Below are 115343 nucleotides of genomic sequence, written 5' to 3' on the forward strand. Positions count from 1 at the left end.
TCAAAAAAATTCTTTTCAAATTCCATCAAAACCATTCCATGATAATGATCGGGTAGACCGAACGAAACATCCTTCATAGAGGACGGCATTCCCAAGCCGTTGACCAGATTAAAAAGCACATGTTTCTTAACATAACCTTGTTTAATTTGCGAAGCTGCATTTTCCTGTTTTTGGTCCATTAACTGATCCATTACTTTTTGCATGGTATTTTGAAAGGCTTCAACATTGATCGGTTTGAGGAGATAATCAGAAACACCGAGGGAGATGGCCGTTTTTGCATATTCAAATTCGGCGAAGCCGCTGAACAGAATAACTTTCAAGCTGGATTGAAGGCTTAAAGCTTTTTTTGAAAGCTGCAGTCCATCCATTAATGGCATTCTAACATCAGTAAAGAGGATATCTACAGACTTATGCTCTAAATAATCGAGAGCCTTTCGTCCGTTTTCCGCCGTTACGACATGGAGGGGAAACCCCAGTTCATGAATGAGAAATTCAATACCCTCCCGTTCTTCCCTTTGGTCATCTACTACTAATATGCTTAACATTTCGGTCGTCCTCTCCAAGCGCAGTATGCCAAACCCAGTAATTCATTTCGATTGTACCATGGTTTAAATGAATTCAATCAGCGGGCACAACATGTTGCTTAAAGTGAGTTATATATTTGTGTAAAACGCAATTTATTTGCGTATACGGTCAAATGGCCATAGTTCTACAATGAAGATGCAAAACAATATGGGCTTTTGTTCTTATCAATTAAGGGGGATTATGTAATGAAATCGACAGTTAAAAAGTCTGCTTCTATCTTGTTGATAGCGCTTTTATCCGCTTCGCTCGCAGGCTGTCAAAACTCCAATTCCAACAATACCACCAAAGACTCTGCGGTCAATTTGAATGATCCGGCATGGAAGAAGGCCATGACGACACCTTATGAAGCCTATCCTGAAACCGTTAACTATACGGTTGGAGCGACAGCAACTAGTTATACGGCGCTTGAGGGGACAGCTTATGAGGGGGATAATTCCACCAACAATGTGTGGACGAGATATTTTAAAAATAAGCTCAACGTGCAAAACGAAGTCGCATTTGAAGCGAATGACGGCGCGGATTATGTTCAAAAGGTTTCGATGGCCATTGCAGGGGGCACTATTCCCGACATCATGGTGGTTTCCGATCAGACCACCCTGCAACAGCTCTATGAGAACGATCTGATTGCGGATTTGACGGATGCTTATACAAACTGTGCCAGCGACCGGATCAAGGAGATTTACGATTCCTATGATGGCCGTGTTCTGGAGACCGCCAGATTTGACGATAAAATAATGGCGCTGCCCACTACCGAAATTTCACACGGCCCGGGTGTACTGTGGTTGCGTAAAGACTGGATGGACAAACTGGGCCTCTCCGAGCCTAAAACGATGGATGATGTAGAAAATATTATTAATCAATTTCTAGAGAAAGATCCCGGCGGCAATGGAGCCGGAAAAACGGTCGGTCTTGTAGTTGATAATGAAAATGTTGCCGGAATATCCGGGGGGCAGTACGAATTGAACAACATTTTTGCGCTGTATGGCGCTTTCCCAAAACAGTGGATTAAGGATGGAAGCGGTAAGGCGGCTTATGGTTCCGTACAGCCTGAAATGAAACCTGCCCTTGCAAAGCTGGCGGATCTATACAACAAGAAATTGATTGACCAACAATTTGCCGTGCGGACATCCGACGACCGAAAGGCGCTGCTTACCAGCGGAAAAAGCGGTTCGTTCATGGACAACTGGTGGGGAAGCTGGACGGTGGCGGATACGCTTAAGCTGAACCCGGATGCTAAGTGGGTTTCCTATGTGGCTCCGCAATCAGAGGATGGCTCAGTTACGATGTTCACCGGCAATCCTGCCAGCAGTTACCTTGTGGTTCGGAAGGGATTCGAGCATCCGGAGGTTGCTGTAAAAATGGCCAGCCTTCAGTTTGATTACCAGCGTTATCTGGAAAAGGACGCAACCGTTTTGAAGGAGTTTGAAGACTACAGCAGCAATAATATCGGAGGCTCTCCGCTGGCCATGAATATCGATTACTATGATGCATTTTACCGTAATGTCGGGATTTATGAGGATGCGCTAAAGACCGGAGACAGCAGCAAATTGCTCAGCAACAGTGATAAGAACTCCTATCGCTCCTACAAAAAATATTTGGACAGTGTAAAAAACGGAGAGAAGCCGGACCCGACCGCGTGGGCTGGGTATACTTCGAGCATCACAACTGCCAACCTGGTCAAGAATTCAAAAGTTAACGAGATTAACCCTATCTTTTTTGGAACAACGCCTTCCATGGCGCTGAAGTTGCCGACATTGACGAAAATGGAGCTTGAAATGTATTTGAAGATCATTACCGGAGAGCAAACCCCTGATGCATTTGATAGTTTTGTGAGCAGCTGGAAAAAAACCGGCGGCGATACGATTACAAAGGAAGTCAACGAAGCACTCACCTCCAAATGATGCTGAAAGAGATGATTCTTGATGAAAAATAAAAAAGACCAAACTGCGTTCCACCTTATGCTCGCACCGAGTATGGTATTCTTGATTATTTTCTCCTTCATACCGATGTTCGGCATCGTAATGGCTTTTCAAAATTACATTCCGGCGAAAGGTATCAGCGGATCAGCATGGGTGGGACTTGATAATTTCAAGTTTATGTTTCAAATTCCCGACAGCCGGCAGATTTTAATCAACACAATGGTAATCGCCATTTGGAAAATTATTGTGGGAACCTTTGTTTCGATTGTATTCGCCTTATTGTTAAATGAAATCCGCGTACGTTTTGCCAAAAAGTTTATGCAGACCGTTGTTTATTTGCCCAATTTTCTTTCCTGGGCCGTATTGGCTACAGTCGTGATGAATATTTTTTCGTACGAAGGACCGGTCAACGCATTATTGGGCTGGCTTGGCATCGATCCGGTTTTGTTTATGGCCAGCAATCATTGGTTTAGACCTATGCTGGTGCTGACTGATGTGTGGAAAGGGTTTGGATATGGCTCCATCATATACTTAGCCTCATTGACGGCTATTGATCCGGGACTTTATGAGGCGTCTTCCATCGATGGAGCCAATCGTTTTAAACAGCTGTGGTATGTGACTTTGCCCGGCTTGATGCCTACCATATTACTTGTTACGACTTTGAATTTGCCTAATGTACTTAATGCCGGTTTTGACCAAATTTTCAATCTTTATAATCCCTTGGTTTACGCAACTTCCGATATTATTGACACTTATGTATACCGGGTAGGCCTAGTGGAGAGACAATACAGCTTGGGTACAGCCATCGGGCTCTTGCGGTCTGTTGTCGGAATCGTCCTCATTCTTTCTGCCAATAAGCTAGCTCAAAAGTTAACAGATTACCGAATTTTCTAAAGAGGGAGGTGTTTTCCATTTACGCGCATTCCATAAAAAGCCGAATTGCGGACATCATGATCTGGATATTGCTGTTAGCTCTCACTTTGTCCTGCCTGATCCCTTTAATTAATCTGGTTGCTATTTCGTTCAGTGATAACGCTGCGGTTTCAGCAAACATGGTAAGTATTTTTCCGGTTCATCCTACGTTCAGTTCCTATGAGAAGCTATTCTCGGACAGCCAGTTTTGGCGCTCATTTATGATTTCGGTAGAGCGTGTTGTCCTTGGTTTGATCGTCAACATGAGTCTGATGATTCTGGCCGCTTATCCGTTATCCAAAAGCTCAAAACAATTCCGGGCGCAGAAGGTGTACATGAATATTGTGATTATCGCCATGCTGTTCTCCGGGGGGCTAATTCCAACCTTTATGGTAGTCAAAGGGCTTCATCTCCTCGATTCTATCTGGGCTCTAATTCTGCCGGGAGCCGTGGCGGTCGGGAATGTCATTCTACTGATGAACGCGTTCCGGGCAGTGCCCAAATCCTTGGAGGAAGCTGCAACCATTGATGGGGCTTCGCAGTGGAGAATTCTCTCAACCATATACGTGCCTGTGGTGTTGCCTACAATTGCTACAGTAACGCTGTTCACGATTGTTGGGCATTGGAATGATTATTTCGGTGCTCTGGTGTATATAAATAAAACGTCAAATTATCCGTTGCAGACTTATATCCAGCAGCTCAGCGTAGACGCGCAAAATATAACCGATCCGCAAAAGCTGATCGAATACGCTAAGATTTCGAACCGGACACTAAATGCCGCCAAAATCGTTGTCTCAACATTGCCGCTGCTCTTAATTTACCCTTTTATGCAAAAATATTTTGTTACAGGAATTGTAGTAGGTTCTCTTAAAGAGTGATGTATAGAGAATACAGCGTTCAAAAAGCGACTTGTCTACGGATGAGTTGCTTTTTGTATTGTACGCCAACTCTAAAGTGAAAGTAACGAACGGGCATGCCCTCCTATCCTGGCCGATTGTTAAATATTAGAAGAGATTTCGGAAACAACTCGCTTTAACTGCTCTACAATCTGATGACACAAATCTTCCTGATATCGATGGCTAGGAAGCACAATACTGAGTGCACCAGCTACGGTAGCGTCTGCCTTTACGATAGGAGCCGCGATGCAATAATAATCATCAGGAGACTCGAATTGAGTGTAATAACCCTCCTGTTTTATTGAAGACAATAATGCAGGAAGCGGAGTTTCGAAATGTTGCTTTTCATGGTATTCATCAATGCCTCCAAGAAATTCTGGTAGATGGGGGGCTGAAAGATTGGCCAGGATAACAAGTCCGATAGCGGAGCGGAAGGCTTCCTCAGTCGTCCCAACCATAGACGTAAATCTGAATTTGTGAACGGATTCAACCTTGTCAATATATAAAATTTTATTTTCATAGGGCACAGCCAGATGAATGGTTTCATTATATTGTTCTGCAAGTTCCTCCATATAAGGGTGTGCAATTTCTGTGATTGAAAAATCGGCTTCGAACTGTTTCCCCCATTCAAACAATTTCAACCCCAATGAGTATTTCCCGCTGCTCGGATTTTTGTAGAGCAGTTTTCCGTATTCCAAAGTGGAGATGATCCCGTGTAATGTAGTGATTTTCATACCTAGCAAATGGCTTATGTCCGTCAGAGATAGTTTTCCGTTGTGTTTCGAAACATGTTCCAGCACGAAAATGGCTTTATCTATGGATTGAATCGTTTTCATAGTACCCCCATAAACTATTTATATTTTGTAATGTATTTGGTCGAACAAAAACAACAAAGTTTTAGATCAAAGATAAATGCCCATAAACAATGGGGTATCTAGGTCTGAATATACAAGCTGATGTCTTTTATGGACAAATTATAACAGTTGCTTGTGAAGACTTCAATTATAGCGAAATCAATATGACATTACCGAATTCATTTGACTTCGTTCAGAGCCCATGATAATCTTTTTATACGATATTAGTGAAATCAATTCGACAATGTCGTAATAACTTATGGAGATGATTCATATGAATGAAATAATGGAAAATTTGCTAGCTGAAGAAGATGAGCTTCAGTTTTCTTCCTTTACCAGCAAAGACGCATTACAGCTTGGACTACTATTTATTGAAATTGCAGAGGAGATGAACATGGGAGGGATTGGCGTTAAAATCGAAAAAAATAGACATGTCTTATTCACACATCTCATGGATGGGACAATGCCAGAAAATTCATACTGGTATGATCGGAAAAAGAACGTCGTTGACCGTTATTTTCATTCTTCGAAATTCGCAGAAGAAATGTTTAAAGCTTCAGGAAGTACTTTTAGCGAAAGCAGTCTTCTTGATCCTGGAGAGTTTCAAGCTGTAGGCGGCTCTTATCCGCTTCGCATTCAAAACGCAGGTGTTGTGGGTTCAATTACAGTGTGCGGACTAACGGGTGACCTTGACCATCAAATCTGTGTGGAAGGCATTCGAAAATATCTGGGAAAGAAGGGGAACAACTAATGCGGGTGGTTATAACAGGAGGGACATCGGGCATGGGCTTAAGTGCGGCAAAGCTCTTTCTTGAAAGAGGCTGGAAAGTGTTGCTGGCTGATCTCAACGAAGAGCGCGGCGCTGCTGTAATGGAGGAACTACAAGATTTGGGGTATAAAGAGGTGTACTTTTTCAAATGCAACGTAGCTGTTGAAGCAGATATACAAAACTTATATGACTATACAATGAAAACCATGGGTGGTACTGACAGCATCATAAATAACGCAGGTATTTGGGCCGGCGGGATGCTGCACGAAACGAAAGATGATGATTGGGATCGATTATTTAATATCGATGTTAAATCTATTTATTACACCTCTAAGTACTTTGTGCCTTACCTAATCCAAAATGGCGGAGGGACGATTGTGAACACCGCATCTGTATCCGGCATGGTCGGAGATTACGATATGGCTGCTTACAATGCCGCAAAAGGGGCTGTCGTTAATCTGGCCAGAGCTATGGCACTGGATTACGGAAAGTATAATATACGGGTAAACAACGTCTGCCCTGCGGCTTGCGCGACGCCTATGTTTTTGTCGAATCCACCGGAAGTTATTGAATCGTTTAATCAGGCCAATCCGTTAAGACGAATTTGTACACCGGAGGAAGTGGCAAAAGCCATGTATTTCTTGGCCTCTGATGAATCAAGCTCAACGAATGGTTTGAACCTGACCGTTTCCGGAGGTTTGGAAGTGCACACGGGACAGCCGCTTCAATAGAAATGTAAACCAATCCATTAAGTTGAAGGAGAACAGAACATGATTATTATTCATGCTGATTTGAATGTACTTCCAGACAAGAAAGAGGCTTTTTTAGAGGCGGTTAAACCGTTAATTCGAGCTTCTCAAGCGGAAAAGGGTTGCATTCGTTACACGCTTATGCATGAAGTTGGAGAAGAAAAGCTTATTTACACATTTGTGGAGGAGTGGGAGGATCAAGCGGCTCTCGATTTCCATAACGCGACCGATCACTTTATAACCTTCGATAAATTGGTACCATCTTTAACAAGTGGAAAAACGATGAAAGTTCTTACAACAACAGATACGAAATAGATGTTCAAGGTGGATTCTTATTTAGAATTGTACCCTTTCAGTACCATAGTTTTCTCATTAAAAGGCCGCTCGTAAAGAAGCGGTCTTTTTTTCTAGTGAAAGTTACAATTTGGATACAAGTTCTCTAAATTCCGAAATAATTACTACCTATACTCATAAGTACACTAATCCAATGATGGGTACTGAAAGTAGGTAAGTATATTATGAAACAACAACATGATCTAGCAAGGCGCATTATCCTTACTATAATGGTAGTAGCCTCGATTGCCACAGTTGGGACCGGCAAGTCGGTAGCCAGTTCGTCTGAAAAAATGGTAGCGTTAACCTTTGATGATGGACCTGAAAAAAAGTATACCGGGAAAGTGCTTGATATTCTGAAAGATAACCAAGTCAAGGGAACTTTCTTTGTAATAGGAAAACAGGTCAAACAGTATCCCGATGTTATGAAACGTATCGCAAGGGAGGGGCATGAATTGGGCAACCATTCTTGGAGCCACCCCTATCTAACTAAGCTTAACAAAGAAGAGATTCATCAGGAACTATTAACCACAACTAAGGCGATTCGCGATAGTACGGGTATTACACCAGTACTAATGCGCCCTCCCTACGGTGCTATATCAGATCAGGTGAAGAAAGAAATTAATGCGTCTGGATATGTGCAGGCCCTATGGAATGTAGATACCCGTGACTGGACGGGCAACTCAGTTGCTGAGATTCTCAAAACGGTGAAGTCAAACTCTAGCAACAAGATCACTCTGCTGATGCATTCAGGCGGCGGGAACCGGGATAATACGATCAAGGCGCTTCCCCAAATCATTGATTATTATAAATCTCAAGGCTACACCTTTGTTACGATGTCTGTACTTAATGGTTTGGATGACAAAATCGAGTCACCGGCAGATTCAACTGATTATTTGAGTATCAAACAGAATTCAGACAGCGGTGATTCATCCCAGTCCAGTGCTGTGAATTCTGCTAGTGAGAAAGATGTTTTCTTAATATTCAATCAAATGAAAGTCAGTTTCCCGGATGCGAAGCCGTATGTAGATAAGAATAACAGGGTGCTGGCGCCTTTAAGATTCATAGCCGAGTTCTTGAACTTTAATGTCAATTGGAAACAAAGTGGCAGTGCTAAAACGATTACCCTTACCAAAGATAATTTAAATGTAGAATTGAATATTGGGGATCAATCTGCTGTTGTTGATGGAATACCTTTAGAAATGGATACAGCCGCAACGATACTTCATGATAATACATATGTCCCGTTAAGGTTTTTAGGTGAACTTATCGGCATGGATATTAAGTGGGACTCTGTCAATAATACGGTTACGCTATCTTACAAGAATGCTATAAATAACAATACTGATGAAGGGAATCAGACCAGCGAAACTCCTATATTGTCTGCACCAAGAGCTAATGTTCAACAAGCTAAAAATTGGGCGAAATCCAAGGGGGCAACAGATGTATTTATTGATCTGGCGGATATTATCTGGAATGAGGCTCCAAAAGCCGGGGTCGACCCCGTTGTTGTATATAGTCAGTCTGCAAAAGAAACCGGTTATGGAAAATTCGGAGGCGTACTTGATGAAACATTTTTGAATCCTGCGGGCTTAAAAACACAGTCCGGTGGTTCTGATATAGATGAGGGAGCACACCAACGATTTTTCAGTTGGCAGGAAGGAGTTAAGGCGCAGATCGATCATTTAGCGTTGTACGCGGGCGCCTTTGGTTATCCTAAACTGGATACCACTGACCCAAGGCATTTTCCGCATTTAATGGGTAAGGCCGTTACAGTTGAAGCATTAGGCGGAGCGTGGGCAGGCAGCCCATCATATGGTGTGGAAATTGTAAATATGATGTTAGAACTGAAATTGTCGGAAGGTTAGATTAAGGTTTCTCCCAAAAAGATGCATGCTGCTTCAGAGTTGTTTCCAATTTGTAACTTATAGGATTATTGATCAAAGAGTAGGGTGAATCTGATAAAATAAAGAAGAAAAAGAGACGATTTTAGATATTGCAATTAGGGAGATTAACGCAGCCATGAATCAGAAAACGATATTATTAATTGAAGATGAAGACCCCATACGTGATTTGCTTGCTTACTCCCTTCGCAAAGAAGGATTTGTTATCAAAGGAGCGGCTACAGGAACGCAGGGTCTGGAAATTCTGAAGCATTTCAAACCGGATTTGCTTTTACTGGACTTGATGTTGCCGGACATGAGCGGTTTTGATATTTGTAAACAAGTTTCTTTGGACTCCGCGATCCCGGTTATTATGATTACAGCCAAGTCCGACACAATAGACAAAGTTCTGGGCATGGAACTTGGAGCCGATGATTATATCACCAAACCTTTTGATATTAGAGAAGTGATCGCCCGAATCCGGGCGATTTTCCGCAGAATCGATTTAATAGGAGATTCTTTGGAGAACCAAACCTCTGAAGTTATCAATGTAGGGGCAGAGATACAGATTCATAAAGGTAAAAGGGAAGTGCTAAAAAGCGGAATGAAAGTCGGACTTACCAATAAAGAATATGATCTTCTGTTATTTTTTGCAGAGCATAAGGGGAGAGTATTCAGCAGATCGGATCTCTTAGATAAGGTATGGGATTTTGATTTTGCTGGAGATACCAGGACTGTAGATATTCACGTGCAAAGAATCCGTAAAAAACTGGATGAGGAGCACAGCCTATCCATGATAGAGACGATATTTGGTATCGGGTATAAGCTGGTATCGAGGTGAGACCATGAAATTTCCAATTCAATTTAAAATTGTGGTTGTTTTTTCAATTGTTATTTTTGTGGGGCTTTCTGCAATGCTGTTTGTATCCTACAGAGTTACGGAACAAAATATGTATCGGATCATTAATGAGGACATGATTAATACGAAAACAAATTTGGATATTTATATCAATCAATATTTTCTGGTCCATAAAAAAAGGATGAGCAGAAAAACATTAGTCACGGAAAAAAATAGACTCTCTCAGGAATTATCGGCTGGAATTGGCGGACCTGTGACAATTTCTTATATAAATGGGGATGAAGTTAAGAGTGAATCTGCCTCGCACTCCCAAATTGCTTACACGATTAATAGGGTTGACCACCAAGTGATTGTTACTTTGTCCTTCCCTATCCTGCAGAAGCAGTCGCCTATTGGATTTTTGAATTATCAGAAAGATTACAGCCAGCTTTATCAAAGGAATGCCCGTTTTCAATCCATCATCAAAATGTTTGCCTCTATCATTTTCAGCTTTATCTTTATTGCTTCCATCTTAATTTCCAGAAAAATCACCAAACCGATCCGTGAGCTGACCGAACGTTCCAATCAGGTTACTTTAGGTAATTTTGATATAGACATTCCAATCTCATCCAGCGACGAGGTTGGCGAGTTAGCCCGCAGATTTCAGATCATGATTAAACACATTAAAGATCAGATCGAAATTATTAAACAAGAACGGGATGAAGTTAAACAGGCTCAGGCCCAAAGTAAAGTTTTTTTTGACAATGTTACGCATGAGCTAAAGACCCCCTTAACGACCATTCTCGGTTATGCACAGATTGTGAAGGATAACGGATTTACAGACGCTCCCTTTTTTGAAAAGGGAATGAATTATATCATTCATGAAAGTCAGCGGTTAAACCGGGCGGTCGTTGAAATACTGGAACTATCCCAATCGGCAACATTGAGTACCACCTATCACTTTAAGAAGGTTAATTTGTCGGAAATTGCTAAAGAAGCATGTGAGGATATGAGGATTAAAGCTAGAAAATATAACATTAATATTCATTTCGAGCTTCAAGAAGGATTATTCGTTTTAGGGGACCGGGATAAACTGAAAGAGGTATTTCTAAATTTATTAGACAACTCCATTAAGTATGGGGATGTAAACTCTGTAATTTACGTGGAATCCTTCAAGGAAAGAGACGTGGTAGTGGTTAAGGTCAAAGACGAGGGGGAGGGGATTCCTGCAGAGGATATCACCCATGTGTTCGAACCGTTCTACAGAGCGAAGAAGAACATGCTCAAAGAGAAAGGAAGTGCCGGGCTTGGATTAAGTATTGTAAAAAATATTATCGAGGATCATCACGGAGCCATTAAACTACAGAGCATCTTGAACGAGGGCACAGAAATCAAAATCAGCTTGCCGGAGGATTGGAAATGAAGAAGGTGAGTTTGTTGGGGAATTACCGGCACTACATGATCTTGGGCCTGTTACTGCTTGTCTTTATATTGGGGTTTTATGGACTTGGCAGCATCTATGCCCTAAGTAGTATTGACTCTAGAACGGTGGTTCTTAAAAATAGTCAGTTCAATACGACTCTTATTTCAAGCAATGCTGAGGCTTTTGAGATTAAAGCTGTAACCAAGCTGACTAATAATTATCCTATATATGATCTTGAAGTGCGAGATCACAATAATATTATTATTACTGTGCCAGACAACTCTTTAAGTGGATTAAAAATAGCAGTATTGCATCTGGATAATAATCAAATGTCTGATATTGCTGAGAATGTTGAATATGGAATTACCTTGACTCCCGATGGGAAACAGCTAATCTATTCGAAGTTTGAAAATGGGGGAGAGAGCTTAAGAACTAATGTGTACAGCCTGGAGTTGAATAAGGATCTGAAACAGTTGAAGAATGATAATTCATATTCCAACATGTTCATTGATCATGAACGTTATTTAGGCTTCTCCGGGAGCGACGTTATACTAACTAATGTCTCGACGGGCGAAGTTCAGCAGTTGATCACGTATGATCAATTACTGCAATTAATAGGAACTGCCATTGGCTCCAGCAATCTGAACGGAATTACAATTAGATGGGATATCATCCAGAAGTCAGGACAAAATAAGGTTTGTTTTTTAGCGGAAATTAACAGCAGCTACGGTATATTTGAAATGGACTTGAAGAATACAAGTAAGGTAAAGTTAGTGGCCAAAAGTGAACAAATCAATCAATTTTTAGTAATGAATAATGGCGATTTTGTGCTACAGGGGAAAATAAATAATACAGATGGACTCTTCCAGTACAACCGAGGTACCAGTCAATTCAAGCTATTGAAGGAAGGTATCATAACAAATTATGCGTTGCAGTCCGATGAAAGCCGAATCGCTTACTTTATGGTAAACAGCAATCAAATAGGGGATCTGCATGCTGCTTATTTGGACAATGGGAGCCTGGATTCAGATACAGTGATATATCAAAATATCCATTCTGCACAAACGATGAAATGGCATGAGGATGATCTATTCATTATCGGTAGCCAATTAAGTAAAAGCGAAATTTACCGTTTTTCGTTTTAGACAAGGCAACTGCAGATAAGACCAGCGTATATCTAATTGCGCTGGTCTTATTTGTGCGCAGCAGTGAATGATTTACAACTTGGATACAAGTCTGCCAAAGACCGATACAATCACTTTTTATAATGGAGATAACGAAACACAAGAAACACAAGTCATTATATTAAGGGAGTTCTTAACATGCTTCGAGTAGAGAATTTATCACATGCTTTTAGAAACAGCACAGAGTTAGTGCCGGTGCTGCATCAAGTCAGCTTTCGAGTGAAGCCGGGAGAGATGGTTGCTCTGCTGGGGAGCTCAGGATCAGGTAAATCGACCATGTTAAATCTTATGGCAGGCTTAATGAAGCCAACAGATGGCCAAATTTATATTGCGGACCAGGATATCGTCAAGATGAGTGAGAATAAACTGGCCGAATTCCGGCGTGGACATATCGGTTTTGTTTTTCAATCCTATGAATTGATCGCCACAATGACGGTACGTGAAAATGTGGAATTACCCCTTGTTTTTCAATCGGTCCGCCCCTCTGTGCGCAGAAAGAAGGCACTTGCTTTACTTGAGGAAGTGGGGCTGCCGGGGAAATCTGATCTCTTCCCTTCACAACTATCGGGTGGCCAGCAACAGCGCGTAAGTATTGCAAGGTCTCTTATTACAGAGCCTTCTATCATTTTTGCTGATGAACCTACCGGGAATTTGGATACCAAAACAGAGGAAGAGATCATCGGAATTCTGCAGCGGCTAAACAAGGCAAGGAATACAACCTTTGTCATTGTAACGCATGAAGCCGAGGTTGCGGAGCAGATGCAAAGTGTGATTACACTGCGGAACGGATATCTGGTAACAGAACAAGCTGATAGTGAAAGTATGCCTGCAGGGAGGGGGGCTTAGTGCGGATTCGCGACATCACAAGCTTGGCCTGGGATCAAATTAAAAGACGTAAAGTAGTCACGGCATTGTGTATGACAGGGATTTCGATAGGTTGTGCCTCTCTTATAGTCGCCATGAGTGTTGGAGAATCTGCCCAGCAATATTCCTTAGATGAGATGAACAGGAACTTCAAGATGAATGAAATCACCGTTAAACCAAATGTAGGGATATCTACAAAAGGCAGCGGCACTTCGAAAAAAGGAAACTTTGATAGAGGAAAGCTGACCGAGCAGAAGATAGAGCTTATTAAGAATCTCCCGCATGTTACAGCAGTAGCACCTTTTATGCAGGTTGAAAGCTTTGAGATGGTCACGATAGACAATAACATTAACTATGTTGAGGTCCTTGGCACGGATCTTCAGTCGCTCACAAGCTTTGACAAATCTTTTGAACAGGGGGGACCTTCAGATGCGGTGGGCACGGTTGTATTAAACTACGGGGCGACTATTGGCTTGATGGATGTTGTTACGGTCAATAAAATGATGGAGCGACTACAAGAGGATCCTTATAATGATAGTTTAATCCAACAATTCAATAATCTAAATATGAAGTCTTCAAAATTATATCAGCAGCAAATTCAATATCGGTATTATAATGCGGAATTACAGCAGAACACCCTCAGTTCTTCTCTTCGCATCATTGGGATACTAAAACAGCCAAGTGGAGTTAGGAAGGAGGAGGCTGCTTATGATAAAAAAGCCTATGTTTCGCTGGAAACTGCACAATTGCTTTCGGAAGAGTTTGGTTTAAGAACAGACTCTTCAGAAATACAAGGCTACGATTCAATGCTGGTTAAGGTAGACAGTCAGGATTATGTTGCACAAGTAGAAGGGCAAATTCAAAAGCTGATCTTGTCTACAGAAACAAACTTACACCATCAAGCCGAAGTGAATGAGAAGTTCAACATGATCAAAAAGACGGCCCTCGGAATTGGCTTGTTCATTCTTGTGATTGCTTCTATATCTATCATTGTAGCGATGACCATGTCCACCCATCAGCGGCGCAGACAAATCGGTATTATGAAGGTTTTGGGGTCTAATTTATGGCAAATACGTAATATGTTTATCGCTGAGGCTGCATTGCTAGGATTGCTCGGCGGGGGGATCGGGGTGTTGATTTCTTATTTAACCCTATCTGGAGTGAATGAGTTGCTAACAACAACATCTATTATCCCCCTTGGAGAGTCAACGACGGGGATGACGATTTCTATATCTGTAAAAAATATCCCGCTAGGTATTGCATTTGCAGTAATGACAGGTGTTCTATCGGGGATATATCCGGCAATCAGTGCTTCCAATACTAATGCTCTGGTAGCGATCAAGAAAGACTAGGCTTTACAGAAAATAATAAGTCAGCAATGAGGTGAAAAAGCCGATGGCAGAGTATAAGGATTTTGCACATGATAAAAGAAGAAAACAACGTATAAAGAGGAACCGGAGAGGATTGCTGTTTATTGTGATTTTGTTGTTTATAGTTGGTTTTAATATGATGATCGTAAAGAAGCCAACGGTTGACAAACATAAAGTTCAAACCTCCACTGCAAATAAAGAAGAAATGACAGCAGTCCAAAAGGTAATTTTTAAGCAAAAGAATGGGCTTCAAAAGGGAGCAGAAGATGTGACGGCTTCATTAAAAAGCGTTTATGAAGTTGAAGACATCGCCTTCGTTGAGAAGTATCTGAAGCAGCAAATTTCGGGGGATATGCCTGATGGGGCGAATGGAGAAAAAATTGCTTATTTATCATTTGATGACGGGCCCTCCGAAACCGTAACTCCAAAAATACTGGATGTCCTAAAGGAAGAAAAGGTACCTGCAACTTTTTTTGTGCTAGGCCAGGAAGTAGATAAAAGTGATATTACTAAAAATTTAATCAAAAGAATGATTGAAGAAGGACATGCTATAGCCAATCATTCATATTCGCATAACTATGATTATTTGTATCCTAATAAGAAGGTGAGTCTAGACCATTTTATGAGTGACATCGAAAAGACTAACAACTCCTTAAAAACAGTATTAGGAGAAGACTTCACTACCAGGGCAGTCAGATATCCTGGCGGTCATATGACATGGGCTAAAAGTGATCCCACAGGTGTGGCTTCACTGGATAAAGCTCTATATGCCAAGGGTTATCACCATGTGGATTGGAATGTATTGCCGAAAGATGCAGAAGGTGCACCCAAGAACGCAGAAGAATTAATGCGAGAATTCACGAATACAGTAGCAGGCAGAGAAAAAGCAGTGATATTAATGCACGATACTTATAACAAGGAAGAAACCGCAAAGGCTTTGCCGGAAATGATAAAGTATCTGAAAGAACATGACTATAAATTTAGAACAATGAAGTAATCTAAAAAATGCGATATCAGCTATAGATGACTAAATTTGTTATCTGTAAATGTTGTATAGATTTTGAGGAGGAAACTATGAGATTACATAGAAGTAAAAGTGTTGCTCTGTTGCTAAGTATTCTTCTTATCAGCCAATTGTCTGGATATACTGTTTCAGCTGCTCCGGCAACAGTAGGTAGTGCCTATAAGATGTCCGCAGGAGAAAGCGTCACAGCAAAGAATCTAGGGGCCATCCTGCTGGGAGCGAATGTAAAAGCTACCGTAGAGGATGTTAATATTTGGCCGCAAACCGGTGGCAATATTCTGGCCTATACGCTTAAGCTCTCTAACAACGGCAGTTCTAGTGCCAATCTGGTGCATTATTTTCCGCGTGTAGTCACTCCGGGAGGTTCAGCCATTCCCGCCAATCCAGTAACTGCTGATGCGCTTAAGAAAAAGGTCGGAGCCAAGGACAGCCTGCGCGTGACCTACTATGTGAATGTCGGTCAAACGACTTCGCTGCAGGGAATGAAGATTGCCATGTACGTATGGGACGCCAAAGCCAAGGGGTATCTAAAGAATGCGGGTTCTCTGGCGATTCCGGCGGGCTATTCCACAGCCGCTGAACGCGGCAAGATCCTGAGCACCACCATGAATGACATTTCAGTTACAGCAAGTGCGGATTCCCTGCAGCTCTACAAGTTTAGCGGTAAAGTGTACGCCAAGGTAGGACTGAGCATTACCAATAAGGGCAGTAAAGTTCTGAATGAAGCCGGATACACTCCATATCTCCAAACGGCAAGCGGCACCTCTTTCGAGCTGACGGTGAACAGCGCACAGGCAGGTTACAAGATTCAGCCGCAGGAGAAAAAGAGCATTTACTATTTGGCGGAAATTCCCGCAGCCCTGAATACCAACAACATGAAGCTGCAGTTTACACAAAAGGATGAGACCCTGAAGCTTGAGCTTCCCAAAATGTCATTCAAGCTTCCAGTTGCGTCTACTCCTAATTTTGTTGTGGGCCCAAGTGCTGTCAAAAAAGTCGGTATTAACAGTAATACAGTGGAAATGCAGCTGGTGAATGCTTCGGTTTATTCAGAGGACGCCCATGGAGTATGGTCCTTTCAGTTACGTCTGAAGAATGCCGGCAACAAGGCGGTGACCCTGCCAAACTACGAGCTTGCCGTGAAGTCGATCAAAGGGACAGCTTTCCCGGTGAACGCCAAGGCACTCAGCGGGCTCACGCTAAAACCGTTGGAAACCAAGGTTGTTCCGCTTACAGTGCAGGTCCCCCTTGAGGTCGAGCAAGCCGGGCTGCAACTGCAGATGATTGAAGCTGTCAGTGCAACAGAAACGGCCGGCACAACCACTGGCCCAACTACTGGCGAAACCGCTGGTACACCTGGGACGACAGCGGCGGTAACTCCCAAACTGATTTTTCCGGTAGCCTACTTTACCATTCCTTATGCGCTCCGTGCGGATGTGCAAAGGGGGGAGGTCTATAATCGGACGAATCAATTTGGGTCCTTCTCATACAACCTGACGTCTTTGCAACGGTATCCTTGGAAGGATGATGATATCGTCATGGCCAAGCTGAACATCACCAACACCCAGTCCGTAACCCTTACGCTTCCCGAACTTACGGGAGCGATTAAGCTGGGTACCAATGATTTAGCGGCGACCACGGATCTGCTGATCGATAAAGAGGCCGCAACGCTGGCTCCGGGCAAGTCCGCCGAGATCGTAGTGATGTCTAAAGTTCCGTATACCGAGGAATTTGAAAATGTACGAATTAATTTATTCAGCACGGTGAACACCGAGAAGGTGCCGTTCCTGGATCTCAGCATGAGTAATTCACTGAATGCAATAGATAATATTGACCGCGGCGGCACCTACAAAATCAGCGGCAAAGGTAAAAATGCCAATGTTCAGGAGAGCCGGACGACGGTTTATGAGGGGATCAATTCCAAAATTGTGTACACGGAACTGCTCATAAGCAGCCAGGAGAAAAGACAAAGCAAGATGACGCGTCTGCAGGCGTATTACAGAACGAAGGACGGGCAGTTTTTTGATGCCAAACCTAATCAACCCGACAATGCTGCAACACCTGGCGGTATGCAGTTGGTTTCGTTCTGGGCGAAGCTGCCGAAGACGGCAAGTGCCGAAGACATCTCACTGGTATTAGGTTCCGGGGTGACCGGAAACAAGTTAAGTGAAAGCGGACAAGAGGCTACCGGATTTATTAATGCAAGTGCCCTGCTGCTCACACCTAAAACCACAGCACCGGCGGGTAATTTAACGAAGATCGCATTCTTCCCCTATAATTTGTCGGTCATCAACTCAGAAGGCAGACTATTGGAACTAAACGACACTATCAACATCGTAATGACCTATGATCTGACCCGGGATAACAGCATCGACAGTGGCGATTTGGAGCATAAGCTTGTGCTTAGAATGACTGATCCCTATGGCGTATCACAGGATAAAGTGCTGACAATTGGCACGGATCTGACAGAAGGAAATAGCAATACCTTCTCGATGTCCTTCAGTAAAAATCTGTACACGAAGCTCAAGGGCGGCACTTACAAATTAACTTTGTTTGATGAATTCCAAGGCGAGCGGCAGGAGCTTGGGGGTCAGGTTTTCAACCTGTTCATCGACCGCCAGCTGATAACTAATGTGAAAGATGCCAACGCTAAATGACAATGGAAGGTTAAATATAATTATCCACTTTTAATTGAAAGGAAGCCAAAGTGATGAACAGCAACATTAAGAAAATTATAAAGTGGGTTATTATCATAGCGGTCATCGCTGCCGCAGGTTACTTGTTGTATGCAAAGGTTCTTAACAAGGCGGAGGAAGTAGTGGGCGAAGTACCGCCGATGGAGGCTATTACTTTTCCGGTCACTCAAGAAACGATTACTCAATCCATACAAGTTAAAGGGACATCCAAATATGAGCACGAGACCCTTGTGTATGCTCCCTTTGCCTCCAAGGTGACAAGCTGGAAAGTAAAGAACGGTGATCAAGTGAAGAAGGGGGAGCTGCTGTATACCCTTGATACCAGCACACTCAAGAATGAAATTGCAACCCAAGAGGCGGCTATTCGCAAGGCGAAGCTGGAAGCTGAACTAAATTCATTTGTAAGCCAGCAGAATGATGAGACGATCGCAGTAGGTGCATCCGAAGCAGAACGGTTAAAGAGTTTGGCTACACAGGAGACAGGACGAATTAGCGAAGATCTAAATAATGTGAATGGAGATATTCAAGCGCGGGAGATAGCAGAGAAGAAGAAAAAGATCCAATCGGCGAGTTATCAGGCCCCTTCTTCTGGGATATTCTTGTTCGAAAACAATAGTGAACTCCCACAATTAGTTACGGATAACCAGTATATTGGGAAAATTGTGGATTTGAACAAACTGGCGTTTATAGCCCTTGTGGGGGAACAGGATGTATTCCGCATTAAGGCTGGCATGAAGGTTACCGTCAAAATGACCGCTTCCAAGGATGTTAAGCTGGCTGGAAAGGTGGAGAAAATTTCAAAATTCGCAACAGCTACATCAGGTAAAGAAAGTGCTTCTACTCAACCTCCTCAGTTCGAAGTAGTCATTTCGCTCGAGCCGAATGAGCTCCTGATCGGCGGTCTTAGCTTGAACGGCGAGATTGAGATCATACGTAAAGAAAATGTCACTGTGCTTTCCAACATTGCTGTCATTCATGAAGGAGACCTTTCTTATGTTATGTTGGATAATGGTAACGGGCAAATAGAACGAAAAGAAATAAAAATCGGATTGGAAACAACTGATAAGGTTGAAGTGCTGTCTGGACTGAAGGCTGGAGACAATGTAGTTCTTCAGTAGATTGAGAAAATCATCGGTTAGGAAGCCGACGACGTCTAACCTGGACATTTTGGATGAACGTGAAAAGGTAGCTGTCGTCGGACGCTGATGCTGCGTTAGAATCAAGTTACATAGTTATAGATAGCACAAAATAGATTTTTCTATCCAATACATAAATACAGTTGATGGACTTTGTTTTTCATGCTCTTTCATACTTAAATACATATCAATTCCATCAGAAACATCATGCCATAAATCCGTAAAGACAAAATCATAATTCCCCTTAGACATATCTTCTTGTGCATATTCAAAGGCATCTGCTTTGATAATCTTTATTTTTTGAGTGTTTTTGAATTGTGGTAATATACATTTGCTAAATAATTGAATAACATCTTCATTGCTTTCAACAATCGTAATACTTTCAACCTGATCTTTTTCTGAGATCATATAGGCATAATAACCAAGCCCCAGTCCAAAAGTAAGCACATTACCAAATGCCTTGGCAACAGCTTCTTTCATGGTTTCTATTTCATTCGGTGTAATGGTCATCCAGATTCTATTATTCTCTAGAATTGCTGGGAATATGAATTCAGTTTCAAAGAAACCAATCTGTGGAATTTGTCTTCCTTCGTGTGTTGTGATTATGTCATTACAAACAAAGACCTCGTAAGGTTTGTATTTTTCATATTTTAGTTCACTATTGCCTTTTTTTATTGTTGGTATCTTAATGTTCTTAAAATACGAATTGTTATAATACTCATTGGCATCCAGTTTATGAGACATCTTATTGAAATATTTGTTGAATAAGTCTGCATCATCAACCTTATCAACAATATCTAGTCCTAAAGCAGCTGCAAATATTACATTAAACGCATATTCGAGAGATACACCATATTTAACAATCTCATCAATTTCTTCTTTGCTTATGAAGTCAGGTTTATTATTTAAATAATTGCTTAATAAAGCAAATACTTTGTTATCCTCTTCATTAACTTTGTCTTTTATTGCTTTATTACGCTCCATACCTTCACCTTTTATTTTTACTATAGCATATGGCTGTCAAGTACTAGTGTATATGGTGGCGGAAGTCAATAGCTTTATTTTTGGATAATGCTTTGAACCTTCACTTTATTTCTAAGCTTGTACATGAGTTTGTAAAGCGACTATATTAAATGAGTACTTGTTCATCAAAAATTAATTTATATGAAAAGAAGCGAGGATGCGATGGCAATTCGAAAACTAATGATTAATGTTTTGTTTATCTTTATGGTTGTTAACTCCCTTTTCACCTACAGTTTGTATGCGGCGTCTCCAACTTCCAGTTCATTGGGGGCGTCTTACGGAGGTGAATGGGTTGACAAAGCATTGGTTGAGGTCGAAGATCTCGACGGTACGATAAATCTTACATTTGATAAGAATACGGGCAAAGCTGCTTTAGAGTATTCAGTCTGGGACGAAGAAAACTATACCTTTCAATCAACGGCACCTATTACTGTTAATGAACAGAAACCTGTGAAATTCACCTACGAATACCTGGACTATACCGAGCATGAAAATCCAAGGACTATGCGAGGAGAGGGTATCATTGAATTTAAAACTGGCACAATTGTGCTTAAAATGGGAGGACTTCCCCCGGACATAAACAAAATTTTTGCTCAGCCGCGGACCTTCATTCGTGATCCTTATGCGAACCGGGTTCCAAAGCCTGAGGATGCCATAGCTGTTGTATCCCAATACTGCAAATGCAAAGAGTCCAATCTGGTGAAATTCATTTACCCCGTTGCAGATAATGAAAGCAATAAAAATTGGATTGCTTATGTCGAAGTGTATGTAAGAGGGATTCTCTTAACCGAATATAAAGTGAATTTGCACACCTATAAGGCAACAGAAATCAAGGATTTATGGTCGCAATCCTCACATTTTGCCAACAAAGTTAAGGTTTCAAAAATCACAGCATCATCCACATTACCTAAATCGAAGGCCGGCTCCTATAATGCAAATCAAGTAATCGACGGGGATACAGCCACATGCTGGTGCGAAGGGGTTAAAGGGAGTGGAATAGGACAAAGCTTTACGGTTAGCTTCCCCCAAAAAACTGAGGTTAGCAGCTTGAAGGTTTTTCCGGGGTATGGTAAATCCGTCTCCGCTTATCTGGAGAACAACAGTGTGCGCAAAGCAAAAATAACCTTCTCCGATGGAACTTCTGTCATTGCTGATTTCACGAAGGAATCTGTATGGGATCTGCCAAAAGTTAAAGCAACAACCAGCATTACGTTCACCATATTAGAAGTCAACCTAGGCTCTAAGTATAACGATACTTGTGTCTCTGAATTTACCATCTCATAAGAGTATCACTGGACAGTGAATAGTTCTCATAGAACAACTTTTCACTGTCCAGTTACTGACCTAATGACTCTTGATCCAGCTCTCCAGATCATCAATCACATATGTTGGCACATTGCCAGGAACAAGGAATTCATACATCGGATCACCCTTGCCACTTTCGATATAGGCATGATTCAATTCAGGGTAGAGCTTATAGCTTGTATCTGAAAGACCTGACAACGTCTCCTTCCATAGTTCCAGTTCAGTTGAGGCAACCTGTGCATCTCTGCCCCCCTGCAGGATAAGAAGCGGAAGAGGATGCTTGATCAGCACCTGTCCTGGCACATAGCTCTTCAAACTGTTCCACCAGTATGCATTTGGTGTCAACTGAAACGCCGCAGCATGATGCGGATCAAAGTCTGGTTGAAGCACTAGGCCTAACTGTTCTCGATAGATCGCCAGTGTATCCGCTTCTACCTGGTCTTCGGCACTCGCTTCAAAGTAAGTATCAATCTCCGTCAACTGAGGGTTCGGTGATGACAGAATGAAAGCACCGGCAATAGAGTTTGGCTCTGCCTGTGCAACAATCTGTGGTACCATCAACCCACCACGGCTGTGGCCTGCTAAATAGATTCGACTCGAATCGATACCTTCAGTTTTCTGCAAGATGTTGATCGCTGATAACGCAGGATCTACAAACTCTTCTTGCACGGTATAAGTGGAATAGGATTGTGCGTAATGCTCACGAGTAATCTTCTCAGCTCTTATTACTGCTATACCACGACTTGCAAGACCAGCAGCCATATCTTTGAAAGGTTTAACCGCCATAAATGTGTTATCCTGATCCGACTCTCCATCGCCTTGAATCAATACAACCGCCGGATAAGGTCCCTTGCCTTGCGGCATCGTCAAAGTGCCTGGTACAGTATATTTTCCTTCGTTAATAACGACTGCCTTCTCTGTGTAAGAAGAGGGATCTGCATAGTCTGGTAGCTTATAACTGTTTGGAACATGCATATTGACATAAATATCATCTATCAATCCCTGGTTATTATAGCGTATCTCCACATCAAACTTGCTGCCCTGCAGCTCTAAAATTGCTGTTACCACCTGATGCACAGCATTATTCGTCCTATTTATTTCTATGATGGATGCTCCAACAAGCTGGTTAAGCATCATAGTAATAGGAGTCGGGATGGAAGTCTGAACGAGCTTCTGATCAGCATACGCTAGGGCCTCTATCAGTTGTCCCCGTTGCATATTAGTCAGAAAAGCTGCAGTTCTCATTGTTAAATCACTTTGGCTCAAATGGAAATTTTTCGTCTCTGGTACCCAATCCAGCTTCGACTTCATAATGGTATTGAAAAGCTGCTCCGACATATACGTCGTCCCCTGCTTCATTTCAATCTTGCCAGCGTTCTGAACAAGCTTGCCATTCAGCTTGGCAACCAATTTGTTAGCCTGTTGTTGAATCTGCAGCCCACCAGCCCAGTTTATAACCTTGAGCGTACGCGTTGTCTCATCCCACTGCACCTTCATGCCCAACTTCTCTACTACTTGTCTGAGCGGGAGCAAGTCATCTGTCTGGCTCGATATGGAATGGGATTGGCTCGCTGCTGAGGCAGAAACCGCATTATGCATTAAGGAAATGCTAATCCCAACTACCATGAAACACTTTAACGTTCTAGCTTTCGTAATCATATGTATTCCTCCTCGAATCAATAAAATCGTCTTGTTTGTTGATCTGCTGTCAGAATACCAAGCGATTATAAGGAAACGATAAGGAATGAATGTTTCGATCAAATAATAATTTCTAAAAGATAGTGGTGATTCAATGAGCCATATTCTAATCATAGACTTCGCTTGTACGGATACCGCTTTAACGGTCATGGCTTATTTACGCAAATCTATTTATCGCATGTTTGCTTGTAACCCGCACTTCCCCAACGATCCTTTTTCATTAATATACACCGTCCTAATTTACAATTAATCACATTAAATAACTTTACAGAATAGTTTACTACAGCGTCAACTAAATAACTTACTTTACAAACAGAACCTCCCCGGACAGATTGTAAGTAAGGTTGTATACTGAATTACAACCAATAAGCAGCTTAACCCCAACAGTATGAACCAGAAGAGAAGCATTCAGCAGCTTCAGCTTGTAGACGTGAGTCTACAAGTTTTTTTTGTTAAATTTTTTCAAATGGACAAGCTTGCGATAGGGCAATCTGTGAAGTACACTTTCTGTATCCAGTAAAAAAGGAAGTGTTAAACAATGAATGCAGAGATGGTCATGCAGGAGCTTGAGGCGCTCGGCAAGGAACGAACCAAGAAAATATACAGCTCGAATGGCGCGCAGGAACCGCTTTTTGGCGTGGCCACCGGAGAAATGAAGCCCATCTTCAAGAAAACCAAAATAAATCAGCCGCTGGCTGAGCAGCTATACGCGACAGGGAATTACGACGCCATGTATTTTGCCGGCATCATTGCCGACCCTAATGCAATGACGGAAGCCGATTATGACCGGTGGATGGATGCGGCTTATTTTTATATGTTGTCCGATTTTGTAGTTGCAGTAACTTTGGCAGAAGCGGATATTGCGCAAGAGGTTGCCGATAAATGGATCGCGAGCGGTGAGGAGCTGAGAATGTCAGGGGGCTGGAACTGTTACTGCTGGCTGCTCGGCAACCGGCCGGACGATGAATTTTCCGAAAGCAAAATTGCCGGTATGCTTGAGCTTGTGAAAAAAACGATTCATGAATCGCCGGAGCGCACCAAATACGCGATGAACAACTTTTTATACACCGTAGCGGTATCCTATCTGCCGCTTCATGATCAGGCTTGTGAGACCGCTAGGGCCGTAGGCCCGGTAGAAGTCAATAAGGATAAGGCCAAAAACAAATTTATTCACGCTTATGAAAATATTCAAAAGGCAGTCGGCAAAGGTCGGGTTGGGTTTAAACGCAAGCATGTAAGATGCTGACCGTCCGTCTCACCGGAAAAGGAATTGCAGGCTAGTTTCCTTGACCAGTCTGAACTGTACACCGACAGATTTATGGCTATGTATCATTCACCGTTGAAAGGGATGCCCCGCGTACTATGAAATGGCGCGGAGGCATCCCTTTTATGCGGTTATTTGTCGTTTCGGAAGGAAGCGACGTAAAGATGAATGGTTGGCGTTTGTCGGAAAATGAAAGTTTTTAATTGTATTTTGGGGAAATGTTCAGAAATTGTCCATACCGGGAATTTACTATTACAGTACCAGGCATCTATACAGTTGGGCACTTGTAGAGGTCAAAGGGACAAGGGGGGGAGTGTAAAGGGGGAATCACGGAAATGAATCGTCTCATTGAGACGCGGCTATCAGTAAAAGAGGGACTTTACGAAATGGAGGACAGTTCACAAGTGAGAAGAAGGAAGTTAAATATCTGGCTAATTGTTATTCTGCTGTTAACGCAGTGGACCTACAGCTTTGGGTTTAATGACCGCGTGTACGCAGAGCCAAAAAATATTGCAGATAATTTGATCACAAGTGTTACTCTGGCTGTGTACACCGATGATAATTACACGGAGACCGTGACGGGAAATGTATATCAGCTTGACTCCTTTACCGAGCTGAACTATACATGGGCGCTTGCTGATGGACATGGGTACGGGGCGGGATCAACATTTGAGTTTGATCTTCCCGGGCAGTTTGAACTTTACAACGATCTGAACGGAGATCTTCTGTTAGAAGGCGAATCCGTCGGCACTTATATGGTCAATAAAGACAACAATCATGTTATCTTCACATTCAATGATTATATTGAGAAACATGACCAAGTGGGTGGAACGTTTACGGTCCAATCCCTTCTCAGCTCGAAGAAAATCCATGGCTCATCCAAGCAGATTCTGACTTTTCCGATCCATGGCGGTACTCAGATCATTGAACTGCAGTTCAAGCCGAAAGCCGGTTCAACTATAGAGAAGAAAGGCACTCCTCTTCCGCAGTTCTACAATCCGACGCAAATTGCCTGGACCGTGGATGTGAACAAGGCATTGGATCATGTGGGAAATGCAGCTGTGAAGGATGACATTCCGGACGGGTTGTCGCTGGATACGGCTTCAATCCTGGTACATGATCTTGATGTGAATCTGGATGGTTCGGTCACAGTGGGCAATATACTTGACAGCAGCAAATATGATCTTACATCTTCAACTCCGGATGAATTGAACTTGAAATTCACAGAGAGTCCGATGACCAAGGCATACCGAATTGAATTCGTTACGGATATTACAAGTGCGGGTGCCGATGCTACCAGCTATGCCAATACTGCAATTTTTAGTGGAGGTAACGGATTCTCCAAGGAATCTACGGTCACTGTAACGGCGGGAAGGGGAAAACCACTGAACAAAATCGCAGCAGGCTACGATGAGGCCAGTCAGACTATTTCCTGGGCGATAGAATACAATTACAATCAAAAGTTGATTCCGGCAAGCAATGCAGTACTGAAGGATTCCTTGAATGCTACCCAGGAGCTCATCCCAAGCTCGCTAAAGGTATTCCCGGTTACGATTGAGTCTAATGGAAAGGTAGTAAAGGGTGGTACGCCGCTTCCTGATACTGATTACACGATAACCACCTCTGTAACTGCAAGCACCTATGATATTGAAATGAAATTTAACAATAACGTTAAGTCTGCCTACCGGATCGAGTATCAGACGAAAGCGAAGAATCGTGTCTTTGACAATGATACGATTACCAATAAAGTGACTTACAACGGAGAAACTGTATCGGCCTCGCAAGGTATAAGTCAGCAAATTCTATTTAAAAACTACAGCAATGTTGATTATTTGAACAAGACTGTAAAATGGACGATTACCGTTAACAAGGATTCCAAAATTATGAACGACCTGATTGTTAAGGATACGTTCAGCAATGCGGGGCTAAAGCTTGTTAAGGGTTCGCTTGTGATTCAACCTATTGGCGTCGGCGCTGCAGTCAGCAATGATGTGGTCTACACAGCACATGATCCTGCAGCTGCGAATGACGGCTTTACCATTACCTTTGATGATCCGATCTCCGAACCCTATGTAATTTCTTATACCACAACATTCAATTATGATTGGCTGTCCGCAGGCAAAGACAGATTTATCAACACTGCCGGGCTGGAATGGTACGAGAATGGAGCAGCGACTCCAAGCGGGAAAACGGTGACTTCTACCTTGAACCCAAGAGGTGAAGTGAAGAACAACGGACTCAAGAACGGTTCTTATGATGCAACTACGAAGAGAATTACCTGGAATATTGGTGCTAACTATAATATGAAGACGCTGGCTAATGCCGTTTTGGAGGATACCATTGCCGGCGGACAGATTGTTGACATGGGATCGGTTAAGGTCTTCAAATGGGTTTACGGTGCGAATGGGAATCCATCCACAAGCTCCAATGTAAGTAAAGAGGACTATGCAGTAGTAATGGATAGCGGCAAGTTGAAAATAAGCTTTAACAAGGACATCAATTATGCGGTTTATGTTTCCTTCCAAACATCGTTTGCCGACCAGGCTATTGATCTGAATAAGGTTGACAATACGGCTGTATTGTATAACGACACAACGAAGGAGTCCGCAGACTTGAGCGCCTCCGTCAATATCCCTCAAGGGGGAGAATATATCAACAAGACGGGGACCCAAAACGGCAATAAAATTGACTGGTCCATCAATATCAACCGCAACCAATCATTTGTTAAAGATGCTGTGATTAAGGACATCCCGAGTGAAAACCAAATCCTGCTCAGCAGCACATTTCATCTCTACAAAACAACGGTTTCCAGCGATGGAACGATTAGTCCAACCGGGGAGGAACTGGAGAAAGATTCGGATTATACGCTGACTCTTCTAAAAGACAGCGACGGGAAGGAAAGTTTCACGCTGAAGTTTGAGAAGGATATTTCGGAGGCGTACATTCTGAAATACCAGTCGCTGATCACTGCACAAAACAATGAAAAAGTCAGCAACAAAGTAAGCTTCGAAGGTAAAAATGTAAAAGAAATTACGAATGAGAGTAACCAGGAAATCACGGTCAAGCTTTCAAACGGCTCCGGCACAGGCAACGGTGTCAGAGGACCTTTACGCATCATTAAAATGGATTACAGTGATCCTGGCAAGAAGTTAAGCGGTGCAGCCTTTGATCTGTTCCGTGTATTTGATGATGAGATGGTTTGGATCAGTGAGGGTGTAACGGACGCAGAGGGTAAGCTGGAATTCACTAAACTGATCGGGGGGAATTATGCTGTGATCGAAAAAACAGCACCCGGTGGCTATCTGCTGGATACCAAACCTCATAGGGTCACGATTAATTCGACAACAGGCGTAGAGCAACAAATTACCAACAAAAAAGCTGCGACGCCGACACCAACACCAACACCAACGCCGACACCAACACCAACACCAACACCGACACCAACGCCGACGCCGACGCCGACGCCGACACCAACACCGACACCGACGCCGACGCCGACACCAACACCAACACCAACACCGACACCGACACCAACGCCGACGCCGACACCAACACCAACACCAACACCAACGCCGACGCCGACGCCGACACCAACACCGACGCCAACACCGACACCGACACCAACACCAACACCAACACCAACGCCAACACCAACACCGACGCCGACACCAACGCCAACACCGACGCCGACGCCGACGCCGACACCGACGCCGACGCCGACACCAACACCGACGCCGACACCAACGCCGACGCCGACACCAACACCGACGCCGACACCAACACCGACGCCGACACCAACACCAACACCGACACCAACGCCGACGCCGACACCAACACCAACACCAACACCGACGCCGACACCGACGCCGACGCCGACACCGACGCCGACACCGACACCGACGCCGACACCGACGCCGACGCCGACACCAACACCAACACCAACGCCAACACCGACACCGACGCCGACACCGACGCCGACACCAACACCGACGCCGACACCAACACCGACACCAACACCAACACCAACACCAACACCGACGCCGACGCCGACACCGACACCAACGGTGGCGCCGACGCCAACGGTAGCGCCATCGGCACCGACACCAACACCAACGGTAGCACCATCGCCAACGGAACCGGCACCGCCGACACCGGCGGAACCACAGACGCCGACCGTGACGCCAACACCAACGGTAGCGCCAACACCAACGGAATCGGCACCGCCGACACCGGCGGAACCACAGACGCCGACCGTGACACCAACACCAACGGTAGCGCCAACGCCAACGGAACCGGCACCGCCGACATCAACTGCGACCCCGTCGGTCGTACCTTCTACAGTACCGTCAGCGGTTCCGACCCAACCTGCCATCACACCTGCTCCGCAGCGGACCGAAGTCAGCACATTGAAAGAAATACCGATCGAAGGGGAAATTCCGCTTGGCGGCGTACCAAGTATCGGAAGTGATCCTGAACATGGGACAATAGTGCTTAAACCTGATGGCAAGTGGAAATATGTGCCTGACCACGGCTTTACCGGAAAAGACAAGTTTACGATTATCATTACCGATGAGGATGGGAACTCCGAGGAGGTCGAGATTGAGATTCTGGTCGATGAAGTGCCTACAGGCACACTGCAAAAGCCTGAAAATCAAGACGTGCCAAACAGGCTGCCTCAGACCGGAGAAGAAAGTCCACTATTGTTTTATTTGACCGGAGTTGTCTTGGTTATTCTGGGTGCAGGACTCTCCAGAAGATATAAGACACGCAATAAATAATCGAGAACTCATTGGAACATACGAAGACACCCAGCTGAAGAGCGGGTGTCTTTGTATGTTTTGTGAGGAAAAGAAGATTATAGCTTTCTTAAATTAAGCTGCTTCCATTCTTCATACCAGTTTGTTATTTCTGCCGGGGGGCCGATGCTGAGATCTCTGTTAAGCAGCTCTGATAGCAGGTTGTAGCGCTCCTCGACTGCCGCGCGTTCTCCAATGCTGTTATAAACTTTCATTAGTCCGAAATGGGCCTGCTCGAAATAGGGATACATCTGAACAACCCGCTGGTATACAGTAAGCGCCTCGGTGATTTTATCGCTACTGGTGCAGAACTCCGCCATGCCCATTGCATGATGCAGCCAGATGGATCTTAATCGCTGCCGTTCACTTTCCGCCCATAAATAATCATAATCTCCCAGATAGTCTCCTGCATAAAAATCAAATAACCGCTGATGTTCCGCATAATTATCGTGATTAATGGCGGGGAGTGCCTGAATGCCTTTTTCCCACTCCATAACGTCGATAAGTAAGTTGTCTGTCTCTAGGATATATCCTCCTTCGGTACTGATACTGTTGATTTGCAGATCAATTTCAGCTTGTTTCAAACAATTCCGCACCTGGTAAATTGTTGTGTACAGTAAAGTGGAAGCCTTTTTGTATGAGATATTGGGCCATAACATCTCAATGAGATGATTTTTTCCGACGAAACGGTTGCGGTTATGTAGTAAATAGGCGAATAATTCCTGAGACTTTGAGGTGCGCCAGCGGATATTTGGAAGCGGCTGTCCGCAACGTTCGAACCGGAGCGACTGAAAACTACGGATCACGGTTTTATTTTCGTGCTTATCGGAAGATTCCTCAACCCTTTGCTCCTCAAGGCGCTGAATGGTTTTGAGCAATCGCTCCAGCTTTACAGGCTTCAACAAATAGTCCAGCGCATTCAGCTCAAAAGCACCCACAGCATAGTTATTATAGGCGGTCAAAAAGACTATCTTGGTTTGCGGACACTGTATTTGCAGCAGCTCTGCAACCATCATGCCGTTCAGACCCGGCATTTCGATATCCAGAAATATGACGTCTGGATTCAACTGTGCAGATGCTTGTACAGCCTTGGCCGGATCAGTATAAGCTCCGACAACGTTAACCATGGGCATTTCGTTCAGCATCAGTTCCAGATTCAGTAGGGCCAGATACTCATCGTCTACAAGCAAAGCTTGAATCATTGTCATTCCACCACCTATTTACAAAATAAGTTGTTTCAGTTAACTTAAAGTTTTTTCGCCACACTGAATGAGACCACAGTCCCTGATTCGACTACGCTCTGAACTCTCAGCGTACTCCCACAAAATCGTTTTAACCGCCGGTCGGTATTTAACAGACCAATACCCGTTCGGCTGTTTGTCTTTATATCTAGAATATGTTTGAGGGTTTCTTCATCAATCCCCATACCATTATCGGAAACGGAAATCTCGACAGCCTGGCCAATATCGGCTACTCTAATTCGTACTTCCCCGCCCTCAGGCCTCTTTAATATGCCATGGGTAACGGCATTATCTACAAGCGGTTGAATAGTCAAAGGAGGAATTTCGACTTGTATGTTATCGTCGATCTCCCATACCACCTGAAGCCTGTCCTGGAATCGCTTTTGCTGGATATACAGATAGGAACGAATAAGACTAAGCTCCCGATCAAGTGTTACAAGGCGGTCAGAGTTTTGAAAATCTATGCCAAGCCTAAAATAGTTGGTGAGTTCATCGATTAAATCATCCATTTTTCCCCGATCGATCTTACTGAGAGCAGATACAGCATTAAACGTATTAATCAGGAAATGAGGTTTGATTTGAGCCTGCAGCAATGCAGCTTCCATACGCAATCCTTCATTTACCGATTTTTTGAGATTTGTCAGCGATCTTACTCTGGACTTCAGTTCGGTTGCATTCACTGGTTTGGTTACATAGTCATTTGCCCCGGACCGGAATCCCGCTTCAATATCCTTTTCTCGATTACTGGCTGTTAAGAGAAGGACAGGAAGCTCTGCAATAGAAAAACGTTCGCGAATTCGTGCAGTCAGTTCGTAGCCGGACATTATCGGCATGGTTACATCGGAAATGATTAGGTCCCATACGCCTGTTTCCAGCAGGGCTAGTGCTTCTACGCCGTTGATTGCTGAAAACAGATCATAATGCTCATTCGCAAAAATTGACTTTAGCACATTTAGATTAACAGGATCATCATCAACAATCATCAATTGTATCTTGTCAGTAGGTAAAGTGAGATTTAGCTCTGTGTAAGGAGAGCTCGTGTCGAGAGAAGCTCTAACATCATGGCTTACAGCAGTATTATCTGGAGCTTCAGGTACCAGTGCAGGTAGCTTCCCATCAGCTCCATCTGTATCAAGCTTTAATGTGAAAGTGAAAATAGAGCCGATATTGCTCTCCGATCGTACCTCTATCGTTCCACCATGCATTTCAACAAGCTGTTTGCATATGTTAAGCCCCAGGCCAACTCCCCCCCTGAATGAAGCCGAGTCTAAAGGTGCCTGAACGTACGCCTCGAACACTCTACTTATTGTTTCCGAATCCATCCCCATCCCCGTATCTGCAACCGAAATGCTCGCCCATTCGCCTTTAATTTCGGCATACACTGAAATCTCGCCTGCTTCGGAGTACTTTATAGCGTTATGTAAAAGATTGAACAGAATTTGATTCAATCTGTACTCATCAGCAAATACTGGCGGGAAATCTGCCGGTATACAGTTGACCAACTGAATAGGCTTGCCCTCTATCATAAAGCGAAGCATATCGAGAACACTTGAAGCAACGCCATGTACGGAAATAGCCTCAAAGTTTAAATGAATCTGATTTTCCTTAAGTCTGGCGATATCCAGCAGATCGTTCAGCATATAAGACATACGCCGGCCAACCTTGACCAGCAAATGAAGGTCGTTAGCACTGTTTATCCCCAGCTTGTTCTGTTCTCTGTCGAATACCGACTCTGAGAGGTTAATCATACCGTGCAGTGGATTACGTAGTTCATGGGCCACAGTAAACAGAAACTCGTCCTTTTGTTTGTCCGCTTTTTGCAGTATACCTGCCAGCTCCTGAGCGTCCCGTGACACCCCGATAAAGCGCTTGAACCAAAAGGCTGCAATACAAATCATCGCAATAATAAGGTCGAAAGGATATGAGGGCACCTCAATCCGGGCCTTTTCGTAAATAACAAGCCAAATCATACTGCTGACAGCAGCAAGAGCCGCTAGGAACAGAAAAATATTATCCGAAACCTGCTTGACCGTCGATCTGTACATCACATAAGGAGTAAGCAGGCAAGGAATGAACATTAGAGCGAAATATAGGGTTTCATGACCTTTCACAATATGTAAAGGCAGAAGGCACACCGCCAGAATTGCAACGCAGCACAGGAGCTTGTAGACTCGAACCGCCCGGTTGGGCACCCAAGAAGGAAGCTTGTCCTTAATCAATTGCTGCAAAAAAAACGCACCTGACAGCATAACGATATAGACAATTTTTTGTCCCCAGATATAGGTGAAGGGAAGCCACTTATACAATAACCTTGCATCGGTTAGTAACGTAGCGAAAATAATACAAACTATCATCATTGAGAAAGAAATCAGTTGCTTGTTCCGGACTCCTAAAACATATAACAAAAATCCGTAGAGGGCATGAAGGGCATAAGCCACACAGGCAATCCAGAGCACATTTTCTTTTATTTTTATGTTTTTTCTAAGTGCGTTTTCCAGTCCGAATTCAACGGAATGAACAATCCCGCCACTACGAATTCCGTCAAAATTAGAGACTTGTATGATAAGCTCAATTTCGCTCTGATCTTTTATTGTAAAATACATTGTATACGGTTTTTCTAGTGGTGTGTAGTTGTCTTTGGTCATTCCCGGCTGTCCTGAGTGACCTAGCAGCTGTCGGTTTATGTATACTTCTGACGAACTTTTTATCCGCGTGATGTGGACGCCGTAAGACTCTCCCTTGTCTGGGTCCAGAAGAATCCTCAAGCGGTAAGTACCGGAACCATACTTGCCCTTGCCATATAAATCATCCTTTAAATTCCAAGTAGCCGGAACTTGGATCCATTGGCTTGGTGGTTGAAGTTCAGACAATGAACTGCCATTCCTGAATGGGAGCACACCGGGATAGAATTCCCATTCGCCATTCAGCGGCAGAGAGTGTTCGGTCAGAGAATCCCATCCCCGCAGATCCAGTACCCCTTGTTCCGCAACTGGATAGTCTGCAGCCAGATTATATTGCAGCCATTCCAGACGTAAACCGGTTAAGACGACCATAAATATTGTGGATATTATCCATATTTTAGTTTTCTTCATAATGAACCTCTCATTCGACATGACAATATGCCTGAACCTTCTTGTTCTCCGGCTATTTCAGTGAGGCGGGCAGTTTAATCCCATGGAGCTTGCCGCCGGATTGAATCAGCAGCATGCCGCCGGTCTTCAGCAGGGGGCCAAATTCGCGTGATCCGGTACGGACAGTGAATACGGGTTTCGAGCTTATGAGGTCATAGGCATGCAGCAGTCCGTCGGACTGTCCGACATAAACCCCCTTGCCGAATATAGCGGCTTGCACCGTAGCGTTCTCTCCCTCATCAAAGTGTATATATTGTCCGGTATTCAGTTTCATGGCAATCAGGCCATGGCTGTTGTAATCGGTGAAATAGACCCGGTCCTGATGCACCAGGCCCAGAGGGGAGCGCTGATCATATCTCTCCTGGGCCCATTTCTTCACCGGCTCTGCCCCGGGTACATAGTTATTGAAATCGTATAGAGCGAGGCGCTGCCCTTGGTAAATGTACAGATCGTTTCCGTTAAGAAATGCGGAGCCATAAGAGCCGCCCCCGCGATATATTCCGTCCGTTACGGCATTGTCCGTCCAACTGTAGGTCCGCTCTCCTTTGAGTGCTCCGGTTCGGAGATTGAAGGCGGCGATTTTGATTTTGCGGTTCACCGGGTCATCATCCAGCATGAATAACTCGCGCTCCGAATAAAGAATGCCATCCTTTATGGCCAGCGTACCCTTCTGCCTGGAAGCCTCCCACAGCTTGGTGCCGGTCAATTTATCGTATACGGCGATCAGAGGCATGGTGAGTGCGCCGGATACGGCATAATTTCTAGTGACAACACCCTCAGCCTCCAGCGGTTTTGAGCCAGAGTAGTAATTATTTGGATCTTCGGCAATCTGCCATTTGATTTTACCGGTTGCGGCATCTACGGCCGCCATTTTTTGCCCTTGAGTCACATACACCGTTCCTCCGGTTACCGTAAGGCTGTCAGCAGCCGAGTAGCCGAGTGTGGCGGACCAAACTTTGCCTCCATTTTCTTCTTTCACCTTATAAAGCGTCCCCGCTTGGGTCATTCCGTAAATGGCGCCATTGTTGTACACCATTCGCTGAGCCAACTGGCTGCCATATTCCCAGAGCTTGGTGCCGGTTGCTGCCTTCAATGCGGCCAGCTTGCCGTTTGGTTGCAGCATAAATACCTTGCCGTTCTCTGCGATGGCTGTCACCGGGTCAGGGTTATCTGCCACTTTGGGCTTTGCGATCGACAGGGACCAAGCAGGTTGTACCGCCGGTGCCTCTATTTGCTGGTAATAGATGTTGCTTGTGCTTACTGCCGCCTTTTCTGCCTGAGCTGTTCCATCACCCGCTCCGAGTGGCAGCATCAGTGCAGCACAGATGGCACAGCTGAGTTTCTTGAAATATTGTTCCTTTCTCATTGTGAATCCTCCATCCTCAATTATATTGTAACCGGTGCATATTCTGGAACTTCTATATATATAGACTTATTATTTGTTAAAAAGTTACATTGGAATAGAGGGGGAATTGAATTTGAATTCTGCAGGGAGCAGAGATCCAATTGAAACAATGGTCCGAGAAAAAAGCTTATTTTTCAAATATTAAAATATTCATATATATATACAGGAACTTTAAATACATATATACTTGAGTCAGCTAAAATGAAGCTCTTGAGATCATTTTTAAAAAAGGAATAGAATCTTGTCTTCATATAATTATTAAGATAGGAGGCAAGTTTGTTTGAGTACTGTAAGCATCCTTGTACAGACATATTTGGGGATTGAAAAACGCTATGAAGAACTTGTTAACCAATATTCGGGATTAACTTTTCTTGAAGGTTCAACTGCAGTTGTTGAAGGAGGAGCTTATTCTTGGAGTCCCCTAAGTGCAGATGCAGCATCCATCCGAGAGCGCCTATATGCTGATTACATAGACTTAATTGAAATGGCACGAGAGACCCTGCAAAGTAAGGATAGTCCTTATGTTATAACGTATGAAGAGAGCGTAAAAGTAACACTAGCTTATTTCACTCAAGAAGATTTAGTGTTTGTCTCATCGCTGGAAGAAGTTTTTAAGATTGTAAAAAGAGAAATAGACCTTCAACGTTCTATCATCTGCTCCATGATGTATGATAGTTGATTTTATTTTATCAGATATAAAAATAAACCAGCGCGCACGGATTGCATCCGTGCGCGCTGGTTGTTTATATTCTACCCTACACAAATACCTCAGCCCACTCTGCTGCCTGTTCTCTAGCCAGAATGGTAAACTGCTTGGTCAGTAGATTCGCTGTAAGCTTTGCCTCACTAGCTTGATGTTTCCACGTGATTTCCAGCTCATGACTGCTTTTCTCTTGAATTGCAATATCGCCACTGAAGGCAGGGCAGCTGTTTCTGAATTTCAGCAACTGGAACAACTTTTGCACAACGGGGCGTTTGGTCTCAACCTCAATTTCCTCTTTGGTATAATAGTGCCGGTTAATATTGCGTCCTTCCTTCGTGCTCTCCAGCAGTTCAATATCATTCTCTCCCGCCAGCAAGCCTACATAATAGATTTGCGGGATACCCGGTGCAAAGCACTGAAGAGCCCTCGCCAGTAGATAGGCCTGATCGTCGTTTCCGAGTGCAGAATAATAAGTGCAATTAATCTGATAAATATCGAGATTGTTGTATGCTTCCGTACTGTAAATTTTCTTAACATTGGCACCTTGACTGTAGAGATGTTCACGGGTCATTTCCGCTTCCTCATCTGATAATAAGTCCTTCACATCAACGACTCCGATGCCGTCATGAGTATCCAGGGTGGTGAATTGTTTGCGCGGACAAATCTGCAGCCAGTGGGCCAGACGATGGGCCTTCCCGCTGAACAGCGCATGCAGTACGAGCATCGGGAGCGCAAAATCGTAGACATAATAACCCTGCTCGGCAATCTTCAGCTGAATGCTGTAATGTTCGTGAATTTCAGGCAGCACGGTGATACCGGTAGGATTTACAATATCTTCGGAATACTTGAGCATTTCCCAGATCTCCGGCTCTACAAAAAAGCAGTTCGTTCCAATCTTTTTGTTAGCATAAGCAAAAGCATCCAGGCGGATAATCGAAGCTCCCTTTCCGGCGAGAAAAGTCAGATTGTCCCGGACAAACTTCTTCGTGGTTTCTGTTGTCACATCCAGGTCAATTTGCTGCTCATCAAAGGTGCACCAGACTTTCTCCGTAGTGCCGTCTTTAAATGTGACTTCAACGTACGGAGCACGGGGCTTGCGTTTATAGATCAGATCGACATCCGCATCTGTGGGTTCGCCGCCGGGCCAGAAGTCCTTATAGCGGATGAACAGATCAGCATATTCCGAATCCTCTTTTTTATCCAGGAAATCCCGGAAATAAGGCGACTGTCTGGAAATGTGATTGATCATAAAGTCGTACATCATATAGAATTTCCCGCTCATCTCTTCAACCTCAGACCATGATCCAAAGGATTCATCCACTTGGGTATAATCCATGGGTGCAAATCCGCGGTCGCCGGACGAAGGATAGAAGGGCAATAAATGGACCCCGCCGACCACTCCTTTTAAATGTTTGTCCAATATTTCATTCAATTCTTGTAAATTGCGTCCCAAGCTATCGGCATAGGTGATCAACATGGCTTCATTTTTGATTTGCATAATAAAATGTTCCTCTCTGCCCTGTAGGTTTTGTTAGTGGGTGATGTTCGTTTCTCGTGTTAATTTCCACATGATGCTTTCATAATCGCCTTTCCATAGTGCGGGAACAGCAAGCCCGCTGTTCATCAGTTCGTCCGCGCCATAGACTCCGCCTTTGTCGCAGGAGTAATTGCTGCTCTCATCCAGACCTTGCAGTCGAACCGAGCTCACCCGGCTGTTTGCCTCCGCTCCGGTTCTAAAATAAAAGACTAGCGCTTCACTCTGGTCGGCGGAAACAAACATCCATGCGGTTTCATTACCTTCAAACGGGCTGAGCAGCCGGTAAAAACCGCCAAATTGGATTAACATCCGGTTTGTTTTATAAAGCTCAATCTGCCTCCGAATCTCAGCCTTTTCTTCTTCGCTTAACGCGGTTACGTCAAGCTCGTATCCGAAGTTCCCGCTCATGGCGACATGCCCGCGGATGTCCAGTGAAGTGCTGCGGTGGACTTGATGATTCGGAACAGCGGAGACATGGGCACCCATGGAGATGATCGGATAGACAAGGCTTGTTCCATATTGAATCTTCAAGCGGGATACGGCATCCGTGTTATCGCTTGTCCAGGTCTGTGGCATATAATACAGCATGCCTGGATCAAAACGCCCGCCTCCGCCTGAACAGCTTTCGAATAGGACATGCGGGAACGTTGTCGTCAGTTCCTCCATTACTCTATACAAGCCAAGGATATAGCGGTGAGCGGTTTCGCGTTGTCTCACCGGCGGAAGGGTCGCCGAGCCGATCTCTGTCATATGTCTATTCATGTCCCATTTGACATAGGTAATCGGGGCGGACGACAGGATGTCTGAAACCATGGAGATGATTTCGTCGCATACTTCCGTCCGCGAGAAGTCAAGAACCAGCTGGTTGCGTCCCTCGGAACGGTTGCGGCCGGGAACATGCAGACACCAATCAGGATGCTTGCGGTACAGCTCACTTTCCTGTGAGACCATCTCCGGCTCGAACCATAAGCCGAATTGCATCTCCTTGTCCACGATTCGCCCGGCCAGCCTGTTTAATCCGCCCTCCAGCTTGTTCTCATTAACAAACCAGTCTCCGAGGGAAGATTTATCATCATCGCGTTTGCCAAACCAGCCGTCATCCAAGACAAACAGCTCCATGCCAAGTGAGCTGCCGGCTTCTGCGATCCGTTCGATACTGTCTGCATTAAAGTCAAAGTAGGTTCCTTCCCAGTTATTAATCAGAATGGGGCGGACCTGGTCGCGGTATTCCCCGCGGCATAAACGTTCTCTGAACAATCCGTGAAACGTCCGGGACATTTCTCCCAATCCATTCGCGGAGTAGACAAGGATTGCTTCAGGACATTGAAATGCCCCGCCAGGCTCAAGACTCCAGCTGAAGTCAAAATCATTAATCCCCATAGAGACCCTCGTGGTCGAGAACTGATCCACTTCCGCTGAGGCTGTAAAGCTTCCGCTGTACACCAGGCTGAATGCAAAGATCTCACCGCATTCTTCTGTAGCTCCTTTTCGTGCCAAGGCAAGAAAGGGATTGTGCTGGTGGCTGCTGGCACCCCTGCGGCTCTCAATAGACTGGATTCCCTTATGCAGCGGTTGTCGTTCAATATGCCGTTCTCTGGCCCAGGCGCCGGGAAGATGTACCATATCAAAATTGTCATCGCGGAAATCGACATTGGCGCTGAAAGCCCGCAGGACCTGCAAGGGCTCGGCTCCTTTATTCAGCAGCCGGACGGAGCGGGCAATTACATTTCGTCTTTCGTAAACGGTATAAGACAACGTAACGGAGAGACCGAGGAGGGAATCCAGCAGATGGATTTGCAGGGTCTGTGCTTCGTGTTCGTCTTCCACGTAAGTAACGGGAAGTCCGTCTATGGACGGTTTTCCCTGTACGATCTGATGGGAGATCACCCGCAGATCGGAGATAGTTGTTCCATCTGCTCGCTGGATTTGGTAGGCCGGATTGCGGAAATCAGTGCCTCCATAAGCCGGATATTCCTGCGGAAGTGTGTCTAGAGAGAAAGTGCGGTCATCCGGGTTGGGGTTAGGGGAGAATCCCCGGTCCAAATATTGCAGCGCATTGCTGCCATCATATCGGCGGAGACGTTTGCCCCAATAGAGATGGGCCAGGTAACCCCCATCAATAATTCGCAGGATGTAGCTGGTCTCACCCGCTGTTAAATGGAACGTACGGGATTCGGCATCAAATTGTATACTCATCTGGGCTCACTCCTTTAACGGTTAATTAACGAGGTTCAGCTTTTTACAGCCCCGGCGGATAAGCCGGCAATGAAAAAACGCTGGAGGAAAAGATACAACAGCGTAAGCGGCAGCATGGACATCAGAGATCCGGCGGCTACCCAGCTCAGATTGCTGGTAAACTGGGAGAAGAATGCGGATAAGGCCACTGTCAGTGTATGCATGCTGGACGATTGCAGGAAGAAAAGAGAGAATTGATAGTCATTCCAGATCGAAACCCCTGACAAAATAATCGCCGTCACCGTTACGGGCTGCAGCAGCGGCAAAATGATTTTGAAGAATAGTCCTACTCTGGAGGTTCCGTCAATCATCCCGGCTTCATCCAGTTCTTTGGGGATGGTGCCGATAAAACCGGTGTACAAGAAAATGGTCATCGGAAGATTGAAGGTTACATTGAGCAGGATCACACCCCAATACGTATTCAGACCATTCAAGTCCACGATGAACTGGTATAGCGGCACTAACACGGTCAAGGGGGGGACGATCAGCGCGGAAATGAACAGAATATAAACGAATTTATTCAAGCGTGTCTGAAAACGGGACAACGGATAGGAGGCAAGCGAACCGACAACCAGAATAAGGAGAACGGCAAAAAACGTGATGATTATATTATTAATAAAGGCACGGTCTAGATTGGCATATTGCCAAGCATTCTTGAAATTGTCCAGATTGAAATAACCCGGAAGAACCCACTTCGAACTTAAATCACTTTCCTTTTTGAACGCGGTGCTGACTAATAGGTACAGCGGAACAATATGAACTACGCCAATCAGCGCCATCAACGCGATTTGCCACTTGTTTATTTTGGGGGTTGCCATTATGCATTCTCCTTTCTCCGCAGCAGAATCAATGCAGCTATGCCGATAATGCTAGTAATAAAGAACATTAAGTTACCCATAGATGCTGCGTATCCAGCGTCCTGTCTGGCAAAATACATTTGGTACATCATCGTCGACAGAGACTGTGAGGCGTAGCCGGGGCCTCCGTTGGTTAGAGCGATGATTACGTCAAACAGCTTCAGTCCGCCAATGATATTAATGACCACATTGATAGTGATTGACGGGGCTAGCAGAGGGAAGGTGACATTCTTGAAACGCTGCCAAGCGGATGCGCCGTCCAATGAAGCTGCTTCATAATAATCGGCAGAAATGGACTGCAGGCCTGCCAAATAAATAATCATGGCCGTACCGACAAATTGAAAGGTGTTGACCAGCGTAATCAGCCAGACATTCAGCTGCGGATTGGCCAGGAAATTAACCGGATCTCCGCCAAACAGCTTAACCAGATCGTTCAAGGCGCCGCCGTTCATCTGGAAGATGAAATACCAAATGTAACCCATGATCAAAGGGCTGATAATGACCGGCAAATAGATGATTGTTCTAACGATTCCTCTGCCTTTAATGCTCTGGTTCAGCAAAAGCGCGTACAGCAAGCCAAACAAGTTTTGCAGAATTGTGCTGCCCAAACCGTAGGTTAATGTATTTTTGACAACCGTTCCTATATTCGGATCTGTAAATAAGCGTTTATAGTTGGCTAAGCCAACCCAGGCGGAATTTTGCGAATAGCCGTCCCAGTTTGTAAAAGAGATCCGTATGCCGTTCATAAACGGGTAAAAAATAAATGCAGCAAACAAAATCAATGCCGGCAAATACATCATATTGATTCCGAGTAATGATTTCTTCACACAATTCCCTCCCAATATGAGGAACAGAGAGCCCTCTCTTCAGTGAGGACTCTCTGTTCCTGCTCTATATCTATTTCTGCTGAGCTTTTAGCCGTTCTACTTCTGACTTCATATTCTCGCTGTATTTCTTAGCGGTAATATTTCCGGCCAACAATTCCTGGGCGTTCGTAATCATTACATCCCACATGCCGTTAGGAAGGTATATCCGGTCAAAATAAGGCAGTACTTTAGTATCCTTATATTGATCATAGTACTCACTGAAAGCGCCACCGCCGGATACATCCTTGAGGGCGGCTGGAGAAAGGGTTGCATCGGATACTTTCTTGACATTATCCGGCTGCGCCATATAATTCAGGAAATCTTTCGTTTGTTCAGGATAATTGGTGTCCTTCCATACCCCGAGTGCAAGCCGCTCGCCTCCGGCAAAGGTAGGCTCGTCGCCTGCAACAATAGCCGGCAGCGGAGCGATTCCCATTTTCACATCAGGATTGATCTTTTGGATATCTGCATAGGACGAAGGAGTATGGAACGCAAATGCCAGCTTGTCTTCAGCGAAAAGACGGGCTTCGTCCGCATATTTTGCCGTCAGCAAGTCGTTGTTCGTATAGCCCTTATCATATATTTCCTTGAATTTCTCAGGCAGATAGGTCCATTTATTCCAGTCGAAGGTGCCATCAAGAAGTGCCTGGGCTTCATTCTGCGGCGGAGTAATCAGAAGCGGATTTGCCATCATATCAAAGAACTGGCCGATGGTCCAAGGATCAAGCCCGGAGAAGAACATCGGAATGACTTCACCTTTGCTTTCTGTTTTGATTTTTTCGGCGGAAGCCAGAAGCTCATCCAGGGTAGCAGGCGGCGTCACACCGTATTTTTCAAGTACTTTAACATTATAGAAAAGGCCGTCTTTCGCTTCGTTGAGCGGCAGTGCGTAGACTTTACCGCTTTTATCAGTAAGCGTCGGTTTGATCGTGTCCGACATTTTTGCTGCCCAAGGTTCGTTTTTCAGATCCATGGTGTAATCACCGTAACGGAGCTTGGCCCAGCCATGGGTATCGAAAATATCCGGTAATTCGTTGGAGGCCATTTTCATTTTCATAATACTTTCATAGTTGGAGCCTGGGAACTGAACCTCGATTTGTGTCCCCGGATGTTCCGTTTGATAATTCGCTACAATTTCCTGGATGACATCCCGTACACCCTGTTCACCTACGGTCAGCATCATGGTCAGCTTGACGTTCTCTGCAGCACCTTCCACATTCTTGTTTTCGTTATTGCTGCAGGCAGCAAGTCCGAGACAGAGACTGGCAGCCAGTACAGAACTTAGATATTTCTTTTTCATTTTGTCATCCCCCAATTATTAATTAACGCGCTTACATACAAAAGAATAGCATTTATAAAAGCGCTATCAAATGACACCATTCTACGATTTATGCGCTCATTTCTCGAATTGACTTCTGGGTGTACTTTCCTTATTCTTGTTGTAGTAAAGGAGGGGCTTCCAATGAAACTGCATACGCTGCGATCCAAATTAACCCTTTCTTACGCATTGATCATAGCCATACCCGTGGCGATTATTATGGTTTGCATGCCGGCTTATTATCAGTATCTTTTGGAACGGGAGACCGAAGCGCTGACGCGGAACACGCTTACCTCCATGACCGAACATATTGTGACCTATCTGGAACAGTTAGAGCAAATCACTTATCTTCCCTATTTTAGCCCGGAATTAATGCAAGCATTGATTACTAAGAATACTTCTGATTATTCTTCCAACACCGAATTCGTCAAATACCCGGTGGAGCTGTCCTTAAATACCTTCCTGCCGGCATTTCTGTTGACCTACGGCAACAATTTATCAGCCGCCTTGCTGCTGACTCAAAATGGTGACGTATACAGTCAGACCAACGGTCTGTCGGATGTCGTTGAAGATTATCCGTTTTTTGATCAGCCGTGGTATCTTCAAACGGTACAGGCGGATGGCAAAGCAACCTTTATTAGCACCCACCATCAGGATTATTTTACAGCCCCGCTGACCAAACGTGTATTTTCCGTAGCCCGCGTTATTAAAGATCCTGAATCCCTTCGTCCGCTGGCTGTCATTATGGCTGATGCGGAGACAAGCTTGCTGGACGAGATTGTGATCAAGGATTTTGGCGTGCGGTCCATTAGTGCGATCCTCAATGAAAAGGGAGAGGTCTTTTATTCCACGGCCCCTTTGTCAGAGCACATTCTCAAAGAGATCTCCAGTGCAGGGGTATCTCAGGTTAAAGATTCCGGAGAATCTTATGTCGTCATCTCCAAACCGATTCGCCAGGCCAATTGGAAAATGGTTGCCTTGCTTTCGAAATCAGAGCTGAGGGAAAAGGTAGAATGGATGTATATTGTAGGGCTTCTATTCGCCTTTATCGGCCTGCTGCTCACATTGCTGCTGTTGCGTTATGTTTCGCGCTGGATTGTGGGTCCCTTTCTTCAAATGAAACAGGCCATGAAGCAGGTGGAGAGAGGGAATTTCCAGGTCCGGCTGGAGCCCGTCGGCAAAGACGAAATCGCCAGTCTGGGATACTCCTTCAACCATATGATTGACACCATCAACGAGCTGATCCAAAAAGAATACGTCGCCGTCTTGAATGAAAAGGAGATGAGATTCCGGGCGTTGCAAGCCCAGATTGAGCCTCATTTTCTGTTCAATACGTTAAATGGATTTTTCGCGCTGAACAGGATCGGCGAAAAGAAAAAACTGGAGGAGGCCATCCTTTCTCTCAGCTCGCTACTGCGATATACGCTTGTTCAGGAGAATTGGACTACCATAGGGGAAACCTTTACTTTTCTGCGCAAATATTGCGGTTTACAGCAATTACGGTTTGATGAACGTTTGGAGTTCAGCCTGCAGTTTGATCCCCGGATTTCAGAATTTAAAATTCCCAAACTGCTGCTCCAGCCACTGGTCGAGAATGCGATTATTCACGGGATTGAACCTTCAGCCATGCCCTGCCGCCTTGTTGTCGATGCGGGACTTGAACAAGAGGGTGAAGATTGCTTGTACATAAAAATAGAAGATAGCGGAGTCGGGTTCCTGGAACCAGCCGCTGAATTAGAGGATAGCATTGGACTGCGTAATGTGCAGGAGCGTTTGAAATTTGCTTATCCGTCCGCTGCCTTTGATATTCATAGCTCGCCCGGAATGGGGACCACCGTGACCATTCGAATACCGCTTAAGGATGTGGAGAAATGAGAGTGCTTGTTGCAGATGATGAAAAGCTATCCAGAGTCTCATTGATCAGCATGCTGGAGGAATCGGAGCGCGACATTTCAATTGCCGGTGAGGCAACCAACGGGGAGGACCTGCTGAATGCTTTGTCAAAAATGCAGCCCGATGTAGCTTTTGTCGATATCCGAATGCCCAAAATGAACGGACTGGAAGCGATTGAACGCGGCCGCAAGCTTTCTCCCCATACCCAGTGGGTCATTTTGTCGGGTTTTTCCGAGTTTGATTATGCCCGCAAGGCGCTTAGCCTGGGAGCCTTTATGTATTTATTAAAGCCTCTGGGGATGGAGGAGCTGGGAGCGGTCCTGGATTCACTTTTTACTAAGATTGATCAGACCTACCAAAGGCTTGACGACGAATTTGAGCATTACATACTGGCAGCTTTGAATAACGGGCAGTCCCCCGGCCTGGCAGAATTCGTCTCCGAAGCCCGTTATACGAAATATAAGGTATTACTGATTGCGACAGATACGCATGCATTCCCGGGACAAATGGAACAAGCCAAGCGCTGTTTATACAGTGCAATACAGGAAGCTGTCAGCGGATGGTCCTCTTTAACTTGCCGTGTGGCAATATTTACGCTGACTAGCGGGGAAACAGCAGTGGCGATGTGTTGGCAGGAGGGGGAGCCGAAGGACGATCTGCAGATGGAAGTTATGACGGACAGCATATATCACCGAATAAACCGTCTGACAGACCAAAGGATTGCCTATACTCAGGTTGATAGCAGCATATATACAAATATTGGCGGCATGCTGGCAGGTCTGCAGGACATTCGCCGGTTGCTGCCGCTGCGTGCCGTTATAGGAATTAACCACAGATTTTCGCTTGAAGAGCTCCAGAAGCAGCCTCCTGCGGCAGCTCATATGGGACTTGTAATGACCAAGCTGGTCGATGATTACCATCACCATCTCTATATGGATTACTGCAGGGAGTTGGAAGAAATTACGACCCTGTTAAGGACGGAACAACACTCCAAGCAACAAATAAAGCATATGCGGAGTTTTATTCAATATGGAATGAATGATAGTACTGAGCTTGAAACCGTTGAGCTGACAACCCTACTTACCCGCCATGCGGATAAGCTGCTAACTGACAAGAAAAAACTGGAGGGCGAGCCTCCGGATATGATCTCAGAAGTGATCTATTCTATTGAACAACATTATGCCAGCAATATCTCCATTGCCCAGTTGGCGGAGAGGCTGAGAATCACACCTAATTATCTGAGCTCTACCTTCCACAAAAAAACAGGGACCACATTTACGAAATATTTGACTCGTCTGCGGATTCACCGGGCCAAGGAGCTTTTAAGTACGACCAACCTTCCGGTAAAAGATATCGCCCTGCAAGTGGGATATTACAGCACCAGACATTTCGTCAAATTATTTATAGAATCCGAAGGCTGCTATCCGACAGAATACAAGAAGCAGGCTCGTCTATAGGTTAGCATTACACACCATCACGCCGCTGAACTGAAATGAACAGGTAATGTTTTGTGCTTTCTGGGTAATAATTGATATGCATTTGGATAACCTATCCATAACCCGGAAGAAACGAGGCGATAAGCATGTCCAAATTGAACAACAGTCATCAGGAAGCTGTCGAGACGGTTAGAGATTTGATCAAAGGCATTGATACGGCCATGTTAACAACGATTTCGGCCGAAGGACTGGTATCCCGTCCCATGAAGACACAGGAAGTCGAGTTCGACGGAGATTTATGGTTTCTTACCAAGAAGGATACCAGCAAATTCGAGGAAATTCTTCATGACCCGAGGGTTAATGTCATATACGCTGATAAATCCTATGTCTCCATCCGTGGAACGGCCAAGCTTGTGCAGGATGTGGAGAAGAAAAAAGAATTTTGGAATCCCGGCTACGATGCTTTTCTGCAGACCAGCTATGATGACCCCGACGTGATTCTGATAAGGGTCCAAGCCGAAGCGGCTGAATATTGGAAGAGCGGCAACCTGGCCGAGAAAGTGACTTACCTGTTTAAACGGCTAACGAAGCAGGATACGGAGCAATCGAATCTTAATGAGACGATTGATTTGAAGTAGGAGTCCGAGGCGATAATCACACAATGCATAAATGGCCTGATCCGCAAGTAAAGCCGCCGGGAATTTCCCGGCGGCTTTTTGCCGGATTATTCGGCCTTTTCCTTCCCTTGAGCGAGAAGCTTGTCGGCCGCCTGCTGCTGCCGGTATTGTCCGGGAGTCAGCCCCGTCCGGGTCTTAAACATCTTATTGAAATAGCTTACGTTCGCATATCCGATTTCCCGGCAGATCTCCTCAATGGAAAGGTCGAGCTGCTTCAATAGCTCCATAGCCCGCTTCATGCGAAGCTGGATCAAATAATCGTTGACGGTCATCCCTGTGGACTCCTTGAAGATACGGCTTAAGTAGGATGAGCTGCGCTGAACATATTCGGCTACCGTGTCCACAGAAATATTATTATTGAAGTTCGCATCCATATAGTCCGTCGCCAGCTGCAGGGTCACATCCGTCATCTTGGAACGTTTCTCCTTGTGGTAGGTGATGATCCTGCCGCACATGTCCAGCAGGCACTCTTCCATATCGGACAAGGTCTCGGCACGTGCCAGTACATCTGCGTAAGCCGGTCTGTCCCCGAACACTGCGGACATATCGCCCCGGGTCTGGACAAGCGTCTTCATAATTTCCCCGCTCAGCTGGAAGAACAGCTGCTGGATATTGGCCTTCCCTAGCTTCTTGTCAATCACAGTCCGGGTGATCTGCCGAATGGCATTGAAGCATTCCTCTTTATCCGTCTGCAGCAGCGCCTGCAGCAGTTTTGTTTCCAGCTCGTACGGATAATAATAAGCCTCCTCTTCTGATTTCCAGTCGGCGAGAATGTCATAGGACAGAATTTCGCCTTTGCCGATGTACATTTTCAGATTCAGAGCTTCCAAAGTATTCTCGTACGCCAAACGGACCTTTTCTTCTCCTTTGTAAATTGGACTGACGGCGAAGGTCGCGTTCATGCTGTACCGGGTCAGCAGAAGCTGCTTCAGCTTCTTGGCTTGCTCCAGCGGGAATTCGTCGTCGCCCGGAGGAACGGTCAGGAGAATCACCGTCCGCTTCTCATCCTTGGCGAAGATTTCACCATTGATATCGCCTCCCAGCTCTTCCATCAGCCCGTAGCGGAACAAGTGGAATTGGAGGTTGCCATCCGGTCCGTTCAACGGATAAGGCTCCTCCAGCTCAAGAGTCAGCACAGCAAACCGGGTAAAGTCCAGCCGGAGCCCCAGCAGCTCCGCTGCCTGATCTGTACTGCCGCCCTGGATGAGGTCGTTCAAATACTTCTCCTTGATCGCTGTCCGGTTATCGGTAAGAAGGGAATCAGCCTTCCCCTTCTCCGTCATCAGCGTCTCCCAGTTGCGGGCCAGCTGATCGAAGATATGACGGATGAAGCCGGCTTCGTCACCGGCAGGCAGTTGGGAGGCTTCTCCGTCCTTCTGACCGGCTTGGGAGCCGCCAATATAGGAAATTACACTCTGGAGCGGCCGATACAATCTTCTGGACAGGAAAAAGGATAAGGTGAACGCGGCTATCAGATATGCCGCCGCAACCGTGATGACAATGACCTTGATCCGGTCCATTCCTTGCAGAAGAGCGGAACGTTTGGTAATGTCCACGAATCTCCAGCCGGTCAGCTCCGAGGTTGTATAGGAGACGATCCGGTCGGAATCATCAATGTAGAAGCCGCTTGCCCCGGTCAGCCGGCCGGGGTCCAGCTGTTGAAGCAGGGATTCCCCGGCAGCAGCATCGGAATAGAGCAGTTCAGAATCCGGCCCTAAAACAAGGGTGTTGCCTTTTTTATTATGATAATGGCTTAAATAGTCGTCGAATAGCAGCTGAAGCTTCAAATTCATGACGATGGCACCGTCGACTTGACCGATTAAAGGCATTTTTTGAAGCAGACTGGCGGCAGGATGATCCGGCGAAAAGCCGTCTTGCCGTCCGGTAACCCAGATTGTGCGGCTGTCAGAAGGCTGATTCCAGACCTCAATCCAGGAGGTGTCCACGAAGGTGGAGATGGGTGATGCCTTGATCTCGGGACGCGAGGTCAGGATAAGCTCCAAGGGGGCGTAATATAAATAGATGGAATCGATGTAGGGGCTGACCTTCTTCTGTTCTTCCACGAAGCCGGTGAGATCAATGAGGGAGCTGACGCTTAACTTGCTGCCGTTTGTATGATACAGGTAGGACTGGGTCGTAATCATGCCGGTGGCGGCATATTTGATGGCGGTCAGTTCCTTGTGGATGAGCTCCTGCTGCTGTGTCAATATGGATTCGTTGTACGCAATAGCGTTCTGAATGTTATTGTCCGCCGAAATGGAGTAAGTAATGGTGGAAATGAGAATGACGGTGATCACGGCAATGGCAGTGAAGGATAGAAGCAGCTTGACGAACATTGTATTATGTTTGATCGAGCGGTTTCTCAGCAAGGGACTCACTCCACTTCTCTAAGATGATTACGCTTACATATTTAACCAGCGACACAGCGAGGTACAGGGGGATTATATCACAGATGGGTTTTCCGGCAAGGGGAAGACCGAAAAACATATAAAAAAAAGAAAAACATAATCCGATTTCTGGGACAGAAATGGCCAAAAACATAAAAAGAAACGAAAGAGAGGATTGTGTACTTGGGCAGAGCAGGCTATCTTAAATGTTGTAACCGCTACCATAACCCCGGCCGGGAGCTATCGTGAGGATGCGGTCTAATACAGTTTCGATTAGGGGGACATTCTTGTGCAGACTAAACTTAAGAAACTAGGCAATGCCATTATGCCGGTGATCGTTGTGGCAGGCCTGCTTGCAGGGTGCGGCAATGGCGGAGATAACGGGAACAACGCGAACAATGGAAAAAACGCGGCTTCGCCAGAAGCAAGCAAGAGCGCAAACACTGCAAACACTGCAAACACTGAAAAGGCGGCAGCAAAGCCGGTGGAGATTACATGGGGGATTCACTTCCAGGCTCAGGGAGTTGTAGAGGACTCCGCCGTTCAGAAGTGGCTTGAAGAGAAATTCAATGTAAAGATCAAACCGGTGAAAGTGACCGATGCCAGCATCGCATCCGGAGAGATTCCCGACATCTTCATGTTGGGCGATCCCTCCAACGTGTCAGCGTATATGAATCAGGGTGTTCTGATGGACATTGATCCGAACATGCTGAAGGAAAAAATGCCGGAGTATTCCAAAGATATTGAAAAAAACAACGCGCTGTTTCAAACCGTTACTGTAGACAACAAGTTATGGGCCATCCCAATGTTTATTGATCTGAAGCCATATGATCTGGCGATGCTCTGGCGCAAGGATTGGCTGGATAAGGTAGGCATCACAAAGGCTCCGGAGACACTGGATGAGTTCGAGAAGGCAGTCTATGCATTTGCTGAGAAGGATCCGGACGGAAATGGCAAAAAAGATACCTACGGCTTGACGGGTACGGCGACGTCCACCTGGTCATCCGGCTTCTATTCCATCTTCGGTGCGTTCGGCGTGGAACCGACCATGTGGCACGAGAAGAATGGAGAACTGATGAACGGCTCCGTGATGCCGGAAACGAAGGAAGCGCTGGCCAAACTTCGGCAGTGGTATGCCGACGGGGTCATTGACCCTGAGTTTATCACGGATACACAGGATTCCTACCGCAAGAAGCTTTACAATAACCGGATTGGTGTTATTGAGGAGCAGATTGCCAAGGGTGCGCTCCCGACTTCGGGAACCGTGACGGAAATGAAGTCTTTGAATCCTAATTCGGAGCTGGTCTTTGCTAAGAATCCTAAGGGACCTGGTGGTGACGGCTCCTGGGACTGGGGAGTGAAGAGCAACTTTGTCGTCATCAGCAACAAAGTGAAGGATCAACCGGAAAAGCTTGAGAAGCTGTTCGAAATACTGAGAGCAGAAAGCAGTGACGAAGAAACCATCAACATGACCAGCCTCGGGGTGAAGGGCACTCATTGGGACTTCGTTGAGAGCGGAGCCACCTCTGGAGCCACTACGTTCCTGACTGGTTTCGAGAAGCAGGAAGCACGCGATCAGATCGGCGTTAGACTCTTCTCATTCGGTAACATCACGACGCAGGCCTACCGTGAGAAATACTCTAATCCGGATTTGAATGAAGCCATCAAAACCTACTCCTCCGCTCCAAATATGACGGATGCGCTGCTCTTCTCGGCGCTGCCTTCCGATGGCAAATACAAGAATGACCTGACTTCGCTGATGCAAAAATATTTCGCCCAAATCATCAGCGGTGAAATTCCACTCGATGATTTCGATAAGTTCGTTACAGAGTGGAAATCCAGAGGCGGCGATGAGTTGACCAAGGAAGCTAATGAGATGTACCAGGCTCAATTTAAAAAATAAATAAATCCGGTTACGGTGGTTCCGCAAGGGCAAAAAAGGGTTCTTGCGGAAATGAGCCGGTCGGGGTTTCAGGGGAGTGCAGTATGAAAACCATAAGAAAGCATGGAGAACTAATGGCGTTGTTTCTGTTTGCCTTTATCTTCTTCGTCATCTTTAAATATGGTCCGCTCTACGGCGTGATCATTGCCTTCAAGGATTTCCGGGTTGTGGATGGAATATGGGGAAGTCCCTGGGTGGGCTTCCATCACTTTCAGGAATTGTTTCATAGCAGCGACTTTTACCGTCTGCTTAAAAATACGCTCCTTCTGAACATGTACCAGCTGATCTTTGCTTTTCCTGCACCGATCATTCTGGCAATACTCCTGAACGAAGTCCGCTCCCGCGGCTTCCAGAGATTTGTTCAGACGACTATGTATCTGCCCCATTTCGTATCTTGGGTAATCATGTCGGGTCTTCTTATCTATTTTCTATCGCCAACTACCGGAGTTGTAGCTCAAATCGTAGGCTGGTTCGGAATGGAACCTGTCTTTTTCATGGGCAAGAAGGAATACTTCCGGAGCATCATCGTAGGTTCCTCCATCCTGAAGGATCTGGGCTGGGGTTCAATCATTTATTTTGCAGCTTTGTCGGGGATCAACCCCGAAATTCAGGAATCAGCCATTATTGACGGAGCGAACCGCTGGCAGCGGATCATCCGGATCAATATTCCTTCGATCATGCCTACCATTTCGATCATGTTCATCTTGAGTCTCGGCGGGTTCTTAAGCGCAAATTTTGAACAAATCATTAACCTGCTGAATCCGGTCACTTTTGAAACCGGCGATGTCATCGACACTTATGTCTATCGGGTGGGGCTGCAGCAGTTCCAATACAGCTACACGGCGGCTATCGGTCTGTTCAAATCATTTGTGGGGCTGCTGCTCATTCTGGGCGCCAATCTGACCGTGAGGAAAATGAGCCAAGGGGAGAACGGATTATGGTAGAAGCAGGAGGAAGTCAGTCATGAAGGTAAAAAAATGGCAGGATCTTATTGCCCCGGCAATGATCTATTTTGTATTATCACTACTCGCGCTTATCGTCGTTTACCCGTTCATCCATGTTATCGCAGTATCCTTCAGCGGCCGCGGGGAGGCACTCCGCAGCGGCTTCCATTTCATCCCAAGGGACTTCGAATGGAGAGCTTATAAGGAATTGCTGGAGTATCCATTCATCTGGTCGGGCTATGCGAATACTATATTCCGCATGATCGTAGGCACCTTCCTGACGCTGCTGGTCACCGTCTGCGCTGCTTATCCGCTGTCGCGCCCGGATTTTCCGATGAAACGTGTCCTGGTCATGCTCCTGCTGTTCACCATGATCTTCGACGGGGGCATTGTGCCGAATTATCTGCTCATTAAGGAGCTGCATTTGCTGAACTCACGCTGGGTGTATGTGCTGCCTTCGGCAGCTAACGCCTTCCAGGTTCTGGTCATGCTCTCGTTCTTCCGCTCCATTCCGGATGCGCTGATTGAAGCGGCCCGTATCGACGGAGCCAGAGACATTAGGATCTTGTTCCGTATCGTGCTGCCACTCTCCATTCCGTCCCTCGTGACGATCGGGCTGTGGTCGCTGGTTCATCATATCAACGCGTTCATGGACAATCTGCTGTATGTTACCGACCAGTCGAAATTTGTCCTGCAGCAAGTCATAAGGCAAATCCTCATTGAGAATAAGCTGGATCCGTTCACTACGGCAACCAATCTGATGCCTCCTGCACCAGAGAGCCTGAAGATGGCGTCAGTAATCGTATGTTCTTTGCCTGTGCTCATCATTTATCCTTTCTTGCTTAAGTACTTTGAGAAAGGAACAATGATCGGGTCGGTGAAAGGGTAAGCTCCGGGGAACCTCACGGTTCCCTTTCGAATTAAAACCGATAACAAGGAGGCCTGTACTGACATGAAGAGAAAAGCGGTCATTGTCTTTTGGATTATTGCCTTGATAATAGGTTTAACCCCGGGGTTTGTCCCGGGTACGGAGATTCAAGCGGAGGAAGTCCCAAGTCCCGGAGCAGTCTATTTCGTAGCGGAAAATGGAAGCGATTCCAACTCTGGTGTGGAGGCGGCTCCTTTCCGTACCCTGGAGAAGGCCAGGGACACCATCCGCCAGCTGAAGCAGGGCACGGGTCTGCCTGATGGCGGCGTTACGGTTTATTTGAGAGGCGGCACATACAGCCGTACCGCAAGCTTCCTGCTGGAGGAGCAGGATTCGGGGACGGCAGACAAACCGGTCACCTACAAAGCATATCCGGGTGAATCCGTGCGGCTGAACGGCGGCCAGCAATTGGAGAAGTCATGGTTCGCCCCGGTAACAGATCCGGCGGTTCTGAACCGGATCATCAGTCCCGATGCAAGATCTAAGGTTCTGCAGGTCGAGCTGCCGGGGCATGGCATTACCGATTACGGAGTCATGAGCCGTCATGGCTACTACAAAGCCAATGACGTAAGCCAGACTCCCCCCATGGAGCTGTACATTGAAGGCGAAGGGATGACTCTGGCGAGATGGCCCAATAAGGGCACGGTCCAAATGGGCAATATTCTTGATCCGGGACCCACCCGCAAGGATGCCGATCTGCAGACCCGGGGAGGCACGTTCACCTATACCTATGATCGGCCTGAGCTCTGGACCCAGGCGGATGATATATGGCTTGACGGGATTTTCGGCTACAGCTGGGAATGGTCGTACAATAAAATTGCTTCTATTGATACCGAGAACAAGTCGATCACATTAGCTTATGGAGAAATGAGCGGCCTCTTTAAAAACTGGTATCCGGACTTCCATTTCGCCCAGAACCTGCTGGAAGAAATCGACATGCCAGGGGAGTACTACATTGACCGGAGCCAAGGCATCCTGTATTTCATGCCGACAGCCGCCTTCCAGGCAGACAATCCGGAGATCACCGTATCCATGCTGAAGACACCCATGATCAATACGGCCAATACGTCGTATGTAACCTTCGAGGACCTGATTCTGGAGAACGGCAGGGATTCCGGGGCGGTCATCATGGGCGGCAGCCATGTCCGGCTGGTGCACTCTGAGATCCGCAATTTCACCGAAGGAGGCGTACGGATCAATACCCAGAGCCGCTGGTTGTACAATGACTTTGCCAAGGGCTCAGGGGTTAACCATGCCATCGTGAATACGCATATCCATCATGTAGGGGGAACAGGAGTCATTCTGAACGGCGGCGACAGGCTGACGCTTGAGCCGGGCAACAATGTGGTGGAGAACAGCCACATCCATGACTTTGCTTATTATCATAAAGCGTATAACCCTGCCGTAATTCTGACAGGAGCAGGGAACCGCATATCACACAGTGAAATTCATGACGCCCCGCATCCGGGGATCCTGATCTTCGGCAACGACCATGTCGTGGAATACAACAACATCTATGATGTGTGCAAGACGTTCTCGGATCTCGGAGCTATCTACATGAACCTGGGGGCTGCACCACAGGAGCGGGGAACGGTCATCCGGAGGAATTACTTCCATAATATTGGAGAAGGCAAAGCCGGGGTTCAGGGGATCTATCCGGATAACTTCACCATGGGAATCACAATTGAAGAAAATCTCTTCTACAAGATGGGCAATTCAGCCATTCTGAACAACGGGGGCGCTCATGTCCGCACGAAGAACAACATTTTTGTCGATGCCAAGGTTCCGTATGATTATGCGGATCTGTATTTGGGCGACGGTCCGGAGCAGCAAATCTCCAAAAACTATATGCAGCCTTGGCACGCTTTGTTCGAAAAATACAATAACTTCGCCGGCATGCCGCATCTGGTCAAATACCCGGAGCTGGCGGACTTCTTTACAGAGAACCGGTATTATCCGGACACGAACACGTTCCAGAAGAATGTGATCTACAATCCGACAAGAACGATAAGCAGCACGACGAATGCGAATGGTGCTTATGATAAGTTCAATCTGGTCCAATACGCAAACAACTGGGTAACGAAACAGGATCCCGGCTTCGTGAATCTGGCGGGCGGCGATCTGAATCTGAAAACGGATGCAGCGGTATTTGAGCAGATACCGGGCTTCCAGGCGATCCCCTTCAGTGAGATGGGAATCTCAGGTAAGGCAGGCCCTTATCTCGCACCGGATAATATTCCCGTCCAAGGTGTCGTGCTGTATGACGATAGCCTTACCCTCGGCATCGGGAAAACATCTACCCTGTACTCGGCGGTTCTTCCCTGGAACGCCACCAACAATAAACTGCAGTATACCTCCAGTGATCCTTCCGTGGTGACAGTAGATGCCACCGGCAAGCTGAGAGGGGTTAACCTGGGGAACGCAGTTGTTACAGCAGTATCCGCCGACAACCCGCTCTTAAAGGATGAGGTTCAGGTGACGGTCGAAGTCGGTGACGGGATTATAGATGAAACGAATTTCGAGAACGGCCGGAATGGCTGGCCGGCCGATGCCAACCGGAGTATCGTGGAGGCCGACGGCGGCAATCACATGTATAAGCTGCTCAAAGGCGCGACCACGCTGAATGAGAACGACTTCAATAATTACGAGTTGAGCTTCAAGCTGAAGACGCCTCCAGTGATTCCGGAATCGGCCACTTTCTATATATTCGACCGGCTGAATCCGGGCGGCAACGGAGGAAGAATTGGATACCGGAAGTATGCTGACGGAACTTCTTCCTGGATTCTCTACAATGCAGCCTGGGGAACCGTTAAGCAGAACGCACTGTCTGCCCCGGACCTGCTGCCGGATACCGTCTACAACATGAAGATCATCGTCAAGGGTTCGGAAATTAGCGTCTATGCTGACGGCAAGCTTAAGCTGAAGGCCACTGATCCGACCTTTAATCCTTCCGGCAAAGTCGGGTTCTACGCCGGCGGCTTTGACTATCTCTTGTTCGATGACATCAAATTTATGGTCCCGACAAAAAATGTCTCCGGGCTTATGCTCGACAAGAACAGCGTCAATATGGTAATCGATGAACAGACGCCACTGCAGGTCCAGTTCGATCCGTCGGATGCCGAGAATCGTTCCGTCGTCTGGCAGTCTCTTAACCCGGAAATTGCCTCTGTCGATGAGAACGGAACAGTCACCGCACACGCCAAAGGGGAGACTGTTGTCAAGGTAGCCTCCGTTGCCAACCCGGAGGCCACCGCTTCTGCCCGGATTATCGTGTCGGATATTCTTCACTACACAGATTACGATTCGGGAGCGAACGGGTGGCCGGTGGATCCGAACCGCAGCATTGTAACGGTGAACGGAAACAAGATGTACAAAATTCTGAAGGGCGCCTCTGCGCTTCATCCGAAGCTGTTCACGGACTATGATCTGACCTTCAAGCTGAGAACGCCTGCTGTGATGCCGGATCTTGGGACCCTCTATGTGTATGACCGTTCTGTCGCCAGCAATTCAGGCAAGATCGCATACAAGAAATTGGCGGACGGCACTTCACAGTGGATTCTCTACGGTCCAGCCTGGACGGTGCTTCAGACGAAGAATCTTCCAACCCAAGACTTGCAGCCGGATACCGACTATAATCTTCGTATTCTGGTGGATGGCTCCAGCATTCGCGTCTATGTGAACGGAGAACTGAGACTGGAAGGTTCCGATCCCAAACATAATGCTTCGGGAACGGTAGGTTTCTATGTGGGCGGTTTCAGTGAAATGTGGTTCGACGACGTGAAGTTTACGAGGATTGACAAGACCGCACCTGTTAGCACAGCCGTCTTGACTCCGGCGCTGCCTGATGGTGCGGACGGCTGGTATACTCAGCCCGTTACGGTCCAATTGAATACTGCAGATACGGGTACCAGTGTAACGGACACCGTATACAGCATAAATGGCGGAGATACATGGCTGCCTTACCAGGGACCGCTCACCTTTAGCCAAGACGGCCAGTATTCACTGCTTTACCGCTCGGTTGACTACGCCGGAAACAGTGAGGAATCGAAAACCTTGAGCTTCAAGCTGGATAGCAGTGCCCCTGAGTTAACTGTGGCAGAGCCGGCCCCGAAAGCCTATGCGGGGACAGAATCGCTGACCTTGTCTTGGGCGGCCATCGATGCGATGTCCGGGGTGGATTCCGCCAAAACTGTTGCTCGGCTGGATGAGGAAGCCGTAGAGCCGGGAACGCAGGTTCCACTGTACACGCTGGATATCGGCTCTCACACGTTCGCGGTATCCGTCAGCGACAGCGCGGGGAACAGGCAGGAGAGCACAGTGACTTTCTCAACGTATGCCGATGTAAGCTCGCTGAAAGCACTCGTTGGCCTGTTCAAAGAGAAGTCTTGGATAGACAATCACGGGATTGCGAACAGTCTGCTCGTGAAACTTGTACACGGTCAAGTGGAAGCGTTCGTTCATCAGGTTCAAGCCCAAAGCGGCAAGCATATCCAGGCTGAAGCGGCCTCCTATCTGCTGCGGGATGCCAACCATATCCTGCAAGGGATTGGAGCGCAAGATAAACTACAGGATGGGATTCCCGGCTAAAGGGAATTAAACAAAATAAAGCCTTGGACGAAGTTGTCCAAGGCTTTTGTTCGAATATAAGAATAATTATCCTTTTATTTCTCGCTATCTATCTCCCGGGAGCCGAGCGCTTGTACGGGGCGATTGTCATGCGGGAAAATGCCTTCGAATTTGCCGATTTGCTCATCAGACCATTGAACGGGATTTTCCAGGACGATCCACTGTACCCCTTCGGTACATGGAGGTGTGGTGAGTGATCCTTGATAGCGGAACGAGTGAAGGTCTGTTGGAAGCAGCTGGTTCATGTCGAAGACACCCTCAACCGGGACTTCCTGTTCGCTCTCCTCGGAGGGGAGCACAGACCAAAGCTTTTTCAGCTCAACATTTTCGGAGCCTTTAGTGATTAGGACACTCAGCACAGCAAGCGTCTCGTCTTCACTTTTATGGACAAAATGAAGCTCCATATCGGCATGTTTGCCATCTACCTCATGCTCGCTGGGCAGATGGAAATGAAACTGCTGCAAGATATACGTCTTTCCTTCAAGGGTGATACGGTTGTCCTGATTTTTTAGGTTAACCTGGATCGTGTGGCCGTTGTTAATGATAGACACCGGGGACGGCGCATACTCAACCTTGATAGGGGACAGGCTCTCATCATCCTGCACTTTCTCATGAAGAATGTTAATCGGCGACTGGGCCGTACCTGTACTGCAGGTTGTGAACAGTTTATCCAGTTCAGCCCAGTGTTCCGGGGACGTTTCACCTTCATAGGACCAATGCGCAGGGTGGGCGCTTACTGTGGTAGCGGGTTCCTTATTCGCTTCTGCCTCGTTCTTCTGTTCGTTGCTTCCGCATCCCGCCATCACAGACAAGACCATGATGGGAAACAGTATTCGGGACACCTTTTTGTTGATACGCATACGTCATCCTTCTTCCTTTTGGATAGTGGAACATTTTAATTTATATTGTAAATATTGGCACGTTCAGCATCAAGTGAAAAAAGGCTCAAAGTTCTCAAAATGGTTCTAACTATCTAGGCTGCCAGCGAATCCAAGAACTTGCTATCCGAATCGAATATAAATATAACCAGATATTCTAATCCAGTTCGAAGAGGTGGTTTCCAAGTGAGAAGGCAGGCAGGGACAGCTAAAAAACGGAACCTTTCACCCAGACCCCGACCCAAAGACAGCTTGAAGCTTAAGGTGCAGGCACAGATCATTAACTTTGCCGTGATCGGAGATAGTCATGTGGGGTATGGGAACAGCTCGGCTATTTTTAGAAAGCTTTTGCCAAAATCAGTGAGCAGCGGGAATAAGAAGTTTGTGATTTTTGGCGGGGATAATGCCCAGGCAGGAGCCAATCATGGAAATAATGCCGATGCCTTCTACAAGGACTTCAAGGATACGGTTACCAGCACGCTCGGGAGTATTCCTTATAAAGCATCGATAGGAAATTGGGAGGCAAGCACTCAGTCCTTGTTCAAACAATATTTAGGTGCGGTTGCCGGGCAAATGAATTTCCCGGGTACGCAGGCAAAGGTGAAGTATGTATGGCTGGATTGTGCGCTAGGGGCATTCACACCGGAAAGCCTAAATATTCTGAAAAATTTAGACGACCGTTATTATTATATTATTGATTTTCATTGGCCATTGAAAGTGAGCGGGATTACGGTTGCTCCCAGTCATGTGTTAAGCGGGGCAGAGACGAATAAGTTTTTTACGGCGATTCCAGCGAAAGTGAGAGATAAAGTGCTGGCCATATTTACACACCACGGGCATTTGTTTTATCGGAAGCTGGCCAATATTTATCCGGGGTTCCCTTCAACTAAATTCTTCGTGTGCGGATGTTCAGGGGATTATAAATGCAAGCCAAACGGTGACCGGGGGTATTACAACGCCACATTGACCATTAATGGGTCTGCTGTCACTGTGAACGCTTATAAGGTGCCGGTTATGTAGCTCGATTTGGTTTGAAATTCTAATTCGGCAACTTTACTGATTTCGGTACTATTTAGCAGTTCAACCCGAACCCTCTCAAGTTCAGGTAGAGACACATTTTATTGTGTTTTCTACAACAGAATCTTTATAAAATAGCCGGGAAGCAGACTCTATTGCACGAAGTACAGCAGAATGCGATTTACCGGAGAATAATGAGCATTCTGCTGTATAAAGTGCACTCATATGAAAAAAGTCCTCATGCAATTACTGCACACTCAGATTATCCCAATTGATCTGGAACTCCTTCAGCATGCCTTCTTTAGGCAGCTTACCGCCGAGATAACCTTGAATGCTGCTGGATAACTCCTGTGGCATTCCGTTCGGCAGACGCGACCAGTTCCAAGTCAGCGCCTGATCCTTGTCTGTATAGTCCAGCACCTCAGCGCCAAGTGCCCCGAGATCCTCTTCGCTTCCCTTGATGCTGTCGAGCGCAGGGATGAACTGGAATTCCTTGGTGATATATTGCTTGCCGGTCTCCGAGGTAACGAGCCAATCCAGGAAGAGCTTAGCGTCCTCTTTAACCGGGGAGAACTTGTTGACTACCCAGTTGCTTGGCACCCCTACATAGAGCTTATCGTTATCTTCCGGGGTATCGTCAATCGGCATCGGCAGGATGCCCAGGTTAAGATCCGGGTCAATCCCGTCAATCTGGCCTTGGGTCCAGTTGCCCTGCTGCATCATCGCGGCTTCCCCGCTGGCCACCATGGTGACCTGGGTATTATAGTCGGTCGAGAGCGGGTTCTTGTTCCCGTATTCCACCGTCAGGTCAAGCAGGTCGATCCACTTGGAGAAAACCGGGTCTCCGGCGAAGGACTTGGAGCCGTCCGTCAGACCGGCGATGAATGCTTCGGGATCGGGCTGCTGGGCGAAGGCTACGTTCACATTGTGGTTACCGAGCACGAACCATTCCTGATAGCCGTTGGCAAAAGGTGTGATCCCTGCGGCCTTCAGCTTTTCGGCAGCCTCGCGCAGAGCGGCCAGAGTCAGCGGCTTCCCGGTAATTCCGGCTTGCTTGAACAGATCCTTATTATAAATGAAGCCGTACCCTTCCAGATTCATGGGCATGCCGTAGAGCTTGCCATCTACAGTCATTTGTTCGGCAGCCAGTGGCTTCACATCCTTAGCCCAGGCTTCTCCGCTCAGATCCTCCAGATATTCCAGCCACATGTCACGCTCATTGTTGCCGCCGATAGTGAAGATGTCCGGCTCATCCCCGGATGAGAACTTCGCCCTTAGGGAAGCGCCATAGTCGCTGCCGCCGCCGACGCTCTGAATCTCCAGCCGGATGTCCGGGTGTTCCTTCTCGAATTCAGTCTTGAGCGAAGCCAGTGCTTCGGAGATTTCGACCTTGAACTGGTAGATATGCACAGTTTTGATTCCACCCGCATTGTCGCTGCCGCGTCCACAGCCGGCCGTTAGCAGGGCCAGCAGCAGGGAGCATGCGAGGAGAATTCCACGTTTTTTATTCATATTGATTCATCCTCTCTGCCTGAAAAGTCACATGTATCGTCAGCCCTTGACGGAGCCTTGGGCGATCCCTTCAATAATATACTTCTGCATCAGCAGGAAAAAGATGACCACAGGTGTAATCCCGAGCACGAGACCCGGAAGCGCCAAATCCCACTGCTTCGTATATTGCCCGAAGAAGCTGTAAGTGGCGATGGGAATGGTGCGGAGCGATGGGGCCTGCAGAATGAGTGAAGGCATCAGGTAATCGTTCCAGATCCACAGAGTGTTCAGAATAATGACGGTGACGATGATCGGCTGCATCAGCGGCAGTACGATCCGGAAAAAAGTACCGTAGGGACTGCTGCCATCCACCCGCGAAGCCTCTTCAATGTCGATGGGTACCGATTTGACGAAGCCGTGGAAAAGAAAAACGGTCATTGGCGCACCAAACCCCAAATACGCCAAAATCAGACCGGCCGTCGAATCCATTACGCCCAGGCCGCTGACGATCTGCACCAGCGGAATCATGATCGCCTGAAAAGGAATAACCATGGCCGCTACGAGCGCGATATAGAGGAAGCGGTTGTATCTGCTGTTGTTGCGGACCATTTTATAGGCACACATGGAGCAGAGGAAAGCCAGCAGGATATTGCTGATTACCGTGACGACAAAAGAGTTCAGGAAAGCACGCGGGAAATCGGTAGCTTTCCACGCATCGGCGTAGTTGCTCCACTGGAACACGGAGGGCAGCGCAGCGGAATCCGAAAGAATCTCGCTGTAGCTTTTGACCGAATTGGCCAGCAGGAAGTAAAACGGAACCAGAAAAACAAGCCCCAGTACAATCATCAGTAACTCGGCAAACAGCAGGTGGGCACTGAATTTTTTTGCGGTAGTCTCCATTACAGCTCCACCTCTCTTTTCTTGGTTGCACTAACCTGCAGCAGGGAGATGACGGCCACAATGACGAAGAAGACCATTGCTTTGGCCGATCCCATGCCGAACCGGCTGATCGTGTAGGCCTCATTGTAAATATTAAGCGCGACCGATTCGGTAGCCTTGAAGGGGCCGCCTTTGGTCAGCGACAGGTTCAGGTCGAACAGCTTGAAGGACCAGGAGATGGACAAAAATAAGCAAACGGTTACAGCCGGCATCACCAGCGGAATGGTGACATGGCGCAAGGCTTGCATACGTCCGGCCCCGTCCACTTTGGACGCTTCGATCAGGCTCTGCGGCACGTTGTTGATGGCCGAGATGTAGATCACCATCAGATAACCCGCATTTTGCCACACGAAGACGATTACAATAGCCCAGAATGCAGTGGCTTCCGTACCGAGCCAAGGCAGATTAAAGAAGGACCAGCCGGTGGCCTGTCCCATGGAGGCAAACCCTCTAACAAAAATAAACTGCCAGATGAATCCGAGCAGCAAACCGCCAATGACATGGGGGACAAAAAATACCGTTCTCAGCACATTGCGCGTAAATAGCTTGCGGGTCAGCACATAAGCGAGTGTGAATCCGAGCAGATTCGTCAGCACCAGTCCAAACAAAGTGAACTTCGCGGTGAACCAGAACGAATTCAGAAACGAAGGGTCTTTGGTGAAAATATGTAAATAGTTTCGCAGCCCGGTCCACTCGACATGCCGTGAGATTCCGTTCCAACTGGTAAACGAATAATAAAGGCCCAAAAAGAATGGAATCAGCACAATAACAAAGAAAAAAAGGGAAGTTGGCCCGACAAAAATAAACTGCTGCATCAGGCGTGATCTTTTTTTATGGTCCATCGTTCCTCACCCCTCTGTATAAAGTAAATATTTCATTAAATAACCGGATCACCGATTAACCAAACAAGAAAAACTAGAATTTACCAGATTTCACTCGCTGTTGTGTCAGACAATGGCATTCATTATGGACGGGCTCAAGTGGATAAACAGGGGGAAAAGCCGGTGTTTAGCGGGGGGGAATTAGCGAGAAAACTATAAGCTCTATAATCTAAAAAAACGGACGAAGAACGTCCCGTACTCCATGGCATATTGGGGTGCGGGATTTTTTTTATGCAGAGGAGGAAGTTAGGAATGGGTTTTGCTGAAGAACACCAAAAGTGGCTGGATTCTCATAAGAACCGTAGAACAGGAGAACGACTTGACCGGTTGGTGCGAGGGCACGGGCATGGTGAGAAAATGTTTGTGGAGCGGGTTTGGTGGCCGATTTTTGGTCATATGGATGATCTTCATCCGGAGTACGAGGTCTCGGATTGGCGGGGCCGGCCTTATTTTGTTGATCTGGTCTGGAAACCGGGACAGGTTAAGTTTGCCATTGAGATCAAGGGGTACGGGCCACATGTGCAGCGGACCGATCGGACCAGGTACCGGCAGGAATTAAATAGAGAAACTTATCTGCAAATTGCAGGGTATCGTGTAGTCGCGGTTCCCTATGATGATTTGGAATCTGTACCGGAGCTGACAATTTCTCTATTTAAATCTTTATTGGCTCCAAGCTTGTTGAAGATTGCGGATGGGGAGAGTCGTCCGTACAGCAGGCTGGAGAGGGACATTCTACGGATGGCGACACGTTGGAATGGGTTCATCCGGCCTGTTGATCTAGTGAACGAGCTTGGAGTGAATCCACGTACAGTCAAGAAATCTATGAACTCTTTGTGTGAAAAAGGGAAGTTTAGACCTGTGCTGGCCCAGGGTAGCAATCGAATTTGCCGATATGAATTTATACATTCGTTCATGGATAACGAGCTATGGTAATGCCTCTGATATCACCGAAAGTGGGTAAAGTGGTGAAATGAGAGGTAAATGTGCCTCTAATATCACTCCTCTCGTGAGAAGGTACGGAGGTTTGTACGCGGATTCACTCACCAGGAACGATTATCAGCTCAGGCTTGACAGCCCTTTCATAGTGTGGGTATGGTAGATTGGTCACACTAGAAGGAGGTTGAGGCACATGTCAGGAGTTCTCGGCAATCATTTCGTTACGCAGATTGGAATTTTGGTGAATGATATTGAGAAGGTAAGCCGGGCGTATGCGGACTTTTTTGGACTGGCGGTGCCGGAAATTATCATTACCGATACGGCAGATATTGCCCAGACCCGGTATAACGGCGGGGCGACGGAGGCGCGGGCCAAGCTCGCTTTTTTTGACATGGGCTCCTTGCAGCTGGAACTGATTGAGCCGGATCATCAGCCGAGCACTTGGCGCGATTACTTGAATGAGCATGGGGAAGGGCCTCATCATATCGCTTTTGTAATCGAAGGAATGCAGGAAAAGATTATGCTGCTCGAAGGCAGAGGGTTCCCGCTGCAGCAGAAGGGCGAGTATGACGGGGGACGTTATGCTTATATGGATACGTTCAAGGAATTGAAGGTGCTCGTGGAGCTACTGGAGAACGATAAGCAATAAATTAGCAATAAATTAGCAATAAATTAGCAATAGAGTGTAATAGCAGAATACACCCATGCAAATTGATATTCTCCCGCTGTGAATTCTGCCTATTCATGAACAGAACAGCGGCGCTTGGGGAAATTATGCAATAGAGGAGGAGCGAAAGATGAACATTCTAATTACCGGTGCGGGACGCGGGCTGGGTGTTGAGCTGGCGGCCGAAGCACTGAAGCGCGGGCATGGAGTGATTGCCGGAGTTCGCCATCCTGATCAGGAACAGACCGCGCTGTCGCAGCTTGCTGCAACCTATGGAGCCAAGCTGACCGTGGCCGCGCTGGATGTGACGAACGAAGAGGGAATCGCGGAGCTGGCTGCTAGTCTGAAAGGGCAAGGGCGGACGCTCGGTGCGATCATCAACAATGCGGCGATCCTGACCGCCCGGAATACGCCGGTAGAAGAGCTGGATCTGAAGGACATGCTGACAACGATGGATATTAATCTGTACGGGCCGATGCGGGTGGTCAAGCATTTCCTGCCGCTGCTCACCGAGCCTGACCGTTCAATCATCAACATCTCGTCGGAAGCGGGCAGCATCACCAATGCCTATCCGGGTGATTATCCTTATGCCATCTCCAAAACAGCACTCAATATGTTCTCGCAGCAGCTGCATGTGTATTTGCAAGAACGCGGCATACAGGTGCTGAGCGTACATCCCGGCTGGATGCATACGGATATGGGCGGGGAAGAGGCGCCGACGAACCCGCGCAGCAGTGCCGAGGGCATTATCAGCCTGATCGAGCAACGCCGCGCTCCGGAAGGGCATTTCATGTTCGTGGATTATACCGGCAAAGATATGGACATCTAGGTTGTGATTCTAAGAGAGTCCGATGTAGCAGGGGCTGTCCAGTTAGCCGTTCAACGGCTGCCAGGGCAGCCTCTTTGAGCTAATCGGGAGCTGGCGAGTGCATCCGTAATCAAGCTGTTTCACACAAATCTCGCTATGCTCTATGCACTCACTCACTAACTTATGAGCCCCGCAGTACCTCAAATTGAAGCTTATAAATTTTGGTGGGGCGGCCCCGCAGCTTCTCCTGCTTCTGGTAGCTTACATTTGCAACTCCCTTTTCGGTTAACAGGTTCATAATCCGGTTGGCGTTGCGCAGCGTAATCCCCAGATGAAGAGCAATATCCTGACTCGACAGCTCATCACGCTTCAGCTTGTGCATGACGGCTATAATCTTTTGAACCTGAAGCGGCGTGATGCCTATATGCCGGCCCCATGCTTCGGCTTGGGGGTCATGGGCATGCGTAAACTCCAGACGGTTAGACTCGCCAAGCGGTCCGATGATGCGTTCATCCTCCATAACCGCGAAGCTGCTAGGCAAGGGCTGCCGCTCTGCAAGCGTTAGCGCGTTTTGCCCATGAAAGCGGGCCTTATACAGTGTCTCCCCGGCTCCCCAGCCAATATCCACGCGTACAGACAATTGATCGTTCAGGAAAGCCAGCAGTTGGCAGCTAGCGAATCCGCCTGTCCATTTCTCCTCCAAATCCTGCTGAGATACCAGCAGCTCGAAATAATCTGCGTGCTTCTGAACAATAAGAGGCAGCTCCTCCCGGCCGGAAAAAGTCAGCAGCGCTTTGTGCAGTGTCGCCATAACGAGCACGGCTTCGGGATCATCCTGCTCGCGCAGCTTGCGGAGCCCTTGAGCTTGAACCTGTCCGACGGCTGTGCGGTTGGCTTTCATTTGCAGCCGTTCTATTTCTTGAGCCATATGGTTGAACGCTTCAAGAATGGTTTCGTCTGAGGGGAATAAGTGGACAGCATTTACCCCTTGCTCCGTCAGCTTATCGACCAAATTACCGTAGCGGGTAACGGAGAGGTCGATGTTCCCTTGTTCCCATAGTTCCAAATGAAACCGGAGCATATCTTCATACGACAGCCTGTCCGCTTGCTCTTCAGGCATATAGGGTAGCAATTCAGGCTGCAGTAATTCTTTTATGCCGAGAAAGCCATTATCCTGGTCCAGGAAGTCAACAGCCATTCGCGAGCTGCGCAGCTCCGGATGAGCCGAGTGGGCTTGAAACATCAGTTTATAGAAGTCGCGTTCCGTAACATCCAAGTAGCTCATCCGGATAGGATACGGGCCGTTGATCTCCTTCTGCAAAGCTAAATAAGCAAGTTCTCCACCAAAAATAACAGCGTCCAGCGTCATCGGCCGGGACAAATAAAGGGCTGTGATTTCTTCCAGCGAGCGGTAAGGGAGCAGAGTCAGCTCGCATAACTGCTCCAGCTGTCCTTGCACCTGCTTCAGGCGTTTCACCGAGTGCTCCGCTACAATAAAACCGATTTTTAACATGTGCTCACGTCCAATCTTTACTCGTATTCATTGAATAGGCCTCTTAAGTATACTATAATTTTGGAAAAGGTAATAATACGTCCAAAAATATACCGGAGGTGCATCTTGAAGAACATACGTGAGGAGCAGCAAGCTGATTATGATTGGTTGGCGGATAGGATTGAGCATAAGCGGGAAATGTTTACGCAACTAAGCGATCAAATCTGGGGATTGGCAGAAACCAAGTTCGAAGAGTTTGAGTCGGCGGGTCTGCTGGCAGATCAGCTGGAGCTGTCCGGCTTCCGGGTCGAGCGTCATGGCGGGGGTCTTCCAACCGCATTTATCGGTACGTATGGCTCGGGAAGTCCGGTTATTGCCGTATTGGGGGAATTCGACGCGTTGCCAAATATGAGCCAGCAGGCGGGTGTAACGGTTGAACAGGCGCTTCAGAACAAGGGGAACGGCCACGGCTGCGGCCATCATCTGCTTGGAACGGGCTCACTGGCAGCCGTTATCGCCGTTAAGGAATATATGGACAAGAAGGGGCTTCCGGGAACGATCCGTTACTACGGCTGTCCGGCTGAGGAAGGCGGATCCGGCAAAACCTTCATGGTACGCGAAGGCCTCTTCGATGATGTGGATGCGGCCTTAACCTGGCATCCGGGCTATAACAATGCAGTGGTGTCACAAACGTCATCGGCCAATGTCCAGCTCCGCTACAGGTTCCAAGGCAAAAGTGCACACGCCGGCATAAGTCCTCATAAGGGAAGAAGCGCCCTGGATGCCGTGGAATTGATGAACGTGGGGGCCAATTACTTGAGGGAGCATATCCCGCCGGGAGCACGGTTCCATTACGCGGTGACCGAGACGGGCGGACATTTCCCGAACGTGGTGCAGGCCGTAGCCGAGGTTGTTTATTTAATTCGCGCACCGGAAATGCAGCAGGTGAACGAGATTTATCAGCGAATAAACGATGTGGCGAAGGGGGCGGCGTTGATGACCGGAACAGAAGTGGACATTCAATTCGAAAAGGCTTGCTCCAATCTCATTCCAAACGTAACGCTGGAAGAGGTTATGTATCGATGTTTCACAAATTTGGGCATACCTGCGTTTACAGAGGACGAGCAAAGCTATGCAAGCGAAATCTTAACAACGCTGGAGCCTGTACAGACAGGGGCTGTGAACGGGGGAGGACTGCTGAAAACGCTTGACCCATACGAACCTGTCAGCGGAATAATGTTAGGCTCTACTGACGTATCGGATGTAAGCTGGGTTGTGCCGACGGCTCAGCTGGAGACCGTCTGCTACGCGTCGGAAACGCCATTTCATTCCTGGCAGATGGTGGCGCAAGGGATGACCTCAGCCAGCCATAAGGGCATGCTGCATGCAGCAAAGGTCATGGCTGCAACCGCAGTCGAACTGCTTATGCACCATGACATTCTGGAAGAAGCGAAGCAGGAGCTTAGAAACCGGGGCGGCATGGAAGGTTATACCTGCCCGATTCCCGCTCATGTCAATCCACCGGTGAAGGAACGGTTATTCCGGCAGCAGCCTGAATAACGCTGATGAGATGGCTGCACAGCAGTGCAGCCAACCCGGTTTATGAACAATAATCAAAAGCAGCATTCTATCTGTATGCTCCCTGGCAAGGGAACATACGGCAGAATGCTGCTTTTTTTCCTTCTATATATACATACAAGCATATAAGGATTACAGAGATAGAGCGAGAACCTGCTCCGTAGTTATGTTAGCACCGGTCTGCAGATATTCCATGTTCTTGAGCGCCATGTTATGTGCCTGATGACTGGTGCCGATTACGGCGTCTGATACGACATGAAAGTGATAGTCATGCTGGTGTGCATCAACGGCTGTGAAGCGGACGCAGATGTCTGTCATGCCGCCGATGAGGAATAGGCGTTTGACGCCTAGGCAGCGGAGCAGCAGGTCGAGGTCAGTCGCGAAGAAGCCGCTGTACCGCCGTTTGGTAATAATATATTCGCCTTCGATTGGCGCGGTCGACGGATGGAATTCTTCGGCCGGAGTGCCTTCCAGGCAGTGAATCTTCTCCACACCGTCGAGCTCGCGCCCGAAATCGCTGAGGTCGGCGCGGTGAAGCTCGCGGATTTGGATGACTGGCAGACCCAGCTCACGGAAATGCTTGATAACCTTGGGCGAGTTCAGCATACAAGTGCCGCCCTCCATGACGGGAATGGCATCGCTCTCCATGTCGTTCTGGATGTCTACGACGATGAGGGCGCTATGTTCAGGTATTTTGTTCATAAGAAATCTCCTTTCATTTTCCTGATTTTAGTTAAATAAATCCTCGACAGAGATGATCGAGCCAGTTTGAAAGTATTCAATGTTGTCTAGTGCGGCTTGAGCTACTTCGTCACTGCTTGGCGTGCCAACAGCTTCTTTGAACACATGCACATGATAGTTGTATTGATGCGCGTCTACCGCAGTATAATGCACACAAATGTCTGTCATGCCCCCAACCAGGAACAGGTGCTCAGCCTTGAGGCCGCGCAGCAGAATTTCCAGGTCAGTGCCGAAGAAGGCACTATAGCGGCGTTTGTCGACCGTGTATTCTCCTTCGATGGGTGCTGTAGGCTCATAATAGGTGGCTTCGGGATTCCCTTCCACACAATGGATATTCTCGGCGCCGTCAAGCTCCCGGCCAAAGTCGATCAGGTCTTTGCGGTGAATCTCGCGAATATGCACAATCGGCACATCGCCGCGTGTGCGGAAATATTCAGTTACGCGTTCCACGTTTTTGAGATAAGCCTGTCTTTGTGGAGTCAGGCCGCGCGATTTTGCAGGATCCGAGTTCTGCACATCAATCAGGATGTACACGCTATGTTCGGGTATCGTAATCATTAAGGATCGCCTCCGGTTATAATAATAGTTTACGGGCTAGCAGCTATTCCCACAAAAAGTCTGTAGATACAAGCTGTGTTACGTCAAACGGTTCTTTGATTATACCGATGGATGTGTAGAAATCAACGACGTCCTGCATGGTGTCGTAAATCCAGCCGCCTTCACCGATGCCTTCCACATTATCGGCCAGTGTGTACAAATGAACGGTAGGGAACATCGCTTTGACTTCTTCGGCACTTACTTGCAGATCGTCAGCTGTCAGCTCCGCAGCTGCATCCAGATCACCTTCGATGTATTGAGTTGCGTCTTCCACCGCTTTAAGCGTGTTTAGCAGCCATTCCGGCTTCTCTGCAGCGTTTTTGGCGGATACTACCACGACATCCAGAATCGTATTCTCCATGTCGGCAGTCGAAATGATAATATTACCATCGCGCGAGGTTGTGCCTTGGGACAGATAAGGCTCGAAAGTGGTTGCTGCATCTACGCTGCCGGCCACAAACGCGGCGCCGCCTTTGCCCGGCCCCATATCTACGAGCTTGACATCGTCTATAGTCATCCCTGCCGTAGCAAGTGCCTTGGCCAGCATATAGTGGGTTACCTCGCCGTATTGAGCACTAACAGATTTTCCTTTCAGGTCAGCCACGCTCTTGATGCTTGCATCGGATACAATGCCGTCTGCGCCCGTAGAAGCATTATGCAAATAGACGATTTTTGGCAACGTGGTAATATCGGAGCCTTCTTCAATAAGTGCATTCACTGAAACCAAATAGGATTGGAGAGTCGTAAAGGCCATGTCTACATCGCCAGTCATGACACTCATCAGAGGAGAGGTGGCTCCAAACGCGCCGATTTTCAGGTCAACGTTATGGTCGAGGTCGAATTTCTTATCATCCAGTGCATAAATGCCAATTCCGCCGATGAATGGCGCATAGGCCGTTTTCACGGTAACAGGACTTTTTGCCGGAGCGGCAGAGCTGTTGCCGCCTGCAGCATCAGCTGAACCATCCGCCGAATTCGTGTTTCCGCAAGCCAATAAGCTGGACAGCATGGCCACCGAGGCCAGCAGGGTCGCACCCGTTTGAATGAAGCCGAATTTTTTTTGTTTCATGTTGATTTCTTCCCCTCCATTTGGTTTGTATATGATCAACATCCGGCAGAAGGATTCCAAGGAATCATTCCACCAGATTGTGAATCCACTTGTTGCCCCGAATCCGGATGCGTACCAGCGTGAACTTGAACAAGTCATCCAGAATTACGAACAGAAACACGATTTCGATGCCGAGATTAAGCGCGTAGCCGGTCAGGAATGTGAGCGGAAGGGATACGCACCACAGGGCTACATTATCAATGATGAAGCACATCTTCGTATCGCCGCCGGCCCGGAGCGTTCCCATAATGTGAATGAAGTTCATTCCCTTGATGGGCATGATGACTGCCAGATAGATGACGATCAGGACAATGGTATCGCGGACTTCCTGCGAAATTGCCTGGTACAGATTCAGGAAGAGCGGCACACAGGTCATCATAATAATGCCCAGCAGTACTCCGCCGAGAGCGGTATAGGTCGCCATACGGTTGGAATAATAAGGAGCCTTCTCCGGTTTACCTTCTCCAATGGTCTGACCGAGAATAATCGCGGCAGCTTGTCCGGTTCCGATAAACAATGCGATTAGCAGCTGTTCCAGCACTTTGGCGATCCCGACGGCTGCCCCGACCGCGTAGCCCATATGATAGAAGACGACGCTATACAAGGCGTAACCGATACTCCACACCGTCTCATTTAAAATGACCGGAGCGGAGGTTTTAAAGAATACTGCTAGAAATTCCTTTTTTGCCGAGAATAGATTCCGGAGTGTCGGAGCAAAGCTTTTGAACTTGCTGTACAGAATGGAAGTCGTAATCAGCATTTCTATCGTTCTGGCAATTACAATGGCAACGGCAGCCCCCTGAATACCGAGAACAGGCAGACCGGCATAGCCGAAGATGAGCATATAGCTGAGAATAATGTCGATGATGATCGTCAAAAGAGTGATCCGGAGAGGCAGGCCGGCCCGCCCGATATTCCGGTAGATCATTGTGCAGGCCAGGGACAACCCTGTAGGCAAATAACTGATGCACACCGTCTGCAGATAATTGGCAGCCTGCTCAACCACCTCTTGCTCATTGGAGAAAATATGGAGCACCTCTGCCGGGAACAGCAGGCCGATCAGAGTGAACAAGGCACTAACCGCAAGCACGAGGGCAAATGCGACAGCCGATGCGATCTTGAGATTGTGCTGATCGCCTTTACCGTAATATTGCGACAGAAAAATGGTAGAGCCGCTGACAATGCCGACAATCATCAGATTGAGAATGAAAAAGACTTGCCCCGCCAGACTGACAGCAGATACCTGCAGGTCTCCAAGCTGGCCTACCATTAAGGAAGCGAAGGTGTTGGTGATGCTGGTCAACATGCTTTGCAGGCCGATAGGAAGTGATAAGAGCAGGAAGCCTTTCAGAAAAGCCTTATCCTCATGGAATGTAGCGATAAAGCTAGCTTGTCGCATGAAGGTCATTCCCGAAATCTTTTGAATGCAGAAGGCTATGGATTTTTTTGCGGATCTGGATAAATTCCGGTGTGTCCTTAAGCTCCAGATCGCGCTTCTGCGGCAGATCAATCGGGATATCCGCAATGACCCGCCCCGGGCGGGAGCTCATAACATACACACGCTGGGACAGGAAGACGGCTTCCTCGATGTCGTGTGTAATAAAGATGACGGTATGCTTCTCCTTCTCCCACAATTCCCGCAGCTGCAGCTGCATATTTCCTTTGGTGTCGGGATCAAGTGCGCCAAAGGGCTCGTCCATCAGCAGTACCTCCGGATTGTTGGCCAGCGCTCGGGCAATGGCTACCCGCTGTTTCATACCGCCGGACAGCTCTTTGGGCAGCCTGTTGCGAAAATCGGTTAAGCCCACTAGGTTCAAGTATTTCTCGACGATTTGATCCGCCTCCGCCTTGGGCATTTTCTTCAGCTTTAGCCCAAAGCGGATGTTCTTCTCTACTGTCAGCCATGGAAATAGAGTATACGCCTGGAATACCATGCCGCGGTCCGCGCCCGGGCCGGTCATGACGCGGTTGTCGAGCAGGATATCGCCGGAGGTTGCTTCGTCCAGTCCGGCAAAAATGCGGAGCAGGGTCGATTTGCCGCAGCCGGAGGGGCCAACGACACTAATGAATTCATTGTTGGCAATATCAATGTTGATGTTCTCAAGAGCGAAGGTTTCCGTTTTTTTGGATCGGTAAATCTTGTTGAGGTTTTTGCAGGAAATTTTGATGGCTGGCACTTGCTGCATAAGAGTGGTCCCCTTTCGAGTGTGGCTGCTTTACACGTCTTCGGCCCAGTGGAACAGGCGCTTGTTGATGAAGGCAAATATACGGTCGAACAGCAAACCGAGAATTCCGATGACAAAAATGCCGCCAAAGATGATGTAAGTCTTCATAAACCGTTCTGCGATCATGATGTTGTAGCCAAGCCCGGAGCTGGAAGCCAGCATTTCCGCCATAATCAGGTACGTCCATGCCCAGCCCATAACCATGCGCATCGTGTCCATGACATTCGGCATAATGGCGGGGATAATGACATTGCGGATCACCTGGGCTTGAGAGGCTCCCAGCGTATAAGCAGTGTTGATCAGGTCGATCTGAATGCCTTTGACGATATCTGCAATCATGGCGGTCATCGAAAAGACGGCGCCGACGACAATAATCGTAATTTTTGCCGTCTCACCTACGCCTGTCCAGACCATGATCAGCGGTATCAGCGCCGATACGGGCAGGTAGCGGAAGAATTCGATCAACGGTTTGGTTACAGCGTTTATGATTTTATAGGTGCCTGACAGCAGGCCCAGCGGAACGCCGATCACAACCGCGATAAGAAAGCCCATCAGCACGCGATAGCAGCTGATAGTGATATCCTGCAAGATGCTTCCATCCAGGATAGCTGTGAACAGGTAAGAGAAGGTCGCTTGAGGTGTAGGCAGGAAGATCGGGTTGATGCCCGAAAAGTTGCTCCCAACATACCACAGCAAAATCAGCAGCAAGAAAGTGATGATCATAATAGAATTAAATAGACGAGGATTAATATCCCGACGAATCCGAAACAGATTTCGCAGCAGACCTCTGTTGTTCACTTATAACTCCCCTTTCAAAGTATGTTCGCTCTACTCTCCCATTTCGTAAATCTTTAAACCCAGTTGTAACTGAAGCCGTAATTCCGGATCGTCGAACGAGATGCCGAGTATCGTCTTGATCTTATCGAGGCGGTAAACGACGGTATTATAGTGGGTATACATGGCTTGTGCGGTGATTTTGATGTTGCAGCCCACTTGAAAGTAGGCGGTCAGTGTTAGAATTAAGCTGGAATTATGGGCTTTGTCGTACAGCACGAGCGGCCGGATAAAGCGGTCGAGAAACTTCTCGACGTTGGCATGCTTGGGGAGCAGTGAGAGTATCGTATAGATGCCAAGCTGCTTCCAGGTAATCAGTCTGGAATTCTCCCGGCTGATACAGGAGGCAATATATAAATTCTCAGTATCGATATATCCCGTATTAATAGAGAGTGCGCTGCTGGATTCACCAATGCATAAGGAGAACTCAGTTGTGCCGCATGCTTCTGCAATCTGTCCCGCCAAGGCTTCCGCCTTATTATGTGGATCATCGCTGCTTCCGTCAGTCTGAGGCATAAGCGCGACGATTTTGCCGGACATCGACGTAAAGAGGGATGGACTTCTGGGCTCCATATGATTAAGCCTCGATAGAATGGCGGAGTCCGGTGTCGGCTGCACGCTGGAGTGGAATTTCACGATGACTACACGGTAGCTGCAGGCTGACAGATTGCTGCACCCGTAGAACTGGCCTTTAATATCGAGATCCTCGGAGCTTGGGATGCAGCCCATCAGCCAGTCTTTCAGGAAATCATCAAAGTATTTGGCCTGAACCAGCTTATAGGTGTTCTCACCGCTAAGCCGGATGTTCAGCAGCGGGAGAATCCGGGACACTGTGGACAGATCGAGCTCGCTGCAGGCTCCGTTCTTCTCCGCGACCAGCACCAGGATCGGGTCTCTCTCTGTCTCCCATAGGTTGAAGACATGCAGGTTGACGTTGTGATCTGCGGCAACCATGGCATGAATAGTGCTGTGCTTGGGAGAAGATCTGGAATCAAAGCTTAGAAGGTGGTCGTAGAAGGACTTGAAATAGTCCAGCTGCCCGGGGGAAACGATGAACTGGCTGAAAGCATTCAGTATAGAGATCGGATTGCCGATCATCTCCCCGACGACCTCAAGAATTCCCGGCATATCATACCCGTGGAGCATCAACTCCGATACCTGTTCAAGGCGGCGCTGCAGCAACAGAATGTTCCGGGTTTCAAATGTGATCACCTTCTCCATGACCTCACGCACCACATTGGAGAAAATGGTCGATTCCGGAAGCTCGAACAACGGCAGTCCGTGAGCTTCTGCGCAATCAATGATCTTCTGCGGAATCTCGGCAATAAACCGCTTGGGCTTAATGCCGAATGCCGCTACACCCCGGTTCACCAGATGGGGGATAAGCTCAAGGAAGGCGTCCATATTATTCTGGTAGGAATAGCCGGTGGTCACCAGAAACTCATTTGCCTGTGCCCAGTTCTGAATATCCGGAACTTCCATGATGTTGACCCGGCTAATGATATTATCCAGCCGGTCTTTACCTGCGAGCAGCTTGAGATTCTGAAGGGACTCCATATCGTATAGATCACTGCACCGAAATGACGGTGAAGCTTCTTCAGCAGATACTCCGGTTGGAGTCATCGTTCTCGCCTCCCTTCCTTATCAGCATAGTGATCAGCCTGTAGCAGGGGTATCACTCTGGAACCTGTCTAGCTCCGCAGCTGCCCACCCGCCGTATCCTGTAATATCCTCGCCGTTTATCTCGGCATAAGGCTCACATATAAATCCGGTGATCTCACTGTCGTCCTCCAGCTTGATTCTGCCGATTCCAAGCGGTGCTGGCACCAGCCGGATGAATTCGCCAAGCCGGCCAATCGGAATTCTCCACACTTCAACGGCAATGGAGCTTCCTTGCTCAGAACGAATCAGTCCAGGCTTGGCAGGGACGGAGTTAAGACGAATCAGCCGGTAGCAGGGAGCTGTCCGGTCGGAACGGATGAAGGAAGCGTCACAGTCGAGCAGTTGCTTCTCTAGCGGGAAACCCCGCATGTGCAGACCGCAGACGGCAAGCTCGATGGCTTCGGTCTTCATAAATTCGCCAGCCGCACCTTTCAGCATGTTTTCTTGGCCTCTCATGGCAAACATCGTAATGCCAAAAGGCAGCTGCTCCCCTGCATAGTCGGAAGGCAAAGCGACAGCATTTAAATCAAGCAGATTACAATGGTTAGTATAATGGCCCATGTCGCTATTGGTGGATACCGGGGAAACTGCAACCTGTTCTCTCGTCCAGGTCCCGCCGCAGGTCGGCATTACGAGTACAGCGTCCTTCAAGAGCAAATCAGCTTGTTCTTTGTATTCACGAAGCTCATGGAGTGCTGTGAAGACAGAAGCTGCATCGTAGCCCTTCACCAGCGAGGAGCGCAGAATCTGTTCGGTAACCTCAAAAATGTCCCCGGGGTGGTTTTCGACGAATTCTCCAAGGTCGGACCAGCGTTCGGCAACCCAAGGACCGTCGTATAGAAGACTTGAGGTCTTGTTGAACAGACTGCAATCCACATATTCTATAGGAATTCCGCACAATTCCAAGCGCCGTACCGCCGCTTCCCATGCCGTGCGGTAGGCATCTTTGAACTCGCCGTAAAAGTATAGAGGTTCTTTAGGAAGCAGCAGCTTTTGAGGTTTCACGGAAGCGATGATTTCATATTTGTCTTTGCCATTGCCGCCCGGCTGCTTGCTGCGGGCGACAGCATCCACAAGATAAACATCGTCCAGTGTGCTTGCGAATACCGTTACGCAATCCAGGGTGGCACAGGCCGGCACCACACCCCGGGTAGGCCAATCGCCGATATTTGATTTGTAGCCTACCAGGTCATTAAGCGCCGCCGGCACGCGTCCCGACCCGGCAGTGTCGGTTCCAAGCGAGAAGACGGCTTGTCCTCTTGCGACGGCTACGGCAGAACCGCTACTGGAGCCACCGCTGATCAGCTCGGGCTTAAGCGCGTTATGCGTTTCTCCAAACGGGCTGCGTGTACCGACAAGGCCGGTCGCGAATTGATCCAGATTCGTTTTTCCTATAGGAATAGCTCCTGCTTTCACCAGCCTGGTGATGATGTCTGCACTCTTCTCAGGTTGATAGGAGTAAGCGGGGCAGCCGGCTGTTGTAGTTACGTCTGCCAAGTCGATATTATCCTTGATGGCAAAAGGGATGCCCCACAGCGGATATTCATCCGGATTCATCTGTTCAAGCTTGTCCAGATAAGGCTGGATATGAGCTAACGAAGGAGGGGTGATCCAGATGTTGCTCTCTTTCTCTTGCTCGGCCTGCCTGATAATGTCCTCCATTAATGCCAGAGGTGTTAGTTTGCCGTTTTTGTACATCGTCTTCAATGTGCTGATCGTCATTTTTTTCAAAATGGTTGAACCCCTCTCTGTCAGATAGTTAACCAATGTGTTTTGCGAAAGTTAAATAATGAAGTTTCGTGTTAGATATTATGACTTTAGTGAGAGCTTAAACGATGATGAAGAGAGATATTCAATGTTTTAATGTAAATTAATTTAACACGTTAATTATGTTCTTCATTATCGTTCCCGTTCTGGAAGACTGTCAAGGCATCGCAGGAGCATGGGATGATTTTCATCATGAGTTGACAGATTAGGCCGCTAAAGACAGGTGCTATTTGTGAAGTGTCGCTAAATAAATCGCTCCGGATTTGTGAACGTTTAATCAAAGATACCCTTAAATGTCTACTGTTTCGGCTATTTTGAGCAAGGAATTGGGAGGAGAAGGGAAGTGTTTTGAGAGAATGATTCGTATTTTACATAGATGAAGGTTCCTCCGGGAACCTTGCGGGAAAGATTCAGAAAGAAGCGGTGAGACATTCATTTATAATCAAAACTATTTATTTTCTTGTTTGACAATTATCGAAATGATATGTTATCTTGCCTAACATAAAGTTTGATGTGACTGCTGTGCTTTAGAACGGATTGAAATAGCTGCTGACAAGAGGGGAAAAGGAGTGGAGTTGTTGATGAATGCGATTTGGAGTGAAACGATGCATCCGGGAGGCAAGTGGTCCGGCATTGTTGGCAGAGGGAAGCTGATTCGTCTGACGGCACTCGAAGCGGGCGCCAATGTCTCAATGCTGATGTATCATGCACGAGATTTGTCTGAGCGTTACAATATGCCCGATACACTGAAGGCGCAGCATACTGCTCACTTAACCAGGGGCAATGTGCTTATGAGCGATAACGGAAGGGCGCTGGCCAGCATTCTGCATGATGATTTGGGCTGGCATGATCCGCTGGGTGGTTACACGACAAGGGCAGGCACGGACAGCAAATACGGAGTCAGCTGCTACCAGGAAAGCCGCAATGGCTGGCTGCGCAGCGGCCAGGAGAATCTGGCGGTTGAGCTTGTAAGGAATGGCTTGGGTGAGCGCGATATCTCACCTGTGGTGAACTGGTTCTCCAAGGTTGTCTGCGATGAGGAAGGGAATATGCGGTTTGCTGACAATCACTGTGCTGCCGGAACAACGGTGACACTTCGCCTGGAGATGGATGTACTCCTGATCTTTTCCAATACGCCGCATCCTCTCGATCCGCAGGGGGATTATCCATCTGTGCCTGTCAAGATTGAGGTGCTTCCTGCCGTGCAGGTGGATGCAGGGGACTATTGCGTCAATTTCCGGCCGGAGAACCGCCGCGCTTTTGACAACACATGGACGTATTACGCTCTGCAAAACTAGCAGAAAGTCTTGTTAAGTGAAGGAGGAAGAACATGTTAAAGGCATTTCATCGTGTGGAAAGCACCCGTAAACCGGAGGCTGCTGTTTATGATCAGGTCATTCCGGCCGGAGAAGGCTGGATGTATGCGCTGCAACCGGGACAGGTGCTAAGAATCGTGGATTTGGAAGGAAACCAGGCCGCAGATACGCTGCTGTATGATGCGAACAATCCGGAAGATCATTACAGCGCTGTACGGACGATTAACTCACAGAGCAATATTTATTTAACTACAGGCTCAACTCTGTTGGCGGAATCCGGCAAGGAGCTTGCCTCCATAGTAGCCGATACCTGCGGACGACATGACACCTTGGGCGGTTCCTGCTCTTCCCAGAGCAATACAATCCGGTATGCGCATGAGAAGGGCCACATGCATAATTGCCGGGATACGTTTATGCTGGAGCTTGCTAAACATCCGGAAGGCCACCGTTATGCAAAAAGAGACCTGTCTCCAAACATTAACTTTTTCATGAATGTGCCTGTAACGCCTGAAGGCGGATTAACGTTTGAGGATGGCGTGTCGGGACCGGGGTGTTATGTAGAGCTCCAATCCAGCTGCCATGCCATGGTGCTGATCAGCAATTGCCCCCAATTGAACAATCCATGCAACGCCTATAATCCTACGCCGGTCCATGTGCTTATTTGGAACGAATAGAGCAGTTGGATTATATGGCGCACGTAACGAATACATCTGGCAGCTTGTCTAAGGACAGGCTGTTTTTTTTTGCGTGACCGGTAAAAAAACTTCAATTTCAAAATATTGACAATGATCCCGATGCTGCGTAAGATGAGAATAATTAAAACGACAATGTGTCGTTATTTCGAGTGAGGGGGGACATTGTATTCCAAAGGTTAGCGAGGCATATACAGAGAGTAGAATCAATGAAATTTTGGATGCAGCGCTGGAGGTTAGTGCGCGTAAACCGCTGCATAAAGTAACAATGAAGGATATCGTGAGGCAGACCGGACTAAGCCAAGGGGGCGTATATAAGTATTTTGCCAATATTGAAGAGGTGTGGTTTGCGTTGTCCGACCGTTTTGATCTTGAGATAGATTTCAAAGGTTTTTTAACGCAGCTTTTTGCGGCCCGCCTTTCACCTGACCAGACCCTTCGCGCAATCTTTACCTTCATCGGGCAAGAGATTACGGCTTCTATGGAGAGTGGCTACAGCAAATTGGCCTTTGAGCTAAATGCAATCTATGCCAGTCAGCCGGAGCTGGTTAAGAAGCAGCTTGCTGAGCAGGCTGCGGAAGCAGAAGCCGAGTCCGGGCACGGCTACAATTATTTCTTTCAGCAATTGATGAATTATTGTGCAGAAGGTGAAGCTAAAGGCCAGTTCCGGCCCCTTGTTCCCTTAACCGACATTCTGATGCTCATTCAGGTAACTGTGGATGGAATCATCCGCGATGCCACGCTGGAGCTGTGTTTTGCCGGTGATGAGCTCCCTGCTGAATTAAGTGTGCGGCAGAGTGTGGATCGGCTGATGGATAGCTTGTACATTTCTACAATGACCTTATTAGGAGGCTTTTAATTATGCGTAAACCAAGTGCGCTGAAGTCCTGGCTCCTGCTTATCCTGTCCCTTCCGAAGGGGATCGCAGCGTTTGTAATTGCCGTTACAGGCATATGTGCCGGCTTGCCGCTGCTTATTGTAGGGATTGGGCTGCCTTTGCTGGCTGCAACATTTACCCTATGCCGCTGGATGATGGCCAAGGAGGAGCAGGCGGTAACAGAGTGGATGCAGGGAGAAAAGCAACCGCTCCAAGCTGAGGACTCCCGATCCATTGTGGATTGGAAGGATTGGCGTTCCATGCTGTCTATGCTTTTAAATCGTAAGAGCTGGCGGGGGATCCTCTATAGTATAGCCCAGCTTCCCGTAGGCATTGCCGGGTTTACCCTTGCTGTCACGCTTCCCGCCGTTGTTATTGCGATTATATTGTCACCGGCAGCTTACAAGTTAAGCAAGGTCTTATCCCTTTCCTTTGATCTGTATTCCTTTGACGGGACGATGAATCTGTTCTTGCCGTGGCTTAATGTATATCAGCGTTCCTGGGTAGCGGCTGCAATCGGCATAGTGCTGGCCCTGTTGCTGCCTATGACCATAAGAGGGTTGGGGAGATTATATTCCGCCTGGATTCGGGGGATAGCCGGTGACTTCACCTATGGAGTGAAACCTGCGTCTATTAACAAGGAAGCAGGGTCGAGAGTATAGCAGCCAGTGTAATCTCTAATAAAAAGAGACACGATACCCTAGGGATATCGTGTCTCTTTTAAATGCAACGGCTCCCCTCAAAGGGGGAGCCGCCGTTTCTTTTTGCACCCTCTGCTATTAGCGGCGTGACTTGGTAATCAGGAACGGAATGACGCTTCTTGCAACGCCTGTCGGGTTTTCAAGGATGATAACCCACTCCGAGTCGCTGTTCGGGAAGCTGTCTGTTGGCCAGGCGGAAGTCAAATTGGAAATTGTCCATCCCGCACTAACGACAGCTCTGCCTCTTCCAGCAGATAAGAAGAGGAAAAGGAAGTCGTTGGCTTCGATGATTACAGCGGGAAACTGAATACGGCGGAAACCATTCCCAAGGTTTTGCGTGGAGCGCGCTCTGTTTGGCCGCAGGGTGACTCTTTTACCTTTACCTTTAGCTTTATTTCTAAGTGATAGTTTTTTTATTGCCATTTGCTGCTCGCCTCTTTCTTCGTAGGATAGATTATCTTACGAGAAGAGAGGGGTGTGAGCTTGTATGAATGTACATGGAAATTAATCCAAATTATTCTAGAGTTTCTTATTTAGATTTTGGCCGGATTACCTTAAGCATGGAAAGCTCTTTCGGAGTGAGGCGGCGGGTATAAGCAGCATTGCCGTTATGGGTATCTACAACCTTTACCTTGCCCGCTCTTTGTCCCGCAGGACGTGCTACACGCACCCGGAGTGCCCGGAGTGCCCAATCGACGGGAAAGGCAACCGAAGTCTTTCCGTCCTCTGTACCGGCGTAATTCACAGCCGCCGCGAAATTATCCGCGCTTCTGAGCCAGACAGAACCGGAGTCTCCAGGAAGCGATACAGGTGTATCACTCAGAATTATCGATTGATTGCGGAAGGTTAGCACGCCTACATCCCTACCATAATCCACCTGTACATCCGTATTCACCGAATCGACTCTTCCCCTGGTCAGACCTGTTGTCCGTCCTACCTTTTTGAAACGCTCCCCTACACGGTAGGAAGTGACATGACCGGGAATGTTGCCTACCGTTGCATATTTCGGACTGAGAATGCTGTTTCTTACAGGGCGGGACAAGGCCGCATCTATGCGGTTAGTACCATTTGTCTTCAAAGTTACAAAACGCGATAAATACCCGACCCGATCCCTTACGGTCCGCCCTTCATCCGCGCCGCCCGGCTGCAGCGTTTCCGCCCGGTTGTTGGAGTTGGTCGGATTGGTAAGCACGTGGTTATTGCTGAGCACATACAGCTGATTGCCGCTGCTGACAATTAAGCCTGCGGTTCCTGAACCGCCGGTCGTACCAATACTGTAGCCTGCTACGACTGGACGAATCCGGTCCTGGTAACTTGCATTGCTGCGTATTTTTTTGGTCTTTACTACCCGGATGGGGACATTTATAGGCTTGCCTTTGACCTGCGAGGAGAATTTTGGACCCAAACCCAGGGCGGTGCTGCTCACGGCATTGGCGTAGAGGATCACGGCTGCGCCTTTTTTGGGATGTTTGGGGTCGTAATACCCTATCCCGACTCCATGAATTTTCCGGTTCTTGAGCACGGTACTTGCTATGTTTTTCTTTATCACAAGAGCTTCAGCAAATGTTGCCACTGTTCATCACCTAACCTCATTAGAATAAGATAGTATATTATCCTGAGGTGTAAAAGGCATGGGCGATTATCCGCTCTTTTATGAAGTCCAGAGGCGATTTATTTATTTTGTCGTACATGCCGCACAATGACTGGAGTGACAATATGCCCTATTTGTCTAACAATAAACTATTGTCCAACCCCTTTATTCACTATTTTCATATGATGCAGGGTAAGGAAAAAAGTGATGAAGGGAATGAAGACAATGGGGCTTAATTTCCGCAACAGTACAAGTGAGACGATATTTGTTGCCTATGCTTACCCGGATTTCAGCTGTTCTCCTGTCAACTACGCCACAATCGGCTGGTACCGGATCGAACCGGGCCAGTCGAGACAAGTGTGGAGCGGGTATGCCGGGGGCAACACATTCTTTTACTATGCAGAGAGTGACAGCTATACCTGGTCAGGGGGATACTATACAGATATCCCTAATGACGCCTTCAATCAGTGCTGGGACAGCGACTGCAACGACTGCAGAGAACTTGGCTTTCGTAGAGTTCCTGTCGGATCCAGCGTCCGCAACTACACAGTTGTGTTAATCTCCAGCAGCAGCCGAAGCAAAAAAGGGTTAATCCATCTTCGGACAGCATTGCCTACAAAGCCTGGAAAACGGCTTGTGCGCAGAGTTCCGCTGAAGGCCAGAAAGCTAGCCTCGGGAAGACCGGTTTTGGCCAAACGCAGAGCCGTGCCTAAAAAACGGAGAAGATAGTGAACGCCAAACACTTCTTTTAATCTTTGAATCAACTGAATAAATGCAAAAAGAGTGCACCTATCATTGGATAGGGCACTCTTTTTTTCTAAAACAAAGGATGTATTGTCCCGGTTATCCGGTGACGGCAAAGGCTCTCATTAACGCGCCTTCCAGCTCGCCTGTAGCAATAGGTTTCAGCAGGGAAACAATGCCCCCTTTGCTGAAAGCTTCGAGGACAAACGGATGGCTGCTGGTGACAATAATTGTACTCTGCGGATATTGGGCATTGGCAAGGCGTTCAGATAAAGGCGCTTCTCCGAGCAGCAGCAGTTTGGCATCGGTCACAATAATATCCGGTTCATGTTCGGTAATCAGCCGAATGGCTTCCTGATCGCAATTAGCCTCAAGAATAACATCCTCTTTAAAATGGAGCTGTTTCAGCATCAGCTTCAGGTGATTGCGTACATGAGGTTTGTCGTCAACAAGCATGATTTTCATAATATTGCCTCCTGTCTGGTTGCATTTAGGATTCATACACCTTTTGTGCGGAGTAGCGCTGGGGAAGCAACATAAGTGCAAGGGAGAATACAACAAGCAGCAAGCAGCCCCAGTAAGCATTCCGGTATCCGACCCACTCGGCAGCGGCCCCTCCGGCCAGACTTCCGCCCAGCCGTCCGATGGTAGTGGCATTGGTATATAACGTTGAAGCATATCCGGGCAGATCAGGGAGCAAATCCTGAATGTAGCTGATTCCGATGGCCGAAATCACGGCAACAAAGAAAGCCAGCAGCACCTGCCCGGCCAAGAGATGCCACAATTGTGTCGAGGCAAGCACCAAAATATAATAAGCAGCTCCCAGTAGTATTCCCCAGAACATCAGCACCCGATTGGAGGTTTTGGCAGACAATACCCCTAATACGAGCATGAATGGAATCTCCAGCAGCGCACAAATACTCGAGACCGTAGCTACATTCTGCGTACTGCCGCCCAAGGTGTTAATGATGAACAATGAGATATTCAGATTGTTAAGCCAGTGCCCGGCATATAACAGGGTCAGCACCAGAAACGGGATAAGCACTCTGGCGTTCTGATACAGCTTCAGCTGCGTTGCGGCTTGAATACCGGCTGGCTTCTTTAATACAGGACGTTTCACGAAGAAGCAGACCAGCAAGGCATTAAGCAGGAAGATCAGTGAGGTGCTCATGAAAATACCCTGGAACCCCAAGTGATTAAAGGAGGATCGAGCCGATCAGCGGGCCGGTAATAAACCCCAGGGAGAACATCGAGCGCAGACTTGAATTGGCAAAGGCATGATCGGCGGACGGACTGGCATTTACCGCTTCCCGTGCACTGGCGAACATTTGCGGCATGGCCGGAGCGCCAATCGCAGTGAAGACCGTCATATACAGCAGCAGCGCATAAAATTCGTGGATGAATAAATAACCGGCAAAAGCCAGTGCGTTGAACAGCATGGCTGTGACCATGAGTGTTTTACGGTTCAGTCCGGAATCGGAGCGTTTGGCAATGATCGAGCTGAGCCAGACCCCGCTGATTAAGGTTACTGCGGTAAAGATTCCGAAGGTTCCTGCGGAAACCCCCAGCTTTGTTGTGAAATAAACGGCCAAAAAGGGAGAGCTGATGGAAATGGCCATCCCCTGCAGCATCATGCAGATCATAAACAGGGAGTAGCTTGGAATCAGGAAAAGCTGGCGGGTTCGCGTCAACATGTACGTAAAGTTTCTCCTTCACTTTCTAGCCTTGCGGCTTTCTCTTTGATTTGGTTATAGTATAGATAATGGCTTGCGATTATTGAATGTTTTATCTGATCGAAAAGCTCTACTATTTAGCTGAGGCGGTGAACGATATGGACCTGAGGCTGCATGCCTGCGCCTATTCTTTTCATACACTTCCGTTTAAATCTTCCTTTACGCCGCCACCGTTTTTCCTGTTCCGGCTGCAGGTGGTGGGCAACTGCAGGGCGCTTGTAGGCGGCAAAATGAGTCTTGTACAGCCAGGCGACTTATTAATCTATCGTCCTGGAGAGCCATATCATTTAGCGGTGGATGCAATTGACGGAAAAATCGAAAGTGGCGACTATTATTTACTGTGTGAAGGTTCTTGGATCGAAGAATGGTGGGAATCCCAGCCCCGGCTGACTCAGCAGAGAGTTCATCTGGATGAAGGTATGCTCTCGTTATGGCAGCAGCTCAGCATCGAGCAGCACCGTATCGCACAAGGTAACCCTGAGCTGATCCGGCATTTATTGTGTGCGCTATGCCTATCTTTTGACCGTTTGTCGGGTGAAGCTGTCTCGGGGCATAACCCGCAGGGACGCTCGAATGAACTGGTTTTGCGGATGAGACGCTATATTAACAAAAATGCGCTGAATCCGCTAAGAGTGGAGGAAGTTGCCAGGTTTGCCGGACTGAGTGTATCCAGAGCCGTACATCTTTTTAAAGAGCTGACGGGTTATACCATTATCCAGTATACACAGGAGATTCGCCTGTCCAACGCCCTGGAGCGGATCCGCTTCACCGACTTAAGTCTGGAGAATATTGCCGGGAGCTGCGGCTTCGGGACGTATTCCTATTTTCACAAGGTATTCAAAGCCAGGTTCGGCCTTTCTCCCAAGGAAATCCGCAGCCGGCCGGCTTCGGCAGAGCTGAACTACCAGGACAGCAGGTTTGTTATCCATCACCCGGATGGTAATCTGTCAGGCATCTCCCCTGATGCCCGGCGTTTTCTCAGTTCATGATTAGAATCTCTAATTATGAACTGATTTTTATTATAATTGTTAAGGTGTTGCTGCTCACGGTAATCTTTTATGATGGTGAAGGAGAGTCCTGTGGAAGCGCCTTAACCGGCTATCCATGAGCTACGATGAAACCGTTATCACAAAGATTGAAGGAGTGAACTACTAATGGAAACAGCTACATACCCATATCAGCAGACGGATTTACCTGTAAATGAACGCGTGCAAGATCTGATCTCCAGATTGACTCTGGATGAAAAGGTAAACCTGATGCCGCAATATCAAGCCGCTGTAGAGCGCTTGGGCGTAGGAGCCTATAAACATGGTACGGAAGGGGCTCACGGGATTTCGTGGCTGGGCAAGGCAACTGCTTTTCCTCAGGTCAGCGGATTGGCCTGCACCTGGAATACGGAACTCTTGAAAAAGATTGGCTCAGCCATCGGTGACGAGGCGAGAGCGTTCTACAAGAAGAATCCGACCGTTAACGGCTTGACACTATGGGCACCTACGGTGGATATGGAACGTGATCCGCGCTGGGGCCGCACGGAAGAGGCATACGGCGAAGATCCGGAATTAACCGGACGCCTCAGTACTTCACTGGTGCAGGGAATCCAAGGCGATCATCCCAAGTATTTGAAAGCGGTAGCAACACTGAAGCATTTTCTCGGCAACAATAATGAGATCAACCGCGGCGTTGACTCGTCGAGCATTGATCCGAGAAATATGCGTGAATATTATCTGGAAGCCTTTAAGCCTGCCTTCAAGGAAGGCGGCGCCAAGTCCATGATGACCGCCTACAACTCGCTTAATGGGGTACCGGTCATCCTGCATCCTGCGGTGATGGATATTGTCAAAGGCGAATGGGAAATGGACGGCTTTATTGTAAGCGATGCCGGGGATTTGTTCGGTATTGTGAAGGATCATAAATATTATGAGTCATTCGCCCAGTCGATGGCTGAATCGATCAAAAACGGGATCGACAGCGTGACAGAAGAAACAGCAGAGACGATCAAGGTTATTCATGAAGCACTGGCTGAAGGGCTGCTTGCCGAGGAAGATCTGGACCGTGCGCTGTTCAACACATTCCGTGTCCGTTTCCTTCTGGGTGAGTTCGATCCTGAAGAAGGCAATCCGTATGCGGCAATCGACGATTCCGTCATTCTCAGCAAGGAGCATGGCGAGTTGTCGCTGGAAGCTGCGAAGCAGTCTATTGTACTCCTGAAGAATGAGAACAGCACGCTTCCGCTGAACCCGAAAGAGTTGTCCAAAGTTGCGGTCATCGGTCCGCTCGGGGACGAAGCTTTCAGAGACTGGTATTCCGGCACCCAGCCTTATGCTGTCACACCTCTGCAGGGAGTGACCAAGAAGCTTGCAGGCAAACAGGTGTCGTTCGAAAGCGGCGATGACCGGATCATCCTGACTTCGGCGGCAACAGGCCAAGCCGTAGGAATCACTGGCGAGGACGGCAGACTGGCAGTGCAACATGAGACTAAGGAGCGCGGAGAATTGTTCCGCCATACGGCCTGGGGCTGGACGAGCAACACTCTTGAAGCTACAAGCCGGGGACAATATGTCACCCTTAGCGACGCCGATACACTGACGGCTTCCGCTGATGAAATCTATGGCTGGTATGTGAAGGAAGCACTGAATATTGTACCGGAAGCCGAAGGTACAGTCAGCCTGCGGACCTGGAATGACAAGCCGATCTCAATCCATGCCGAAGACGGAACCCTCCGTGTAGCCGATCAGGATACTGTTGCGCTGGACAACACATTCCGCAAAAATATCGTGGTAAACGGAGTAGAAGCTGCGGTTGAAGCGGCGAAGGCCGCAGAAGTTGCCGTTGTATTCGTCGGCAATCATCCGCTCCTGAACGGCAAGGAAGAGATCGACAGACCGGATATCGTCCTGCCGGAAGAGCAGGAGAATCTGGTCAAAGCTGTGTATGAAGCCAACCCTAATACGGTAGTGGTTATTGTCGGAAGTTACCCGATCACCTCCACATGGATTGATGAGCATATCCCGGCGGTCCTCTATACTTCCCACAGCGGGCAAGAGCTGGGCAACGCGGTAGCCGATGTTCTATTTGGCGACTACAGCCCGTCCGGCAAGCTGAATATGACTTGGTACCGGTCGGTGGATCAGCTTCCTCCGCTGATGGATTACGACATTATTAAAGGCAAAAGAACGTACATGTACTTTGACGGTGAGCCGCTGTATCCGTTCGGCCATGGCCTGAGCTACGCGCAGGTATCTTATAACAGCCTGTCGCTGGCTGCCAGGGAAGTGGAGCAGGACGGAACGATCAGCCTGTCCGTTCAGCTTGAGAATACCGGTGCCGTGGATGGCGACGAGGTCGTTCAATTATACGTGCAGTCCTTGTCTTCCCGAGTCACACGTCCACTGAAGCAGCTGAAGGGGTTCCAAAAGATCCGGCTTGCCGCAGGACAAACGCAAACGGTGGAATTCACGTTGCCGGTTGCCGAGCTGGCTTTCTGGGATGTAACGCGTGAACAATACTGTGTTGAAAACGGCGAATATGCCGTAATGATCGGTCGCTCTTCAAGTGATATTCAATTGACCGCCCAGATCAAAGTGCATGGCGAAACGATTCCGGCCCGCAATCTCTATGCGACGGTCAAAGCCGAGAACTACGACGACTACGAAGCGGTATATCTGGATGAATGCAAGGCGGGCGGCGCTTCTGTCCATCCGACAGGTGAAGGAGCATGGATCGCCTTCAAAGATGTGGAGTTCGGTCAAGGCACCGCAACGTTCCACGCGCTCGTATCCTCCGTGACCGGCGGCAGCATTGAGATCAGAACAGAAGGCCCGGCAGGACAACTGGCGGCGACCCTTGAGGTTCCGGCGGGCGAAAGCCTGCAACAGTGGCAGACATTGTCTGTTCAAGCTGAAATTGAAGCTGGTGGAAACGATGTGTATCTGGTCTTTAAAGGCGAGACGCTGCTCAACCGCTTCCATTTTTCCGTGTAGCTCCAGCTAACTAACGCGTAATAGGGTATTCTCATATCGAGGATGCAAAGACCCTGTGTTTCTGAACGTAAGAAATACGGCCTCAAAGCAGCACGTCGCGCTCCACAGTTCTCGAAACGTTAATATCCCTTGTATATCAATGAATTTCAGCCCTTGGCCTTCATGGTCAGGGGCTTTAATTTTGTCCTGAGAATGTTTCACCCTGATATCGGTTTGGTGGCTGTCGATCGGGAAACGGCCGGCCATCCGGCAATACTTTCCGATAAAAATAATGATCTGTTTCCTTGAAAAATTCCCATCCGTCATTGTCACAAAAGCGCTTAAGCTCTTTCCACAGTAAGTTTTCTCGTACTATTTAATTTACTTAGTACGTAAGTGGCACCATTGCGGACTTGTTCTTAATTCGTTTGCCGCAATAACGCACCCACCCGTTTCACAGTACTTAGCTTTTACCACTCCTATGATTTTCTTGGCTACACGGTAAGTTAAGGCTTCGCCTTCTCTAAGGTTTTCACAACCATAGCACTTCGGCATCGCCATTAGCTCACTCCTTCGCTGTATCTTCGGACTGCGCAATACTTAATCATTTTGTGTTAAACTGAATTTGGTTTTTATGTTAATTTTGTTTGGTAGGAATGAATAAGTTGAAAAGATCTCTCTAAAAACACTTAATCACTATGTCTTCGGCTTTTGGAATTATCATCGTACAAACTGGCCTTTTTTAAACTCGAGATGCTATATAATCATATGAGAGTTATATATACAAATAAAGGGGTATCCAATAATGAGTAATATTAATCCATTTGATAAGTGTCCAGTTTATGAAACCATTAACTTAATATTCACAAAAGTTAAAGAGGAAGACGCAATAGACTTATTTGAGTGCTATTCTGACCCGATTACAAAAAGCCGTATGAATAATGATAATTGTGGCGGTGTATGGGATACACACAACATTGATGCTGTAACAAAAGGTATTAAGGGATGGGTGCAAGAATATAACGATAGATTTTATATAAGATGGAGTATTAATCATAAGCAGATAAATAAGATAGTAGGCACTATCGAAATAGCACCTGTTCCTAATACAACAAGATTTTGGGATGGTGCTTGTCAGACTGGTATATTAAGAATAGACATCATTTCATCCCTTGAAAATAAAATAGTTTTATCTGAAATTTTAAGAATGGTTTCCGATAATTTTTATGTAGACTTAGATATTAAAAATATCATCATTAAAGCAACCAAAGACGATGGAGAAAGAGTTTTAGCCTTGGAGAATAATAGTTTTGATAAATTAGAGAACAGCACCTTTCCTTATAGCGATTATTACATAAAATGAATATATTGGTTTATAGTTGGCGACTAAATCTATCTAATGGGAGGAATTTTGTAATGAAACTTAAAAAATGGCATTGTCTCTGCTAGCATCTGCTTATTTACTAACCTTTATTGTTCCAAGCACTTATGCTGCTGAACCGGTAGTAGAAACTAGCACGTATGCAGTTAGTTCGGTAGTTGTTACCACAAATTATACAGAAGAAAATATGGACCCAATCGTGACACCATTCTCTTTATTGACAAACTATTCCTTTGGACCTCTTTCAGTTAATGACTTTACAACTACAGCATGGTTCAATCATTACTCTTACGGAAATGTGACGGTACAGCTTGCTCAGTACCCTACTTATGGTAGCGGGACTGCATCTGTTGAGTATACTTTGAGAGCTGCTGAAAAAGATAGCATACAACTTGCTGGTAACTATTCAAGTGCTACTAAAACAATAACTTTTGACAATGTTCAAGCGGGTACTTATGCTTTGGAAATAAAAAATATTGGAGTTACAAATGCTAGTGGATATGGATCAATCAATGATTAAGTAAAACAAGAAGGCCAAGAAGGAGCCATTGTCGAAAACAATGGCTCCTTCTTTATGAAGTGAAATTACTATTTTGATGAACTTGATGGAACATCAGTATCAGTCGGGTTTTCATCATTTAAGGTTTTACCTAAGAGCAACGAATTGGGATAATTTTTAGAAAATTCTGCTTCATCTACTTTTAAAAAAAACTCGCCTTCAAAAATTAGTTGATTCGTATTAGGCCCGATTTCATCTATATTTCTTGCTATCTCCGATTCCTTAAAGATACTTTGTTCATCTGCTCGCACGAACATGCCATGAGGTGTATAGAATTGACTATAATACCCTTTTGCGATTTTTGATTCTACGGATTCTACGTTTTTTACTGATTCTACGGATTTCACGTTATTTGTTGAAAAATTAGTGTTAACAGGATTTTTAACTGTCTTATTTACGGTTTCCATTTCTGGATAGGTGTCTGCTTTTGAATTCGATATTAATACCACTCCTGAAATAATAGTCACTGCAAAGGCTATTAAGCCTATTTTTTTAAACATATTATCCCCACCCTTTCTATACCAACAATTATTTCCTACTTTAAAACATTATATTCACTAAAATGTTGAACGAATCGATAAGGTCCGTAAAGGAAAATATCCCACTATAAAATGTGTGATTTTCCTAATTTTATTATAATACCTTTTAAAGTGCATGAGAACATCAGTTTACGATAATATTAATTTCCTTACGCATTAAATCTCCAATTCTCCTCTATGTATTATTATGTTCCAATAAGCCTTTTAATATGTAGTCTACATGGACACAGATGAATTCACTTACGAAGAGTAGCCGAAGTATGGTGAACAGTAATGATGGTTTTATTCCCAAAAAACTTGGTTATTAAATTCCAAAATCTAAATGTATAGTTTAGTATTTAGCATTGTATTAAAGTTACTGCAAACAAATCAAGAAATTTCACCCTATATAACTTGAACAAGGAAACCATTGCCAAGCAAAGACCGGTGGATGTTGGATTCGAAGCGAAATACACTTGGACGTTAAGAATCATTCGTGCATGGATCCTTCGTGAGTTCGGCGAGAAATAGCCCTAAAAGGAATCTCTAAAATGCTGAATCGGCTTGGTTTTAGCTACACAAAAGCCACCTATACGCTGGTACGAGCCAACAAAGAGGAACAAAAACAATTCCGCGAGGTCACTTTACCTGAGCTGAAGGAGAAACTGAACCAGGGAGAAATTGACCATCTTTTATTTGAAGATGAATCCATGATAAGGGCCTATTTGGCTTTGCAGAACAACTGGTTTCCGAAAGGACAACAACGCAAAATCCCGACTCATGGCGAGCATAAAGGAGCCAAACTGTTTGCTGCCATCGACTACGAGACGGGTCATGTGACCCACCGAGAAGAAGAAAAGTTTGATGCAGCGGCCTTTGGACGATTTTTAATAGATATTTTACAGATCTATCCCTAAGGAAAACTCGTCATGGTGTTAGACAACGCCCACACTCATCATGCAGATGCAATTCAGCCGTTTCTGCGAGAGAATCCGAGACTTCAGCTTGTTTTTCTACCCAAGTATAGCCCTGAACTTAATCCTGTTGAAGGATTGTGGAAATGGCTAAAACACGATGTAGTAAACAATGTCTTTTTTCATAAGTATTACGTCATCCGTACTCATGTCGCAGCTTTCATGAAACGGGTCAATGAGAGCCCTCTTGAATTGATTGATCGGCTACTGGTTCGGGCGTAAAGATTTTCAGTTCAATCTATATAGTTCTTTATTAAGTTTATTATCTTCGAATAAAGGCTGTTTCTCTAAATAAGAGACACAAAATTCAAGTTGATTTGTCGTTAAAGATGGAATATATCCATAATATCTATTGAGCCATCTGCTTGACGATTCACGTAATATCTTCGCTGCTTTTTTATATCCATATTGAGACCCCTCATTGAGCCCCCCTTTTTAATGAGCAGTTTGCGTCTACTACTTTTTACTTCTCAGCCTGTAAGTCAGACCGAGTAAACATCCTATAAAATAGCCGGGATAGCACAAGCTGCCTGTCAGCATCAAATCCTACTGACTGGTAGTGAACATATCCGTCTACATCTTCGTATAAAGCAAACACTGTCTCACCTTCAGAATCATCGTAAAATCGCTCTATTCGCCGTTTGAGGTGGATGGTTGCCAAGCTCTGGTCGCCCCTTATAAGGGCCTTGCCCTTATGGTATGTATCTTCGTACTGTGCAACATCTTTCGGAACCATTTCTGTAAAAATAAAGTATAGGACTGGTGCTCGCTCATTAATCTAACAGATAGTATAGTTGAGTCATGCAAAAGGAATATTCATCTGTTTCGCGAATTCTTCAATATCAAGTGGTTATTTGTGAGTCTGATCCTAAAATTTTTCTAAAGGAGATAAGAATTATGCTGTTTTCAGATGTATGTCTAATTACAGAGGATGTCACAACATTAACTAGGTTCTATGAAGTCGTTTTACATGAAAAAGCCGTAGGAGATCATATCCATTCGGTAATTCATACGAAAGGTCCTGGATTGGCGATCTATTCGAAACAAGCTGCAGAATCAGATATGAAATTTGATTTTTCAAGATATTGGGGATCAGGCAATATTACACTAAGTTTTAATGTTGATGATATTGACAATGAATATGAACGATTGAAGGCATTTGATGTTGAATTTGTAACTGTGCCTACAACCTATCCTTGGGGAGCAAGGTCAGTACATTTTCGAGACCCTGACGGTAACATCATATGTTTTAGAAGTAAATCAAAATGAAGAGAAGTCCACATGTGGTTTTTATACTGGAGCCCTCAAAACCAGCTCTTTTGGAATTCGCTAGTGTGCAGTTTGCGTCTACAATTCTTCACACACAGTTTTATCGAAACATCTGTTTATATCCTTGGAATCGAATTTCCCCCTGCTAAGAACCAAAGTGTCCATGGGTAGCGGTGAAATTCATACGGGATTATGGCGAGAAATTCTAAAAAAACAATTAGAAGTAACACAAGTATATTTTAATAAAAGCGCGAGAAATCTTTCTCGGGCTTTTTTTAGTTTTTCAACGAAGTCGCTGCAGAACGATGCGACGGCCGGGTATCGCTGCTGGCCGGCATCCAGAAGTGCGCCAATAGTGGGCGGCTGCAAGTCAGGATGCGCTCCCCGGAACACTTGACCAAGTAAGTTGGCCCAGGTGGACGCCCTGTAGCCTGGCTTCCTTCAGCGCATGGCTGTAGCAGGCTGCAGATCGATGCGCAAGCCTGGTGCCATAGTTAGCTGGCTTGGTGATGTTTTGAGACTGATACTTTAAAAGCATACGGATTCCCAATCCAAGGTGGAATTTTATAACGAGCTGAAGGTAACGACCAAATTCAATAAAGTGGCCAAACGATGATTATCCGTACGGTGGTTGTCTACATAGACACCATGGGGTGGATGATTGATGACGTGGAAGTTGTCGGGCAATTGTAGCCCAAAGGAGGGAGCGGTTTGAACTACGTCTACTGTTTTGTAGAAGACGGTCACGTTGTTTCTCCGCAAGACTGGGTGCTTGAGGATATTCGTGAGCAGTTTATTACCAGTGGTGATTTTGATCCAAAAGCCTTTTCTGCTGCTCTAGAGGCCGCAGGAATCGAGACACCCAGCTTAGTACGAGCCGCAGTCTGTTCATTCTGCCGGCAAGCTATGGGTCGAGCTATACGCTGCCTTAAACAGTCCACCAGCAAAAGTAAAAAGAAACTGGCTAAGACTGCTGAAGAAAGCGAAATGAGCGTGAGGTCCTGCACATTTGCCGCAGGCGCTTTTATTCCATTTTGAATGGTTACTCGACACTATATTTTACCAAAGGATGGTTTCCTTTTGTTTAATCTGAATAAAAATAGGGGCGTCCCTCAGGTCATCGTCTATGACAACTTTTGGGAAAGTTCCTTCACATGTCGGAAGATTGCTTCTAATGGTAAAAATCTTAAAATCTAAAATTGTTACGTTATTTGCTATATATTAGAAAAATTTTTCTGTATATTGAAAGAGTACAGGATTATATTACTATTTTTTCAAAAAGGAAATGGTATATGAACGGGTTTTGGAAATAAATCTTATTTAGGGTTTGTTGTTCCTTAATTTTTTTAACAGTCGATCTAAAATGAAACCAACAAGATACCAGAAAGCTAATGTGCTGAGATAAATTCCCGTTATTGGAATGTCTGCTTTTCGTACAAAATGAGATGATTCGTATATCCAGACCAACGGACTAGTTATGGCCAACAGTATGTTATAGTCGTCATTTCCTGAAACATTTACAACAATAGCAACAAATGAAATTAAAACTAACCAAAATCGAAATGATTTCATTAAAGAACGAATTAGTTTCATTAACCACACCTCCAATTTTTACATTTGAATAACATCCAATCGTCTGACTAGCTATACTCAATTAAATATACACCTACTTCTTGAATTATATGAGTTATCTCGAATAAAAGCGAAAGAAGGTCAAGTGATGAAACTTAACAAGCCAGTTGTAACAATTGGTACTTCTTATCCTTTTAATATCAACCATCGTTCCTGCTGAAGTTTCAGATGTAGTGACAGAAAAAGAGTACGATCCAAAATTAAGAGCATTGACTATAGATATACTAGCTAATGGCAATGGAATAGATAAAGGCGGTTTTGATAAAATTAAAACTGTGATAGAAGATAAAAGTGAAGATGAAAATCTTCGGAGATACGCTTTATTACAATTAGAACCACAACAAGACGCTAAATTGAGTGCTGAAATTGCTGCCGAGAAGTCAATTAACTTGAAAGCAATTTATGATGACTCTAGTGAACCTGTTGAAGTAAGAGCTGCTTCAATTACAGCTATGCGTAGATTAAGCGATCCTAATTTTAAAGAAGTGTTAGCTTCTTTAAGCAAAAGTGAAAACATGAATGATCCGTTACTGCGTAATTTTGTTACGAGCGCTGCCAAAGTTGGAGAACTAGATAATTATACAGAAGTAGTAAATAAAATTCTTCAGGAACTCCAACCGATTTTGATATATCAAGTAAAGCAAATGTACAGTTCCATGCTAACTTAGGATATGACCAACCTTGGATAGAGGTTAGTCCAAGAGTACAGCGCGGAGCTGCCCCTGTAATCAATCCTACTAAATGGACGCAATTGCGGCCTAGAACCTCATAAATCAGGTATAGAAAGGGCTGTCCCAAAAGTAGATTCTCTATGAAGGGAGACAGTTCACTTCATTCTTAAAACCACAAAAAGTAAGCAAAGCAGCGATTCTCCCGTTATTGGAGGATCGCTGCTTTGCGTTTTTGGTCATTAGTGGCTTGCTTTAGCAGATTGTGGGCAAGCGAAAGCCAACCGACCTCTAGTGTCACTTTTTCCATGCCGCGAAGCAGAAAGCGCCGAAAGCCCCGATTGTTCTTCAATTGTCCAAATACACTTTCCGGTTCCGTCATTCGGCGTACGGCCAGGGCGTAACCTTCTTCACTTCGTAGAATCTCCCGAGCCTGACTGGGCATTAGTTCGTTTCAAAAAGCCATAAAATTAATTATGGAACGTCTCAATGATTCAAGGGATCATCTGAGACGTTTTTTCTATTAGGAGGGGCTCCATTGAAGATTGCTTACGGAAGAGTTTCAACGAAGGAGCAAAATGTAGAGCGGCAGCTTCTGAAATTCCGGGAGTTAGGGATCGAGGAGCGATTTGTTTTTGTCGATAAGCAGAGTGGCAAAGATTTTGACCGTCCACGCTATCAGGCGATGCGGCTTATGCTCCGGGAAGGAGATCTGGTTTATTTGATGCGCTGGATCGGCTAGGCCGGGACTATGACGGTATCATTACCGAGTGGAAGCATATCACACGCGAGATTTGTGCGGACATTGTGTGTCTGGATAATGAAACGCTATTCGATTCCCAGAAGTTTAAGACGATGGGAGACTTCGGAAAGGTCATGGAGAATCAATTTTTAAACCTCTTGGCATATATGGCTGAGCAAAGAACGGAAGAATCGTTCGAGGCAGGCTGAAGGTATTGAAGTAGCCCGGACGGAAGGGGTTACTTTTGGCCGACCCAAACGTGAAATTGATAACACATTCATTGAAGTATATGAGGCATGGAAATCTGGTGAGTTTACTGCAACGGAAGCCATGAGAAGGGGTGGCATGAAGAAGCTACTCAATGAAAGTATAATATAGCCTCCTTTGCGAAAAAATGTTAAAAATCAACTTACCCAAACCATGTATAAGGTTTGTCCATCTCTATACTCTTTATCAGCATATATATTGTGAAAGCGTTGGTTTAGTGTGTTTTCTCTTACTAGGTTATAAAGTAATGCATATGCTAATTTAGGGTCGCCAGTAGTATAGCCTTCAAATTCAGTCCCTATTTTATTAAAAGCATCGCCATTATAAACCCATTCTTCTGCTTCTCGTAAAGTATCAAAATTTATCATTTCTCTGAACCAGCGTATATCTTTTTTGTGTGTTCTTTGATTTTCATCTTTGATGAAGTGAGAAGAGTATTCATCTGTGTTTTGTCCCTCGCCCACGGCAATACCTCCCTTACTCAATGAAAAAGGTCTAAAATTTATTTTTGTTTTTATCTTATGGAACCAAGCATGAAACTGACACTATCCCTCCCGCGCGTGAGCTATCAATCTTAAAATTAACACCTACAATATCACCTGATTCTAGGTATGAATTTCCCCAAAAATTGGTACGGTAAGTCGATATACTCCCGTGAAATAAATAGTTAGAGGGCTCATTGAGGGGCGTGAATATTTGCTTCATTAAAAAAATGTGTGAGCCCAGACGCTGTAGTAACAGTACCATTCGTTGCTGAGACTGTGACTTGGGGTCCAAAAGCAGCAATTCCTGCTGGTGTAACTGTCAATCCCCAAGCTAAAACCCTATCAAAGGAATACTGTGATATAAAATTTGTGAGTCCAAGGTTACCCCCCTCGTTCTGCTAATAGGGCAGGATAGTTACAGAAACATTACCGACTCAGTGCTTAGGACCACATGGTAGGAATATCCTTATTGTTAGGAAACTATCATAATTAGATTAAATTAGACTCAAAAGGTGGTGGTTCGGTGATATGCCATAAGTTAATAGTTATTGAACAAATGACGCGAACTAAGCATGCATGACCGCCAAAAAAAAGAAGATATAGCTACCGCTACAACTTAATCCCTTCCAGCTTCATATCATTTGTTCGCAAAATAGGCAGGGTGGGTATTAGCCGTTGATATGTAGCTTTCCAGATAAAACTAATAACGCAACTGATTTAGAATATAAGTCATACTGTCAAGTAGCGGCTCTGTCTGTTTGTACCTTCTAATGATAAGGCAAGTACACAAGCTATCAATTAATCCCAGATGTGCAATTCTAGAGGACACAGCTTCTTTTAGAAAGTCTGCTTCAATAGATGAGATGACCAATCTTCTATCTGAGAGATCCAGAAGGGGAGATTTATAAAAACTTGTAATGCCAATAATTTTTGCGCCTTTTCCTTTTGCAATTTGTAATGCTTCAATTGTATCTTTTGTGCGGCCGGTATGTGAAATACCAAGTACCACGCATTCATCATCTAGCATGCTTGCAGATATGCGACTGATATGAGGATCGGTGGCTGCATAAGCCGGAAGACCGATACGCATAAAGCGATAATAAGTGTCTTGGGCGAGTGTGGCGGATGTTCCAATGCCGTAAATTTCTATTCGCTTAGCCTCTAATAAAAGTTGAACCGTTCGATGGAATTCCTCTTTATCCAATGTATTTATTGTATTCTGTAAGGTTTGAATGCTTGAACTGAATACCTTCAAAGCAATCGAGTAATCGTCATCATGAAGACTGATCTCTTCTGGTATGAGGTATGATGATTTGGAAATGTTCTTAGCTAAATTAATTTTTAGGTCAGTAAATCCGTTCAAACCAATTAATCGGCAGAATCGGACAATACTTGAATCTGCGACTGACAGAAGAATAGCCAATTGAGCAATTGTCATATTAATGACATCAGCGGGGTGACTCAGAATGTATTCCGCAATTTTTTTTTCTCCTTGATGCATAGAGGGTAAAAAATTTTTAATAATGACTAGGTAATCCTTCTCAATGTCCATGAACGCTCTCCATACTTTTAATTAATCAACATCTATGATTTTATATTATCTCACTCCAATCAATTCAAGTAAACCCCGTTCAAATTTACAATATTTAAACATCACAATAATCCTCAGTTAACATTTAACGGTTACGATAACAATGCATGATCGTCAAGGAATAATATTCTTCAATAACTGAATTTATAAAGAATATTTTTCCTTTATGAAGGCGAACAGTCAGGAGGTATGATCCATGAATCGAATCCACATTTATTAAAATACGATACTTATTTTATTTTGCAAAGTTTGTATGCGGGATTGGAGAAGGAGATTACGATACAGCTTTTGCAAGATTAAACTTCAGATCGGTAATCCATTCAAACCTATTAGTTTGAAGAAGCGAACGATGGAAGGCAGTAAGTTTCGGATCATGACCTTTAGCGGAGGACATCGATTCATCTCTCCATTACCTGGACGTATATTTACATCACATTTTCCTGAGATGTATTTGTAGTTTACAAATGAAAGATAGAATTAAAAAAGCTTAAAAGAAGTGAAATTCACTGGAAATAATTATTGAAAGAATTATACTCCATAGGCCAAAATCGGGAGAAAATAGGGATGACATGTGAGCTTGGGCATTATGAAACTTATATTTTTGACCTGGATGGATGTTTGTACGCGGGAAATGAACCATACCCAGGGTCAATCGCACTTATCTCATACCTTGCGGACAAGAACAAAAAGATCATTTTTCTGAGCAATAATTCTACCGAGACATCGGAGGAGGTACTTGCCAAAATGTCGGGCATGGGATTTCCTGTTTTGGGAATGCAGGCTATGGTAGCTACCGATTTAACCGGAAAATATTTGTTAGAGAAGTACGGCAAGGTAACTGTATCTGTGTGCGGATCGGAATCCTTGGAGGCAAGCCTAAGGGGATTTGGACATCGAGTCGTCCGCCTGGACGATCACAGCAAATCCGAATTTATAGTATTAGGCCGGGATGTCCAATTTAATTATGAGAAATTGAGTAGAAGCGTCAACCAAGTGCAGAGGGGTGCAAAACTGGTTATTACCAATTCCGATGTGTACCACCCAGGTGCATTCGGGGAACGAGTGCCAGAGACGGGGGCACTGCTGGCGTCGGTGCTTTCCATGTTGGACCGGCCAAGTGTTATTTCCATTGGAAAACCCGAGTCATATCCGTTTCAAAAAGCGCTTGAGCTTTACGGAACGAGCCGGGACGCGTGCCTAATGGTTGGCGACAATATTTACACCGACATTAAGGGGGGCAAGAATGCGGGAATTGACACGCTTTGGATTTCTTACCATAGAAGTCGTCCACGAGCAAGCCCAGTTCCCACTTATAAGGTTCCCACAATTGACGGTTTCTACAGAAAGTTGCGCAGTCAGATCTGATACTACCAGAATAATTCCCCTGGGAGTAATCATGCTAAGAGGCGATAGGGTCTTAGGAACGTTTTTACGAAAAGATTGTGTGCCTGAATTCGCGGCATTTTTACCTTTAAAAATGACGATATCAAAGCCAGCACAGGGGGAAAGCCATGTTGAAGATCGTAGTGATGGGGGACCTGCATTATTCGCAATCGTTCGCTGATCCTTCGTTGAAGGAGTATCAGGAAGATTTCCTCAAACGTTATCTCGATAATGTATTTCAGGTCCCGGCCGATATGCATGTTTCAGTCGGTGACTTAACGCACTCTGGCTCTCCTGCGGAATTCGGCCGGATCTACCAAATTGCGAGTGAGAGACATATTCACTTCTACCAAGCGATAGGAAATCATGATGCTCTGACGATCCCTAAGGAGATGATACCTTCGGTAATGCGGCGTCCCCTGTATTTTCATGTGTCGACGGAGGATGCCATTGTGGCGTTTATCGATACAGTGCGGGAACGGTGTCCTGATGACTCTTCGGGAGCGATCTCGGACGAACAACTCGACTGGCTGCAGGAATTGATATTGAGCAGCGAGAGCAAGCCGGTTATATTGTTTGCCCATCACCCGTTGTTTGGAACCACCACTTTTTCCGAGATGGAGCATCTGTCCATCAGGAATGACCGGCTAACACGCATTCTCGCGAGTAAGCAGGGAATCGGGTTGTATTGCAACGGTCACAATCATATTCACTCTACACACCACAGCAGCCCATGGGTGTATATTCAGACCGCCGCTTGCCTAATAAAACCATCTTATCGGATCATTACAGTACATGACAGCGATGTCTTTATCGAAACCCGTTTCTTGAACGACGACATGCTTACGCAATACGGACAAATGCTGGGCGAGGAACTACTTTATATCCCTGACCAAATCCAGCCGCCGGTCCGGCCCATCGACTTGGAACTTCGTTTATGGGGCATTTAATTCATGGATGACCAAACTGATTGAGAGAGGAAGTGGAAATATTGGAAATAAAACAACATAAATTTATATCGTCCTACTTAGGGTCAGACATCAGCTTCAAATGGCTTCGCGGCAATCATCATGGACACTCGACGAGGTCAGATGGCACCGATGAACCTTTAACAATTGTGCGTGCTTATGAGGAAGCTGGATACGATTACTTTGCCCTTTCCGAACATGATCTTTTACTCAGACGAGAAGAACTACAGCCCTATACTAAGATGTGTGTGATCCCGGCCGTAGAGGTCGCGGCTAAAGACTTACAAACTCTTCAATATCTTGGAGCTGACAGAGTACTCCCTGCGTATTCACTAACTCCCAGCGAAATTATGGATAGTGTGCATCAGGCCGGAGGACTTTGCATTTTCAATCATCCCAACTTCAAGCCCTTTCATGAATATGCTACAGATCAAATGCTCGATTCGATGGAAGGCATTAAAGGTATAGAAATCTATACTGGAGTTATCGAAAGACTTTTCGGACAGGCTTTAGCGACTGATCGCTGGGACTATCTGTTGAGTAAGGGATGGAAGGTTTATGGACATGCAACGGATGACCAGCATGAGCGGGTAGATCAATTTATAGCTTGGAACTGTGTGCAGTGGCCAGATTCGCAAGCCATTGATCCAGAAGGAATTGTCGCCGCACTTTCAGAGGGACGCTTTTATGCATCAACGGGAGTATCCATTTCAAAAATTGAATCAAAAGATAACAATCAGTGTATTTCAATAGAATCCGATGCTGATGAAGTTCATTGGATTAGTCGAAATGGGGTTGTATTGAAAAAAGTAAATGGAGGTTCTTCCACTTTGACCATGAAGGAATTGCGTGAGAATCCCAGATTACACAATAAAGAACTGAGTGAAGCATTCTATGTACGTATCGAGTGCTTGGGGCATGGTAACAAGAGTGCGTGGTCCCAGCCATTTTGGATTGTCCCCGAAGAGTGAGGGCATTCTTTTAGAGTATGGATTCGTTAGCTTAAAAGATAATTATTGTTTAACAGACGGATACGATAGGTTGAAGGTCCTTCATCTCATCTTAGTTTCCGGAATGTGGAATTATGCATAAACGCAGCACCTTGTAATTGGAAATGGAATTATACAAAATTGCATCGAGAGGGGTATTTCGATGAATAAAAGGATGATTGGTTTACTAGCTATTAGCACGGCATTACTAGTTACAACCGCTTGCAGCAGCGGCGGCAGTGGAGGTTCAGGCAAGAAGATTGAAATCAGCTTTACTGATGTTGCTCCATCGCCTGAGAGAGAGAAATTCTTTAATGAAATCATTGCTGATTTCGAAAAAGAAAATACGAATATCAAAGTGAAATTGGAAACAGTGCCTTGGGATCAAGCGTTTGCAAAGCTGACAACACAAGGTCAAAGCAAAACATTGCCCGATGTAGTCAACGTTTACCCAGCTTGGTTAACTACTTTTGTTCCAGCAGGATATCTGGAGCCGATTTCGACCCAATATGATGAATGGGATAATAAGGATAATCTTACAGCGTTCGCAAAAAACGTTACAATCGAGCAACAGCAGCGTGAACCATTCAAAGATGTTTATCTCATTCCGGATGCTTTTATGGGCGGAGCATTGTTCATAAGAACAGACTGGATGAAAGAGGCTAATCTGGAAATGCCTAAAACATGGGATGAATTGTTTAATGTTGCCGAGAAATTGACAGATCCAGCCAAAAATCGTTATGGTTTTTCATATCGTGGAGCTCGTGCAGGGTTTGACCAAATCTTAGCTTACATTTTCTCTGTTACAAAAGGCGAAAGCTATGAAGCAGACGGCACATCGGTTCTTTTAAGACCCGAAGCATTGACTGCATTCAAGAGATACACCGATATCTATAAAAAAGGCTGGGCTCCAAAGGACTCCATAAACTGGGGATACCAAGAAATGGTGCAGGGTTTCACATCTGGCGTAACCGGAATACTAGCTCAAACTACTGAAGTAGTAGCTACGGCAAAAGATTCCATGAAGGATGGTACTTGGACAGTTATTCCTAATCCTCATGCAGTAGACGGCAACACATATGCCGGAGCAGGAGCTTCATGGGGCTACAGTATTTCCAAAAACTCTAAGAATAAAGAAGCAGCTTGGAAATTTATTGAGTTCATATCCAAACCGGAAAACAATAATAAATATAGTAAAGTAATGACCATGATCCCAATCATGCAAGATTCTCTTAAAGATCCTGAACTAGGCCAAGGTCCAATGAAAGGCTTTATCGATATGTTGAATGATCCGAAGCTGATACCTCCTGCTGATTATGGCAAATTCCCTGAGCTTGGTGAATTCAGAGAAAGCTTTATGGATGCAGAAGTACAAAAATATTTATTGGGTACACAATCAGCAGAAGATACGTTGAAGCATTTGGGAGACTTCTTAACGAAGGCACAACAGAAATTTATGAAAGACCACCCTGACATTCCAGTTCCACATGCAGCAAATTATAAAGGCGAGTAAGGATACGATGCATATGATTCCTACACTATCAGGGGTTGGTTCACTGACCTCTGATATGTCTTTTTGAAATTCAGAAGTGACTGGGGGTTTCTTCAATTGAAATTTATTCGTAAGAATGAACCGTATATACTGCTCTTTCCTAGTTTTTTTCTTTTATTTATTTTTCTGGCGTATCCCTTATTGAGTTCTATCTTGTATGCCTTCCAAAGCTATAAGCTGACCGCTCCTAATGATATTGGTTTTAACGGGCTTGCAAACTTTAAAGCTGTTCTTACGGATAATAACTTTCCGTTAATCATGAAAAACACTTTAATCTGGGTAGTTTTAACGGTAGGGGCGCAATTTGTACTCGGTTTAATTCTCGCTTTGGCATTGAGTCGCCCATTTCCTTTGCGTAATGTTTATCAGGCTGTCGTTTTCCTGCCATGGGCAGTGTCCTCCTTTGTCATCGGCTTGACATTCCGCTGGTTTTTTAATACAGAGTACGGGCCTGTTAATGATATTCTGTTGAAGCTTGGGATAATTCACGATAAAATTTATTTCCTGTCCGATCCTAAAATGGCGCTATACTCGGTTATTATTGCCATGGCCTGGACGGGGATTCCTTTCTTTGCAATCATGCTGCTTGCAGCGATGCAATCTATTCCGCATGAGATTTACGAAGCGGCGGAAATGGATGGAGCGGGCATAATTTCTAGGTTTTGGAATGTTACCTTTAGTTATATCAAGCAAACTATTCTGATTACATTGCTGCTAAGGACCATTTGGGTGTTTTCATCTGCCGAATTGATCTATATTATGACGACTGGCGGACCTGCAAATTCATCTAACACCTTAGCTTCCTATATGTTCATGAAGGCTTTTGCATCGCTAGACTACGGCCAAGCGGCGGCTATTGGTCTATTCTTTATGGTGTTATTACTCCTATTTGCTTTTGTTTTCCTTCGTCTCACTAAATTTGAAAAGGCAGGTAACTTATAATGTACAAAAAACAACGTACGCCTATTGTTATAGTCCGTTTTGTTGTTTTGTCGGGTTATCTGCTGATGGTATTAGCGCCATTCTATTGGCTATTCATCACATCGTTAAAACCCAAATTAGATATCCTTACAACAGATATTCAGTATTGGCCTAAACACATTACATTTGACAATTACATCTATCTTTTCGAAACCTCTAATTTTGCTGTATTTTTTAAGAACAGTATTATTCTTTCATTAGCTACCGGATTCTTTGGCACCTCTCTGGCTGTACTTGGTGGTTATGCGATGGCAAGGTTCAAATTCAGAGGGCATAATCTTGTCATTTATGGGTTGCTGTTAACACAATTGATTCCCGGAGTACTTGTTTTGGTACCGACGATTATTATGTATTCCAAGCTTGGGTTAACAAACACAATGGGTGGACTCATCCTTTTCTACACAGTGGGAACGATTCCGTTTAGCTTGATCCTGATGCGGAGCTTCTTCGATCGAATTCCGATGGATCTTGAAGAAGCTGCATTGATTGACGGTTGCAACAAAATGCAGTCACTGTTCAAAATCATTCTGCCTCTAATGGTACCTGGTGTAATTGCAACCTTCATATTTGCCTTTATTGGAGCGTGGAACGATCTGCTTGGAGCAGTTATGCTTATTAGCAGCGACAGTTTAAAAACAATTCCAGTAGGATTGAACATGTTTATACACAACTATGATATTGATTGGGGTGTCATGACGGCTGGAGGCATAGCAGCAACCGTTCCATCGTTGATTATGTTTGCCTTTATGCAGCGATTTGTTGTTAACGGACTGACGGATGGGGCTGTAAAAGGGTAGAAACCCTATGAAGAGATAGTCTGTCCATTAAGTAGAATACAGCGTTTTGTTGTAGATGGATTGACAGATGGAGCCGTTAAAGGAGAACACTCGATAAGTTTGAATAGATAGAGGTAGAGGGTGGAGAGGTCAGATGAGCAAGTTATTAGGGAAGGAAACCAAGGACGCAGGTATGCAGACCATTCTTGCCCATTATGGGGATGAAACGTTTCTAGGAGCGGTTGTTCCACCCGTATTTATTAATACACTATTTACATTTGATTCGTATGAGGCATTCCAAAAGTCGCAATGGCTGGAAGAGACTTATTATTATTCAAGGATTTCTAATCCTACTCAGCAGATAGCAGAGAAGAAGCTAGCGGCGTTGGAAAAGGGAGAGGCGGCCAAGCTATTCACTTCGGGAATGGCAGCGATCTCCTCTACGTTGCTTCACTGCTTGAGCCAAGGCGACCATGTGGTCTGCAGCTATCCGATATACGGTGGCACACATCAGCTGCTTCAAAGTTACTTGCCTAAGTTTGGTATTACTGCTGATTTCGTGGATTTCAGACAATTAGACCAGGTACAAGCAGCGATTAAGCCGAATACGAAAATACTGTATTGTGAAGGGTTTTCAACCTTTTACATGGATGTGTTCGATATTCCGGCTGTCGTACAAATCGCCAAGGAACATCAATTACTAACCGTAATGGATAACACTTGTGCAACACCAGCAACTATGCGCCCCATTGAATGGGGCATTGACATCGTGATCCATTCCGCTTCCAAATATTTGTCAGGTCACAGTGATGTGACTGCTGGAGTAGTAATTGCATCGCAAGAGCGGATCGACGCGATAGCGAACAATGAAATTGTATTGCTTGGGGCTACACTAGCACCGTTGGAGGCGTGGCTGGTTACTCGTGGACTGAAGACATTCGGATTACGTATGAAGCAGCATGCTGAGTCCGCGAAGCAAATTGCGCTTATGCTTAGCCAGCACCCTCAAGTCAGCAGAGTTAATCTTCCTTTGCTGGAGCAGCATGAGCAGCATGAGCTTGCGGTACGACAGTTTAGCGGGAATACAGGTTTGTTCAGCTTTGAGATGCATGGCGGTCCTTGTGCTGTAGCAAAGCTAATGAACAATCTGAGGCTATTTCAAATCGGCGTGAGCTGGGGAGGCTTTGAAAGCCTGATTTATTCCCCAGGTCTAGCCATTAATCCCGAACAGAAATCTCGCACCGAGCATGAAACACGATTAGAGCACACCGTTAGGTTATCTGTTGGGCTCGAGGATATCGATGATTTAATGGAAGACTTTAATCAGGCATTAGCTAGCCTATAAAGCAAGTTACGTTAGGCAAGTAAACTGCTAGGAGAGTAGCTAAATGACTCAATCCTAATCCTGGCATATAAAGAAGGTATAGCATCGCTAAACCTAAGGTACCTCCTCCTCAACGCGGATGAGCAACTGCGCGTAAAAATCGCGCGGGGCGGAAAGCGGTGGTTCTTTCCGTCATTTATAGCCGCAGAAGCGCTTGTCGATTTCTGAGTTAATCCCGGTTAGACCTGCCTTCACAGAACTCAGGAGAGCGAAGTCCAGAGGGAGAAACGTATGCCCGTCCGACCAGCCCAAGGTTAGCATACGAAACCCTTTAGAGTAAGCCCCAGTTGCATGATCCTTATTATAATAAATTCAGAAGAGCTGCATTTGCGCAGCTCTTTTGTTGTTTATGAGGCATTCCAGGATTGAGTCGTGTGCTTTATAGAGGATTTGAAGAAATACATACTTTTTTAGCACGTTCTTCGAACGATTTACGTGCTTAAAGAGTGTAGGATCATATTGTAAGAAAATTGGATAGGGAGGTAGGGCATCATTGCATATTGTACTTTTAGGTATCAAACCTGAACTTAGTGATCCGCGTTGACACTGGCTTCTTATATCTTAAACCCACAGCCTCACCGCTTGTGGAGCGGGAGACGAGCTGGTATATTCCCGATTGGGTAGATGACATGATTCATAAAGTCGATGATATGATTCAATCGTTCAAAGACCTCATGTCCGGAAAGCTGATCAAAGATGCCATTGAAGGTTTAGTTGTTCTGTTGGTGGACGAGCTCATGTCACCGCTCTATGATGCCTTTGCCAAGAGCTACTTGTTTACTCCGCAGATTGCCGAAATCGATAAGGTTCGTTTTTTAGAAATATGGAGTGCAAAGAGTTTAGGTGGTTGAACAAACTTTTTCGACCAAATTTTGACCCTATCTGTAACTGAACTAATCGGAATTCATTGTTTAAGAATTTCAGAGAGCATGGGGCCTGTTGCTGCAGGAGATCTAAATTGGCTGTATTTAAAAAGAACCCACAGTTCAAAAACGCCTGTGAGTTCTCTTTGCACACTATATAAGTTGGAGGCAAGCTTAATCGCCCCCACCACCACCGCCGCCCCCACCGCCGGAATCGCCACCGCTGCTATGGCCGCCACCATCCCAGCCTCCGCCGTGACTATGACCGCCGCCATCCCAGCCGCCATGCCCGCCATGATGACTGTCCCAGCTGCTGCCGCCATGACTATGACCGTGATGACCGCCGTTCCCGCTGTTTCCGTCATGGTGATTGCGGGTGTGATTGTTGTTGTCGTTATCGCCCGTAAAGAGATTTGGATCCGCGCCGGGGAAGAAATAATTGTCAGCCGAATTATTTCGGTTCCGCAGCCGGTTGCTGCCGCCGTGTTTCCTGCCGTTATCACGGATAACCGCCTGGACGACGATAAACACTAACACACCAATAAAAACAATGCCGATGCCCAAAGTAATCGCTCCTTCAAGGTTTCTTACCAAGATTGTACCATATTATTGCAGCTCTGCACCTTAATTGCACAGGAGAATGACACATCTAGTAGATAATTCAGCGGTCATGCCGGAACTGCCTGGGTGTTACTCCGGTATATTTCTTAAAGACTTTCGTGAAATAGCTCTGGTCGTTGAAATGAAGCCGGGTGGCGATATCCGACAACGTGACCCCGGGCAGCTCGATCAGCCGCTTGGCCTCCTCAATCCGCTCCCGCTGGATATAATCGCTGACAGAAATTCCATTCTCCTTCTTGAACAGCTGAGAGAGATAGCTGGCATTCAGCCCGGCCACCTCAGCCAATTTGCTCAAAGTAAGCTCCTCGTACATGTGGTTGAAAATATAGTTCTGGCATAGTGCAGAAGTGCGGGACAGCTTTGATCGGCGGTTGTCGCGCACATGATCGGCGAAATCGCACAGAGCCGCGAGCTGGGCTTTGTCAACGGCGGGAATATCCTTCAGTTCTTCGATATGCTGAATGTGGAAGTCGCTCAGCGTATAGGCGATTTCCCAGAACAGGCCCCCGTCGATCGCGGCCCGGGTTGCCAGTGTGATGGAGGAGATGGCCAGATTTTTTTTGCTGCGCAGCTGGCTTTTCTTGGAGAGCCGCCCGAAGCTTTCCTCGGAGAAGGAGGCTTGGGACCGCAGGAGTCCTGCTTTGTCTCCGATTACGATATGGCGGAACATCTCCCGTTCGAGCATCGGCTCATGATGCAGCCAGGTGTTCTCGCGCCGGTAGGAGTGATCGAGATCCGAACGGCTTTCCGTATGCTGCACAGGCTCATGATGAGTAGAGGCAAGCAGCAGCTCCGTGACCGAAAGGGCTTGTCCGTTGACCAGTGAGTACAGCAGCAGGGCGGCATGGTACCATCTCATCCGGCTCAGCACCGGCAGGCCGCGGTAATACTGAAGCCACTCTTCCACATGGCCAAGCGGGAGGTTGTGGTCATTCATCAGGCTGGCTACAGTAGTCTCGGTCATTGAAGCGGCCAGTGAAGGGCCGAGTATTATCGTTCCGCCAGTCCCAAGCTCTGCAGGCAGCTTAAGCATAATGAAATTTTCCAGAAAACCGGTAGTGTGCAGATACGGCAAAAAGGAAGTCCCCCCGGTGTTTCGGGGAAGGTTGTTTTCAAGTCCAGAGACGAACTCCGCAATTTCGGCCAGCATCCCGGCGTGGGTGGGCGCAGCCGGCCGTTCTTCCATAGAAGGAGGGAGCGCCAGTTGAAGGTTGCCTGCACTGTCCAGCCAGCAGACCGGAATCTGGTAAGCTTCGTAGATTAATTTGCAGATGTATTGTAATCCTTCTGTTTCCTCCAGGTAGTCTAACATCTTCATCCATCGACCTCCCGATCCAATGAAAATACCAATAATACAATAGTAATACCATAAATGCAGGTTGAAGTATATTAGAATGGGAGTAGAAAAACCTATTTCGAGGAGGCATATGATGACAACTCACATTTCAAACCTCATTTCGCAAATGACACTGGAAGAAAAGGCCGGACTTTGCTCCGGGCTGGATTTTTGGCACACGAAAGGCATCGGGCGGCTGGGCATTCCCTCTTTGATGCTAACCGACGGTCCCCATGGACTGCGGAAGCAACAAGGGAGCGCCGACCATCTCGGACTCCATAATAGTGTACCGGCAACCTGTTTTCCATCCGCAGCCGGGCTTGCATCTTCCTGGGACCGTGAGCTGATTCATGAGGTCGGCAAGGCGCTCGGCGAGGAATGTCAGGCGGAGGATGTAGCGGTCCTGCTTGGACCGGGAACCAATATTAAACGTTCCCCGCTGAACGGGCGGAACTTCGAATACTTCTCGGAAGATCCTTATCTATCATCGGAAATGGGCGCCAGCCACATCCAAGGGGTGCAAAGCCAGGGCGTGGGCACCTCGCTGAAGCATTTTGCCGCCAACAACCAGGAACACCGCAGAATGTCTACAAATGCCATCATTGATGAGCGGACGCTGCGGGAAATTTACCTGGCCAGCTTCGAAGGCGCAGTGACACAAAGCCAGCCCTGGAGTGTAATGTGCTCTTATAATCAGCTGAATGGTGAATACGCTTCCGAAAGTGAAACACTGCTGACGAAGGTGCTTAGAGAGGAATGGGGCTTTGAGGGCTTCGTCGTGTCCGACTGGGGAGCGGTCAATGAACGGGTGAAGGCGCTGCAGGCCGGGCTTGAGCTGGAGATGCCGTCAAGCGGAGGCATTGGTGATGCCAAAATCGTGGCCGCAGTAAACAGCGGGGAGCTGTCCATGGAAACGCTGGATAAAGCTGTGGAGCGGCTGCTGTCCTTTATTTTCAAAAGAGTGGAGAAACGCAAGGAGAATGCAACGTTCGATCTGGAGCAGCATCATGCGCTGGCACGAAAGGTGGCCCGGGAAAGTATGGTGCTGCTGAGAAACGAAGATAATATTCTGCCGCTTGCCAAGACCGGAACGCTTGCCATTATCGGCGAATTCGCCAAAAAGCCGCGTTACCAGGGCGGAGGCAGCTCGCATGTCAATCCGACGAAGCTGGATGATGCTTTTGCCGAAATGCAGGCGGTGGCGGGCGATTCCGCAAGCTTCCTGTATGCACAGGGCTATGACTTGAACAGCAATGAAATCAACAGTGAGCTGCTGAAGGAAGCACAGGAAACAGCACAAGGCGCAGATGCTGCGGTGTTGTTCCTTGGACTGCCTGACAGCTATGAATCGGAGGGGTATGACCGCAGCCATCTGTCGCTGCCTGAGAGCCATAAGGCGCTGATCAAGGCGGTGGCTGAAGTTCAAGACCAAATTATCGTGGTGCTGAGCAACGGCTCCCCGATTGAGATGCCTTGGCTGAATCATACGAAGGCCGTTCTGGAAGGTTATCTGGGCGGGCAGGCTTTTGGCGGCGCGATTGCCGATCTGCTCTTTGGTGAAGTAAGCCCAAGCGGCAAACTGGCCGAGACCTTCCCGCAGAAGCTGAGTGACAATCCCTCCTTCCTCAATTTCCCCGGTGAAGGCGATACGGTGGAATATAAGGAAGGCCTGTTCGTCGGCTACCGCTATTATGATAAAAAAGAAATCGAGCCGCTGTTCCCGTTCGGCTTTGGACTCAGCTATACGCAATTCGAGTACAGCGGTCTGAAACTGGACAAGAGCAGTATCAGGGATACAGATGCTGTTCAGGTGACGGTGAATGTCAAAAATACCGGCAGCCGGACAGGCAAAGAGGTGGTCCAGCTCTACGTCAGTGACGAGGAGAGCAGTGTCATCCGACCGCTGCAGGAGCTTAAAGGCTTTCAGAAGCTGGAGCTGCAGCCGGGGGAGCAGCGTGAAGTCTCCTTTACTCTGAATAAGCGTGCTTTTGCCTATTACAACGTGAAGCTGGCGGACTGGCATGTGGAAAGCGGAACGTTCAACATTGCCGTAGGCTCTTCATCGCGGGATATCCGGCTCTCCGCTCCACTTACGGTAACTTCGACAACGAAGATTGCGGTAAGTTTCCACCGCAACACCACGGTAGGCGATTTGCTGGAAAATCCGTTGACTGCGGAAAAAGCAAAGAATTACAGCGGTATCTTTGGCCTGGAAGATGCGATGGATGATAATCCGGAAATGTTCCTTGCCATGATGAAATATATGCCGCTGCGTGCGATGATCGGTTTTGGCCAAGGGAAATATACCGAGGCCGATTTGGCCGAAGATTTGCGGGAATTGAACGCGCTGGTTGCAGAGCAATAATCGCCGTCTGCCGAACCACTGGCAGGAAGACATAACCTGTTAGGAATAGAAAGGCAGCGTCCCGTTATGAGGCCGCTGCCTTTTGGCAGGTTAAAATAATCCAATCCGTGATTGCCGGATTATCCAATTCCATTATGAATGACACGGGATATAATGAAAGCGCAAACATTAAAATCAAATACAGCTCCAAACTACACCTATGGAGGAACTTATAATATGGCTGATACAATTCAGAAATGGTTTGCCAGCACGGAAAAAGCACCTTGGATAGCCCAAAACATCCCTGGTCCAGAACAAGCCGGGACGGCCGCTAATCTGACCGTTACCGCAGAGACGTTCCAGACGCTGGAAGGCTTCGGCGGCTGCTTTAACGAATTGGGCTTTGTGGCGCTGGGCCATCTGCCGGAGGAAGAACGGGCGGGGCTGATGCATGAGCTGTTCCATCCCGAAGGGGAGCAGCGGTTCAGCATCTGCCGCTTGCCGATTGGAGCCAGCGACTATGCGCTGGAATGGTACAGCCTGAACGAGAATGACGGGGACTACGCCATGGAGCATTTCTCCATCGAGCGTGACCGGCAGATGCTGATTCCCTACATCAAGGAAGCCCTGCAGCTGAACCCGGACCTCAAGCTGTTCGCGTCCCCCTGGAGCCCGCCGACATGGATGAAGTTCCCCAAAGCGTATAACTATGGAACACTACGCTGGGAGCCGCAAGTTCTTGAAGCATACGCCCTTTACTTCGTGAAGTTCGTGGAAGCCTACCGTGCAGAAGGTATAACGATTCATCAGGTGCATGTGCAGAATGAGGTGGTTGCCGACCAGAAGTTTCCTTCCTGCGTCTGGACCGGGGAGCAGCTGAGGATCTTCATCCGCGACTACCTTGGCCCGGCATTCGAGAAGCATGGGCTGGAGACGGAAATTTGGCTGGGGACGATCAATGCCCCGGAGCCTTGGGATGAGTGGCTTAAAGCTAAATCAAGCGATCATGATGCCTTCGCCGGGGTGGTGCTCGGGGATCCCGAAGCCTATAAATATATCAAGGGTGTAGGTTATCAATGGGCCGGCAAACATGCCATCCAACGTACCGTGCAGAGCTACCCGGAGCTGCGGTATATGCAGACCGAAAATGAATGCGGCGATGGCAAAAACACGTGGTTTTATGCGAGATATGTATTTAACCTGTACCAGCATTATTTCATGAACGGTGTGAACGCTTATATCTATTGGAACATGGTGCTTGAACCCAAGGGAAGGAGCACTTGGGGCTGGGAGCAGAATTCCCTGCTGACCATTGACCCCGGCCAAAGACAAGCGACCGTGAATCCGGAGTATTACGTGATGAAGCATTTCTCCCGTTTTGCCGTCCCTGGTTCAGTAAGAGTAGGACTTAAAGGTCCGTGGAGCGGCCATGCCATTGCTTTCCGGACACCGCTGGGCGGAATCACGCTCGTTCTGGCCAATCCATTCAAGGAACGGCGGATGCTGCACTTGCATAGTGGTTCCTCCTCGTACTCCCTGGAGCTTGAACCGGAATCCTTCCATACGTTTGTCCTTAGTTAACGGGGCATTCTCCTTAAACTAACGTCCATTCTTCGCGGGACGTTAGTTTTTTGTTAAGATAAAATAATTTAAAGCATACAACACTTAACATGAATTGTTGAACCCAAGAAAATTCCATTCTGACTTGGGCAAACTATGGCAAGTGAAACTTGGAGGTTGGTGCAGCAATGAGGGTTCCCGGTTGGATCATGAAACTTACTGAGCCTTTCCGCCGCAGTATCCGCAATAAGCTTATTCTGACTATGATTATCCTCGCTGTTGTGCCAATTGTGACGATCACAGCACTGGCAGCCGAGAACAGCCGCCGTTCAATGGAGGCCGAGGTCATCAGCACGAATCTTTCCAATATGAAATGGACCGGTGTCTATCTGGGTGACCAGTTCGCCCAGCTTAATAATCTGATCTATACCGTGCTGATCAGCCCCCACCTGAGCGAATACCTCGCGAATGTAGAGGAGTCCAGCCTGTCCAGCCAATTTGCCGCACAGCGGAACATTATTGATACGCTGACGAATCTGTTCTACTCTGCGGGCAATCATGTGGTGGGGGTGGAACTGTATCTGAAAGAATATAACAAGCTGTTTACTATCAACGCCTCGCAGAGTGACATTGCCTCAACAGCCGGAATTCCTGCTCCGTATAAGCTGCTTTTTGAGCAAAATAAGGATTTCACAATAGCTGTTGGCGGCAACGACAACGGGAAATTCCAGCTGATCCGCAGCATTAACCGGTTTGAGAACCAGGAGAAGCTCGGAGGCATCTCCTTGGAGATCCGCTGGGGTGTACTGGATCAGACGCTAAATCTATTAGGCCGGGGCAACGATCATACGGTATTTATCGCTAGTAGCGACGGCAAGGTGCTGTACCAGCCCTGGGGAGTGACTCCTTCGGAAGCCATTCTGGACCGGGTTGCTGGCACCGGTGAGGCACAGGGTTATTTCCGCGGTGACCAGGCGTATGTGTTCTACAATACGATTGATCCAGTGGGTCTCAAGCTGGTTACCGTTATTCCGAACAGCTTTATTAACCAGAGTGCGCTGGCGACCATGAACTTCGGATTGATAGTAGGCGCCATTACCGTGGTCGTGGCGATATTGCTCGCCGTCATTCTGGCCTGGAGGCTGGCGACGCCAATCGTCAGCCTGGCCCGGTCCATCCAGGGCTTCGGCTTAATGAAGGAGCGTGAAGTGCGGCTAAGCAACCGGGTCGATGAAATTGGCCTTCTGGAGACGAAGCTGTACCAGATGTCGTACCGCATCCGCGAGCATATCCGGACGGAATATGTCATCGGCCTGGAGAAAAAGAGTGCCGAGCTTAAAGCACTGCAGGCGCAGATTAATCCGCATTTCCTGCAGAACACCTTGCAGATGATCGGCAGCATGCTGTTCAAGAACAGCCCGGCGGAAAGCTACGGGGTGCTGAGATCGCTCAGCGACATGTTCCGCTACATCATCCGCGAGCCGGAGGACTTGGCTCCGTTGCGGGCGGAGCTGAACCATCTGAACAATTATATGCAGATCCAGCAGCAGCGTTTCGCGGCCCGGCTCAGCTATGCGATTGAAGTGGATGAGCAGGCGACGGACAGTCTGATTCCGAAG

At 46.7% G+C, this 115343-nt stretch carries 88 protein-coding genes and 5 pseudogenes (2 of these 93 running past the window's edge); 57 read left to right on the forward strand and 36 right to left on the reverse strand.

The window, feature by feature from the left end:
* Positions 1 to 545, reverse strand: the start of a protein-coding gene (locus H70357_RS07925) for a response regulator transcription factor (RefSeq protein ID WP_038587652.1). The gene continues 994 nt to the left of window position 1, outside the view; 545 of the gene's 1539 nt are visible here — the first part of the coding sequence; its start codon is at positions 543 to 545; its stop codon lies off the left edge, out of view.
* A gap of 225 nt (positions 546 to 770) precedes the next feature.
* Between H70357_RS07925 and H70357_RS07930 the strand changes: the two genes are divergently transcribed.
* From H70357_RS07930 to H70357_RS07940, 3 genes are read left to right on the forward strand one after another with little or no spacing between them, the layout of a single operon-like run.
* Positions 771 to 2486 (forward strand): extracellular solute-binding protein, encoded by a 1716-nt coding sequence (locus tag H70357_RS07930; RefSeq protein WP_038587655.1) that lies wholly within the window; start codon positions 771 to 773, stop codon positions 2484 to 2486.
* 21 nt (positions 2487 to 2507) lie between these two features.
* On the forward strand, positions 2508 to 3398 hold the full coding sequence (locus H70357_RS07935) for an ABC transporter permease (protein ID WP_038587658.1): 891 nt from the start codon (positions 2508 to 2510) through the stop codon (positions 3396 to 3398).
* A 56-nt stretch (positions 3399 to 3454) separates the two neighbouring features.
* Entirely contained in the window at positions 3455 to 4294 is an 840-nt protein-coding gene (locus tag H70357_RS07940; RefSeq protein WP_052092472.1) for a carbohydrate ABC transporter permease, read from the forward strand.
* A 119-nt stretch (positions 4295 to 4413) separates the two neighbouring features.
* Here the strand turns inward: H70357_RS07940 and H70357_RS34220 are convergent, their stop codons facing one another.
* The gene (locus H70357_RS34220) at positions 4414 to 5148 is read right to left on the reverse strand and encodes an IclR family transcriptional regulator (protein ID WP_052091901.1); all 735 of its coding nucleotides are present in this window, start codon (positions 5146 to 5148) and stop codon (positions 4414 to 4416) included.
* A gap of 292 nt (positions 5149 to 5440) precedes the next feature.
* On the opposite strand from H70357_RS34220, the gene H70357_RS07950 reads away from it, so the two are divergent.
* From H70357_RS07950 to H70357_RS08010, 12 genes are all read left to right on the forward strand, one after another.
* The gene (locus H70357_RS07950; protein WP_052091902.1) at positions 5441 to 5917 is read left to right on the forward strand and encodes a heme-binding protein; all 477 of its coding nucleotides are present in this window, start codon (positions 5441 to 5443) and stop codon (positions 5915 to 5917) included.
* The gene (locus H70357_RS07955) at positions 5917 to 6666 is read left to right on the forward strand and encodes an SDR family NAD(P)-dependent oxidoreductase (protein ID WP_038587663.1); all 750 of its coding nucleotides are present in this window, start codon (positions 5917 to 5919) and stop codon (positions 6664 to 6666) included. The genes H70357_RS07950 and H70357_RS07955 overlap by 1 nt, the downstream gene beginning before the upstream one ends.
* 39 nt (positions 6667 to 6705) lie before the next feature.
* Positions 6706 to 6999, forward strand: coding sequence for a putative quinol monooxygenase (locus tag H70357_RS07960; RefSeq protein WP_052091903.1), 294 nt, complete (start codon positions 6706 to 6708; stop codon positions 6997 to 6999).
* 203 nt (positions 7000 to 7202) lie between these two features.
* A complete protein-coding gene (locus H70357_RS34785; protein WP_063848028.1) occupies positions 7203 to 8885 on the forward strand; it encodes a polysaccharide deacetylase family protein in 1683 nt (560 codons plus the stop codon).
* A 154-nt stretch (positions 8886 to 9039) separates the two neighbouring features.
* Positions 9040 to 9741 (forward strand): response regulator transcription factor, encoded by a 702-nt coding sequence (locus H70357_RS07975; RefSeq protein ID WP_038587666.1) that lies wholly within the window; start codon positions 9040 to 9042, stop codon positions 9739 to 9741.
* A gap of 4 nt (positions 9742 to 9745) precedes the next feature.
* Complete coding sequence (locus H70357_RS07980; protein WP_038587669.1) at positions 9746 to 11161, forward strand: sensor histidine kinase; 1416 nt, start codon at positions 9746 to 9748, stop codon at positions 11159 to 11161.
* Entirely contained in the window at positions 11158 to 12306 is a 1149-nt protein-coding gene (locus H70357_RS07985; RefSeq protein WP_038587671.1) for a hypothetical protein, read from the forward strand. The genes H70357_RS07980 and H70357_RS07985 overlap by 4 nt, the downstream gene beginning before the upstream one ends.
* 177 nt (positions 12307 to 12483) lie before the next feature.
* Positions 12484 to 13191 carry an ABC transporter ATP-binding protein gene (locus H70357_RS07990; protein WP_038587674.1) on the forward strand — a complete coding sequence of 236 codons (708 nt, stop codon included), beginning with the start codon at positions 12484 to 12486 and terminating at the stop codon, positions 13189 to 13191.
* Positions 13191 to 14561 (forward strand): ABC transporter permease, encoded by a 1371-nt coding sequence (locus tag H70357_RS07995; RefSeq protein ID WP_038587677.1) that lies wholly within the window; start codon positions 13191 to 13193, stop codon positions 14559 to 14561. Before H70357_RS07990 ends, H70357_RS07995 begins: the two co-directional genes overlap by 1 nt.
* A 43-nt stretch (positions 14562 to 14604) precedes the next feature.
* Positions 14605 to 15576, forward strand: a complete 972-nt coding sequence (locus tag H70357_RS08000) for a polysaccharide deacetylase family protein (protein WP_038587680.1) — start codon at positions 14605 to 14607, stop codon at positions 15574 to 15576.
* A gap of 77 nt (positions 15577 to 15653) precedes the next feature.
* Positions 15654 to 18260: a hypothetical protein gene (locus tag H70357_RS08005; RefSeq protein ID WP_052091904.1), complete on the forward strand. Its 2607-nt coding sequence runs from the start codon at positions 15654 to 15656 to the stop codon at positions 18258 to 18260.
* Between the two features lie 53 nt (positions 18261 to 18313).
* Positions 18314 to 19417 (forward strand): efflux RND transporter periplasmic adaptor subunit, encoded by a 1104-nt coding sequence (locus tag H70357_RS08010; protein ID WP_197073666.1) that lies wholly within the window; start codon positions 18314 to 18316, stop codon positions 19415 to 19417.
* Between the two features lie 114 nt (positions 19418 to 19531).
* Here the strand turns inward: H70357_RS08010 and H70357_RS08015 are convergent, their stop codons facing one another.
* Positions 19532 to 20419, reverse strand: a complete 888-nt coding sequence (locus H70357_RS08015; protein WP_038598948.1) for a spermine/spermidine synthase domain-containing protein — start codon at positions 20417 to 20419, stop codon at positions 19532 to 19534.
* 201 nt (positions 20420 to 20620) lie between these two features.
* On the opposite strand from H70357_RS08015, the gene H70357_RS08020 reads away from it, so the two are divergent.
* Positions 20621 to 21742 carry a discoidin domain-containing protein gene (locus H70357_RS08020; RefSeq protein WP_156130834.1) on the forward strand — a complete coding sequence of 374 codons (1122 nt, stop codon included), beginning with the start codon at positions 20621 to 20623 and terminating at the stop codon, positions 21740 to 21742.
* A 60-nt stretch (positions 21743 to 21802) separates the two neighbouring features.
* Here H70357_RS08020 and H70357_RS34225 read toward each other — a convergent pair whose 3' ends face one another.
* Positions 21803 to 23422, reverse strand: a complete 1620-nt coding sequence (locus H70357_RS34225; protein WP_052091905.1) for an alpha/beta hydrolase family protein — start codon at positions 23420 to 23422, stop codon at positions 21803 to 21805.
* A gap of 577 nt (positions 23423 to 23999) precedes the next feature.
* Here H70357_RS34225 and H70357_RS08030 point away from each other — a divergent pair.
* Positions 24000 to 24707, forward strand: coding sequence for a DNA alkylation repair protein (locus H70357_RS08030; protein WP_038587686.1), 708 nt, complete (start codon positions 24000 to 24002; stop codon positions 24705 to 24707).
* 353 nt (positions 24708 to 25060) lie between these two features.
* Positions 25061 to 29503, forward strand: a complete 4443-nt coding sequence (locus tag H70357_RS08035; RefSeq protein WP_052091906.1) for a collagen binding domain-containing protein — start codon at positions 25061 to 25063, stop codon at positions 29501 to 29503.
* 77 nt (positions 29504 to 29580) lie between these two features.
* On the opposite strand, the gene H70357_RS08040 is transcribed toward H70357_RS08035, so the two are convergent.
* From H70357_RS08040 to H70357_RS08050, 3 genes are read right to left on the reverse strand one after another with little or no spacing between them, the layout of a single operon-like run.
* Positions 29581 to 30723 carry a response regulator gene (locus H70357_RS08040; protein ID WP_063848029.1) on the reverse strand — a complete coding sequence of 381 codons (1143 nt, stop codon included), beginning with the start codon at positions 30721 to 30723 and terminating at the stop codon, positions 29581 to 29583.
* Positions 30724 to 30767: 44 nt separating this feature from the next.
* The gene (locus H70357_RS08045; protein WP_038587689.1) at positions 30768 to 33854 is read right to left on the reverse strand and encodes a hybrid sensor histidine kinase/response regulator; all 3087 of its coding nucleotides are present in this window, start codon (positions 33852 to 33854) and stop codon (positions 30768 to 30770) included.
* Between the two features lie 52 nt (positions 33855 to 33906).
* On the reverse strand, positions 33907 to 35259 hold the full coding sequence (locus H70357_RS08050) for an outer membrane protein assembly factor BamB family protein (RefSeq protein ID WP_038587692.1): 1353 nt from the start codon (positions 35257 to 35259) through the stop codon (positions 33907 to 33909).
* Positions 35260 to 35578: 319 nt separating this feature from the next.
* On the opposite strand from H70357_RS08050, the gene H70357_RS08055 reads away from it, so the two are divergent.
* On the forward strand, positions 35579 to 35977 hold the full coding sequence (locus tag H70357_RS08055; RefSeq protein WP_038587694.1) for a hypothetical protein: 399 nt from the start codon (positions 35579 to 35581) through the stop codon (positions 35975 to 35977).
* 76 nt (positions 35978 to 36053) lie between these two features.
* Here the strand turns inward: H70357_RS08055 and gtfA are convergent, their stop codons facing one another.
* The 5 genes from gtfA to H70357_RS08080 form a co-directional block, all read right to left on the reverse strand.
* Entirely contained in the window at positions 36054 to 37499 is a 1446-nt protein-coding gene (gene gtfA, locus H70357_RS08060; protein WP_038587697.1) for a sucrose phosphorylase, read from the reverse strand.
* A gap of 33 nt (positions 37500 to 37532) precedes the next feature.
* Entirely contained in the window at positions 37533 to 39734 is a 2202-nt protein-coding gene (locus tag H70357_RS08065) for an alpha-galactosidase (protein WP_038587700.1), read from the reverse strand.
* A 35-nt stretch (positions 39735 to 39769) separates the two neighbouring features.
* Positions 39770 to 40591: a carbohydrate ABC transporter permease gene (locus H70357_RS08070; RefSeq protein ID WP_038587703.1), complete on the reverse strand. Its 822-nt coding sequence runs from the start codon at positions 40589 to 40591 to the stop codon at positions 39770 to 39772.
* Complete coding sequence (locus H70357_RS08075; protein WP_052092475.1) at positions 40591 to 41430, reverse strand: carbohydrate ABC transporter permease; 840 nt, start codon at positions 41428 to 41430, stop codon at positions 40591 to 40593. Before H70357_RS08075 ends, H70357_RS08070 begins: the two co-directional genes overlap by 1 nt.
* A gap of 97 nt (positions 41431 to 41527) precedes the next feature.
* Positions 41528 to 42796: an ABC transporter substrate-binding protein gene (locus H70357_RS08080; protein ID WP_038587708.1), complete on the reverse strand. Its 1269-nt coding sequence runs from the start codon at positions 42794 to 42796 to the stop codon at positions 41528 to 41530.
* Between the two features lie 162 nt (positions 42797 to 42958).
* Here H70357_RS08080 and H70357_RS08085 point away from each other — a divergent pair, with 162 nt between their 5' ends.
* From H70357_RS08085 to H70357_RS08095, 3 genes are all read left to right on the forward strand, one after another.
* Positions 42959 to 44689, forward strand: coding sequence for a cache domain-containing sensor histidine kinase (locus H70357_RS08085; RefSeq protein ID WP_038587712.1), 1731 nt, complete (start codon positions 42959 to 42961; stop codon positions 44687 to 44689).
* The gene (locus tag H70357_RS08090) at positions 44686 to 46164 is read left to right on the forward strand and encodes a response regulator (RefSeq protein WP_038587715.1); all 1479 of its coding nucleotides are present in this window, start codon (positions 44686 to 44688) and stop codon (positions 46162 to 46164) included. Before H70357_RS08085 ends, H70357_RS08090 begins: the two co-directional genes overlap by 4 nt.
* Positions 46165 to 46289: 125 nt before the next feature.
* Positions 46290 to 46781 (forward strand): pyridoxamine 5'-phosphate oxidase family protein, encoded by a 492-nt coding sequence (locus H70357_RS08095; protein ID WP_038587718.1) that lies wholly within the window; start codon positions 46290 to 46292, stop codon positions 46779 to 46781.
* 86 nt (positions 46782 to 46867) lie between these two features.
* On the opposite strand, the gene H70357_RS08100 is transcribed toward H70357_RS08095, so the two are convergent.
* The gene (locus tag H70357_RS08100; protein ID WP_038587721.1) at positions 46868 to 49189 is read right to left on the reverse strand and encodes a helix-turn-helix domain-containing protein; all 2322 of its coding nucleotides are present in this window, start codon (positions 49187 to 49189) and stop codon (positions 46868 to 46870) included.
* Between the two features lie 307 nt (positions 49190 to 49496).
* Here H70357_RS08100 and H70357_RS08105 point away from each other — a divergent pair, with 307 nt between their 5' ends.
* The 4 genes from H70357_RS08105 (at position 49497) to H70357_RS08120 (ending at position 57608) form a co-directional block, all read left to right on the forward strand.
* Positions 49497 to 51110: an extracellular solute-binding protein gene (locus tag H70357_RS08105; protein WP_038587724.1), complete on the forward strand. Its 1614-nt coding sequence runs from the start codon at positions 49497 to 49499 to the stop codon at positions 51108 to 51110.
* An 83-nt stretch (positions 51111 to 51193) separates the two neighbouring features.
* Entirely contained in the window at positions 51194 to 52093 is a 900-nt protein-coding gene (locus tag H70357_RS08110) for an ABC transporter permease (RefSeq protein ID WP_038587726.1), read from the forward strand.
* Between the two features lie 19 nt (positions 52094 to 52112).
* A complete protein-coding gene (locus tag H70357_RS08115; protein WP_038587729.1) occupies positions 52113 to 52982 on the forward strand; it encodes a carbohydrate ABC transporter permease in 870 nt (289 codons plus the stop codon).
* A gap of 63 nt (positions 52983 to 53045) precedes the next feature.
* Positions 53046 to 57608, forward strand: a complete 4563-nt coding sequence (locus H70357_RS08120; RefSeq protein ID WP_052091908.1) for an Ig-like domain-containing protein — start codon at positions 53046 to 53048, stop codon at positions 57606 to 57608.
* A gap of 74 nt (positions 57609 to 57682) precedes the next feature.
* Here the strand turns inward: H70357_RS08120 and H70357_RS08125 are convergent, their stop codons facing one another.
* Positions 57683 to 58507: a carbonic anhydrase gene (locus H70357_RS08125; RefSeq protein WP_038587732.1), complete on the reverse strand. Its 825-nt coding sequence runs from the start codon at positions 58505 to 58507 to the stop codon at positions 57683 to 57685.
* A gap of 204 nt (positions 58508 to 58711) precedes the next feature.
* Between H70357_RS08125 and H70357_RS08130 the strand changes: the two genes are divergently transcribed.
* Positions 58712 to 59545 carry a metallophosphoesterase gene (locus tag H70357_RS08130; protein WP_038587735.1) on the forward strand — a complete coding sequence of 278 codons (834 nt, stop codon included), beginning with the start codon at positions 58712 to 58714 and terminating at the stop codon, positions 59543 to 59545.
* 243 nt (positions 59546 to 59788) lie between these two features.
* On the opposite strand, the gene H70357_RS08135 is transcribed toward H70357_RS08130, so the two are convergent.
* From H70357_RS08135 to H70357_RS08145, 3 genes are read right to left on the reverse strand one after another with little or no spacing between them, the layout of a single operon-like run.
* Entirely contained in the window at positions 59789 to 61054 is a 1266-nt protein-coding gene (locus tag H70357_RS08135) for an ABC transporter substrate-binding protein (protein ID WP_038587737.1), read from the reverse strand.
* A 39-nt stretch (positions 61055 to 61093) separates the two neighbouring features.
* Positions 61094 to 61933, reverse strand: a complete 840-nt coding sequence (locus H70357_RS08140) for a carbohydrate ABC transporter permease (RefSeq protein WP_038587739.1) — start codon at positions 61931 to 61933, stop codon at positions 61094 to 61096.
* Positions 61933 to 62814 carry a carbohydrate ABC transporter permease gene (locus tag H70357_RS08145; RefSeq protein WP_038587741.1) on the reverse strand — a complete coding sequence of 294 codons (882 nt, stop codon included), beginning with the start codon at positions 62812 to 62814 and terminating at the stop codon, positions 61933 to 61935. Before H70357_RS08145 ends, H70357_RS08140 begins: the two co-directional genes overlap by 1 nt.
* 291 nt (positions 62815 to 63105) lie before the next feature.
* Between H70357_RS08145 and H70357_RS08150 the strand changes: the two genes are divergently transcribed.
* The 3 genes from H70357_RS08150 (at position 63106) to H70357_RS08160 (ending at position 65285) form a co-directional block, all read left to right on the forward strand.
* Positions 63106 to 63786: a hypothetical protein gene (locus H70357_RS08150; protein WP_038587742.1), complete on the forward strand. Its 681-nt coding sequence runs from the start codon at positions 63106 to 63108 to the stop codon at positions 63784 to 63786.
* A 196-nt stretch (positions 63787 to 63982) separates the two neighbouring features.
* Entirely contained in the window at positions 63983 to 64438 is a 456-nt protein-coding gene (locus H70357_RS08155) for a VOC family protein (RefSeq protein ID WP_038587744.1), read from the forward strand.
* Positions 64439 to 64586: 148 nt separating this feature from the next.
* Positions 64587 to 65285, forward strand: coding sequence for an SDR family oxidoreductase (locus H70357_RS08160; protein ID WP_038587746.1), 699 nt, complete (start codon positions 64587 to 64589; stop codon positions 65283 to 65285).
* A gap of 160 nt (positions 65286 to 65445) precedes the next feature.
* On the opposite strand, the gene H70357_RS08165 is transcribed toward H70357_RS08160, so the two are convergent.
* Entirely contained in the window at positions 65446 to 66777 is a 1332-nt protein-coding gene (locus H70357_RS08165; protein ID WP_038587748.1) for a hypothetical protein, read from the reverse strand.
* A gap of 105 nt (positions 66778 to 66882) precedes the next feature.
* On the opposite strand from H70357_RS08165, the gene H70357_RS08170 reads away from it, so the two are divergent.
* Positions 66883 to 68316, forward strand: coding sequence for a M20 family metallopeptidase (locus H70357_RS08170; RefSeq protein WP_269322482.1), 1434 nt, complete (start codon positions 66883 to 66885; stop codon positions 68314 to 68316).
* Positions 68317 to 68466: 150 nt separating this feature from the next.
* On the opposite strand, the gene H70357_RS08175 is transcribed toward H70357_RS08170, so the two are convergent.
* The 8 genes from H70357_RS08175 to H70357_RS08210 form a co-directional block, all read right to left on the reverse strand.
* Positions 68467 to 69036 carry a cysteine hydrolase family protein gene (locus H70357_RS08175; protein WP_038587750.1) on the reverse strand — a complete coding sequence of 190 codons (570 nt, stop codon included), beginning with the start codon at positions 69034 to 69036 and terminating at the stop codon, positions 68467 to 68469.
* 27 nt (positions 69037 to 69063) lie between these two features.
* Positions 69064 to 69633 carry a cysteine hydrolase family protein gene (locus H70357_RS08180; RefSeq protein ID WP_038587752.1) on the reverse strand — a complete coding sequence of 190 codons (570 nt, stop codon included), beginning with the start codon at positions 69631 to 69633 and terminating at the stop codon, positions 69064 to 69066.
* A gap of 43 nt (positions 69634 to 69676) precedes the next feature.
* Positions 69677 to 70741 (reverse strand): ABC transporter substrate-binding protein, encoded by a 1065-nt coding sequence (locus tag H70357_RS08185; protein ID WP_038598964.1) that lies wholly within the window; start codon positions 70739 to 70741, stop codon positions 69677 to 69679.
* 64 nt (positions 70742 to 70805) lie between these two features.
* A complete protein-coding gene (locus H70357_RS08190) occupies positions 70806 to 72179 on the reverse strand; it encodes an MATE family efflux transporter (RefSeq protein ID WP_038587754.1) in 1374 nt (457 codons plus the stop codon).
* Positions 72166 to 72966: an ABC transporter ATP-binding protein gene (locus H70357_RS08195; protein ID WP_038587756.1), complete on the reverse strand. Its 801-nt coding sequence runs from the start codon at positions 72964 to 72966 to the stop codon at positions 72166 to 72168. The genes H70357_RS08190 and H70357_RS08195 overlap by 14 nt, the downstream gene beginning before the upstream one ends.
* A 30-nt stretch (positions 72967 to 72996) precedes the next feature.
* On the reverse strand, positions 72997 to 73803 hold the full coding sequence (locus H70357_RS08200; RefSeq protein WP_063848030.1) for an ABC transporter permease: 807 nt from the start codon (positions 73801 to 73803) through the stop codon (positions 72997 to 72999).
* A 30-nt stretch (positions 73804 to 73833) separates the two neighbouring features.
* The gene (locus H70357_RS08205; RefSeq protein ID WP_038587759.1) at positions 73834 to 75462 is read right to left on the reverse strand and encodes a PucR family transcriptional regulator; all 1629 of its coding nucleotides are present in this window, start codon (positions 75460 to 75462) and stop codon (positions 73834 to 73836) included.
* Between the two features lie 33 nt (positions 75463 to 75495).
* Complete coding sequence (locus H70357_RS08210) at positions 75496 to 77223, reverse strand: allophanate hydrolase (protein ID WP_052092481.1); 1728 nt, start codon at positions 77221 to 77223, stop codon at positions 75496 to 75498.
* 626 nt (positions 77224 to 77849) lie between these two features.
* Here H70357_RS08210 and H70357_RS08215 point away from each other — a divergent pair.
* The 4 genes from H70357_RS08215 to H70357_RS08230 all read left to right on the forward strand — a co-directional run bounded on the left by H70357_RS08215 (position 77850) and on the right by H70357_RS08230 (position 80815).
* Positions 77850 to 78566 carry an urea amidolyase associated protein UAAP1 gene (locus H70357_RS08215; protein ID WP_038587762.1) on the forward strand — a complete coding sequence of 239 codons (717 nt, stop codon included), beginning with the start codon at positions 77850 to 77852 and terminating at the stop codon, positions 78564 to 78566.
* Between the two features lie 32 nt (positions 78567 to 78598).
* Positions 78599 to 79258: an urea amidolyase associated protein UAAP2 gene (locus H70357_RS08220; RefSeq protein ID WP_038587765.1), complete on the forward strand. Its 660-nt coding sequence runs from the start codon at positions 78599 to 78601 to the stop codon at positions 79256 to 79258.
* A gap of 235 nt (positions 79259 to 79493) precedes the next feature.
* Positions 79494 to 80135 carry a TetR/AcrR family transcriptional regulator gene (locus H70357_RS08225; protein WP_197073667.1) on the forward strand — a complete coding sequence of 214 codons (642 nt, stop codon included), beginning with the start codon at positions 79494 to 79496 and terminating at the stop codon, positions 80133 to 80135.
* A 2-nt stretch (positions 80136 to 80137) separates the two neighbouring features.
* Positions 80138 to 80815, forward strand: coding sequence for a sensor domain-containing protein (locus tag H70357_RS08230; protein WP_038587769.1), 678 nt, complete (start codon positions 80138 to 80140; stop codon positions 80813 to 80815).
* 117 nt (positions 80816 to 80932) lie between these two features.
* Here the strand turns inward: H70357_RS08230 and H70357_RS08235 are convergent, their stop codons facing one another.
* Together H70357_RS08235 and H70357_RS08240 are read right to left on the reverse strand one after the other, a co-directional pair.
* The gene (locus tag H70357_RS08235; protein ID WP_038587771.1) at positions 80933 to 81277 is read right to left on the reverse strand and encodes a hypothetical protein; all 345 of its coding nucleotides are present in this window, start codon (positions 81275 to 81277) and stop codon (positions 80933 to 80935) included.
* Positions 81278 to 81383: 106 nt separating this feature from the next.
* Positions 81384 to 82427 carry a chymotrypsin family serine protease gene (locus H70357_RS08240; RefSeq protein WP_038587773.1) on the reverse strand — a complete coding sequence of 348 codons (1044 nt, stop codon included), beginning with the start codon at positions 82425 to 82427 and terminating at the stop codon, positions 81384 to 81386.
* 225 nt (positions 82428 to 82652) lie between these two features.
* On the opposite strand from H70357_RS08240, the gene H70357_RS08245 reads away from it, so the two are divergent.
* Positions 82653 to 83174, forward strand: a complete 522-nt coding sequence (locus tag H70357_RS08245) for a DUF1036 domain-containing protein (RefSeq protein WP_231578393.1) — start codon at positions 82653 to 82655, stop codon at positions 83172 to 83174.
* A 114-nt stretch (positions 83175 to 83288) separates the two neighbouring features.
* Here the strand turns inward: H70357_RS08245 and H70357_RS08250 are convergent, their stop codons facing one another.
* The gene (locus tag H70357_RS08250) at positions 83289 to 83654 is read right to left on the reverse strand and encodes a response regulator (protein ID WP_038587775.1); all 366 of its coding nucleotides are present in this window, start codon (positions 83652 to 83654) and stop codon (positions 83289 to 83291) included.
* Positions 83655 to 83679: 25 nt separating this feature from the next.
* Positions 83680 to 84883, reverse strand: a pseudogene (locus tag H70357_RS37080) (sugar efflux transporter).
* 137 nt (positions 84884 to 85020) lie between these two features.
* Here H70357_RS37080 and H70357_RS08260 point away from each other — a divergent pair.
* The 5 genes and pseudogenes from H70357_RS08260 (at position 85021) to H70357_RS08285 (ending at position 90782) form a co-directional block, all read left to right on the forward strand.
* A complete protein-coding gene (locus tag H70357_RS08260) occupies positions 85021 to 85911 on the forward strand; it encodes a helix-turn-helix transcriptional regulator (protein ID WP_052091909.1) in 891 nt (296 codons plus the stop codon).
* Between the two features lie 165 nt (positions 85912 to 86076).
* Positions 86077 to 88902 (forward strand): glycoside hydrolase family 3 protein, encoded by a 2826-nt coding sequence (locus H70357_RS08265; protein ID WP_038587777.1) that lies wholly within the window; start codon positions 86077 to 86079, stop codon positions 88900 to 88902.
* Between the two features lie 51 nt (positions 88903 to 88953).
* Positions 88954 to 89025 (forward strand): annotated as a pseudogene (gene rpsI / locus H70357_RS35765) (30S ribosomal protein S9); the annotation flags it as partial.
* A 661-nt stretch (positions 89026 to 89686) separates the two neighbouring features.
* A complete protein-coding gene (locus tag H70357_RS08280; RefSeq protein ID WP_038587786.1) occupies positions 89687 to 90244 on the forward strand; it encodes a GNAT family N-acetyltransferase in 558 nt (185 codons plus the stop codon).
* Between the two features lie 67 nt (positions 90245 to 90311).
* Entirely contained in the window at positions 90312 to 90782 is a 471-nt protein-coding gene (locus H70357_RS08285) for a hypothetical protein (RefSeq protein WP_038587788.1), read from the forward strand.
* Between the two features lie 68 nt (positions 90783 to 90850).
* Here H70357_RS08285 and H70357_RS08290 read toward each other — a convergent pair whose 3' ends face one another.
* The gene (locus H70357_RS08290) at positions 90851 to 91321 is read right to left on the reverse strand and encodes a hypothetical protein (RefSeq protein ID WP_038587791.1); all 471 of its coding nucleotides are present in this window, start codon (positions 91319 to 91321) and stop codon (positions 90851 to 90853) included.
* Positions 91322 to 91890: 569 nt separating this feature from the next.
* Between H70357_RS08290 and H70357_RS35045 the strand changes: the two are divergent.
* The 4 genes and pseudogenes from H70357_RS35045 (at position 91891) to H70357_RS08320 (ending at position 95882) form a co-directional block, all read left to right on the forward strand.
* Positions 91891 to 92535: pseudogene (locus H70357_RS35045) on the forward strand (IS630 family transposase).
* A gap of 675 nt (positions 92536 to 93210) precedes the next feature.
* The gene (locus H70357_RS08305; protein WP_038587795.1) at positions 93211 to 93582 is read left to right on the forward strand and encodes a VOC family protein; all 372 of its coding nucleotides are present in this window, start codon (positions 93211 to 93213) and stop codon (positions 93580 to 93582) included.
* A gap of 711 nt (positions 93583 to 94293) precedes the next feature.
* Entirely contained in the window at positions 94294 to 94620 is a 327-nt protein-coding gene (locus H70357_RS08310; protein WP_038587798.1) for a hypothetical protein, read from the forward strand.
* A 767-nt stretch (positions 94621 to 95387) separates the two neighbouring features.
* Positions 95388 to 95882, forward strand: a complete 495-nt coding sequence (locus tag H70357_RS08320; protein WP_038587801.1) for a hypothetical protein — start codon at positions 95388 to 95390, stop codon at positions 95880 to 95882.
* Positions 95883 to 96090: 208 nt separating this feature from the next.
* Here the strand turns inward: H70357_RS08320 and H70357_RS08325 are convergent.
* A pseudogene (locus H70357_RS08325) lies at positions 96091 to 96321 on the reverse strand (transposase); the annotation flags it as partial.
* A 99-nt stretch (positions 96322 to 96420) separates the two neighbouring features.
* On the opposite strand from H70357_RS08325, the pseudogene H70357_RS08330 reads away from it, so the two are divergent.
* Positions 96421 to 97002: pseudogene (locus tag H70357_RS08330) on the forward strand (recombinase family protein).
* 26 nt (positions 97003 to 97028) lie between these two features.
* On the opposite strand, the gene H70357_RS08335 reads toward H70357_RS08330, so the two are convergent.
* Both H70357_RS08335 and H70357_RS08340 read right to left on the reverse strand, forming a co-directional pair.
* Positions 97029 to 97355, reverse strand: coding sequence for a hypothetical protein (locus H70357_RS08335; RefSeq protein WP_052091910.1), 327 nt, complete (start codon positions 97353 to 97355; stop codon positions 97029 to 97031).
* 721 nt (positions 97356 to 98076) lie between these two features.
* Positions 98077 to 98928: a MurR/RpiR family transcriptional regulator gene (locus tag H70357_RS08340; RefSeq protein WP_038587806.1), complete on the reverse strand. Its 852-nt coding sequence runs from the start codon at positions 98926 to 98928 to the stop codon at positions 98077 to 98079.
* A gap of 603 nt (positions 98929 to 99531) precedes the next feature.
* Here H70357_RS08340 and H70357_RS08345 point away from each other — a divergent pair.
* From H70357_RS08345 to H70357_RS08380, 8 genes are all read left to right on the forward strand, one after another.
* Positions 99532 to 100332, forward strand: coding sequence for an HAD-IIA family hydrolase (locus H70357_RS08345; protein ID WP_038587809.1), 801 nt, complete (start codon positions 99532 to 99534; stop codon positions 100330 to 100332).
* Positions 100333 to 100478: 146 nt separating this feature from the next.
* Complete coding sequence (locus tag H70357_RS08350; RefSeq protein WP_038587813.1) at positions 100479 to 101300, forward strand: metallophosphoesterase family protein; 822 nt, start codon at positions 100479 to 100481, stop codon at positions 101298 to 101300.
* Between the two features lie 41 nt (positions 101301 to 101341).
* Positions 101342 to 102289, forward strand: a complete 948-nt coding sequence (locus tag H70357_RS08355; RefSeq protein WP_038587816.1) for a PHP domain-containing protein — start codon at positions 101342 to 101344, stop codon at positions 102287 to 102289.
* Positions 102290 to 102470: 181 nt separating this feature from the next.
* On the forward strand, positions 102471 to 103820 hold the full coding sequence (locus H70357_RS08360; protein WP_038587819.1) for an ABC transporter substrate-binding protein: 1350 nt from the start codon (positions 102471 to 102473) through the stop codon (positions 103818 to 103820).
* A gap of 96 nt (positions 103821 to 103916) precedes the next feature.
* Positions 103917 to 104801, forward strand: coding sequence for a carbohydrate ABC transporter permease (locus H70357_RS08365; RefSeq protein WP_052091911.1), 885 nt, complete (start codon positions 103917 to 103919; stop codon positions 104799 to 104801).
* On the forward strand, positions 104801 to 105637 hold the full coding sequence (locus H70357_RS08370; RefSeq protein WP_038587822.1) for a carbohydrate ABC transporter permease: 837 nt from the start codon (positions 104801 to 104803) through the stop codon (positions 105635 to 105637). Before H70357_RS08365 ends, H70357_RS08370 begins: the two co-directional genes overlap by 1 nt.
* A gap of 133 nt (positions 105638 to 105770) precedes the next feature.
* Positions 105771 to 106961 (forward strand): trans-sulfuration enzyme family protein, encoded by a 1191-nt coding sequence (locus H70357_RS08375; RefSeq protein WP_052091912.1) that lies wholly within the window; start codon positions 105771 to 105773, stop codon positions 106959 to 106961.
* 668 nt (positions 106962 to 107629) lie between these two features.
* Complete coding sequence (locus tag H70357_RS08380; protein ID WP_038587825.1) at positions 107630 to 107851, forward strand: hypothetical protein; 222 nt, start codon at positions 107630 to 107632, stop codon at positions 107849 to 107851.
* A 186-nt stretch (positions 107852 to 108037) separates the two neighbouring features.
* On the opposite strand, the gene H70357_RS36885 is transcribed toward H70357_RS08380, so the two are convergent.
* Together H70357_RS36885 and H70357_RS08390 are read right to left on the reverse strand one after the other, a co-directional pair.
* Positions 108038 to 108457 (reverse strand): hypothetical protein, encoded by a 420-nt coding sequence (locus H70357_RS36885; protein ID WP_197073668.1) that lies wholly within the window; start codon positions 108455 to 108457, stop codon positions 108038 to 108040.
* Between the two features lie 67 nt (positions 108458 to 108524).
* A complete protein-coding gene (locus tag H70357_RS08390; RefSeq protein WP_052091914.1) occupies positions 108525 to 109802 on the reverse strand; it encodes a helix-turn-helix domain-containing protein in 1278 nt (425 codons plus the stop codon).
* A 112-nt stretch (positions 109803 to 109914) separates the two neighbouring features.
* Here H70357_RS08390 and H70357_RS08395 point away from each other — a divergent pair, with 112 nt between their 5' ends.
* The 3 genes from H70357_RS08395 to H70357_RS08405 form a co-directional block, all read left to right on the forward strand.
* The gene (locus tag H70357_RS08395; protein WP_038587829.1) at positions 109915 to 112185 is read left to right on the forward strand and encodes a glycoside hydrolase family 3 C-terminal domain-containing protein; all 2271 of its coding nucleotides are present in this window, start codon (positions 109915 to 109917) and stop codon (positions 112183 to 112185) included.
* 216 nt (positions 112186 to 112401) lie between these two features.
* Positions 112402 to 113745, forward strand: a complete 1344-nt coding sequence (locus tag H70357_RS08400; protein WP_038587832.1) for a glycoside hydrolase family 30 protein — start codon at positions 112402 to 112404, stop codon at positions 113743 to 113745.
* 167 nt (positions 113746 to 113912) lie between these two features.
* Positions 113913 to 115343 carry the 5' portion of a sensor histidine kinase gene (locus tag H70357_RS08405; RefSeq protein ID WP_052091915.1) on the forward strand. 354 nt of this gene lie beyond the right edge of the window, so the window shows 1431 of its 1785 coding nt (coding positions 1-1431); the start codon lies at positions 113913 to 113915; its stop codon lies off the right edge, out of view.

Origin of the sequence: Paenibacillus sp. FSL H7-0357 (genome assembly GCF_000758525.1) — a bacterium.
GTDB lineage: Bacteria > Bacillota > Bacilli > Paenibacillales > Paenibacillaceae > Paenibacillus_AQ.

What these genes read in the sequence shown, in the direction of transcription:
- H70357_RS08380 (WP_038587825.1), top strand. Translation starts at nt 107,630, where the DNA reads ATGATTCATAAAGTCGATGATATGATTCAATCGTTCAAAGACCTCATG.
- H70357_RS08045 (WP_038587689.1), bottom strand. Translation starts at nt 33,854, where the DNA reads ATGAAGAAAACTAAAATATGGATAATATCCACAATATTTATGGTCGTC.
- H70357_RS08280 (WP_038587786.1), top strand. Translation starts at nt 89,687, where the DNA reads ATGAGTAATATTAATCCATTTGATAAGTGTCCAGTTTATGAAACCATT.
- H70357_RS08080 (WP_038587708.1), bottom strand. Translation starts at nt 42,796, where the DNA reads ATGAAAAAGAAATATCTAAGTTCTGTACTGGCTGCCAGTCTCTGTCTC.
- H70357_RS08185 (WP_038598964.1), bottom strand. Translation starts at nt 70,741, where the DNA reads ATGAAACAAAAAAAATTCGGCTTCATTCAAACGGGTGCGACCCTGCTG.
- H70357_RS08040 (WP_063848029.1), bottom strand. Translation starts at nt 30,723, where the DNA reads ATGATTCAAGCTTTGCTTGTAGACGATGAGTATCTGGCCCTACTGAAT.
- H70357_RS08010 (WP_197073666.1), top strand. Translation starts at nt 18,314, where the DNA reads ATGAACAGCAACATTAAGAAAATTATAAAGTGGGTTATTATCATAGCG.
- H70357_RS34225 (WP_052091905.1), bottom strand. Translation starts at nt 23,422, where the DNA reads ATGATTACGAAAGCTAGAACGTTAAAGTGTTTCATGGTAGTTGGGATT.
- H70357_RS08120 (WP_052091908.1), top strand. Translation starts at nt 53,046, where the DNA reads ATGAAGAGAAAAGCGGTCATTGTCTTTTGGATTATTGCCTTGATAATA.
- H70357_RS08115 (WP_038587729.1), top strand. Translation starts at nt 52,113, where the DNA reads ATGAAGGTAAAAAAATGGCAGGATCTTATTGCCCCGGCAATGATCTAT.
- H70357_RS08220 (WP_038587765.1), top strand. Translation starts at nt 78,599, where the DNA reads ATGTTAAAGGCATTTCATCGTGTGGAAAGCACCCGTAAACCGGAGGCT.
- H70357_RS07940 (WP_052092472.1), top strand. Translation starts at nt 3,455, where the DNA reads ATGATCTGGATATTGCTGTTAGCTCTCACTTTGTCCTGCCTGATCCCT.
- H70357_RS34785 (WP_063848028.1), top strand. Translation starts at nt 7,203, where the DNA reads ATGAAACAACAACATGATCTAGCAAGGCGCATTATCCTTACTATAATG.
- H70357_RS07975 (WP_038587666.1), top strand. Translation starts at nt 9,040, where the DNA reads ATGAATCAGAAAACGATATTATTAATTGAAGATGAAGACCCCATACGT.
- H70357_RS08155 (WP_038587744.1), top strand. Translation starts at nt 63,983, where the DNA reads ATGTCAGGAGTTCTCGGCAATCATTTCGTTACGCAGATTGGAATTTTG.
- H70357_RS08150 (WP_038587742.1), top strand. Translation starts at nt 63,106, where the DNA reads ATGGGTTTTGCTGAAGAACACCAAAAGTGGCTGGATTCTCATAAGAAC.
- H70357_RS08035 (WP_052091906.1), top strand. Translation starts at nt 25,061, where the DNA reads ATGAATCGTCTCATTGAGACGCGGCTATCAGTAAAAGAGGGACTTTAC.
- H70357_RS08110 (WP_038587726.1), top strand. Translation starts at nt 51,194, where the DNA reads ATGAAAACCATAAGAAAGCATGGAGAACTAATGGCGTTGTTTCTGTTT.
- H70357_RS07955 (WP_038587663.1), top strand. Translation starts at nt 5,917, where the DNA reads ATGCGGGTGGTTATAACAGGAGGGACATCGGGCATGGGCTTAAGTGCG.
- H70357_RS08345 (WP_038587809.1), top strand. Translation starts at nt 99,532, where the DNA reads ATGACATGTGAGCTTGGGCATTATGAAACTTATATTTTTGACCTGGAT.
- H70357_RS08195 (WP_038587756.1), bottom strand. Translation starts at nt 72,966, where the DNA reads ATGCAGCAAGTGCCAGCCATCAAAATTTCCTGCAAAAACCTCAACAAG.
- H70357_RS07935 (WP_038587658.1), top strand. Translation starts at nt 2,508, where the DNA reads ATGAAAAATAAAAAAGACCAAACTGCGTTCCACCTTATGCTCGCACCG.
- H70357_RS08095 (WP_038587718.1), top strand. Translation starts at nt 46,290, where the DNA reads ATGTCCAAATTGAACAACAGTCATCAGGAAGCTGTCGAGACGGTTAGA.
- H70357_RS08005 (WP_052091904.1), top strand. Translation starts at nt 15,654, where the DNA reads ATGAGATTACATAGAAGTAAAAGTGTTGCTCTGTTGCTAAGTATTCTT.
- H70357_RS08190 (WP_038587754.1), bottom strand. Translation starts at nt 72,179, where the DNA reads ATGCGACAAGCTAGCTTTATCGCTACATTCCATGAGGATAAGGCTTTT.
- H70357_RS08050 (WP_038587692.1), bottom strand. Translation starts at nt 35,259, where the DNA reads ATGAGAAAGGAACAATATTTCAAGAAACTCAGCTGTGCCATCTGTGCT.
- H70357_RS08360 (WP_038587819.1), top strand. Translation starts at nt 102,471, where the DNA reads ATGAATAAAAGGATGATTGGTTTACTAGCTATTAGCACGGCATTACTA.
- H70357_RS08030 (WP_038587686.1), top strand. Translation starts at nt 24,000, where the DNA reads ATGAATGCAGAGATGGTCATGCAGGAGCTTGAGGCGCTCGGCAAGGAA.
- H70357_RS08245 (WP_231578393.1), top strand. Translation starts at nt 82,653, where the DNA reads ATGAAGGGAATGAAGACAATGGGGCTTAATTTCCGCAACAGTACAAGT.
- H70357_RS08285 (WP_038587788.1), top strand. Translation starts at nt 90,312, where the DNA reads ATGGCATTGTCTCTGCTAGCATCTGCTTATTTACTAACCTTTATTGTT.
- H70357_RS08125 (WP_038587732.1), bottom strand. Translation starts at nt 58,507, where the DNA reads ATGCGTATCAACAAAAAGGTGTCCCGAATACTGTTTCCCATCATGGTC.
- H70357_RS07930 (WP_038587655.1), top strand. Translation starts at nt 771, where the DNA reads ATGAAATCGACAGTTAAAAAGTCTGCTTCTATCTTGTTGATAGCGCTT.
- H70357_RS08090 (WP_038587715.1), top strand. Translation starts at nt 44,686, where the DNA reads ATGAGAGTGCTTGTTGCAGATGATGAAAAGCTATCCAGAGTCTCATTG.
- H70357_RS08075 (WP_052092475.1), bottom strand. Translation starts at nt 41,430, where the DNA reads ATGATGTATTTGCCGGCATTGATTTTGTTTGCTGCATTTATTTTTTAC.
- H70357_RS08395 (WP_038587829.1), top strand. Translation starts at nt 109,915, where the DNA reads ATGACAACTCACATTTCAAACCTCATTTCGCAAATGACACTGGAAGAA.
- H70357_RS08160 (WP_038587746.1), top strand. Translation starts at nt 64,587, where the DNA reads ATGAACATTCTAATTACCGGTGCGGGACGCGGGCTGGGTGTTGAGCTG.
- H70357_RS07990 (WP_038587674.1), top strand. Translation starts at nt 12,484, where the DNA reads ATGCTTCGAGTAGAGAATTTATCACATGCTTTTAGAAACAGCACAGAG.
- H70357_RS08180 (WP_038587752.1), bottom strand. Translation starts at nt 69,633, where the DNA reads ATGATTACGATACCCGAACATAGCGTGTACATCCTGATTGATGTGCAG.
- H70357_RS08305 (WP_038587795.1), top strand. Translation starts at nt 93,211, where the DNA reads ATGCTGTTTTCAGATGTATGTCTAATTACAGAGGATGTCACAACATTA.
- H70357_RS07960 (WP_052091903.1), top strand. Translation starts at nt 6,706, where the DNA reads ATGATTATTATTCATGCTGATTTGAATGTACTTCCAGACAAGAAAGAG.
- H70357_RS34220 (WP_052091901.1), bottom strand. Translation starts at nt 5,148, where the DNA reads ATGAAAACGATTCAATCCATAGATAAAGCCATTTTCGTGCTGGAACAT.
- H70357_RS08350 (WP_038587813.1), top strand. Translation starts at nt 100,479, where the DNA reads ATGTTGAAGATCGTAGTGATGGGGGACCTGCATTATTCGCAATCGTTC.
- H70357_RS08290 (WP_038587791.1), bottom strand. Translation starts at nt 91,321, where the DNA reads ATGTTTAAAAAAATAGGCTTAATAGCCTTTGCAGTGACTATTATTTCA.
- H70357_RS08165 (WP_038587748.1), bottom strand. Translation starts at nt 66,777, where the DNA reads ATGTTAAAAATCGGTTTTATTGTAGCGGAGCACTCGGTGAAACGCCTG.
- H70357_RS08375 (WP_052091912.1), top strand. Translation starts at nt 105,771, where the DNA reads ATGAGCAAGTTATTAGGGAAGGAAACCAAGGACGCAGGTATGCAGACC.
- H70357_RS08085 (WP_038587712.1), top strand. Translation starts at nt 42,959, where the DNA reads ATGAAACTGCATACGCTGCGATCCAAATTAACCCTTTCTTACGCATTG.
- H70357_RS08215 (WP_038587762.1), top strand. Translation starts at nt 77,850, where the DNA reads ATGAATGCGATTTGGAGTGAAACGATGCATCCGGGAGGCAAGTGGTCC.
- H70357_RS08265 (WP_038587777.1), top strand. Translation starts at nt 86,077, where the DNA reads ATGGAAACAGCTACATACCCATATCAGCAGACGGATTTACCTGTAAAT.
- H70357_RS08020 (WP_156130834.1), top strand. Translation starts at nt 20,621, where the DNA reads ATGGCAATTCGAAAACTAATGATTAATGTTTTGTTTATCTTTATGGTT.
- H70357_RS08205 (WP_038587759.1), bottom strand. Translation starts at nt 75,462, where the DNA reads ATGACTCCAACCGGAGTATCTGCTGAAGAAGCTTCACCGTCATTTCGG.
- H70357_RS08390 (WP_052091914.1), bottom strand. Translation starts at nt 109,802, where the DNA reads ATGAAGATGTTAGACTACCTGGAGGAAACAGAAGGATTACAATACATC.
- H70357_RS08135 (WP_038587737.1), bottom strand. Translation starts at nt 61,054, where the DNA reads ATGAATAAAAAACGTGGAATTCTCCTCGCATGCTCCCTGCTGCTGGCC.
- H70357_RS08400 (WP_038587832.1), top strand. Translation starts at nt 112,402, where the DNA reads ATGGCTGATACAATTCAGAAATGGTTTGCCAGCACGGAAAAAGCACCT.
- H70357_RS07950 (WP_052091902.1), top strand. Translation starts at nt 5,441, where the DNA reads ATGAATGAAATAATGGAAAATTTGCTAGCTGAAGAAGATGAGCTTCAG.
- H70357_RS08250 (WP_038587775.1), bottom strand. Translation starts at nt 83,654, where the DNA reads ATGAAAATCATGCTTGTTGACGACAAACCTCATGTACGCAATCACCTG.
- H70357_RS08235 (WP_038587771.1), bottom strand. Translation starts at nt 81,277, where the DNA reads ATGGCAATAAAAAAACTATCACTTAGAAATAAAGCTAAAGGTAAAGGT.
- H70357_RS08370 (WP_038587822.1), top strand. Translation starts at nt 104,801, where the DNA reads ATGTACAAAAAACAACGTACGCCTATTGTTATAGTCCGTTTTGTTGTT.
- H70357_RS08065 (WP_038587700.1), bottom strand. Translation starts at nt 39,734, where the DNA reads ATGAGTATACAATTTGATGCCGAATCCCGTACGTTCCATTTAACAGCG.
- H70357_RS08000 (WP_038587680.1), top strand. Translation starts at nt 14,605, where the DNA reads ATGGCAGAGTATAAGGATTTTGCACATGATAAAAGAAGAAAACAACGT.
- gtfA (WP_038587697.1), bottom strand. Translation starts at nt 37,499, where the DNA reads ATGCAAATCAAAAATGAAGCCATGTTGATCACCTATGCCGATAGCTTG.
- H70357_RS07980 (WP_038587669.1), top strand. Translation starts at nt 9,746, where the DNA reads ATGAAATTTCCAATTCAATTTAAAATTGTGGTTGTTTTTTCAATTGTT.
- H70357_RS08140 (WP_038587739.1), bottom strand. Translation starts at nt 61,933, where the DNA reads ATGGAGACTACCGCAAAAAAATTCAGTGCCCACCTGCTGTTTGCCGAG.
- H70357_RS08260 (WP_052091909.1), top strand. Translation starts at nt 85,021, where the DNA reads ATGGACCTGAGGCTGCATGCCTGCGCCTATTCTTTTCATACACTTCCG.
- H70357_RS08175 (WP_038587750.1), bottom strand. Translation starts at nt 69,036, where the DNA reads ATGAACAAAATACCTGAACATAGCGCCCTCATCGTCGTAGACATCCAG.
- H70357_RS08145 (WP_038587741.1), bottom strand. Translation starts at nt 62,814, where the DNA reads ATGGACCATAAAAAAAGATCACGCCTGATGCAGCAGTTTATTTTTGTC.
- H70357_RS07985 (WP_038587671.1), top strand. Translation starts at nt 11,158, where the DNA reads ATGAAGAAGGTGAGTTTGTTGGGGAATTACCGGCACTACATGATCTTG.
- H70357_RS08070 (WP_038587703.1), bottom strand. Translation starts at nt 40,591, where the DNA reads ATGGCAACCCCCAAAATAAACAAGTGGCAAATCGCGTTGATGGCGCTG.
- H70357_RS08230 (WP_038587769.1), top strand. Translation starts at nt 80,138, where the DNA reads ATGCGTAAACCAAGTGCGCTGAAGTCCTGGCTCCTGCTTATCCTGTCC.
- H70357_RS08210 (WP_052092481.1), bottom strand. Translation starts at nt 77,223, where the DNA reads ATGACGATCAGCACATTGAAGACGATGTACAAAAACGGCAAACTAACA.
- H70357_RS08340 (WP_038587806.1), bottom strand. Translation starts at nt 98,928, where the DNA reads ATGGACATTGAGAAGGATTACCTAGTCATTATTAAAAATTTTTTACCC.
- H70357_RS08015 (WP_038598948.1), bottom strand. Translation starts at nt 20,419, where the DNA reads ATGGAGCGTAATAAAGCAATAAAAGACAAAGTTAATGAAGAGGATAAC.